This window comes from Stappia sp. G46H5W (assembly GCF_058448995.1).
In genome coordinates, this window is record NZ_JBZFLL010000001.1 from 398,914 (window position 1) to 512,335 (window position 113,422).

Consider the following 113,422-nt stretch of genomic DNA (forward strand, 5'->3'; position numbering starts at 1 on the left):
CAGGTTCTCCGAAACGCCGAAGAAGCCTTCCGGCAGCAGCTGGCCGGCGGGAATGGCGAGCCCTTCCATGACACGGTCGCGGATCAACTCGCGCGAGATCGCCTTGGAGATCGCCTTACGGACGCGCAGGTCCTGGAGCGGATTCTTGATCTCGCCGCCTCCATTCGCCTTCACGAAGGGCGAATTCTCGCGGAAGTGGTCGAGATGGAGATAGATGACGCGGTTGGAAACGCCCTGCGAGAGAACCACACTGTCGCGGCCCTTCAGCGTCTCGATGTCCGTGGTCGGCACGCCGTTGATGATGTCGACATCGCCGGCCAGCAGGGCGGCGACGCGCGAGGGGCCGGACTTGATCGGCTTCAGCGTGACCTTGTCCCAAATCGGCTTTTCGCCCCAGTAGTCCGGATTGGCTTCCAGCACGATCCGGTCGCCCGGTACGTATTCGGCAAACTTGTAAGGACCGGTGCCGGCGGCCGCCTCGCCCGAGTTGAAGGCTTCGGTCGTACCCTTGCAACCGGTCTCGTTGGAGACGATGGCGACGTTGCCGAGATCGTTGACCATGACCGGATAGGGAGCTTCCGTCTTCACGTGCACCGTGAAGTCGTCGATCTTCTCGAAGGTCTTTCCCTTGGTGTAGGTGTCGAAGCCGGCCGGCGAGTTCGGCACGTTGGGCGCGCGCTCGAAGGTGCAGATGACGTCATCGGCATTGAAGTCCGATCCGTCATGGAACTTCACACCCTCACGCAGCTTGAACTCCCAGGTCGTGCTGTCGATCGGCTTCCACGAAACGGCAAGACCCGGCTTGAAGTTCTGCCGCTCGTCCGGATTGGCCAGGCGGTCGAACATCATGAAGCCGAGCTGGTTGTTCGGTCCCAGATTGTGGAAATGCGGATCGATCGAGGTCGCCTCGGAATCGAGCCCGATCACGAGATCCTCGGCGGCCGCGGGCGCGGAGAAGGCGACAACGGCACATGCCGCCCCCATGAGCGCGCGCGCGAGCGGCGTCCTTGCAGGTTTCATCAGGTAACTCCCCTCTGGATCCCCTCTGGATTTTTACGGACGGGGCGGGATCGACTGGTCCCCGTCTGCTGCCTTGTGTCGGGATCGAACGTCCCGCTGGCTTGTGGGAAAGGCTATTATGCGTTTATATGATCGACAATCGAAAAACGATAACCTAGACGCATAATTCTATTCCCATGACAAATACAGAGGTTACGGACGAGCCCCCTGCCCGACAAGCCGCAAACGGCCTCAACCGCAGCGGCCTGACGCTTCGGGAGCTGGAAGTGCTGCGGGCGGTCATCTCCGAAGGCAAGACGACGGCGGCGGCGCATCGGCTCGGGATCTCCCAGCCGGCGGTCAGCCGCGCCATCGCCCAGCTGGAGGCGCGGCTCAACCGTCAGTTCTTCCACCGCAACGGCAACAAGATCCTGCCGACCTCGGAAGGGCTCGCGTTCAACGAGCAGATCGAGCCGATCTTCGCCACGCTCGCGCGTCTCGATGCGGCGGAAACGGAAGATCTCAATGCCAAGCGGCTGCGCATCGCGGCGCCGCCGACCCATGCCCACAGGCTGATCACCAAACTGCTTCCGGGCTTCCTGGCGGAGAACCCTGAAGCCTCCGTCCATCTGGAAATCGGCATGTCAACCTATGTGACGGCGGCCGTCGCCGACGAGAACGCCGATCTGGGCATCAGCGACGGGCGGGTGCGGCACGACGGGCTGAGGATGTATCCGTTCCGGCAGGCGATCGCCCATGCGGCGATCCCGGCCGATCACCGGCTTGCGGGCAAGGACGAAATTGTCCCCGAGGATCTGGCCGGCGAATCCTTCATCGCGCTGACCCGCCGCTTTCACCAGCGCAACGTCTACGACCGGATCTTCGCCGAGCGAGGCATCGAGCGGAAGATCCGGGCGGAAACGGCAACCAGCATCGCCATTTGCGAACTGGTGCGCGAGGGAATGGGGATCGGGCTGGTGAACCCGTTCCCGGTCAGCCTGCGCCCCCTGGAAGGCGTCGTCTTCCGCCGCTTCTCGCCGCGGGTCGACTACCTCACCCAGTTTTTCGTCCCTGCCGGGCGCGTCTCGCCGATCGCCCAGCGTTTCATCGAACACGCGCGCCGCACCGTCCCGGTCGACGCCTACTCGCATCCGGCCTGACCAGGCCGCAAGGAAAGGACACCGCATGCTCCAGCTTGCTGCCCCGCGTTCGGCCGGCATCCTGAAGGACCTCGTCGGCTTCGACACGACGAGCCGTAACTCCAACCTCGCGCTGATTGCCCATGTGGAGGCGTTCTTTGCCGCACGCGGGATCGCCACGACGCGCGTGCTGGACGAGACCGGCGAGAAGGCGAACCTGATCGCCACCATCGGACCGAAGGATGTTCCGGGCTACGTGTTGTCCGGTCACACGGACGTCGTGCCGGTCGACGGCCAGAACTGGACCAGCGACGCCTTCACGCTGACCGAACGCGACGGCCTGCTCTACGGGCGCGGCTCCTGCGACATGAAGGGCTTTCTTGCCTGCTGCCTGGCCAAGGTCGACGACATGCTGGCCCGCGATCTCGCCAAGCCGATCCACTTCGCCTTCTCCTATGACGAGGAAGTGGGCTGCAAGGGCGTGCCGAGCCTCATCGAGCGGCTTGTCGAGACCGTCGCCCTGCCGGAGGCCTGCTTCGTCGGCGAGCCGACGGAAATGCAGGTGATCATCGGCCACAAGGCCAAGCGCTCGTACCGGGCCATCGTGACGGGTCGCACCTGCCACTCCTCGCTGGCCCCGCAGGGCGTCAACGCCATCGATCACGCCGCGCGGCTGATCCTCAAGGTCCGAGAGATGGGCATGGAGCTTGCGGATGGGCCGAGCGATCCGCTCTACGACGTGCCGGTGACGACGGCCCACACCGGCACGGTTTCGGGTGGCACGGCGCTCAACATCGTGCCGGACCATTGCGAATTCGCCTTCGAATTCCGGGTCCTGCCCGGCGAGGATGCCGACGCGCTGGTCGACGAGGTGATGCGCTTTGCCCGCGAGGAGATCGAGCCCGAGATGAAGGCGCGTGCGCCCGAAACCGGGATCGCCTTCGAACAGATCTCCAGCTTCCCCGGTCTCGACACCGCAGCCGATGCGGACGTAACCCGCCTCGCCAAGCGGCTGGCCGAGCGAAACGACCACGCCAAGGTGGCCTACGGCACCGAAGGCGGCCGGTTCGTAGAGATCGCCGCGATCCCGACCGTGGTGATCGGTCCCGGCTCCATCGAACAGGCCCACAAGGCGGACGAGTTCATCGCCGTCTCGGAACTCGTCAAGTGCGAGGCCTTCCTTGACCGGCTGATCGAAGAAGCCGCTCGCTGAACCGCAGTCTTCTGTCTCCACCTTCCCTGAGAGAAACGCCATGACCGCAACAACTCCGCCCGTCGAACTGTCGAAAACCGACATCACCCCCTACCGTGTTGGGAACACCGGCATCGAGGGCGTCACCACCTTCGACAGCGGCGTCGCCGGCCCGCATGTGGCCGTGACGGCCGTGGTGCATGGCAACGAACTGTGCGGTCCGATCGCGCTGGACTGGTTGTTCCGCAAGGATGTCCGCCCCGTGCGGGGCAAGCTGTCCCTCGCCTTCATCAACCTGGATGCCTACGACCGCTTCGACCCGGCCGATCCCTTCTCCTCGCGCTGGGCGGACGAGGACATGAACCGCCTGTGGCAGCCGGAAACGCTGGGCGGAGGCGAGACCCTGGAGCGCAAGCGTGCCAAGGAACTGCGCCCCTTCATCGACGATGTCGACCTCTTGCTCGACATCCACTCGATGCAGAGTGCCACCGCGCCGCTCTACATCGCCGGCCCGCTGGCCAAGGGGCGCGCGCTTGCCCGTGCCGTCGGAACGCCGGCACTGGTGGTCAGCGACGAGGGCCACGCGGCCGGAAAGCGGATGCGCGACTATGCCGGCTTCGGAGATCCGGCCAGCGACAAGAACGCGCTGCTGGTGGAGTGCGGCCAGCACTGGGAGGCCGCCAGCGCCGATGTGGCACTGGAGACCACCCTCCGCTTCCTGCAGGTGACCGGTGCAGTGGCCGAAAACGCCTTTGCCGACGAACTTGCGCGCTTCCCCGCCCCCGCGCCCCAGAGCTTCATCGAGATCATCGAGCCGGTGACGATCATGACCGACGCCTTCCGCTTCGTGGAGGACTATGTCGGTCAGGAGGTGATCGAGAAGGCCGGTACGGTGATTGCCCATGACGGCGATACGCCCGTGACCGTGCCGGAAGACCGCACGGTGTTGATCATGCCGAACCGGCGACCGGTGAAGGGCCAGACAGCCGTTCGGCTGGGTCGCTTCGTTGCCGGCGCGTGAGGAGCCGGCCAGGTGACTTTCGCCGTTGCGGCGGAACCGCGCATGCGCTACTGACAAGAGCATGACGATGACGACGACGATCAACGGCTGGTGGTGGCGCTCCTGGTAACAGGCGGCGGACGACAGCGCGTGACGTAACGTCACTCGAGGAGTTTCACAAAGCCGCCGCGGGGTCCCGCCGGCGGCTTTGTCATGTCCGGCCGGGAGGATCGCGGCCAGCGGAGGCAGGGAAGACGGACATGCAGACAGGACGCGAAGAGACCTTCGTGACGAAGGGAGGCATCGGCATCAGCGTCGTGACGCGGGCCGCCGACTACGAGCAGGGCACCTCGCCCTGGATCGACCGGCTGGACGCCGAGCGCGGTGCGGTCTTCTCGTCTTCCTACGAATATCCCGGCCGCTATACCCGCTGGGACATGGCGCTGGTCAACCCGCCGCTGGTGCTGGAATCGCGCGGGTCCGACGTGCGTATCGAAGCGCTGAACGAGCGCGGGCAGCTGCTGCTGCCGGCCATCGAGCGCAGCCTTGCCGCGCACGAGGACGTAGAGGGGCTCACCCGCGACGGCGGGATGCTCACCTTGAGGGTACGCCCTGCAACCCGTGCATTTTCCGAGGAAGAGCGCTCGCGCCAACCCTCCGTGTTTTCGGTGATCCGGGCGATCAACGCGTTGTTTGCCTGCGACGACGGCCATCTCGGCCTCTATGGCGCCTTCGGCTACGACCTCGCCTTTCAGTTCGAGCCCATCGAACTGGTGCTCGACCGCCCCGACGACCAGCGCGACGTGGTGCTTTATCTGCCCGACGAAATCCTCTTGGTCGACCACTACGGCCGCAAGGCGCATGTGCGCTGCTACGACTTCGAGGTGGATGGGGTCAGCACCGCCGGCCTGCCGCGCGGCGGCAAGAAGGAGGCCTATCGCCCGGCCAACGAGGATCCCGGACGCGGCGACCATGTTCCCGGCGAATATGCAAAGCTGGTGGATGCCGCCAAGGACTACTTCCGGCGCGGCGACCTGTTCGAGACGGTTCCCGGCCAGGTGTTCTACGAGGCCTGCCCGGCGGCTCCCTCCGCCGTCAGCCGACGGCTGACGGAGATCAACCCGTCCCCGTACGGCTTCTTCATCAACCTGGGCAATGCCGAGTATCTCGTCGGCGCAAGCCCGGAGATGTATGTGCGCGTGTCCGGCGGACGGCGCGTGGAGACATGCCCGATCTCCGGCACCATCCGGCGCGGCCGCAATGCCATCGAGGACGAGGCACAGATCCGCAAGCTACTGAACTCGGCCAAGGACGAGGCCGAACTGACCATGTGCTCGGATGTCGACCGCAACGACAAGAGCCGCATCTGCGTGCCGGGCTCCGTCCGGGTGATCGGACGGCGCCAGATCGAGATGTATTCCCGCCTGATCCATACGGTCGACCATATCGAGGGCATCCTGCGCGACGATCTGGACGCACTCGACGCATTCCTGTCGCACACATGGGCGGTGACGGTGACCGGCGCGCCGAAGCGGTGGGCGATGGAGTTCATCGAGCGTCACGAGAAAAGCCCGCGCGCCTGGTACGGCGGCGCCATCGGCGCGATCCTGTTCAACGGCGACATGAACACCGGCCTGACGCTGCGCACCGTGCGGATCAAGGACGGCGTCGCGCAGATCCGTGCCGGTGCGACGCTGCTCTACGACAGCGTGCCGGAGGAGGAAGAGGCCGAGACGGAGCTGAAGGCGGAGGCGATGCGCGCCGCCGTGCGCGAGGCCGGGCTTGCCCGCGAGCGCAAGCTCGATCCGATGGCCGCCCAACCTGGCAAGGGACTGAAGATCCTGCTCGTCGACCACGAGGACAGCTTCGTCCACACGCTCGCCAACTACTTCCGCCAGACAGGCGCGGAGGTCGCGACCTACCGTTCTCCCGTGGCCGACAGCGTGTTTCACGATGTCGCCCCGGACCTGGTGGTGCTGTCGCCCGGCCCCGGCAGCCCGAAGGACTTCGACTGCGCGGCAACCATCGGCCGGGCGCGAGCACGCGGGCTACCGATCTTCGGCGTCTGCCTCGGCCTGCAGGCGCTGACGGAGGCCTATGGCGGCGAACTCGCCCAGCTCGCCATCCCAATGCACGGCAAGCCGTCGCCGGTCTCCTTCACCGAAGGTTCGATGCTGTTCGACGGGCTGGCCTCCCCGGTTACGGTTGGGCGCTATCACTCGCTGCACGCGCAGCGAGACGTGTTGCCGGCCGGCTTCCGGATCACATCGGAGACCGAGGACGGGGTGATCATGGCCATCGAGCATGAGAGCGAGCCGGTCGCGGCGGTGCAGTTCCATCCCGAGTCGATCATGTCGCTCGATCAGGATGCCGGCCACCGCATCATCCAGAACGTTGTGACCCGCCTCGCCCGGCAGACGCCGCAGGCGATGGCTGCCGCCAGCTGATCGGCGGTAGAAACCTTCAAGCGGGCGCGGCATCACCGCGCCCGTCGCCTTTATTCGGCGGCCTCGACCTCCGTCTGCTTGCCGAGACAGGTCTGCCGGTTGCGCACTTTCAGCTTGTGCGACACCTCGACAATGGCCCGGATCGCAGGCAGAAGCTCCGCCCCCAGATCGGTCAGCGAATATTCCACCGAAGGCGGCGATGTCGGACGGACGGTGCGCGCGACCACGCCTTTCTTCTCCAGATCCCTGAGACGGACGGTCAAAACCTTTGCCGAGACGGCCGGAATGTCCAGCCGCAGCTCGGAGAACCGGCGCGGCCCTGCGGCCAGGCACCAGATGACGTTCGGTGTCCAGGCGCCCTTCAGGATCTCCATGCAATGACTGAGCGGGCACCCTTCCGGCGGCGGCGGGCTTTGGTTCTTTCGGATCTTAAGGGCCATGTCTGCCTTCCCGGATAAATAAGTTCCGACCTTCCCTCGCCCTCGGCACACCGGAGTGCGGACCAAACGGGTTACCGGTCGGAAATCTCATTTTCCCGTAACACAAGGTTTGCAGGTTTACAAAGGTAACCAAAGCTTCCTAGATGCCGGTGACGCGGAAAACGACCGCAACAACTCGTCCCGATCCGGATGCAACCGGACGGTCGGACATACGGGAGCACTGACAGTATGAAGCTCTACTACAAGCCGGGCGCCTGCTCGCTCGCCACGCATATCGTCCTCAACGAGCTGGGCCTATCGTTCGACGTCGAGAGCGTCGACACGGCTGCAAAGAAGACCGCCGGCGGGCGCGACTTCCTCGAGATCAACCCGGACGGCTATGTGCCCGCGCTGGAGCTGGACAATGGCAACGTGCTGACCGAAGGCGCTGCGATCCTGCAGTACCTGGCGGACCAGCACCCGGCATCCGAGCTGGCGCCGGCACCCGGTTCCTGGGAGCGCACGCAGTTGCACCAGCATCTGAACTTCATCTCCGCCGAGTTGCACAAGTCCTTCGGACCGCTGTTCCAGGGAGCGGAAGGTGCCGCGCGCGAGGCGGCGGTCGAGAAGGCGCTCAAACGGATTGCACATTTCGAGCCGATCTTTGCTGATGGTCGCTCCTACCTCATGGGCGAGACGTTCTCTGTGGCTGACGCCTATCTCTTCACCGTGCTGAACTGGACCGGCTTCGTCGGCATCTCGCTGGACGAATTCCCGAACGTGAAGGCCTTCCATGCCCGTGCCGGAGCCCGCGCGGCCACGCGCCACGCGCTGGAGCGCGAAGGCCTGCTCAAAGCCGCCTGAAGAAGCTGCTTCCTGCGTGAGAAACGGGATCGGCGGGCGGGCAGTCCGTCCGCCGCTTCCGGCAAGGTCGCAACCGGAGCCTTCAAATGACATCCAGCGAAACGGCGGACTTCGCCGCAATCCTAGATCTATGCGGGCACTATCACGATGCCCTGCATCGCAGCGATGCGGAGCTGCTGGGTAGCCTGTTCCACGACAATGCCCTCTATGCGGCGACGACCGACGGCGATATCCGCTTCTGGACCATGGACCACTATCTGCCGATCGTTGCCGACCGCCCCTCACCCGCCTCGCGCGGCGAGCCTGCGGACGGGGAAGTCGTATCGGTCACCTTCGCCGGCCGCCATGCGGCACTGGCTCAAGTGCGCAGCTCCATCGGCGAGCGCTTTTTCACCGACTTCCTGTCGCTGGTGAAGATCGATGGCCGCTGGCTGATCGCCGCCAAGGTGTTCGACTACACCACCCGGCCGCGCGACGCGGCGGCCTGACACCAACGAGGTTCCCATGCCCTACGTGAACATCAAGGTGACTCGCGAAGGTGTTACCCGCGAGCAGAAAGCCCGGTTGATCGCCGGCGTCACCGACCTTCTCGTCGAGGTGCTCGACAAGGATCCTGCGACCACCTTCGTCGTGATTGACGAGGTCGAGCTGGAGAATTGGGGGATCGCCGGCGTGCAGACGGATGTCTTCCGCGCCAGCAAGAAGGCTGCCGCGGAGCAGTAACGGCAGCTCACGCCGCTAGTTGCGGCCGAGCAGCGGTGCCAGCGCCTCGACCAGGGCCGGCGAAAGCGTTTCGGCGCCGCGCACCGTCAGATGATTGGAATCGAAGTAGAGCGGCTCGCCCTCGGCGGCGATCCGGCAAACCTCGCCGGCGCCGGCGCATAGCGGGGCGAGCGGATCGACCACACGCCAGTTGTGGCGCGCTGCAGCTCGCTCCAGCGCGTCACGCGTAGACTGCTGGCGGACCAGTGCAGAGCCACGCTTAGGCCCGACAGGCTCTGCAAAGCCGAAACGATCCGACACGGCGATTGCCGAGGGCACATTGATGCCCGGCTCGGGCACCGTGTGAACCAGGATCACCGGAATTCCTGCCTGAGCGAACCGAGCTGCGAGAGCCTCGGCCGCTTCCTCAAGCGCGTTCAAACGCGCAAGGCGCTGTGATGCCGAAAGGGGCGGTGCAAAGCGAAGGTCCACGCCCGTACCGCCCTCGGCGATGAGCGTCCAGCGAGCGGCAAGGATCACGGCATCGGGACGGGCGGTCACGATCTCGTCCAGTACCCGTGCCGTGAATTGCTGGCATGTCCCGTCCGGCTCGGAGCCCACGATACGAGGATCCACCAGCGGCGGGCATCCCGCCTTGGCGACCAGAAGTCCGCCTGTGCCGAGTTCTGTCAGTGCGGCATCAACACCCGGCGCCAGGGCGGCGGCGTGGGAATCGCCCCAAAGCACCACCCTTGCACTCCCCTCGCTTGCCCCCAGTCGGCAGACGCTGTCCGGCTGGCCGCGCTCGGCAAGAGTAAAGTCCTCCTCGCGCCAGCGGCTCATGCAGGCGAGGCGGTCGCTGGCGCGCCATTCCTCGTTCACCGCCATCAGCCCGGCCACATGCGGCGGGATTCGCTGCGGCAAACCGTCGGTCGCCTCCACCACCGCTGTGATCGCCAGCGTTGCCAGCGAGAGCCCGGCGAAAAGACCGAAGGCGCGTAGCGCCCCCTTGTGCCGCCAGCCCCGGACAGGCTGTTCGACAAAGCGCCAGGTCGCTGCCGAAAGAGCCGCCATCAACAGGACGAGGGAGACCGTTGTCGCCGGCGCAGCGGGGTCAAAGCCCAGAGTGCGGGCGAAGGCGATCACCGGCCAGTGCCAGAGGTAGAGGGAATAGGAGACAAGGCCGATGCCAATACAGACCGGCCAGCGCAGGACGGAGGTGATACGTGGCTGGGCTCCGGTGCCGGACAGGATGACCAGCCCGGCCCCAACACACGGCAGCAGCGCCCAGCCGCCGGGATACGCCAATCCGTCCGACAGAAGAACGAAGGAGGCAGCGATCAGCGCAAGCCCAAGGCCTCCGGCGACTTCTCGAGCGGCGGGTGAAAGCCCGGCACCTGCCCCCGATACCGCGAGCAGCGCGCCGATCATCAACTCGAAGGCGCGCGTGTGAGGCATGAAGAAGCCCGCCCGCGGCGCCAGTACGGCCATGGCGATGCTGGCGGCGAGCGAAACGGCGCCCAGCACCAGAACCAGCAACAGAGCCTTGCGTGCGGACGCACCGGCAAAGCGCACGAGCAGCATCAGAAGCAGCGGGAAGACGACGTAAAACTGTTCCTCGACCGCCAGCGACCAGAGATGCAGCAGGTGATCCTGCTCAGAGGCCTGGTCGAAATAGTCGATCCGCTGAGCGAACCAGAAGTTAGCTGCAAAGAGCACGGATGCCCGCGCCGACATGGAGAAGGCGTCGAACTCCACCGGCATCAGCACGACAGCCCCAACGAGAAAGCTTGCGGCAAGCACCAGATAATAGGCCGGCACGATGCGCAGAATACGTCGCTGGTAGAAGGTCTTGAGCGTGAAACGTCCGGCAGCAAGTTCCGACCAGACGATGCCGGTGATCAGGTAACCCGAGATGACGAAGAAGATATCGACGCCGGCAAAGCCGCCGGGCAGCCAGTCCGCATTGAGGTGGAACACCACCACCGACAGGACGGCCACGGCGCGAAGGCCATCAATATCCGGTCGGTAGGCAGCAGGTGTCACGGCGGCGGACGCGTCCCGTTCGTTGGTCCGGCTGTCTATTTCACATGGAGCAAGACAGCACAAGCACGCGCTCAGAATCCCCTGAAGCTTGCGATGTCATAGAGCGGAACGCGCTCGCTCCTCCAACGGTTGACCGGCGCATCCGCATCCGCATGCCCAAGCGCGATAGCGCAGAACAACATGTGTTCCGGGTCGGGCCGCAGATGGCGCGCCAACAGCCCGTGCCACTGTGCCCAGGCTTCCTGGGCACAGGTATGCAGCCCGTGCGCGCGAGCGGCCAGCATCACCGACTGCAGGAACATGCCGCAGTCGGCCCATTGCGGCGGGCCCATCGAGCGGTCGAGATAGACGAAAAGACCGACAGGTGCACCGAAGAGGCGGAAATTCTGGCGGAACTGGCGGCCGCGGCCCGCCTTGTCCTCGCGGGACACGCCGAGCGCCGCATAGAGCGCTTCCCCTGCACCGAACCTGCGGGAAGCGTAGGGTTCCTTCAGGTCCGCCGGATAGATGCGATACTCCGGCGTCTCGCCGCGCGGCATCTCCTGCATCGTCGCCTCGACGTCGGCCAGAAGCTCGGCCAGGGGAGCACCGGTCAGCGCATGGATATGCCAGGGCTGAAGATTGCCGCCCGACGGCGCGCGTCCGGCGGCAACAAGGATCTCCCGAACGGTACCCTCCGGCACCGGATCGGGGCGGAAGGCACGGCAGGAATAGCGGCTGTCGAGCGCGTCGAGAACATTCATCGCAAGGTGCGTCCGGCGGCAGGGTGGCGAAGGAGGGCCACCCTGCCCTTGCCGTACGATGCAATCAAGAGGTCTTGCGGAACGGCGGGGCCGCTCACACCGGTACGATCGCCGTTCCCTCGATCTCGACCTTCGCCTCCGGCTCTACCAGCGCGACCACCTGCACCACGGCCATGGCCGGATAGTTGCGACCCATGACCGCGCGGTAGACCGGGCCGAGTTCCTTCAGGCATTCCCGGTAGGCATCGATGTCCGTGACGTACCAGGTCAGCCGGGCGATGTGCTCCGGACCACCGCCCGCCGCGCCCACGACCGCTACGACGTTTTCAAGCGTCTGGCGGATCTGGCCGAGGAAGTCGGGTGGGAAGACGCCATCCGGTGTCCAGCCAATCTGGCCGCCGGTCAGCACCATCCGCCCCTCGCCGGCCATGCCGTTGGCATAGCCTCTCGGGGTCGGCCAACCTTCCGGCTGCAGGGCCGCGAGCGGCGAAGGAACGGAGGCACGCGCAGGCATCGCGGCGGCGGTGTCGGCTGTCTTGCTCATTGGGTCTTCCAGGTCCCGATCTTCAATTGTTCGCGTTCACGACGCGGCGGATCTTGCGGCCGGCGGTTCGCCCTCTCCAGCCGCCAGCTCGCGCAGCGCGAAACGCTGCAGCTTGCCGGTTTCGGTCCGCGGCAGCGCAGTGACGAATTCGATGGCGCGCGGATACTTGTACGGAGCGAGCTCCGCCTTGATGTAGTCCTGCAGCGTCTTGACCAGGGCTGCATCACCGGTGACGCCCGGCTTCAGCACCACATAGGCCTTGACGATACGGCCACGATCCGGGTCCGGGGCGCCCACGACACCGCATTCGGCAACTGCCGGGTGGGCGAGCATCGTGCCTTCCACCTCCGGGCCGGCGATGTTGTAGCCTGCCGATACGATCATGTCGTCGGAGCGGGCCTGGTACCAGAAGTAGCCGTCGGCATCGCGGATGTAGGTGTCGCCCGTCACGTTCCAGCCGTCGATCACATAAGCGGTCTGGCGGTCGTCGGCGAGATAGCGGCAACCGGTAGGCCCGCGCACGGCGAGCCGCCCGGGCATTCCGTCCGACACCTCCTTGCCGTCGGAGCCGATGACCTTCGCCTCATAGCCGGGCACGGGCTTGCCGGTTGCTCCTGGGCGCACCTCGTCCTCGCGCGCGGCAATGAAGATGTGCAGCATCTCAGTCGCGCCGATGCCATCGAGAATGCGGATGCCGGTCGCCGCCTGCCAGTCGTCCCAGGTCGCCTTGGGGAGCGCCTCTCCGGCCGACACGCATTTGCGCAAGGAGGAAAGATCCGCATCGCCCTTCTTGGCAAGGATCGCGCGATAGGCGGTCGGTGCGGTGAACATCACCGTCGGGCGCATCTCCGGGATCGCCTTCAGCAGATCGTCGGGGCCGGCCCGCTCCAGCAGGATGGCCGTCGCGCCAACGCGGAAGGGAAACAGGACTAGGCCGCCGAGGCCGAAGGTAAAGGCGAGCGGCGGCGAGCCGATGAACACGTCGCTTTCCTGAGGCCGCAGCACTTCGCGCGAGTAGCAGTCGCAGATCGCCAGCATGTCGCGGTGGAAGTGCATCGTCGCCTTCGGGACGCCCGTCGTGCCGGAGGTGAAGCCGAGCAGGCAGACATCATCCGAGGCAGTGTCGCAGGCCGTGAAGTCCGGCGAGGCGGCTTCCATGCGGCGCTCCAGCGAGCCTTCGTCGCCGCTGCCGGCATAAAGGATCGTCGTCAGCCGGTCGGTGCGGCCGCGGGTCAGCTCCATCTCTTCGGCAAGGCGATGGTCGCAGACGGCGAACGACAGCTCGGCCTTGTCCACGATGACCGCAAGTTCCTTGGCACGCAGCAGCGGCATGGTGGCGACGACAATGCCGCCAGTCTTCAGGATCGCGAAGTAGACCGCCGTCATCATCGGCGTATTGGGAAAGCGCAGGAGCACGCGGTTGCCCGGCTGCAGGCCGAAATCGGCCACCAGCACATTGGCGATCCGGTTCACCTTTTCGGCGAGTTCGCCGTAGGTCCAGCGCTCGGTCGGGGAAACAAGCGCCAGCTTGTCGCCGCGGCCTTCCGCCACGTTCTTGTCGATCAGCTCGACTGCACAGTTCATCCGCTCGGGATAGCCGAGCTTCTCCAGATTGATGAAATCGGGCCAGAGCTCACGCGGTGGCAGATTGTCCGCCGCGAAGGTGTCGGTGTGGGCTGAGCGGGCCATTCGGCACTCCTGTGGAAGGTTGGGGCGGCCGGTTTCCGGCGCGTTTTATGGTCGTCATTCGGCCGCTGCCGCGGAGGAGCGGCGAGCGGCATGGTCGGCGATCGCCTGACGCGCGATCACGATCTTCTGGATTTCGGTTGCACCCTCGTAGATGCGCAGGGCGCGGACATCGCGGTAGAGTTCCTCCATCTTGCAGCCGACGCGCACGCCGTGGCCGCCATGGAGCTGGACCGCGCGGTCCACCACCTTCTGGGCATTCTCGGTCGCCACCATCTTGGCCAGCGCCGCTTCGCGGGTCACACGCGGCGCGCCCATATCCTTGGTCCAGGCAGCGCGATAGACCAGCAGCGCGGCGGCATCGACGTCGGCGACCATGTCGGCGAGCGCGCCTTGGGTCAGCTGCAGATCGGCCAGCGGCGCCCCGAAGAGCTGACGGCTGGTGGTGTGCTCCAGCGTGTCGGCCAGTGCCCGTCGCGCAAAGCCGAGCGCGGCTGCGCCAACGGTCGAGCGGAAGATGTCGAGCGTGGCCATCGCGACCTTGAAGCCCTCGCCCGGCCGGCCGAGACGTGCCGAAACCGGCACGCGAACGCCGTCGAAGGCCAGGGTGGCCAGCGGATGCGGCGCCACGGTGTCGATGCGCTCCTTGACCGAGAACCCGGCCGCATCGGCATCCACCACGAAGGCCGACAGTCCACGGGCGCCCGGCGCCTCGCCGGTGCGGGCGAAAACCACATAGTGGTCGGCGATGCCGCCGTTCGAGATCCACGTCTTCTCGCCGGTGATGCGGACATGATCCGGCCCGTCGGCCTCCGCGACGGTGGCGAGGGCTGCCACATCCGACCCGGCCTCGGGTTCGGACAGGGCAAAGGCCGCGATCTTCTCGCCGCGCATGACCGGCGGCAGGTAGCGGTCCTTCAACTCGTCGGAGCCGGCAAGCGTGATCGAACCCGTACCGAGCCCCTGCATGGCGAAGGCGAAATCGGCGAGGCCGTTGTAGCGGGCCAGCGTTTCCCGGGCGATGCACAGGCTGCGGACGTCCAGCCGCTCATGCAGGCCGCCATGGGACGCTGGCACCGCGGCGCGCAGCAGACCGGCTCTTCCGAGCGCGGCGACCAGCCGGCGGCAGGATCCGTCGACGTCGTGATGATCGGCAAGGCCGGCAACCTCAGCCGCGGCAAAGGCCTCCACACGTGCGGCGAAGGCCCGATGCCCATCGTCGAAAAACGGCCAGTCGAGAAAGCTCAGGTCGGTCATCGGATCCTCCTCCTCAACGACGGCGCGTCAATTACCCTCGAAGACAGGCTTCTGCTTCGCGGCAAAGGCCTCGAAGGCGCGGCGGTAGTCCTCGGTCTTCATGCAGACCGCCTGCGCCAGCGCCTCGGCCTCGATGGCCTGGTCGACCGACATGTCCCACTCCATGTGAAGCATGCGCTTGGTCATGGCGTTGGCGAACGTCGGGCCGGCGGACAGGCTGTCGGCCAGCGTCTTTGCCTCCTCGAGCACGGCTTCGGGCACCGCCAGTCGGTTGAAGAAGCCCCAGCGTTCGGCCTCTTCGCCGCTCATGACGCGACCGGTGTAAAGAAGCTCCGAGGCACGTCCCTGCCCGATGATCCTCGGCAGGATGGCGCAGGCGCCCATGTCGCAGCCGGCGAGGCCCACCCGGTTGAACAGGAACGCGACCTTCGCACCCGCCGTGCCAACGCGCAGATCCGATGCCATGGCAACGATGGCCCCAGCGCCGACACAGATGCCGTCGATGGCCGCAACGATCGGCTGCGGGCACGCACGCATCGCCTTGACCAGTTCACCGGTCATGCGGGTGAACTGCAGCAGCCCCGGCATGTCGCGCGACAGGAGCGGCTCGATGATCTCGAAGACGTCGCCGCCCGAGCAGAAATTGCCGCCGGCGCCGGTCACGACCACCGTCTTCACTTCCTCGTCGAACTGCAGAGCGCGGAACAGGTCGCGCAGCTCCGCATAGGAATGGAAGGTGAGCGGGTTCTTGCGCTCCGGCCGGTTCAGCGTGATCACCGCCGTCTTGCCGTCCACGTCCAGACGGAAATGGGTCGGCCGATACTCCCGCACGGGTAGCGTGATCGAATAGGTCTCCTGCGCGCCGGCGGGCGGGGCGGAAACGGCGGCATCAGCCATTGGACGGCTCCTTGTCGGTGGAAGTCGTTGTGCGTGTCGGGTCGGCAGCGGTGCGTGCCGATGTCTTCGCCCGTCCCAACAGGCGCATCAGGTCGTCGATGTCGGCATCAGAAAGGTCCGCGAACAGATCGCCGATCCAGTCGCCATGGGCATGCGCCATCGCCTCGAAGCCGGAGCGCCCTTCCGGCGTAAGACTGACGAGGGCCGAGCGTCGGTCGCCCGGCGCGGGGCGCCGCTCAACAAGCCCATCCTGGACGAGACGCTCGACAAGGCCGGTGACATTGCCGGCCGAGACCATCATGCGCCGGGACAGGTCGCCGAGGGTCAGCCCGCCGGGCGCCTTTTCCAGCTGCGCCATCAGGTCGAAACGCGGCAGCGTCACATCGAACTCGCCGCGCAACCGCGAGCGGATCTCGCTTTCGATCAGGTTCGTCAGGGTCAGCAGGCGCAGCCAGAGGCGCAGCTCCGCGCGATGATCGTCGCCATGCACGCGAGTTTCCGCGTCGAGCAGGATCGCGGCAGTGTTCGCTTCAACGTCCGTCATGCCGCCATTTCCGGTCTCATCCATCGACCCGCCCTCACATCACCTCGCCGCCGGCGACCGCAATCGCCTGCCCCGTCACCGAGCGGGCGGCGTCTCCCGCAAGCCAGGCGACCGTATCTGCCACCTCATCGGGATCGATCAGCCGCTTCTGCGGGTTATCGCGCACCATGTCCGCGATGATGTCCGCCTCGTCGCGACCCGTCTTCTCGCGGATCTTCGCAACGCTCTCACGCACCAGATCGGTATCAGCGAACCCGGGACAGACCGCATTGACGGTCACGCCGGTCTCGGCTGTTTCGAGTGCCAGAGAGCGCGTCAGGCCGATCACCGCATGCTTGGCGGCCACATAGGCCGAAACATAGCGGTAGCCCTTGAGCCCCGCGGTGGAAGCGACGTTGACGATGCGCCCTTTGCCAGCCTCGATCATGTCCGGCAGCACGGCATGGCAGGCGTTCACGATGCTCATCAGGTTGACGGAGAACATCCGTTCGAAGCGCTCGGGCGAAGTCTTGAGAAACGGCGCGCTCTCGGCCTGGCCGGCATTGTTGACGAGGATGGCAATCCGGCCGTGCTTGGCGGCAGCCTTGCGGAGCGCCTCGGTCAGGGCGTCGCGGTCGGTGACATTTGCGGCAGCAAAGCCCACCGCCCCGATCTCGCGCGCGGTCTCCTCCGCCCGCTCGGCGTTCCGACCGAGGATGGTGACGGTCGCTCCGCCAGCGATCAGCCGGCGGGCGATGGCAAGCCCGATACCGCGCGTTCCCCCGGTTACCAGGGCGTGACGGCCGTGAAACGGAGCCTCTTTCGCCATGCCTCTCCCCGAAATTTTCCGGTCGTTGCCGCACCACCAGAACGACGTTGCGTCCCGAATTATTTTAAGCTTAAAATATCTGCGAGGGGGACGCAAGCGCATCCATGCGGCGACCCGATACCGGCAGCACGCTGGCCCGACGGGAGGCCAGCGGAGATCCAGCCGGCGGCGATGTCCCGCAAACCGAGAACGGACAGGGAAGGATCTGGTCATGCGTATCGAGGTCATCGGCGGCGGCCCGGCAGGGCTCTATTTCGCGATCCTCATGAAGAAGGCGCGCCCGTCGGCCCGCATCACCGTGCACGAGCGCAACCGGGCGGACGACACGTTCGGCTTCGGCGTGGTGTTTTCCGACCAGACGCTGGAAACCTTCGAGAAGTACGACCGCGAGAGCTATCGCGCGATCACCGAGAACTTCGCCTACTGGGACGACATCGCGATCCACTACAAGGACGCGAGCTTCCGGATCGGCGGCAACGGCTTTTGCGGGTGCTCCCGTCGCACGCTTCTGCTGCTCCTGCAGGAGCGCGCTCGCGAGCTAGGCGTAGAGTTGCAGTTCCAGACCGAGGTGCCGGGTATCGAACAGTTCCCCGACGCCGACTTGATCGTGGCCGCCGACGGCATCAATTCGGCGGTGCGCGAGGCGCATCGGGACCACTTCCGCCCCTCGGTCGACATGCGGCCCAACAAGTTCACCTGGATGGGCTCCACCAAGCCGCTCGATGCCTTCACCTTCTACTTCAAGGAAACCGAGCACGGCATCTTCATCGCCCACACCTACCAGTACGAGCCGGGCCGCTCGACCTGGGTCCTGGAGACCGATCCGGAGACCTTCGAGAAGGCCGGTATCGGCGCGATGTCCGAGCAGGAATCCGCCGACTTCTTGGAAGGTGTGTTCGCCGAAGAGCTCGACGGCCACAAGCTGCTCATCAATCGCTCGATGTGGCGCAACTTCCCGATGATCCGCAACGCCCGCACGACGATGGGCAATGTGGTGCTGCTGGGCGACGCCAAGTCGACGGCCCACTTCTCCATCGGGTCCGGCACCAAGCTGGCCATGGAGGACGCCATCGCGCTCTACGAGAGCGTCATGCGCAAGCCGAGCATTGCCGACGCTCTTGCCGATTTCGAGGAAACGCGCCGCGAAGAGGTGGAGAAGACCCAGCACGCGGCGGACGTGTCACTGGTGTGGTTCGAGCACGTGAAGCGCTACTGGCACATGGATCCGGTCACCTTCGCCTTCGGCGTGATGACCCGTTCCAAGGCGATCACCTACGACAATCTGGAGCTGCGCGCGCCCGACTTCGTGGCGGCCGCGACCCGCGCCTTTGCCGAGAAGGTCAAGGCGTCCGGTCTCGACGTCGACACGCAGGCCCCCACGGTGCCCGCCTTCCAGCCGCTGCGCCTGCGCGAGATGCAGGTCGCGAACCGCTTCGTCGTTTCGCCGATGTGCATGTATTCCGCCGTCGACGGCATGCCGCAGGACTTCCACCTTGTCCACTATGGCTCGCGCGCCATGGGCGGCGCCGGTCTCGTCTTCACGGAGATGACCTGCGTTTCGCCGACCGCCCGCATCACCCCGGGCTGCGCAGGCCTATGGACCGACGAGCAGCAGGCAGCCTGGACGCGCATCGTCGATTTCGTCCACGGACAGTCCGAGGCGAAGATCTGTCTGCAGCTCGGGCATGCCGGACGCAAGGGCGCCTCGAAGCTGATGTGGGAGGGCATGGACCGTCCGCTTCCAGAAGCCGAGGCATGGCCGATCCTGTCGGCGTCTGCCCTGCCCTACTATCCGGAGAGCCAGACGCCGAAGGCGATGGACCGGGCGGACATGGATGCGGTGAAGGCGGATTTCGTCGCCGCCGTCGAGCGGGCGATCGCCTGCGGCTTCGACATGATCGAGCTGCACTGCGCCCACGGCTACCTGCTGGCCAGCTTCCTGTCGCCGGTCACCAACCAGCGTGACGACGAGTATGGCGGCTCCATCGAGAACCGCCTGCGCTATCCGATGGAGGTGTTCGAGGCGACGCGGGCGGCTTGGCCGAAGGACAAGCCGATGTCGGTCCGCGTTTCGGCGACGGACTGGATCGAGGGCGGCATCACCGGCGACGACAGCGTGGTGATCGCCCGCGCCTTCGCGCAGGCCGGGGCAGACCTCATCGACGTCTCCACCGGCCAGACCAGCCCGGCCAGTTCGCCGGTCTACGGCCGCATGTTCCAGACATCCTTCGCCGACCAGATCCGCAACGAGGCCGATATCGCCACGATGGCGGTCGGTGCCATCACCTCGGCGGACCAGGCCAACACGATCCTGGCGGCCGGACGCGCCGACCTGATCGCGCTGGGACGCCCGCACCTGGCGGATCCGGCCTTCACGCTCCGCGCGGCCGGCGACTACGGCGCCGGCGATATTTTCGCGCCGAAGCAGTACCAGCCGGGCAAGTTCCAACTGCTGCGCAATGCCGAGCGCGCTCGCGAGGAATTGAAGGAGCTGAAGCTCAAGGCCAAGCCGAAGACGCACAACCCGGCCTACCGCGAAGCCGCGGAATAGACCCGGAAACCCGGCGAAACGGCAAGGGGTGCGACCTGCGGCGGCAGGCCGCGCCCTTTGCAATCGCGCTTGTGCGACTCGGCGCTCGAGAGTAAGCATTCGCGCGAGTTTTCACCTTTTCCGGACATCAGAACGTGGATCAAAGCATCCGTCGGACCAGCGCCGACTCGCTCGCCAGCGCGAACGGGTCGAGCCGCCTGGTCGTGCTGGACGCCCTGCGCGGCCTTGCGGCCCTCGGCATCCTATGGCGCAACATCTTCGTCTTCGGCATGCCGGCGGTCGCGTTCTCCCTCCCTGAGGAATGGGGCGAGGCCGTCGTCTCGAACGTCGCCTCCTGGCTGTTCGTGGTCATCTTCGTGGATGGCACGATGCGCGGGCTGTTCTCGCTGATCTTCGGCGCGACCGCGATCCTGCTGATGGAACGGCACGCCCGAAACCCGGGCGGCCTGGCTGCGGCGGACCTCTACTTCCGCCGGCTGATGTGGTTGATCGTGTTCGGCATCGTCCACGGATACCTGCTGCTGTGGCCGCATGACGTGCTCTACGTCTACGGCCTCCTCGGCATGTTCCTGTTCGTCTTCCGCAACCTGTCGGGCCGCAAGCTGCTGGCGATCGGACTGGTGATCTTCGCCATCTCCTCGTTCAAGGACGGAACCGGCCTGTCGCTGGACCAAATCTCCAGCGACGCATTCGAGGCCGCCCAGAGCGAGCAAGTACAACCGGGCGAAGGGATCGACACGCAGCCGGCGGAGGCCGCTCAGCCTCCCCTCGCCCAGCCGCAGAACGACAGCACGCAGCCAGATACCGAACAACAGGAAAGCGACGACGAGGCCGCCATGTTCGAGGAGCTGGAGCGCATGGCTCTGGCGGAGATGGACGAACGCCTCGCCGGCTATACCGATGTGGTGCGAAACCTTGCTCCCGAAACCTTCCAGGAGCAGACAACGCTGTTCTTCACGGACCACATCCTCGATGTCGGCGCGATGATGTTCTTCGGCATGGCCCTCTATCGCCTGGGAGCCTTTTCGGGCGGCTGGAGCACCGGACAATATGCCGCGATGGCGCTCGTCGGACTGTCTGGCGGTATCTTCCTCGGTTTCCTGGTGCACGGCACCAACGCGATCCCGGGCTTCGAGAGCTGGTCGCTCGGGTCATGGGATGCCTATTTCTACAATCTTCGCCGACTGTTGATCGGTCTGGGCCTGATCGGTCTGGCCAACCTCCTGGCGCGCGGGAGCGCAGGGCGGATCCTGCTCGCGCCGTTCGTAGCGGTCGGCAAGATCCCCCTTACCGTCTATATCGGCCAGACGGTGATCTGCGGCGTCGTGTTCTACGGCTTCGGTTTCGGGCTGTTCGGATCGATGGAGCACCATCAGCTTCTGTTGGCGGCGTTCGCAATCAACGTCGCCCAGATCCTCTTCGCCCTCGCCTGGCAGCGCACAGGGCGCCAAGGACCGCTGGAATGGCTTCTGCGCTGGCTGGTGCAGCAAGGACCGCAGGCGTCCATGGACGGCGACCGGAAAGCCTGAGGCGGGCCGGCCGTCAGTCGCAATCCCGGCGCGAGGAAACGCCGACGCCGCCCTGCTGCCCGCTTCCCACAACGACACCCGTCGACCGGCAGCGCTCCCGGCGGGTCAGCGGGCGCGGCTTGCCCGCCATGCAGGCGGCATAAGCCCTGTCGAAGGCGGCCTGCCAAGCCTGCTCGTCCACCCGGCCAAGCCCCTCGAGCGCGGCAATTCCGCCGCCGGTACGTGCGCCGCGCGCAGCACCTCCCGGACTCCAGCCCGTCCCGAAACGGTCGCGCCCGGCCAAGCCTCCGATAATTGCTCCATCGATGCCGGCAGCTGCAACATCGCCCGCATCCGGGCCTCGCGGTGTGTCCTGGTCGGCAAAGTCCGCGGCCATGTCGGCGCAGGCTTGCGACATGGCCGGATCAACCGGCTCCGGGCCGGAATCAGCATGTGCGGCCGGCGGCATCGCCAGCACACATGCGAGCGCGCCGGCAAGTGCCGCAGCACTCGCAGATGCTCTCCCCTTCCCGTGCCAAGCCACCCTCATTGCCACCCTTTCGGCCGTTTGCCCCAGATGCTCTCGCACGATGCACGCCTGAAACCCCTTGGAGCCTATTCGGTTTCCGCTTTCCGCATGCTTAACTTGCTGGTCTGTGCATGACGGGGCTTCACAGAGGAAATATTTTAGGCTTAAAATATTTCCAGACCGCCGAGAGAGCGGGTGCGGCCAAACAGCCGCGATAACGACCATATGCCATCCAGATGCACGCAGAGGCCAGGGGGCCTCGATGCGGGCGGTCCTGAGGGGAGACTAGAATGAAGCGTATGTTCACGGCGGCAGTAGCCGCAGCGGCGCTTGGCCTGACCGGCATGGCCGCTCAGGCCGAAAGCCTGAAGATCGGATTCCTCGCCACCTTGTCCGGCCCGCCGGCCGCACTTGGCGAGCACATGCGCGATGGCTTCCTGCTCGGCGTGAAGCAGGCAGGCGGCAAGCTCGGCGGTCTCGACACCGAGGTTCTGGTGGTCGACGACGAGTTGAAGCCGGATGCGGCCCTGACCAAGGTGCGCGGCCTGATCGAGCGCGACCAGGTCGACATGCTGGCCGGCATCGTCTTCTCCAACGTGATGATGGCCGTCTACAAGCCGATCATCGATGCCGAGACGATCTTCGTCGGCGGCAATGCCGGTCCTTCGCCGATCGCCGGCAAGGCCTGCTCGCCCTACTTCTTCACCACGTCCTACCAGAACGACCAGAACCATGAGGCGATGGGCAAGTATGCCGAGGACGCCGGCTACAAGCGCATGGTCATCATGGCGCCGAACTACCAGGCTGGTAAGGACTCGCTCGCCGGCTTCAAGCGCTACTTCAAGGGCGAAATCGTCGACGAGATGTACACGCAGCTCGGCCAGCTCGACTTCTCCTCGGAGCTAACCAAGATCGCCGCGGCCAAGCCGGACGCCGTGTTCGTGTTCATGCCGGGCGGCATGGGCGTCAACCTCGTCAAGCAGTATGCCCAGGCCGGCCTGTCCGGTCAGGTACCGTTCCTGTCGGCCTTCACCGTCGACGAGACGACACTGCCGGCAACCCAGGACACCGCACTCGGCCTGCTGTCCGGCGCACAGTGGGCGCCGAACCTCGACAACGAGGCCAACAAGGCCTTCGTCGCCGCCTTCGAAGCTGAATACGGCTACGTGCCGTCCATCTACGCCTCGCAGGGCTACGACGCGGCACGCCTGATCGACGGCGCCGTGAAGAAGGCCGGCGGCAAGGCCGACAAGGCCAAGCTGATGGCCGCGATGAAGGAAGCTCCGTTCGAAAGCGTGCGCGGCGAGTTCAAGTTCAACACCAACCACTTCCCGATCCAGGACGTGTATGTGGTGAAGGCCGTGAAGCGCGACGACGGCAAGTATGCCACAGAGACCGTCGAGATGGTGTTCGACGACAAGATCGACGCCTATGTCGGCGAGTGCGGAATGAACTGATGCAGTTCCCCGCCGGGGCATGTGCACGCCCCGGCGGGACTTTCGCCCGACCCCATCCCACCGCAAAGCTTGCGCAACCGACGAGGCCGGTCCGTTGAGCGCCACCCTTCTTGCCGTCCAGACGCTGAACGGCCTGCAACTCGGCATCCTGCTGTTCCTGATCGCCGCTGGACTGACGCTGGTCTTCGGCGTCATGGACTTCATCAACCTGGCGCACGGCGTCCAGTACATGCTCGGCGCCTATCTCGCCGTCACCGGATACAGCCTTACCGGCACCTTCTGGGGCGCCCTGCTGTTCGGCATGCTCGGCGCACTGGTCGTTGGTCTTGTGCTTGAGCTGCTGGTCTTCCGACACCTCTACGATCGAGACCACCTGGATCAGGTGCTGGCGACCTTCGGCATCATTCTGTTTCTCAACGAGGCGGTCCGCACGGTCTGGGGCTCGACCCCGCTGACCCTGCCGATGCCGGACCTGCTGAGCGGTTCCTTCGAGCTGATGGACGGCCTGCTCTATCCGGTCTACCGCATCGCGCTGATCGTTGCCGGCCTGGTCGTTGCGGCCGTGCTCTACATCCTCGTCACCCGCACCCGCGCCGGCATGCTGGTGCGCGCCGGCGCCACCAACGCACCGATGGTCGCGGCACTGGGCGTCGACATCCGCCGCCTCTTCATGCTGGTCTTCGGCTTCGGTACGATGCTCGCGGGCTTTGCCGGCATTCTCGCCGCGCCGATCCTGGTCGTCGAGCCGGGCATGGGCGACAACCTCCTGATCCTGGCCTTCGTTGTCATCGTGATCGGCGGCATCGGCTCGATCCGCGGCGCCTTCATCGCTGCGCTGATCGTCGGGCTCGTCGACACGCTCGGCCGAGGCTTTGCCACCGACATTGCCAAGCTGGTGATGTCGCCGTCCGCCGCAAACAGCGTCGGCCCGGCCATCGCCTCGATGCTGATCTATCTCCTGATGGCTGCGGTCCTGTTCTTCCGGCCGACCGGCCTCTTCCCGGCACGTGGAGGCTGAGCCGATGACCGCAAGTCCCATCTCCACGACAGAGCCTGCAACGAGCTCAGCTCCCCCGGCCCCGCGGCGGTCTCGCGAGACGCTGATCGCTGGCGTCGCGTTTCTCCTGTTTGCCCTGCTGCCGCCGGTGGCCATGGTGATGGAAGATACGTTCTTCGTCTTCTTCGCCATCCGCGTGATGATCTTTGCCATCGCCGCCGTCAGCCTGTCGCTGATCCTCGGCTTCGGCGCTCTCGTCAGCTTCGGCCATGCGGCCTATCTGGGTCTCGGCGCCTATAGCGTGGGCATCCTGGCCGAGCACGGCTACTGGGACGTGACCATCTCGCTCCCCATCACCCTGCTCGTCTGCGGCCTGTTCGCCGCGATTACCGGCGCGATCAGCCTGAAGACGCGCGGCGTCTACTTCATCATGATCACCCTCGCCTTCGGTCAGATGGCCTATTACACGGCGACCTCCCTGTCGGCCTATGGCGGAGACGACGGGCTGACCATCTGGGGCCGCACCGAGATCTTCGGCGCGTCCGTCCTCGGCGACCGGACAACGTTCTACTATGTCGTCCTTGGCATGCTGATGCTGAGCTATGTCATCGCCCGGGTCATCGTCGCCTCCCGTTTCGGCCGGGTTCTGCAGGGCGCCAAGCAGAGCGAGATGCGGCTGCGGGCCGTCGGCATCGATCCCTACTGGTACCGGCTGGTCGCCTATGTGATCGCGGGAATGATGGCCGGTGTTGCCGGTGCGCTGCTGGCCAATGCCACAAACTTCGTGTCGCCGGCCTACATGTCCTGGCACCGGTCGGGCGAACTCATCGTCATGGTGGTGCTGGGCGGTCTCGGCTCGCTCGCAGGCTCCATTGTCGGGGCCGCAAGCTTCCTCATCCTGGAAGAGGTGCTGGCGCTTTTCACCGAACACTGGCGGCTGATCTTCGGCCCGCTTCTCGTGCTGGTCGTGCTGTTCGGCAAGGGCGGCCTGACCGCAATGCTCGGCGGAGGACGCAAAAATGGCTGATCCCATCCTGCAGCTTCAGGACCTCACCAAGGCCTATGGCGCGCTCAAGGTCACCGACCACGTCTCTCTCGACGTACTGCCCGGCGAAATCCACGCGATCATCGGTCCGAACGGCGCCGGCAAGACCACGCTGATCGGCCAGATATCCGGTTCGCTGCGGCCGGACGGCGGCAGCATCCGCTTCGCCGGCGAGGACGTGACCCATCTGCCGATGCATGCAAGGGCGCGTGCCGGGCTTGCGCGCTCGTTCCAGATCACCGAGATCCTGCCTGCCTTCACCGCCCGCGAGAACGTCGCTCTGGCGCTGCAGGCGAAACAGGGCCATTCGTTCCGCTTTCTGCGCAACGTCTCGCGCGACCGCGACCTCAATGACCGCGCGCTCGCCTGCCTCGCAGAACTCGGCCTTTCGCATCGCGCTGACCTGCCGGCCGGCATCCTGTCGCATGGGGAAAAGCGCGCGCTGGAGCTTGCCATCGCCATGGCTTGCGAGCCCAAGCTGCTGCTTCTCGACGAGCCGATGGCCGGTACTGGCCGCGAGGAGACCGACCGTCTGGTCGAGGTCCTCGGCCAATTGAAGGGGCGCTACGCGATGCTTCTGGTCGAACACGACATGAGTGCGGTTTTCGCGCTCGCCGACCGGATCTCGGTGCTCGTCTACGGACAGATCATCGAGACCGGCACGCCGGACCAGATCCGCGCCAGCACCAAGGTGCGGGAAGCCTATCTTGGCGAGGAGGCCGCCTGATGAGCCATCTGCTGGAACTGGACGGCATCGAGGCCGCCTATGGCGCGGCGCAGGTGCTGTTCGGCATGAGCTTCACCGTCGGCACCGGCGAAGTCGTGACGCTGATGGGCCGCAACGGCATGGGCAAGACCACGACCATCCGAACGCTGATGGGAATGATGACGGCCAGCAATGGCCGGATCCGCTTCGAAGGAGCGGATCTGACGGGCGCGCCCTCCTATCGGATCGCACAATGCGGGATCGGCCTGGTGCCGGAGGGCCGTCAGGTGTTTCCGACCCTATCGGTGGAAGAGAACCTCGTCGCCACCTCCGCGAACCGGTTCGGTGCAACGCCTGGCTGGTCGCTGTCGCGGGTCTACGAGTTCTTTCCGCGGCTCAAAGAGCGCCGCTCCAACATGGGCAACCAGCTTTCCGGCGGCGAGCAGCAGATGCTCGCCATCGGCCGGGCGCTGATGACCAACCCGAAACTCCTCATCCTCGACGAGGCGACCGAAGGCTTGGCTCCGCTGATCCGCGCGGAGATCTGGGCCTGCCTCGAAAGGCTCAAGGGCGACGGCCAGTCGATCCTCGTGGTCGACAAGAATGTCGAGGCGCTGGAGGTTCTGGCCGACCGGCATGTGGTGGTCGAGAAGGGGCAAGTCGCCTGGAGCGGAACCAGCGCCGAGTTGAAGGCCGACCCGACGATCCGCGAGCGCTATCTCAGCGTGTAAAAACCGCTCATTTCAGCCATTGCGAGAGATCGGCGTCCCCGATCCGGCACCCTTGCGCGCAATGCATGGCCGTATTGCGAGCCCGTCCCGCAATTTCCTTGCGTCTGCGGTTCCGATCTCGTACCCCATCCTTCCAAACTAATAGTCATACGAACTGATCGAGGCGAGCATGCCGACTTACCGGTCCAGAACCACCACCCACGGACGCAACATGGCGGGCGCGCGCGGCCTGTGGCGTGCCACAGGCATGAAGGACGGAGACTTCGGCAAGCCGATCATCGCCGTGGTCAATTCCTTCACCCAGTTCGTGCCGGGCCACGTGCACCTCAAGGACCTCGGCCAGCTGGTCGCTCGCGAGATCGAGGCTGCCGGCGGCGTCGCCAAGGAGTTCAACACGATCGCCGTCGACGACGGCATCGCGATGGGCCATGACGGCATGCTTTACTCGCTGCCCTCGCGCGAGATCATCGCCGACAGCGTCGAGTACATGGTCAACGCGCATTGCGCCGACGCCATGGTCTGCATCTCCAACTGCGACAAGATCACCCCCGGCATGCTGATGGCCGCGATGCGCCTCAATATCCCGGTCGTGTTCGTCTCGGGCGGTCCGATGGAAGCCGGCAAGGTGAAGCTGGCGGACGGCAAGGAGCGCCACCTCGACCTGGTCGATGCAATGGTCGCCGCTGCCGACGACAGCATGTCGGACGAGGACGTTCAGGCCATCGAGCGGTCCGCCTGCCCCACCTGCGGCTCCTGCTCCGGCATGTTCACCGCCAACTCGATGAACTGCCTCACCGAGGCTCTCGGCCTGTCGCTGCCGGGCAATGGCTCGACGCTCGCCACCCACGCGGACCGCAAGCGACTGTTCGTCGAGGCCGGCCACCTGATCGTCGACGTCACCCGCCGCTACTATGAGCAGGACGACGAGAGCGTGCTGCCGCGCTCGATTGCCAACCGCCAAGCCTTCCACAACGCCATGTCGCTCGACATTGCCATGGGCGGCTCGACCAACACCGTCCTGCACCTGCTGGCCGCGGCGCGCGAAGGCGAGATCGACTTCACGATGGCAGACATCGACAAGCTGTCGCGCAAGGTGCCGGTGCTCTGCAAGGTCGCTCCGTCGGTCTCGCATGTTCACATGGAAGATGTGCACCGGGCCGGCGGCATCATGGGCATTCTCGGCGAACTCGACCGTGCCGGTCTGCTGGACACGTCGCTGCCGATGGTCCATTCGCCGAGCGTTGCCGATGCGCTGGATCGCTGGGACGTCAAGCGTACAACCAGCCAGAGCGTTCACGACTTCTTCCGCGCCGGTCCGGCAGGCATCCCCAGCCAGACCGCATTCTCCCAGGATTGCCGCTATGACAGCGTCGATACCGACCGAGAGAAGGGGGTGATCCGCGCCAAGGAGCATGCCTACTCCCAGGACGGCGGGCTTGCGGTTCTCTACGGCAACATCGCCCGCGATGGCTGCATCGTGAAGACGGCGGGTGTCGACGAGTCCATCCTCAAGTTCACCGGCCGCGTCCGCATCTTCGAAAGCCAGGACAGCGCCGTCAGCGGCATCCTGACCGGCAAGATCGAAGCAGGTGATGTGGTGCTGATCCGCTACGAAGGTCCGCGTGGCGGCCCCGGCATGCAGGAAATGCTCTACCCGACGAGCTATCTGAAGTCGAAGGGCCTCGGCAAGAAGTGCGCCCTCGTCACCGACGGGCGCTTCTCCGGCGGCACCTCGGGCCTGTCCATCGGCCACGTTTCGCCGGAAGCGGCGGAAGGCGGCGAGATCGGCCTTGCGATGGAGGGCGACACGCTCGAGATCGACATCCCGAACCGCACGATCCATCTCGTCGTCTCTGACGAGGAAATGGCACGTCGCCGCGCGGAGATGGAAGCCAAGGGCGCGGACGCCTGGAAGCCGGGTGAGAAGCGCACGCGCAAGATCTCCACGGCCCTGAAGGCCTATGCGCTGCTTGCGACCTCGGCCGCAGAAGGTGCTGTGCGCCGCGTCGACTGAGCGAGCACCAGCAGAACAAAAGAACGGCCGCCCATTGGGCGGCCGTTTTCATTTCGAACTCAAGACTCAAGACTGCGGCGGCTGCCCTGAAAGGTGAGCACCAGCGTATCGGCCGGTGCTCGCCCCTACAGGCACCAGCGCATCAGCGCGGTGCCATGCGGATCGCACCATCCAGACGGATCGTCTCGCCATTGAGCATCGGGTTCTCGCAGATTGCCGCGACGAGGTCCGCATATTCCGCCGGACGGCCGAGACGCGAGGGAAACGGCACCTGCTGACCGAGCGAATCCTGCACTTCCTGAGAAAGTCCCAGCAGCATCGGCGTCTCGAAGATGCCCGGCGCGATGGTCATGACGCGAATGCCGGACTTCGACAGGTCACGAGCGATCGGCAGCGTCGAGGCTGCAACACCGCCCTTAGAGGCGGCATAGGCGACCTGTCCGATCTGGCCGTCGAAAGCCGCGACAGAGGCGGTGGAGACGATCACGCCGCGCTCGCCATCCGCCGTGATGGGCTCGAGTTCCACCATCGCCGTCGACGAATGCGCGATGCAGCGGAAGGTACCGATCAGGTTGACCGCAATGACCTTCTCGAACATGTCCAGCGGATGCGGCTCGCCGCGCGAGGTGGTCTTGGCGACCGGCGCGATGCCCGCGCAGTTGACGAGAATACGCTCGACGCCGAAATGCTCGCGAGCGGCGGCAAAGCCGGCCTTCACGCTGTCATTGCTGGTCACGTCGACCGCAACGAAGGCGCCGCCGATTTCCTTGGCAATCGCCTCGCCCTGCTCCACGTTCATGTCGAAAAGCGTGACCTTGACGCCGGCGGCGGCAAGACGGCGAGCCGTAGCAGCACCAAGGCCCGACGCACCGCCCGTTACGACAGCGGCAATCCCTTCCCCAAGCTTCATGTTCACTCCCTGATTGTATCGAAGTGCAGCGCACTCCCTTGGACCGTATCGGTGAGCAAGAGGTGGCAGGAAGCGACCGGCCGGTCAAGCACCTGCCATCCATGACCTAACGTCATGCGAGAACAACGAGATCGAGCGGTTCGGACAGTCCGGGAACGACCTGACAAGGTCGAATTTCCGGCCCGAAATCCGGGGTTCCCTGCTTGAGAGCAGCCTCATACGTCGCGCGGTCCGTAAGCACGATGGAGCCCTGCCCTTTGTTGGCATCTTCCAGCTTTGCCGCCCGGTTCACCGCGTCTCCGATAACGGTGAACTCCAGCCGGCCGGCCGCACCGACGACCCCGACCGTGACCGGGCCGGACGCAATCGCCGCGCCTGCTCGCAATGGCTCCGGCCAGCCGAGAGCCGAAAGTTCCGGCGCCAGGGCGGCAAACGTCTCCGGCAGTTCAATGCCAGCGCGCAGGGCGTCCGCAACCGCCGTCGAGCTCGGCCGCGCAGCCCCGAAGGTTGCAAGAACTCCGTCGCCGAGAAACTTGTCGACCTCGCCGCCGTGGCGCGCAATCACCTCGAGCACAGATTCCTGGTATCGGGAGAGGACCACCATCACGGTCTCGGGAGGCAGGCTCGCCGCAATACGGGTAAAGCCGCGGATATCGATCATCATGACCGCGACATCGCGCAGGCTGCCCTGCCCGGCCACCAGTTCCTCCTCGGCGCCGGTGATCGACCGGGCGACCTCTGGCGCGAAGAACCGTCGCAGGTCCTCGGCCGCCGTATGATCGCGCACCGCCTCGAAGAACATCCTGCGACCGCGGTAAAGCGCGACAGAGAGGCACATCGTGACACCGAGCACGACGATTACCTTGTCCAGTTCCGCGCCGATAAGGATCGCATTGGAGGTCAGGTACTCAACGTAGTTGCGGGTGATGGACATGGTCCCCATGCCCTGGACGATGGCGTACAGCACGAGCGCTCCCCAGCCGAGCGCTCCGACAAGACCGGTGATCAGCACGAAGCGCGGTTCGAAGCGCAGCGCCCGCAACGAGATGAAGAGGAACAGATACATCAGCGTCGGCGCCTTCAGATAGAAGGTTGCCGGCTGGGCGTACTGGATGTGGAAAGAGAAGATCAGCCCGCACAACAGCGCCACGTCGACGATGATCGAAATCACCAGATACCAGAACGGCAGGACCATCCGGTACGACAGGACCAGGCGCAGGATCGTGAAGAGGAAGTAGGCGCCAAGAGCAAGGGGGACGAAGTTGAATCCGCCGCCGCCTTCCGCCCGGGGCGCGAGCGTGTAAAGCACTGCAAAGAACAGCACCATCGCCAGCTGGATCCAGCCGATCAGGCGCTCTGCCTCGCTTTCACGCTGAGCGATTTCCGATCGCACCCGTGCCGGAACGCCGCCTGCGGGGTCGCCCCTGTTATCGGCTTGTGCCAACGCCCCTCCCCTCGCCGTCACGCCCTTGCAAAAGGATACATCGCCCCGCGGGTCAGGGAACGACAACCATCCCCTCACGCCCGACGACGGCGCCGGGGTGCCGGCGCGCAGCTTCCTCGCCGATGGCGTCGAGCGCATCGTCGGACCTCTTAGGGTCATGGTGATGCAGGACGATCTGCGAAACGCCGGCTTCCAGCGCCAATTCCACACCCTTCTGCCAGGTGGAGTGCCCCCAACCGGCGTAGCGGGCGTATTCCTGGTCCGTGTACATGGCATCGTAGATCATCACGTCGGCGCCTTCCACGAAGCGCCGGACAGCCCGATCCACTTCGGCATCGCCGTGCTCGTGATCCGTGATCACGCAGATCGATTTGCCCTCGTGCGCGATCCGGTAGCCCGTCGCGCCGCCCGGATGATTGAGCGCAATCGTCGTCAGGCGTGCAGCGCCCTTTCGCTCGACCTCGCCGCCTGCGCGGAAATTGCGGAAAGTCACGGCGCGCAGCGTGTTGGCCGCCACGGGAAAGATCGGCGGAGACATGATGCGACAGATGATATCCATCAGCCCGGAACTGTCGGCAAAATGCCCGGCCCAGGCATTGATGGAAAACCTATCGTCATAGGCAGGGGTGAAGAACGGCAACCCGCAGATATGATCGAGATGGGTGTGGGTGAAGAAGAGATCGTATTCCGCCGGCGGGCGGGCGTGCAGTTCCATACCGAGACTGCGCGCCCCCGATCCGCAGTCGATCATGAAGATGTCATCGCCGGCGTGAATTTCGAAACACGTCGTTTCTCCGCCGTAGCGCAGTGTCGATGGACCGGGCGTCGGCGTCGATCCGCGCACGCCCCACAGCTTCAGCGAAAGGGTCACAGAAAGGCCATCCCCGTCTTCACGCCCTGCCGCCCGAGGACTGGAGTGCGACGAGATCCTGGGTGGTACGATCCAGGCGTTTGGCGAGCGTACGCATCACCTCTAGCGACATATCCGGGAACTCCTTGAGGAGACGGAGGAAATCGTCCTTCGAAACGGTGAGGACGTCCATCTCCTTGGTAGCTACGACAGTGGCCGTCCGGGGAACGTCGCACAGGATCGCGATCTCGCCAACTATCGAATTCTCGCCCAGCCGCGCCACTGCGCGTTCGCCGTCCGGCGTGCTCACGCGCACCTCGGCCTCACCGGCAAGGATGATGAACGCGGAATCGCCCTCGTCCCCCTGATCGCAAAGGTGCTCGCCCGGCGTGAAACTCGTCCGGTCGGAAATGAAGGCCAGGAGCCTCAGCTTGGTGGCGTCGATGCCTCGGAAAAGCGGTACGCGCCGCAGTGCATCGACTTCCGCGTCAAGGGTCACATGTCCTCCTTCGGGAGTGCGGCCGGAACGGTACCGGCCTCGTCCGCAGTCAGGTAAGGGGCGTCAACGGGGGCGAGCAGATGCTTCATCCGGCACCTTCCTCATCCACAACACGTCCCTGGTTCATAACGATACTATGGTCGAATTCGCCCGCCACGATCAAATTGGGCGCGCCGAAAAGCAACATGCGGCCCTTGAGCGCCTTGCGGATCGAGGCGCGCAAGGCCTTGTCGTCGTCGCTGCCGCTGCCCGCGGTATCGTCAAGGATGGTGATCGGAGCGTTCTTCATCAGCGCCCGCACCAGCGCAACGCGCCGCCGCTGCCCCGTGGACAGACGCGATCCCGCGACACCGACATGGAAGTCGAGACCCGCACGCACGATCGGACGGCGCAGTTCCATTTCGTCGACGATGGACCGGATGAGACCGTCGATCTTCTCGCGCGCATCGCGCCGGTCGACGCGTGGGCGCCCGAACAGCAGATTGTCCTCGATGGACATCGGCGCGATGAAACTGTCGCGGTCGAAGACAACGAAGCGGCTCTGGTCGCCGTTCAACCGCTTGTGGAAGGCCGCGCGCGCCGCAACGATCTCCTCACGCATGGCATCGTCCAGAACGCCGAGGCGGTGACGGGCGGGAATCAGCTTGAAGGCCAGCCCAATCAGCCGCTCCTTGTCGGGATCGCGCAGCTGCCCCTTCGACGATTCAAGGCGAGAGGTGCGCACGATCCTGTCGAACTCCGGCAGTTCGTCTAGCGTGATGAAGGAGTAATCCCCGAGCAGGCCGGAATCGTCGCTGACATTTGCAAACAGCTCGACCATCGTGCCGGCGATCTTCAGGCCGATCTCGACCAGCCGGCTCCGCAAGCCCGTCTCGTCGAGCGCAGCAGCAACATCCGGGTCCGATGCCAGGGTGTAGATGCCGACCGTCGGATCAACCGGCATTGCGAAGAGCAGGTTTTCGGCAAGGCTGGCAGAGTTGTTGAACCGCTCGACATCCCACAACTCGACCATCGCAGCGAGACGGCCGTCTCCGGCGACCCTGTCGGCCAGCGCCCTGCGCACGGCAAGCACGCGGTCGGCGAACTCCGGATGGCGCGCCGGGTCGATGGGCGACTGCAATCCCATTCGGAAAACATCCGCAGCAAGGCCGGTCATTTCGATGAGCTCGAGCGCGCGCGAGTCCAGGTCGTCAATCGTATCGACACCGGCGGCCTGGAAGTCCTCCCATTCGGCCTGGATGTCGTAATCCGGGTTCTCCGTTGCACGCGCCTCGGCCAGCCAGCGAGCGTATCTGGCCTTGTCCTCGCCTTCCCGCTCCGGGACGCGCAACGGGCGATGGCGCAGGCCATAGAAAATGTTGTCTCGTACCGTACCGGTCCACACATGCACCGAAGGGCCGACATAGGCTATCTGACGGCCCAGCACCGCCTCGCCCAGATTGTCGAGATTGTGCCCGCCGATCTCGACCCGTCCGCTCGTCGCGCCCAGCAGGCCGGCTGCTAGTTGCAGGACTTCGGATCGACCGGATCCGTCCGGCCCGGCGACAGCCGCCTGAGCCCCGGCTGGTACCGTCAACGAGACATCGAAGACTTCCTGCCCCGCAGCGCCGCCGGAGAAGCTGACGCTGCGCATCACCAGATCGCCGGACAGATCTACGTCCGCGTTGTCGTCCGTCAGCCGCGTGACCGGATAGATGTCGGCAGGATCGAAGTTCTCGACCACGGTCTGGTACTTCACCTCGACGTCCGCAACCATCTGATAGTAAGCCAGCAGCTCCTTCCAGGGGCCGGCAAGATCCTTGTAGGCAGCGATGACGGCAAGCAGCGCACCGATCGAAAGATCACCTTCGATCACCAGCCAACCGCCGATCAGATAGAACAGAAACGGCGTCAACTGGTTCATGAAGTTGTTCAAAAACTTGATGAAATACTTCCAGTTGAAGATCTTGAAGCGGATCTGGTAATTCGTGTAGAGGCGCTCGGAGATGTCCGCGGAGTGCCAAGCGGACGCATCGTTGGCGTGAATTTCCGACACGCCGCCGATGCTCTCGCCGATCTTGTCGGCGATCACGCGCACGTTGCGCACCCGTTGGCGCGACAGCAGAACGACCCGCTTCTGCAGCTTTGGGATGACATAGGCCTGCATCGGGTAGGACGAAATGGCCGCCAGCCCGAGCAAGGGGTCCTGCATGAAGATGAAGCCGATCTGCACGGCCAGCATGCCGCCCTGATAGGCGGGAAGCGCCACGGCCTCGCCGATGAAGCCACCGACGTCTTCCACCTCCGATGTGATCATCGGGATGATCTCGCCGGAGCTGACCTTCTTGAAATGCGGCAGTCGGAAACGCAGGACGCGTTGGAACAGCTCGAATCGCAGGCGGCGCAACATGCGCTCGCCCAGCCGCCCCTTGTAAACATTCAGGGCGAGCTTGATGCCGTTGGACAGGATCACGAGGCCGAGAAAGGCGAGACAGAGCACGACGAGGTAGGACACCTGGTCGAACTCGAGCCCATAGACCTCGCGCGGGAAGTTCTCGCCCTGAATTGCGTCGTTGACGATGAGCTTGGGCAGTTCCAGCAGCACATAGGTGACCGGATAGGCGATCACCGTGATGAGCAGGATCGTCAGTTGCTGACGGGCGCTGTATCGCCAGATGAACTTGAAAAGGCTTTTTTCCATCGTCGGTCGCGTTATCGGGTCGCGGGCCTGTTCACCATCCGGCAGGTCTCACGCGCATCATAGCGCAGCCCAGCGAAATCGCTACAAGTAACAATAACCCTCGCCCTTGCATCGGCGGCAATCGGAAGATAGAGAAAGACTGACAATGGGGACGCGTGGTCGTGCGGCAGTACCGACGCGCTGACCGAATGGGTAGGCATGACCAATAGCGCCCCGAAAGTGCTGATCTACAGCCATGATTCCTTCGGGCTCGGTCATCTGCGACGGTGCCGTACCATCGCGCATGCGCTGACCCGTCGTTTTTCGGACATGTCCGTACTGATCCTGTCGGGATCGCCGATCATCGGCAGCTTCGAGTTTCGCTCGCGCGTCGACTTCGTCCGCATTCCCGGTGTGATCAAGCTGCGCAACGGCGAGTACACGCCGCTGTCGCTGTCGCTCAACATCGAGCACATCCTTGCCATCCGCACCTCGATCATCGAGCACACGGCCAAGGTCTTCGACCCGGACATCCTGATCGTCGACAAGGAACCTCTCGGCCTGCGCGGCGAGATCCTCGGCACGCTGGAGATGCTCAAGGAGCGTGGCAACACCCGCCTGATCCTGGGCCTGCGCGACGTGATGGACGACCCGACGGTGCTGCGTGAAGAGTGGACGCGCAAGAACGTCGACCCGGCCCTGGAGAGCCTCTACGACGAGATCTGGGTCTACGGCCCACCCGACCTGCACGACCCGCTGGCGGGCATGGGCCTGTCCGCAAATGTTCACGCGAAGGCAGTGAACACAGGCTATCTGCGCCGTGACGTACCGGCCGATGCGCGGATCACCGAGCCCCTGCCCTTCGACGACGAACCGTACATTCTGGTCACGCCGGGTGGCGGTGGCGACGGTGTGGAGATGGTCGACTGGGTGATGCGCGCTTACGAATCGCGCGCGCAACCGCTCTTTCCCGCTCTGATCGTACTCGGCCCGTTCATGCCGGCACAGGCCGCGGTAGAGTTCCAAGCACGGGCAGAATCGCTTCGCGACGTGCACATCCTGCGGTTCCTTCCGACCATCGAGCCCTATATGGCCGGTGCCAAGGCGATCGTGGGAATGGGCGGCTACAACACGTTCTGCGAGATTCTGTCCTTCGACAAGCCGACGCTTCTCGTGCCGCGTGTCGTTCCCCGCCGCGAACAGTCGATCCGCGCAACGCGCGCCGAGACCATCGGTCTGCTGAAGGTGCTGCCGATCGATGATTACCCCGATGTCGACAAGATGATCGACGCACTGGCGGAACTACCGTGGCTCGCGCCCCCCTCCACCGCCGGCATAGACAACCTGCTCGGCGGCCTGGACGTGATCGGCGACCGGGTGGAGCGCATCCTTGCGCAGCGGAGCGGCGCTGTCAGGGAACTCGCGTCCGTGCGCGCCTGAGCGATCCGCGTTCATCCGCACCGGTCGGAACCGACCTTCACGATTTCAGGACCTTCGCATCGCATGTCCCGCATTGCCGTCGTCGTAAAAGGGTATCCGCGCCTGTCGGAGACCTTCATCGCGCAGGAAATCCTAGGCCTTGAGCGCCGGGGGATCGGGCAGCTGATCGTCGCCCTGCGCCAGCCTTACGACCCCTTTATCCACGAAGTGCACCGGCAGATATCGGCCGACGTGCTCTATCTTCCGGAATATGTGAAGGACGACCCAGCGCGCGTCGCCCGGGCAAAACGCTGGGCCGAACGTCAACCGACTTATCGCGATGCCCATGCTCTGTTCATGGCCGATTTAGCGAAGGAATCGAATGCCAATCGCCAGCGACGCTGGGCTCAGGCCTGCGTCTTCGCACATGAACTGCCCAGCGATATCGCCTGGATCCATACCCATTACCTGCACACGCCCTGTTCGGTCGCGCGGTATGCGGCTCACCTTTCGGGCCGCGGGTGGTCGTTTTCTGCCCATGCCAAGGACATCTGGACCAGCGAGGAATGGGATCTGCGGGTGAAGCTCGACGATGCCGCCTGGGGTGTCACCTGCACCCGGGTCAACCTCGACCATCTCCGCTCGCTCTGCGCCCAGCCGGACAAGCTGGAGCTGGTCTATCACGGGCTCGACTTCTCCCCCTTCCCAGGCCGTCAGAATTACGGCAAAGGCGACGGCGGACAGGCAGGCCCGGTCCGGATCATGTCGGTGGGCAGGGCCGTGGAAAAGAAGGGCTACGACGACCTTCTGGCGGCTCTGGCAGCCTTACCAGAAGGACTGGACTGGCACTTCGAGCATATCGGCGGCGGAGAGCAGGCGACCCGCCTGGCGGATCTCGCCGGCTCCCTCGGCATCTCCGACCGCATCACCTGGCACGGGGCACGCCCGCGCGAGGACGTGATCGAAGCCACACAGCGTGCCGATCTCTTTGTCCTCGCCTCGAAGGTGGCGAAGTCCGGCGATCGCGATGGCTTACCCAACGTCTTGATGGAGGCCCAGACGATGGGCCTGTGCTGCCTGGCCACCGACGTCTCGGCAATCCCCGAGCTCATTCGCAGCGGAGAGACCGGGCTGCTGGTTCCGCCTGGAGACCGCACGCGCCTGCGTGACGCGCTTGCCTCGCTCATAGCCGATCCGGCGATGCGCGAGCGGCTTGGCCGGGCTGCCTCCAAGGATGTTCGCCAGCGCTTTTCGACGGATCCGGGCCTTGACCGGCTGGCGGTCCGGTTCGCTTCCCTTCTGAAGGAACAGGCAAAAGCCTCTTAAAGGTCTCCAGGACACCGGCATGCGTGTTGCCTTCACAGCCCCCATGAAGCCGCTGGACGATCCGGTGCCATCCGGGGACCGGACCATGGGACGGCTGATTGTCCAGGCGCTGGAAACTGCCGGGCACGAAGTGACGGTCGCCACGCGATTTCGCTCGTGGAGGGCGACTGGCGGCAACGATGCGCAGCAAGAGCTCGAGCAGGCAGCACTTGCAGAGGCGAGCCGTGTCCTGTCCTCATGGGAGGCGTCGGGCTACCGCCCTGCTGTCTTCCTGACCTATCACCTCTACCACAAGGCTCCCGACTGGATCGGCCCAGCGATCGCTTCACGGCTGGGCATACCCTATGTCGTTGTCGAGGCAAGCCGCGCCCCGAAGCGCAGGACTGGAGACTGGGCCTATGGCTTTGCTGCGGCCGACGCAGCTCTCGACCGCGCCGATCTGGTTGCCGCCATGCACAGAGCTGACAGGGAGTGCCTTGCAGCGGTCGTTCCAGCGGAACGCCTTGCCGTCCTTGCCCCGTTTCTCGATGCAAGCCGGTTCCTGCAGGCGCCGCGCATCCCGCGCCGAGACGGTGAGCCCGTCCGGCTGCTCGCCATCGGCATGATGCGCGAGGGAGCGAAACTCGCCTCCTACCGCCTGCTTGCCGACGCGCTGGACCAACTTCCCGCCTCGCCCCGCTTCACCCTCACCGTTGCTGGCGACGGGCCTTGCAGGGCAGAGGTCGAGGCGCTGCTGGCCCGTCATCCGGTCACGTTCATGGGCGCTGTCGCGGGAGAAGAGATCCCGGCCCTTTGCGCCTCGCACGACCTATTCGTCTGGCCGGCGATCCGCGAGGCATTCGGCCTGGTCTTCCTGGAGGCTCAGGCCGCCGGCCTTGCCATTGTGGGCAGCGACACGTTCGGCGTGCCCGACATCGTCGCCCATGGCACGACCGGGCTTCTGTCGAGTGAGGGCGACGCCGCAGCTTTCGCGCAAAACCTCGCGGCGCTTGTGTCGGATCCTGCTCGCGCGGCGGACATGGGGATTGCTGCGCGCGACCACATCCGCGGGCGGCACACGCTGTCGAGCGGCGCTGCCAGTCTCGACGGGCTGCTGGGGCAAGCCTTGCGCAACTTCGCCCTGCGCGCTACCGCTTCGCCGCAATGACACGATCCGCCTTCATCCATGTCCAGCATCTGCTCGGCACCGGCCACGCCCTGCGTGCCGCCGCCATCGGCCGCGCGCTCGCAGCGCGCGGCGTTTCGGTGACCCTGGCGACCGGGAACAGCCTGCCACCGCTGCTCGACACCTCCGGCCTCGATGTCATCGAGCTGCCGCCCGTCAGGGCGCAGGACGCTCGGTTCAAGACCTTCCTGACACCGGAAGGACGCGAGATCGACGAAGCGTGGAAGGCTGCCCGTACCAGGGAAACGCTGAACGCCTTTCAGGCACGACCTTACGACCTGTTGCTCACCGAGACCTGGCCGTTCGGGCGACGCCCATTCGCGTTCGAGATGCAAAACCTGGTCGACGCCGCCAAGGCTTTGTCTCGTCCGCCGCTCATCGCCTCCTCCATCCGCGACATCTTGGTACGAAAGCAGGAGATCTGGAAGGAAGAGGAAATGGCCGAGCGGGCGCTGGCCGCCTACGATCTTGTCCTCGTTCATTCCGACCCGTCATTCATCCGGCTGGAGGACAGTTTTCCTTTCGCCGACCGCGTGTCGCATCTGCTGCGCTATACAGGCTTTGCCGAGACCGGCACGAGCGGTAGAGACGCACCCGGCGATGACGGCCGCGACGAGGTCATCGTTTCCTGCGGCGGCGGCGCCGTCGGCATCGGGCTGCTCAGAGCGGCTCTCGAGGCCCCTGCCCTCTCCCGTCTTGCCGGCGACTGTCGCTGGCGCCTCCTTGCCGGCCATGACATCGACGAGGACAGTTTTTCCGCGCTTGCGGCACAAGGTGGGGACACCATCGTCGTCGAGAGGGCGCGGCGCGACTTTCCCTCGCTGCTAGCACGGGCACGCCTTTCGATCAGCCAGGCGGGATACAACACCGTGCTTGATATCCTGCATGCCGGCGTTCCCAGCGTGCTCGTGCCCTTTGCCCAGATCAAGGAAACGGAGCAGCAGCAGCGCGCCGATGCCCTGGTGCGCCATGGGCGCGCCGTCACTGTTCCGGAAAAGGGGCTAACGCCAGAGGCTTTGGCAAAGGCTGCCGACGACGCATTGGTCCTTCCGCGCCGCGATATCCCGGTCCGCTTCGGTGGAGCGGAAACGGCCGCCGAAATCCTGCTGGACGCGCTGGGGGCCCGCCGATGAGCGAGGCAGAGTTTCGCGCCTATCGGGACGGTCTCATCCGGCATCTCGATTGGTTCGCCGAACGCGACCTCGCCGTTCCGATCTGGTGGCGCGATGACGACGCAATCGAGCCGACCCCGGCGCTCGAGCGGCTGCTTCGGATCGCGAACACTTATGAAGTCGAAGTTGCGCTGGCCGTGATCCCCGCGAATGCGGCTGAGGCCCTCGCCGACCGTCTGTCCGGCGAGCGCTTTGCCTCTGTCCTTCAGCATGGATACGAGCACCGCAACTTTCAGGACAAGTCGCGAGGAGAAAAAGCGGCCGAGTTCGGCCGCCGGCGCGATCCCGACGAAGCGGTTGCGCTGCTCGCCCGCGGCCACAAACGCCTGGCGGACCTGTTCGGCACGCGCTTCGTTCCGGTCATGGTGCCGCCGTGGAACCGTATCGCGCCGCGTATCTCCGCCCGCCTCGCGGAGGCCGGGCTTTCAGGCCTGTCGACCTTCACGCAGTTCCATCCGCGCGCACTTGTGCAGGTGCAGACGCATGTGGACATGATCAAGTGGAAGAAGGAGCGACGCTTCATCGGCTGGCATTCTGCCGGCATGCGCTTCGACTACCATATGGCGCGACGACGCACGAACCCGGCAGAACCGCTCGGCGTCCTCTCCCATCACCTCGCGCAGAACGATGCCTGCTTCGAGTTCCTGGAGAGGACGTTCGACATCTTGCGGGCGCATCCCGGCGCCCGCTTTGCCCGCATCCTGGAGCTTCTGGAAGCCGAGCGCGCGGCGCACGGCCTGCCTCCGCTCAGCCAGCCGACGGCCTGATCAGCCGCAGCCGCCAGGTGACGTTCTTCTTGTCGGAGGTCAGGCGGTAGTCGTCGAGAACTTCCCAATCCGGCCCGTCGGTCGCTTCCCACAGCCGGGCGATCAGGCGGTTGGCGCCCGATTCCAGACGCTTGGGCGAATACATCGAAACGGCGATCACACCGCCCGGCGCCAGGAACGGCACATAACGCGCCACGGCCGCGGCCGGATCATCGGAAAAATGCAGCACCTCGTTGAAGACGATGGCGGAGAAAGTCTCGCCCTTCTCGGGTGCGAAAGTGTGCAGGTCGCCGGCGCGCAGCGACGCGATCTCCGGGTCCACATTGGCGATGCCGAGCGCTGCAGGCGCCAGATCGACACCGACATACCGGCCGATGCCCATAGGCTGCAGACGCTCGTACAGCAGGCCTTCGCCGCAACCGATGTCCAGCACCCGGTCAAGCGACCCGTTCAGTGCGAGCCACATACCGATGATGCCGTAACGACCGCTTTCGGGCAGATCGCGAAGGAAGGCCCAGCGCCCGCGCCGATATTCCTCGTCCCAGCCGTCGGCGGTCGATGCGTTCTTGGACATGCCTTGTCTTCCTGTTCGCCGGCGTGGCGGCCGGTCTTTCAACGCCCCTGTCAGGCAGATGCCGCGACATCTGCCCGCCCGCAGCCGGACATCACTTATACGGGTCGGCCGCGTCGCGCAAACCGTCGCCCAGGAAATTGAACGCAAGCACCACGATGATGATGGGAACAACCGGCGCCATCAGCCAGGGATAGATGACCACAACGGAGATATCCTGTGCCTCGTTGAGCAGAACGCCCCAGGACACCGCAGGACGGCGCAGACCGAGATTCAGATAGGACAGGGCCGTTTCGCCGAGAATCATCGCCGGGATCGACAGCGAGGCCGATGCGATGATGTGGCTCGTGAAGCCCGGCAGCAGATGCTTGCGGATGACACGCGACGGTTTCGCGCCCATCAGCAGTGCGGCCTTGGCATATTCCTCCTCGCGCAGGGCCAGCAGCTTGGAGCGCACGGCACGCGCCAGACCCGGCCAGTCGAGAAGACCGAGGATCACCGTGATGCCCAGATAGATCCACACGGGCGACCAGGTGACCGGCAGGGCCGCCGACAGGGCCATCCAAAGAGGCAGCTCCGGCAGGGACCGCAGGATCTCGATGACACGCTGGATCGCGCTGTCGATTATTCCGCCGAAAAAGCCGGCAAGCCCGCCGAAGAACAGTCCCAGCACGATGGAGATGGTCACGCCGATCAAGCCGACGGTCAGCGACAAGCGTGCTCCGTATACGAGACCGGACAGCACATCACGCCCCAACCGGTCGGTGCCGAGCAGGTAGAGCGTCCCATCCTTCGCAGGGCACACCAGGTGGAAGCTAGCGTCGAACAAGCCCCAGAACTTGTATTGCGGCCCGAAGCAGAAAAAGCGCAGCGGCTGCACGTCCCCCCGGTCTTCGGTGTAGACCCAGCGCACCGTCTCCAGATCGACTTCCGCCTTCAGCCCATAGACGAACGGTCCGACGAACGAGCCCTCGTGGAAGAGGCGCAACGTCTGCGGCGGCGCATAGAGGTGATCGTTGGAGCGCTGGTTCGGCGAGTAGGGAGCGATGACCTCCGCGAACGGCACACACAGATAGAACAGGATGAGGATCACGCCCGACCACACAGCAACGCGGTGGCGGCGGAACTTCCACCACATGATCTGCCACTGCGAGGCCTGGTAGTAGCGTTCCTGCTCCGGGGTCAGCGTTTCGGCGTGAGACGGGTTGAACGCATCCGGATTGACGTAGTGCTCGGGCTCGTTGCGCATGTTCATCACGCCTTCCCCCCAAGCCGGATGCGCGGATCCAGCACCGCCAGAAGCAGATCGGACACCAGCATGCCGATCAGTGTCAGGACCGCGACGAAAAGCAGAATAAAGCCGGCCAGGAACTGGTCCTGCGACTGCAGGGCATTCAGCAGCACAGGCCCGACGGTCGGCAGGTTGAGCACGACCGACACGATGACGGAGCCGGAGACGAGCGAGGGGATCAGGTTGCCGATATCGGCAATGAACGGGTTGAGCGCCATCCGCAGCGGATACTTCACCAGCAGGTGGGATTCGCGCAGGCCCTTGGCGCGCGCCGTCGTCACGTATTGCTTGTGCAGCTCATCCAGCAGGTTGGCGCGCAGCCGGCGGATCATCGCCGCCGTACCAGCCGTTCCGATCACCACCGTCGGCACGATCAGGTGCGCCAGCACCGACAGCGCCTTCCCCATGCTCCATGGCTGGCCGATATACTCCGGCGCCATGAGGCCGCCGACCGACAGGCCGAACCAGAGATTGGCGAAGTACAGCATGATCAGGCCGAGCAGGAAGTTCGGCGTCGCCAGCCCGATATAGCCGATGAACGTGAAACCGTAGTCGCCCCACGAATACTGGCGGGTCGCCGAGTAGATACCGATCGGGAAGGAGACGACGTAGACGAACAGGATCGTCGCAGTGTTCAGCACGATGGTCAGCGGGAGGGTCGGCCCGACCACCTCCGAAACCGGTTTCTCGTATTCGAAGGACCAGCCCCAATTGCCTTGCAGCAGACCGTCGAAGCCGTGGACGCCCGGCCACAGGCCGATCCAGATCAGATAGCGCTCCAGGAACGGCCGATCGAGTGCAAACTCCGCCCGCAGGAACTCGAGCTTGGCGATAGACGCGCTCTCGCCGGTCGCCCGCAGCGCTGCAATCTGGTTGGAAATGTAGTCACCGGCCGGAAGCTCGATGATGACGAATGTCAGCAGGCTGATCACGAACAGCGTCGGGATCATCGTCAACACCCGGCGCACGATATAGTAGAGCATCAAGCGGTTCCCCCAGCGCCCCGCAGCGCCATTCTCACGTCACTTCCGGTAGAATTCGTCCATCCGGTGAATGCCGAACTGGGCCCCGGGATCCCAGCCGTAGATGCCGTCCTTCGGCACGTTGCCGAGGCCCTTCACCACCACCGGCTGGCGGACTTCCGACACCAAACCGATATGGATGGTCTCCTCGGCATGAATCTGCAGGATCTCGTGCCAGATCTCTGTGCGTTCTTCCGCGGAGCTGGATTGCAGCCAGTCGTCGTAGAGCTTCGTCAGGCGGATCGCCGGCTCCCAATCCGGCTTCTCGCCGGTCTGGCCGTCGGTTTCATACCAGTTGCCCCACCGCGACCAGGACAGGAAATCGCTGCGCACCGGCGCGAAGTCCTCCGGTGGCATTTCCGAGGTCGGGATCCCGTTCTCGAATCCAGCCCAGACCGACATGACCAGCAAGCCCGACAATGCCCGCTCGCGAATGATGTCGCGCTGGCTCGGCTTGGCGAACAGCTTCACGCCGATCTCGCGCCAAGTCTCGCCCACCAGTTCCAGGGCGTCGAGCTCTTCCTGGCTCTCGCCGGTCGCCTCGACGATGATCTCGAGCGGACGGCCGTCCGGCATCAGCCGCACCCCGTCGCCCCGGCGTTCCGTCAGGCCGATCTCGTCCAGCAGACGGTTGGCCTCTTCGGGATCGAACCCCGCGTAAAGATCTCGGTACTCCTGCCGATACAGCGGGCTCTGTTCGAGCACCGTGTCGTTCCCGGGCGTTGCAAGCCCGAGATAGAGGACCTTGTTGATCATCTCGCGGTCGATGCCGAGGGACAACGCACGGCGGAAGCGCGTGTCCAGCATCAGCTTGCGCCAAACCGGATCGGCGACCGTCAGGTTGGGCTGCAAGGAAATCTGCGAGCCCTTGCTGATCGGCCAGAGATAAGTCTCGAACCGGCCGAGCTTCTCTCCCTGCTTGAGGATCGTGATGTCGGAGAAGCCGATATTACGCGCCTGCAGGTCGGCTTCGCCCGCCTGGGTCTTGGCAGCGATGATCTTGCCATCGGCCACCGTCATGACGACGCTGTCGAGATAGGGCAGCTGCTGCCCCGCCTTGTCGACCCGGTGATAGTAGGGGTTCCGGTGCAGCACGAAGCGCCGCTCGCTATCATCGGCCAGCCTCACCCAGGGCTGCAGGCTCGGCAGCTCCGGGTTCCGGGCGTCATACATGTCATCCATCTTGTTGAAGAGCGCGGCCCAGCTGCGCAGCTTGCGCTGTTCCGCGAGCTTCTCGATCTTCTGCGCATCGCCGTAGCGGTGATGGAACTGCTTGAGATAGTGGGCCGGGCGATAGATGAAGGGCGGGCGCGACTTGGCCAGCTCCGGCTTGAACAACGGATTGGGCGCATCCCAGGTGAAGCGCACCGTCGTCTCGTCGATCACCTCGAAGACCGGCGGCTTCCCGCCTGCCAGCATGAACTGCGGCAGGCCGGAGGGCTGGAGCTCGGCGTTCGAGGCTACATCCTCGTACCAAAAACGGATGTCTTCGGAAGTGAACGGGTGGCCGTCCGACCACTTGTGCCCCTTGCGCAGCACAAGAGTGAAGCGCCGCCCGTCTTCCTCAACGAAGTCCTTGAGGATGTCCGGCACCAGTTCGAGTTTCTCGTTATAGGCAACGAGACGGGCATAGCCCCAGACATTGATGAGGCGCACATCGCGCGAGCGGCCGATCAGCGTGTCGACCTTGCCGCCCGGCGTACCGATCTGGCGGCCGCGCGCCTCCAGATCGACGATCAGCGGCTCGTCAGGCACCCGCTCCGTGACCGGAGGCAGGTCTGTGCCGACGCGCGGCGCCAGCGACGGTGTCTCCTTCAGCACAAACGCCAATGCGGGCAATGCCATGAAAGCGGATGCACAGAACAGGACGACGGCAGGAAGCACTGTGCGGGATGTCATTGTGCGGCCTCCATGGAGGCAGACGCCCCGTCACCGGCGAGACCCGGCGCGCAGACGAAGTGATCCTTCTCCATTTCCACCAGCACCGGACGGACGCCATCGACGATACGGTAGGGCTCTGGCCAGAGATCGGGTTCAGACGCTCGCCCTGCTTCCAGCGCCGCAAAGTCCAGCGGCGCGTTCAGATCAGGCTCGGGAACGGAGGCCAGCAGGGCTCGCGTATAGGGATGCAGCGGGTTTCCGATAACGGAGCGGGTACTGCCGACTTCGACGACCCGGCCGCGGCACATCACGGCCAGCCTTTCGGCGATGTAGTCCACGACCGCAAGATTGTGGCTGACGAAAAGGTAGGTGAGCCCGAGTTCCTTTTTCAGATCCCGCAAGAGGTTGAGGATCTGCGCCTGCACCGAGACGTCGAGCGCCGACGTCGGCTCGTCGCACAGGATAAACTCCGGATTGAGCGCGAGTGCCCGCGCTATGCCGATGCGCTGGCGCTGCCCGCCGGAGAACGAATGCGGATAGCGGCGCAGGAAGCGCGGATCGAGGCCGACGAGACGCATCAGTTCGCGCACCCGCTCCGCCCTCTCCTCCGGCGTTCCAACCTTGTGGATCACGAGCGGCTCCATCAGCAGCTCGTTCACGGTCATGCGCGGGTTGAGCGATGAGAACGGGTCCTGGAAGATCAGCTGGACCCGGCGGCGGTATTCCAGCAGGTCCGCTCCCCGCAGGCTGGCAACATCGACGGGGCCGTCGCCACAGTCGTAGCGGATTGCGCCCTCGTTGATCTCGAGGGCGCGCAGGATCGCCTTGGCGGCCGTCGTCTTGCCGGAACCGCTCTCGCCGACCAGGCCGAGACACTCGCCGCGCCTGACCGTCAGGTTGATGTTGTCGAGTGCAAGCACCGTTCGTGTTCCGCCGCCCAGGAACCCGCCCTTGCGGGTCGTGAAGCGTTTGGTGACATCGGTCATGCTCATCAGCGGCTGTCCGACGGCGCAGGCCCGCTCGGACTGACGCTTCTTGAGGAAGCCCTCCGCATGCGGCTCGATCGGGCGGATCGGCACCAGTCTTTCGCCCTCTTCCATCCCGAAGCGCGGCACCGCGTTGAGCAGCGCCTTGAGATAGTCGTGGCGAGGATTTGCAAAGAGCGAGGCCGCACTGCCACGCTCCATGATCCGGCCGTGATAGATCACCACCACCTCGTCCGCCATGTTCGCAACGACGCCGAAATCATGGGTGATCAGCAGCGTCGACATATGCAGCTCGGCCTGGACATCCTTGATAAGCTTGAGGATCTCGGCCTGGATGGTGACGTCGAGCGCCGTGGTAGGCTCATCGGCGATCAGCAAAGCGGGATGGCAGATCATCGCCATGGCGATCATCGCACGCTGGCGCAGGCCGCCGGACAGCTCGAAGGCATAGGAATCGAGCGCCCGCGCCGGGTCGGGAAAGCGCACCAGCCGCAGCATCTCCTGCGTCAGCTCGCGGGCTTCCTGCGCGCTCACGCCCCGGTGCAGCTCGGCTGCCTCGCCGATCTGGTCGCCGATCGTGTGGAGCGGCGACAGCGAGGTCATCGGCTCCTGAAAGATGATCGCGATGCGGTTGCCGCGGATGGCGCGCATCGCTGCGCCCTTGCGGTCGAGGGCTGCGATGTCGACCGGTGCGGCGGTCTCGTTCTCCCGGAACAGCACACGGCCGCCGGAGACCTGTGCCTTTTCCGGCAGCAACCCCATGATGGTCTGGGAAATGACGGTCTTGCCGGAGCCGGACTCTCCCACAAGGGCAACGGTCCGGTTGCGGGGCACGGAGAAGGACACATCGTCGACGGCCCGTATGCGGCCCTCGCCGGTCAGGAAATCGACACTGAGCCCGTCGATCGTCAACACATCCACGCGGCTTATCCTCCTCCAGGCGCCCTCGGTGTTTTCCGTTGTCGCGCCATTATAGGAGACGAGTGCCAGCACGAAAGTGCGTGTTGCCCCTTGCCCCCTTGTCGCTCTTAACAGTGCTAGCGCAGGCTCGTGTGACCGGCATCACAAATTAATGACGTCACCTTGAAAAACTGTAGTGAAAATCCAAAGAAGGCTCATTAGCCGGCCAGATCGATGCCGGTCCCGGGTATGCACAGTCCATCCGGCTCGACCGTGTCATCCAGCCGCCAGACCGAAATCGCCTCGCTACGACCGCGCAGTCGGTGCGTTCCCACCTTCCGCGCCGCCCCCGCCGCGATCATTCCTCCCGACTGGGCCTGGATGCGACTGACGGCGGTATCGCTGGCCAGGATCACCATCTCGTCCTGCGGGCCCACATCCCGACCAAAGGACTGGAGCCTCTCGCACAGATTCACCGCATCGCCAACAACCGTGTAGTTCCAGCGATCCAGCGCTCCTACGTTGCCGACGACGACACGGCCGGTGTGCAAGCCGATGCGCATGCGCACCACCTTGCCGCCATTGGCATTCGCCCGTGCATTGTCCTCCCGCAGCGCGGCAGCAATGCCGAGACAGGCACGAGCGGCTGCAAGCGCATGGTCCGCCCGTTCGTCCGGCGCGCCCCAGAAAGCCAGCATGCCGTCGCCGATGAACTTGTCGACCGTTCCGCCCTCCCGCTCAACAGCCGCGACCAGCAGGGCGAAATGCTCGTTGAGGATATCCGCGGTCTGCGCCGCCGTCAGGTTCTCCGACATGGAGGTAAACCCGACGATGTCGGTGAAGATGAAGGTCAGGTCGCGCTCGCTCGCCACCGCCGCCTGGTCGACCCCGAGCCGCATCAGTTTGCGGAACAAGGAACGCGGAACATAGGTGTTCATCGCCCGCAGGCCCGTCACCATGGCATTGAACGCCTGAAAGACCTGGTCGATCTCACGGACCATGTTGCGCGGCAGTTGCTGCACCTTGTCGAAATCCAGCTCTCCCACGAACCGCGCCTGCCGCGAGATCTCGGCCAGCGGGCGGGTCGCGCGTCGCACAAGGAGAACCGACAGGCCGATCGCAACCACGATCGACAGCAATCCGACCATGGCAGAGCCGAACAGCCGCCGTACTTCCCGCGAGATCGTGGACGCAACGTAGTATTGGCCGACGGTCCAGACGCCTGGCCCATAGCCGGCGATCACCTTGGTCATCGACAGGTAATCGGGGCCACCTGCGTCATTCTCCAGATCCCGGACCTCGACACCTGCGGCGCTCGCCTGCTGAAAGTTGTCCATCGGCTTGGATGTCGCGAGGCTGGCCAGCGCCCTGTCGCCGAGCTGCTCGACGGTAATCGGAAGGCGCGGCACCTCGCCGCCCGGCGCGGCAAAGTCCTCGATGTCGGAGTGGGCAATCACCTCGTTGCCGTTGGCGATGATGAAGACGGTGGAGTGCTCTCCTTCGTCAAGCTGGCGCACGGTACGGCCCAGTTCGTCGATGGAGACGGCCGCAGTCAGATAGCCGATGAGGGCTCCGCCACGGACCAGCGGGACGGTCACATTGGCGTAGAGCATGCCGCTAGAGGTCACCAACGGCCCCCAGGTCGCAGGCGAGTTTGCGGTCATCTCGGGAAGCGCGTAGAGCCTGGCGTCTTCAGGAATCTGCTGACGGCGAAACGGCCAGAGCTTGCCCGTTGGCGAGCGATAAATACCGAAGCCATCTCCGGCGACATCGTTGACGACCAGGGCATCGAGCGAAGGATTGGCATGCACGGCGGCGATCAGTTCGCTGCGCAAGTCCTCCAGCCTTTCGCCGAGTTCGCGTTCATCGAATACGGTCTTGAGCTGGACGACAGCCTGGGAAGCAAGGTCGAGATGATCGCGCAGCCGACGCTCAAGCGAGTTGGTCGTCAGCACCGCCTTGTCGTTCAGAAGGGAAAAGGTGTTCCGCATGTTGGCGGAGACGGCAAGACCGAGCACCAGAAGCATCGAGACGCCGATCAACAGACCGAAAGCCGTACCCACCACCCAGGTAATCGAATAGACACGACGTTTGCGCGCCACCTGCTCAACTCGCTGATCGTCCATGCGTAGCTGCGCCGTCCCTGCACTGTGCCCGCCAGATATCCCGCCCGCATTCGCGTCATACGCCGGTCGTTACCTTTCCCGGCACAATAGCGCGGATTGCGACCGAAACGCGACCCTGCACGACCGATCTCATGGTCGCCAACAACCGAGCGGATATTCCCCTCGCCCCCGTGGCGCGTGCCCCGCCGTCTCTGTACTCGGCACGGCACAGCCGCTAAGAGACTTCTCTACAAACGGGAGCGAACGCGTGATCGACTACGAGGCCGAATACAACAACCGGGCACTGGTGCCCGAGCATCCCGCGATCATCGAGGGCTGGGCGCGCGATGCCGCGCACTATCGCAGCGAGGCCAATTGCACGCTCGCCACGGCCTATGAGCTGGGAGAGCGGACGGTCTACGACCTCTTTCTTCCCGAGACCGGCATGCCGGAGCGCGGGCCGCTAGGTCTGTTCATCCACGGCGGTTATTGGCAGGGCCTCGACCGGACGTTCTTCTCCCACATGGCCAAGGGCCTCAATGCCCACGGCATTCCCGTCGCCGTTCCCAGCTATTCGCTCTGCCCGCAGGTGCGCGTCGGCGACATCGTGGAGGAGATCCGGCGGCTCGTCGCTCATCTTTGGGAGAGGTATCGCCGTCCTGTGCTGGCCTATGGCCACTCCGCGGGCGGTCAGCTGACCGCAGCGCTGCTTGCCACCGACTGGGGCAGCCGCGGATTGCCGCGCGGCCTCGTTCCGGCCGGGCTGGCCATTTCCGGCGTCTTCGATCTCCAGCCGCTGATCGGCACGTCGCTGAACGAAAAGCTGCGCCTCGACCGTAAGGAAGCGATCGATGTTTCGCCGATCGCATTCGCCGCCCAGCCGGGCACGCGCCTTGTCGCGGCCGTTGGCGGGGGCGAATCGTCCGAATTCATTCGCCAGTCGCGGGTGATCGCGGACATCTGGCAGCGCGGCGGCGTGGCTACCGAGCTCGACATCCGAGGCCAGGACAACCATTTCACCGTCATTGCACCGCTGGCCGAGCCGGACAGCGACCTGACCCTGCGTCTCGCCGAGATGGCGCGGTCGATCTGCTGACCCCCTGGGCCGCGTCGGTTGTCGCGACGCCGGCCGCCCGATGACCCTTGTCAATGCGCCCGGTCCGGCCCTCCCGCAATCTCGGCGGCCGTAGACCACAGCGCCGCAGGAAGGAGCCTTCATGCGCCCCGAATCCCCCGCTCCCGTCCGCCTGGAAGACTACCGGGCACCGGCCTATCGCATTTCCACTGTTCATCTCGACATTCGCCTGGCACCTCGCTCGGCGAAGGTGCGGGCTCGGCTGGCGGTGGAGCGGGCGGACGACGCGGCGGCAGGAACGCCGCTGGTTCTCGATGGCGACGAGCTCCGTCTGACCGCCCTATCGCTTGATGGCCGGGTTCTGGCGGATGCCGACTTCGCCGTCACTCCGAACCGGCTGGAAATCACATCACCCCCCTCAGGGCCTTTCACGCTGGAGATCGAGACGACGCTTGATCCCGATGCCAACACCAAGCTGATGGGTCTTTATCGCTCGAACGGCACCTATTGCACCCAGTGCGAGGCGGAAGGCTTCCGGCGGATCACCTATTTCCTTGATCGGCCCGACTGCCTGGCCGTCTACACCACCAGGATCGAGGCGCGGCTCGGCGAGGCGCCGGTGCTGCTGGGCAACGGCAATCCCGTGGAAAGCGGCACCGTGCCGGGGACCGACCGCCATTATGCGATCTGGCACGACCCGCACCCCAAGCCCGCCTACCTCTTTGCCATGGTCGCGGGAGACCTTGCCTGCGTCAGCGACAGCTTCCGGACCTGCGAGGGCCGCGACGTTGCGCTCAACATCTATGTCGAGCACGGCAACGAGGGCGCCTGCGACTGGGCGATGGACAGCCTGAAGCGCTCCATGCGCTGGGACGAGGAGGTCTTCGGCCGGGCCTATGATCTCGACGTGTTCAACATCGTCGCCGTGTCGGACTTCAACATGGGCGCGATGGAGAACAAGGGCCTCAACATCTTCAACGACAAATACGTGCTGGCCCGCCCGGAGACGGCAACCGACCAGGATTATGCCGGCATCGAGACCGTCATCGCCCACGAATACTTCCACAACTGGACGGGCAATCGCATCACCTGCCGTGACTGGTTCCAGCTCTGCCTGAAGGAAGGCCTGACCGTCTTCCGCGACCAGGAGTTTTCGGCCGACATGCGCTCGCGCGCGGTCAAGCGCATCGCCGACGTCCGCCTGCTGAAGTCGCACCAATTCCCGGAAGATGCCGGCCCCCTCGCCCATCCGGTGCGCCCGCGCCTCTATCACGAGATCAACAACTTCTACACGGCCACCGTCTACGAGAAGGGCGCGGAAGTCGTCCGCATGCTGAAATGCCTCATCGGCGACGAGGCATTTCGGGCGGGCATGGACCTCTACTTCCGCCGCCATGATGGCGAGGCGACCACGATCGAGGCGTTCCTTGCCTGTTTCCAGGAGGCAAGCGGGCTCGATCTCGACCAGTTCTCCCTGTGGTACGAACAGGCCGGAACGCCTGTGCTCAAGGTCGACAGCACATACGAGACCGAAGCCGGACGCCTCACGCTCACTTTCAGGCAACAGCTCCCCCCCTCGCCCAAGCAGCCTGACAAGAAGCCGATGCACATTCCCGTGCGCGTCGGCCTTATGGGATCGGACGGCGAGGAACTCGTGCCGGCAGCAATCACCGGCGCGGACCAGACAGGAGATGTGCTGCACATCCGCAACCCGGTGCAGACCGTGGTCTTCACCGGTCTCACCGAGCGCCCCATTCCCTCGCTGCTGCGCGGTTTCTCGGCGCCGGTCTCGCTCAAGAGCGATCTCGGCGAGAGCGATCTCCTGTTCCTTGCGGCAAACGACAAGGATCCCTTCAATCGCTGGGAGGCCCTGCAAAGCGTCGTGATGACGGCCCTGATCGCAGCAACGGCCGGCACCGCCCGGCAGGAAGCCGTGGCGGTCAGCCCGGCGCTGATCGAAGCCTTCGCCGCCAATGTCGCCGACGACAGCCTCGAGCCGGCCTTCCGGGCCCTGTGTCTGCAACTTCCGGGCGAGGCCGACATTGCGCGCGAGATCGGTCACGACGTGGATCCCGATGCCATTCATGCGGCGCGTGCCGCCTTCCGCCGCGCCATCGCCGACGGCATCGCTCCGACGATCCGGGCCACCTACGAGGCGATGCGGGACGAGGCGGAGTTCTCCCCCGATGCCCGCTCGGCCGGTCGCCGGGCCCTGCGCAACACGCTGCTCGACTACCTGGGCCACGGCTCGGATCCGGTCGGCAGCGCCCTCGTGCAGACCCATTTCGAGGCAAGCGACAACATGACGGACCGCTTCGCCGCGCTGTCGGTGCTTACCCATGCCGCTCTGCCGGGCCGGGACGCGGCGCTTGCCGCCTATGAGGAGCGCTACCGCGCGGTACCGCTTGCCATGGACAAGTGGTTCATGGTGCAGGCAACCGCGCCCAATGCCTCGACCCTCGACCGGGTTCGCGACCTCACCGGGCATCCGGCCTTCTCGCCCGGCAACCCGAACCGCGTCCGCGCACTGGTCGGCGCCTTCGCCAGCGGCAACCAGAGCCAGTTCAACCGCCCGGACGGTGCCGGCTTTGCCTTCGTGGCGGACTTCGCTCGCGATCTCGACCGGCGCAACCCGCAAGCAGCTGCGCGGATGATGTCGGCCTTCCGCTCCTGGCGGGCGCTGGAGCCCGGACGACGTGCCCAGGCCGAGGCCGCCCTTCGGGGTCTTGCGGCGGAAACGGATCTTTCCGTCGACATGCGCGACATCGTCGAGCGCTGCCTGCAGTAAGGCGCAATACCCGTTCGAATCAGGCTTTCGGGCCGCCCGGGCAGTCATCCCAGACCGCCCCGGCGGCCTGTTTCATGTTGGCCGCGCGGGACTCGCAAGAGTTGTGCACTCTGCAAATCGCGTTAAGCTTCCATTAACTATATTTTTCTTGGGGGACTCTGGACAAAACCGGCGAATGCGATTCAAATGAAAATGATTCGAGCGCCGGTTGCGTTCTGTTTGCGGCAAAATCGACACATCGGGGGCCATTACGATGGCGCGTGCCTTTGCAGGGGCTGCGTCCGCGCGTCGATTCGCGGACATGTTGAAAAGACAGCGTGACTCGCAGTCGCTGACCGGGCACATCCGCCTGCTGGCGCAGCCCGCCTATCAGCGCCTGCTGACTGCGGAACCGTTCTTCCGTCGCGCCATTCCCATCCTTTGCGTCGTCTTCATCGCGACCCTTGCCACCTATCGCGCCCTCACGCTCTCATATGAGCATGAGGAAACCGATCTGCGGGCCCGCGACGACCTGACGATGATCGCAACCACGCTGGCCGCGCGCCTGTCGACCGCCGAGGCAGCACTGCCGCAGCAGGGCTTCAGCACGGCTCTTCAGGCCGCCCTCGCCGACAGCCTCCCGCCGCGCGCCACCGGCGACGGCCGCCGCATCCTCGTCGCCGACCCGGACGGCGTGATCATGGCGACCGCGCCGATCCGCTCCGATCTCGAGGGCCGTCCGCTCGCCGACCTGCTCGGCGCCGGACAGCCGCTGACCGTCTTCGGGGCCCGCGCCGGCGTTCTGACCGTCTCCGCTGGAGAGCCGGATGAATCCTACGCCACTGTCCATCACCTCGATGGCCGCCTCGGCATGGTCGCCCTCATCCAGTCGAAGGACATGATCTTCGCCGATTGGCGAGCCAGTGTTTCGGCCAACGTCACGCTGTTCGTCGGCACCGCGTCGGTTCTTCTGGTCCTCATCTACGCCTTCTTCGCCCAGGCAACGCGCGCCGAGCAGGCCGACCAGATCTATGCCGCCACCCGTGCACGGATCGACCTGGCGCTCAATCGCGGCCGCTGCGGCCTGTTCGACTGGGATCTTTCCCGAGGCCGCATCTTCTGGTCCGCCTCGCTCTACGAGATGCTGGGCCTGCAGCCGCGCGACGACATTCTCGGCTTCGCGGAGATTTCCGCCCTCGCCCATCCGGACGACATCGATCTCTATGAGCTGGCGGAGTCGCTGCTCGAGACCGGCGAGACCACAGTCGACCGCATGTTCCGCATGCGCCATGCCAATGGCGACTGGGTGTGGCTGCGCGCACGCGCCGAAGTCCAGAGCGAGCCGGGCATCGCCGAGCCGCACCTGATCGGCATCTGCATCGACGTCACCGAGCAGAAGCAGCTTGCCGAGCAGAGCCGCACCGCGGACCTGCGCCTACGCGATGCCATCGAGACGATCTCGGAAGCCTTCGTCCTGTGGGACACCGAGAACCGCCTGGTGATGTGCAACTCGAACTACCAGACGCTGCACAACCTGCCGAATTCCGCGATCAAGGCCGGCACGCCCTATGCACAGGTCATGGCCGCAGCCCGCCAGACCGTTGTGTCGGCGAGCCCGACCATCGGCAGTGACGCGTCCGACCCCTCCTCGTCTTATGAGGCGCAGTTGGCCGACGGCCGCTGGTTGCAGATTTCCGAGCGCCGGACCAAGGATGGCGGCTTCGTCTCCGTCGGCACGGACATCACGGCGCTGAAGCGCCACGAGGAAAAGCTGATGGAGAGCGAGCGCCGGCTGATGGCCACGGTCGCCGACCTGCGCCAGTCACGCCAGAAGCTGGAAGTGCAGGCCCAGCAGCTGGTGGAACTCGCCGAGAAGTACTCAGAAGAGAAGACCAAGGCGGAAGAGGCCAACCAGGCCAAGTCCGAGTTCCTGGCCAACATCTCCCACGAGCTGCGCACGCCGCTCAACGCGATCATCGGCTTCTCGGAGATCATGGACCAGGGCATGTTCGGCCCGCTCGGCTCCGACAAGTACCGCGAATACTGCACGGACATCCACGACAGCGGCCGCTACCTGCTGAACGTCATCAACGACATTCTCGACATGTCGAAGATCGAAGCCGGACGCATGGAGCTGAAGCGCGAGGCGGTCAACCTCGGCGCGATCGTCACCGACGTCACGCGCATCATCTCCGCCGCCGCCGCCGAAAAGGCCATCACCGTCACCAGCGAGACCGAAGAAGGCCTGACGCTCTCCGCCGACCGGCGCGCCGTCAAGCAGGTGCTGCTCAACCTGCTCGCCAATGCGGTCAAGTTCACGCCCGACAACGGTTCGGTGACGCTGGCCGCGACCCATGGCCGGATGGATGCCGCCGACGCCGTGGTCATCGCCATCTCCGACACTGGCATCGGCATTCGGGAAAGCGACATCGCCCGCTTGGCCAAGCCCTTCGTCCAGGTGGAGAACCAGTTCACCAAGACGCACAAGGGATCGGGCTTGGGCCTCGCCATTGCCCAGTCGCTGGTGAAGATGCATGGCGGCACGATGGAAATTCGTTCCAGCGTCGGCAAGGGAACCACGGTGACCGTCACCCTGCCGGTGGAAGCGCGCCCGGCCATCAAGGCAGCGTGACGAGGCGGAGGCACTCCCCTCCCTCTCCCGCTCTATCCACTCCCATCCGACACGAAGGGTCCGCATCGCGGGCCCTTTCTCTTTTTGCGCGGCTGCCCCCTGCGACATCACGCCGCCGAGTTCGCACCTTTTTGAAACTTAGGCAATGACCTAAATTTCAATTGACCTCTTCACGACGAATGGATAGTTAGGCGAATGGCTAAGCATGATCCGGACCTGAACCTCAAGTTCGCCGCTCTTGGCGACGAAACCCGCAGGGCGGTGGTCTCCCGCCTCGCACGAGGTCCTGCATCGGTGAGTGAACTGGCCTCGGCTCACGCCATGGCCCTGCCTTCGTTCATGGGTCACCTGTCCAGGCTGGAAGCGGCCGGGCTGATCGAGACGACGAAGAAGGGACGCGTGAGATACTGCCGGCTTGCGGCGGACGGGATAGCGCCCGTCACTCATTGGCTGGCGGAACAGCAGTCGCTCTGGACGTCCCGCATGGACCAGTTCGACGCCTATGTCGCCAAGATCGTGAAAGAGAGAAACGATGAAACTTGATCCGGAAACCGATCTCATCCTGAAGCGCACGCTCAAGGCGCCGCGTTCGATCCTGTGGGAATGCTGGACGACACCCGAGCACATCAAGCACTTCTTCGTGCCACGGCCCCACAAGGTCACTGCCTGCGAGATCGACCTGCGGGTCGGCGGCCGCTTCAACACCACCTTCGCGGTGGAAGGCAACGAGATGGCGAACGAGGGCGTGTTCCTCGAGGTGGTCCCGGAGGAAAAGCTGGTCTTCACCGATGCCTACACAGAGGACTGGAAGCCCGCCCCGGATCCGTTCATGACGGCCATCCTGCTGCTGGAGGATGATGGCAATGGCGGCACGACCTACACCGCAATCGCCCGACACCGCTCGACCGACGCCCGCAAGACCCACGAGGACATGGGCTTCCACGATGGCTGGGGCACGGTATCGGAACAGCTAGACGCCTATGCGCTTGAGCTGTTGAAGTCGCGATAGACCCTGCCCACTGCCCGGCAGCGGCGGCGCGCCCAGGCGCGTCGCCCCGTCTTGTCGGCCGTTGCGCCGCTCACTCGACCTTGGCGGTAACCTTGCCCACCAGCTTCTCGAACGTCTCGCGCACCTGCTTCTGCCGGTCGGCGAGCATCGCCTCGAGATGGGAAAAGTCCGGCGCCTCGCCGGCATGAACAAGCAGTTCGCGCACGCCCTTGGGCACGGCCTCGGCCTTGAAGGTCCCCTCCAGCGTAAGACGCTGCACCTGCGTCAGCGCGTGGTACAGGCGTATCGCGGGCAACAAGACCTCGGCGTCTCCGGCGGACAGCAAACCAGCGTCGCGCGCCCGTTCCAGCACGGTCTCGGTCGTCTGCGACAGGATTTCGGGATGCGCCTGCGCGTTGACGAGCTGCAGGTACTGGGCGACGAACTCGACATCGACCATACCGCCCGCGACCTGTTTCAGGTCCCAGATATCCGAGGTCCCCTTTTCCGCCTCGATCCGGCCGCGCATCGAGGCGACTTCGGTAGCGATCTTGTCCGCCTCGCGAGGCCGCGCCAGCGTCTCGCGGATATCGGCATCGATGCGCTCGGCAAAGGCGTCGGAGGACCGGGCTATCACCCGCGCACGGGTCAGTGCCATATGTTCCCAGGTCCAGGCCTCCTTGACCTGATAGGCCTCGAAGGCAGTCAGGCGTGTTGCCAGCGGCCCGGCATTGCCGGACGGACGCAGGCGGAAGTCCACCTCGTAGAGACGCCCCTCCGCCGTCGGTGCCGATAGCGCCGCAACGAGCCGCTGGGTCAGGCGGATGAAATACTGGCTGGCCGCGAGCGGCCGCTTGCCGTCGGTTTCCGCCTCGTCCTCCGGATGATCGTAAAGCAGGATCAGGTCGAGATCGGAGGCCGCTGTCATTTCGCGCCCGCCGAGCTTGCCCATGGCGACAACCGCCCAGTCGGCGCCGGGCAGCCGCCCATGGTTTTCCGCCACCTGGTCGATCACGAAAGGCATCAGGCCGGCGACAACGGTCTCGGCCAGACGCGCCAGCGCCTCTCCCACCTGATGGGCGTTCAGCGTGTCGGAAAGCAGCCGCAGGCCGATCAGAAACTGCTGCTCCTGCGCAAAGATGCGCGCCCTGTCGAGCGCATCCTCGTAGAAGCGGGCAAGGTCGAGCGTGCGGGCAAGGCCGGCGCGGAACTCGGCGGATGTCGGCATGGCACCGAAGAAGGCCGGGTCCATCACCGCATCGAGCACATGCACCCGCTTGGACACCACCTCGCCCATCCGGGGAGCTGCCCCCATCACGGTCGCCAGGAGCTTCAGAAGCTGCGGATTGGAGCGCAGCAGCGAGAACAACTGCACGCCGGCGGGAAGCTTCGACAGGAAGCCGTCGAAGGCGATCAGGGCCTGATCGGCATTGTCGGTGCTGGCCAGCGCCGAGATCAGCACCGGGTGCAGCTCGGTCAGCCGCTCTCGCGCCTTTGAGGAGCGCACCGCCGGATACCGGCCGAAATGCCAGGCACGGATGATCTTGCCAGCCTCTTTCGGCCGCTTGTAGCCGAGCCGTGTCAGGGTCTCCAGCGTCTCCGGGTCGTCGTCGTCGCCGGTGAAGACCAGATTGCCGAGGTCGGAGGCCAGTTCCGGCTCGTTCTCGAACAGGGCTGAATAGTGCTTCTGCACCCGCTTCAGCCGCGTGCGCAGCTCTTCCTCGAAGGGCTCCAGTTCGGCAAAGCCCATCAGCCGGGAGACCCGCGCCCGTGCCTCGGGTTCCGCCGGCAGGATATGCGTCTGCTCGTCGTTGACCATCTGGATGCGGTGCTCCACGGCCCGCAGGAAACGGTAGGCCTCGGTCAGCTCGTCGCGCGCGTCTGCCGCGATCCAGTCGAGCTCGGCGAGCGTTGCCAGCGTGTCGAGGGTCCTCCGCCCCCGCAGCTCGGTGATGCGCCCGCCGGCGATCAGCTGCTGGGTCTGCGCGAAAAACTCCACCTCGCGGATGCCGCCGCGTCCGAGCTTGACGTTGTGGCCCGCCACCGCGATCCGGCCATGGCCCTTGTGGACATGGATCTGGCGCTTGATCGAGTGCACATCCGCAATCGCCGCATAGTCGAGATACTTGCGCCAGATGAAGGGGGCGATCTCCTTGAGAAAGCTCTCCCCGCACGCCACGTCGCCCGCACAGGCGCGCGCCTTGATCAATGCCGCGCGCTCCCAGTTCTGGCCGAGGCTCTCGTAATAGACCAGCGCGGCCGGGATCGACATGGCAAGGGGCGTTGCGCCGGGATCCGGGCGCAGCCGCAGGTCGGTCCGGAAGACATAGCCGTCCGCCGTGCGGTCGCCCATCATCTTGACCAGCCGCTTGGTCATGCGCACGAACTCGACCGGTGCCTCCGCCCCGCCCGTCACCGGCGCCAGCTCCGGCTCGTACATCACGATGAGGTCGATGTCGGAGGAGTAGTTCAGCTCCAGCGCGCCATACTTGCCCATGGCGAGGACGACGAAGCCGCAGCCCTTCTCCGGGGCTGCCTCATTGCGGATTTCGAACTTGCCGCGCCGGGCAAGGTCGCGCAGGCAAAAGCGGATCGCCGCCGTCAGGGCCGCATCTGCGAACCGGCTGAGCCCGCCGGTCACCGCATCGAGATCCAGCGCGCAGGCAATGTCGGCAAGCGCCAGCGTCAGCGCGAGGTCCTGCTTGAGCCGGCGCAGGCCGGCCATTACCGCGCCCTCTTCCTCACCGGTCAGTTCCCGCGCCTCGGCAACAAGCCGGTCGACCCGCGCCTGCGGGCTCTCCTGAAGCAGCGCGGAAAGGCGGTCGTGGTCGGCAAGGGCGAGGTCGCGCAGATAGGGTGCATTTGTCAGTGCGCCCGAAAGGAAGGCTCCGACGCGGTCGCGCTGCTCGGCATCCGCATCCAGTCCACCGACGACATCGGCAAGGTCCTGCAACAGCGCCTCGGCCGCAGCCTCGCTTTCGGGGGCCGGAAGGAGCGAAATCCCGGCCATCAGGGACGCTTCGCTAGGGCCTGCCCCCTTGTCGTCTCCATGTCGGCCACCATGGTTTGCGGCGCCCTTCGCTGCGACACTCTCGTTCAATCCGACCTCCCGATCCGCCTCTTGCAAGAGGCTGTATGATTCAATCTCCGCCGGCCGTCGCGGCAGCGTCCGCATTGCCGGCCTCCGGCAGCCGCAACCGCGCCATCAGGCCGGGCTGCGCATCGGCAAGCTCCAGCCGTCCATGATGCAGCCGCGCCACCGCCGAAACCAGGCTGAGGCCGAGACCGGAGCCCGGCGCGCTGCGGCTGGCTTCCAGCCGCACGAACCGGTGCAGCACCCGCTCCTTGTCGGCATCGGCAATGCCCGGTCCATGATCGCGCACGCCCAGCAGCACCTCGCCGCTCTCGGCGCGCGCGTCCAGTTCCACCCTAGCGCCCTCGCCCTCTTCCTGCCGAGCGTATTTCAGTGCGTTTTCGACAAGGTTTATCAGCGCCTGGACCAGCAGCTCGCGATTTCCCGACACCCGCAGTCCATCGGTCACGCGCAGCTCCATGCCGCCGCCTTCGTCCTCCGCGACCGGGGCATAGAGTTCGGCGACTTCGCGCACCAATTCCGAGACGTCGATCTCGTCGAAACTCGCGTCGGAAGAACCCGCCTCGACCCGTGCGATCCGCAAGAGGGCGTTGAACGTGCGGATCAGCACGTCGCAGTCCTCGATGGTGGTCTCCAGCACCTCCCGCGCCTTGCTGTCGCCGGACAGATCGCTGCGCAGCGCCTCCTCCAGCCGGTTGCGCATGCGCGTCAGCGGCGTCTTCAGGTCATGCGCAATGTTGTCGGAGACGTCCTTGAGGCCCTGCATCAGGGCCTCAATGCGGGTCAGCATCGCGTTGAGACCGATCGCAAGGCGGTCGAACTCGTCGCCGCTTCCCTCGACCGGCAATCGCTCGCTGAGATCGCCCGACATGATCCGCCGGCTCGTCGCAGTCATCGCATCGATGCGCTTGAGCACCCGGCGGCTGACGAACACCCAGGTGATGAGCCCGAGCGCGGCCAGCACGAACAGCCAGAAGCGCATGGCCTCGGCCAGGAGCGAGCGGAAATACTGCTGCTCCTGCAGGTCGCGGCCGACCAGCAGGCGGAAACCGCCGGAAAGCTGGAACACGCGGGCCAGCGCCTCGCGGCGGGGGCCACCGCCGATGGGCGTGTAGATCACGCGCTGCAGCTCGCCGCTCTCGCCGGCCAGCACCCGGTCGTCGAGCTGCTCGATATTGCCTACCAGTTGGTTCGCGGCAAAGTCGGTGACGAGATAGAGGCTGGCGCCGGGCCGGCGCGAACGTGCATCTACGGTGGCGACGAGCGCCCGGATGCCGCCGATGCGGTACTGGTCGGCAAGACCCGAAATCTCCGCATCGACCGTGTCCACCACCTGCTCGCGCAGCACCGTGGCGGTGTTCTGCGACAGGTAGACCAGCACCGCGCCGGAAGCGAGCGTCAGCGCCGCCAGATAGATCAGCGCGAGCTTGATCGCTGTCGTTCGAAACAGCCGGACGGTCGCGGTCGTGTCGCTCATGCGCGGCCGGCGTCGCGGATCGTATAGCCGGCGCCGCGCACCGTATGCAGCAGGGGCCGGTCGAAGTCCTTGTCGATCTTGGCGCGCAGCCGTGAGATATGGACGTCGATGACGTTGGTCTGCGGGTCGAAATGATACTCCCACACATGCTCCAGCAGCATGGTGCGGGTCACCACCTGGCCGGCATGCTGCATCAGGTATTCCAGCAGGCGGAATTCGCGCGGCTGCAGGGGAATCTCCTGTCCCGAACGCGTCACCGTGTGGCTGAGCCGGTCGAGCGTCAGGTCGCCGACGGTGTAGCTGGTCTCGACTTCCTGCTGGCGCGGCCGCCGGCCGAGTGCCTCCACCCGAGCCAGAAGCTCGGAAAAGGCGTAGGGCTTGGGCAGATAGTCGTCGCCGCCGGCACGCAGGCCCGTTACCCGGTCGTCGACCTGGCCGAGCGCGGAGAGCACCAGCACCGGCGTGTGAAAGCCTTGCGAGCGCAGTCCGGAGATCAGCGACAGGCCGTCGCGCCGGGGCAGCATCCTGTCGACCACAAGCACGTCATACGGTGCGCTGGTCGCCAGGTCGTAGCCTTCCTCGCCATCGGCCGCATGGTCGACCACATGGCCGGCTTCGCGAAAGGCCTTGGCCAGATAGCTCGCCGCTTCCTTGTCGTCCTCGACAATCAGGATCCGCATGACCTCTTCCGTGTCTCCGGTCTCGGGTATCAGGCTGGTTCTGTTTGCTGGGTTTAGCATCGGCAAGAGCTCCCGTCGAACGCGACGAAAAAACCCCGGACCGCAGGACGGTCCGGGGCTCCGGCCCCTTGGCATGCGCCTCGTGGCGGTTGCGGACCTGCCCCACGCATGCCGGTGACCTTCCGGATGACAGACCTCCCGTCCGGGGGCTTGTCGTCGGATGGCCCCATCCGGTTCGGCTTGCAACAGGCGCTCATTGCGGGGCGCCGTCGCAATCATCGCCCCGCGCCGGCCTTGGCCGGCGCGGGATCGCTAGATGGTGGCGATCAGCCCTTGTTCTGCTCGACCGGCACCGCGACGAAGCGCGAGGCATCGTTGCGCTCGACCCGCAGCAGAACCGACTTGCGGCCGTTCTCGCTGGCGCCCTGCACCGCATTGGCGACCTCGCCGGGGTTGTTCACGGCCTGGCCGGCCACCTCGAGGATGACATCGCCGCGCTGCAGGCCCTTCTCGGCCGCCGCACTGTCGCTCGGCACTTCCGTGATGACCACGCCGCGCTCGCCGGCCCCGACCACGCTGGCCGCAGCCAGCTCCACGCCGAGGCTGTCGACGAAGGCCGTGTCCTTGCCGGTCGGCTCGACCGCGGCCGTCACCGGTCCGTCGTCCTGCAGCCGGCCGAGAATGACCTTCACTTCCTCCTCGCGGCCATCGCGCCACACATCGAGGGTCACCTCGGTCTCCGGCGGATAGGCAGCGATCATCCGGGCAAGATCGCGCGGACCGTCGATCGTCTGCCCGTCGACACTGAGGATCGTGTCGCCCGAGCGGATGCCGGCCTTGCGGGCGGGGCTGTCGCCCTGGGCATCGGCCACGATTGCGCCCTTGGCGTCCTTCAGGCCGACGCTTTCGGCGATGTCCTTGGACACCGGCTGGATCTGCACGCCCAGCCAGCCGCGGACCACCGTACCATCGTCCCTCAGGTCCTTGACGATAGCCGTCGCGGTAGAAGCGGGGATGGCGAAGGCGATGCCGACATTGCCGCCCGAGGGAGAGAAGATCGCGGCATTGACGCCGATCACCTGCCCCTTGACGTTGAAGGCCGGGCCACCGGAATTGCCGCGGTTCACGGGCGCGTCGATCTGGATGAAGTCGTCATAGGGGCCTGCGCCGATGTCGCGGCCGCGCGCCGAGACGATGCCGGCGGTCACCGAGCCGCCGAGGCCGAACGGATTGCCCACGGCCACGACCCACTCGCCGACCTGCGGCGCCTCAGGGGCGAATTCCACATAGGTGAACTCGCGGCCCTCGCCGTCAACCTTCAGCAGGGCGAGGTCGGTGCGCTTGTCGGCGCCGATCAGCTTCGCCTCGTATTCCTGGCCATCGTCCATGATGACGGTGAACTCGCTGCCGTTCGACACGACGTGCTCGTTGGTGACCAGGTAGCCATCGCCGGTGATGAAGAAGCCGGAGCCCTGGCTCATGCCATGACGGCGCGGCTGCCGCTCGCGGCGCTGGTCGCCGCCGAACTGCTCACCGCCGAACCGGCGGAAGAAGCGCTGCAGCGGGTGATCCTGCGGCAGGTCCTCGAAGCCCGGAACGCCCTGGCGGTTCGACATCATCTTCGGCGTCTCGTCGGTGCGCACACGCACGCTGACCACCGCCGGCTTGACCGCGGAGACGACGCTCGCGAAGTTCTGCGGCGCGGCGCTCTCGACCCGCACCGGATCGGCGAAGGCGAACTGGCCCGGCACCACCGTCTGCAGGCTCATCGCGCCAGCAAGGCCAAGCGCAAGCGCACCGGCAGCCAGGCTGGTGCGGCCGCGCGGCAGGCGACGAAGGGCCGAGGGGATGTACTTGTTCGACATGTCTTGCTCTCCACGTCAGGACCCGGACACCTGTCCGGATAATCAGGAAATCTCGAGCCGGCGGGCCATTCGCGGGGAAGCGGTCACCGGCTGTCCTGACTGATATGGAACACGTCGCCTTACAGCCGCCTGTCGGCGGGATTAAGCTTTCGTAATGTTGCGGGAAAAGATGCCGCGTCCCCGCTCAGACCTCGCGGGTGACGATGGCCGCGCCGGCCTCCAGGGTGCGATGCACCGGGCACCGGTCGGCGATTTCCAGAAGCCGCACGCGGGTTTCCGCGTCCAGATCACCCTCGATGGCAATCCGCCGCTCGAACCGGTCGATGCGCCCCTCCCTCGTGCGCAGTTCTTCCGTGCAGTCCAGGCAGTCCGCCGCATGAACCTTGCCGTGGATCACCGTGGCGGAGATGCGCTCGACCGCCAGCCCCTTGCGCTCTGCATACATGCGCAGCGTCATCACCGTGCAGGCGCCGAGCGCTGCCGATAGGAAATCGTAAGGAGAGGGACCGCTGTCGAGGCCGCCGACCGCTTCCGGCTCATCCGCAATGAGGCGATGCCGTCCGCTCTCCACGCTCACCTGGAACTTGCCGTTGCCGGTCTCGCTCACCCTGACGCCGTCAGTCTCGTCCGGCTCCGGCGCCGACGCCATCTCGGCTGCCTTGCCGATATAGCGCACCGCCCAGGCGGCGATGACGCCGGCCGCATAGGCCGCATCCGCCGGGTCGTTCAGCAGATGGTCGGCACTGTCCAGCGAGACGAAGCTCTTGGGATGCTTCGCCGCCACGAAGATGCGCGTGGCGTTGTCGATGCCGACCGTGTCGTCGAGCGGCGCGTGCAGCACCAGCAACGCCTTGTGCAGGTGGGAGACCCGCTCGCGCACATTCTGCTCGGCGATGTCGTCGAGGAACTGCTTTTCGATGGTGAACCGCCGACCGGCCAGCTCGACCTCGGCGCGCCCCTGGGAGCGGATGCGCTCCAGGTCGGCGTGGAAATTGTGCAGCACGTGTTCGGCATCGGCGGGCGCTGCGATGGTCGCGACCGCCACGGCCTCGGGGATTTCATGCGCGGCCGCCAGCATAGCGGCGCCGCCGAGCGAATGGCCGATCAGCAGTTTCGGCGCCTCGTGCGCCTCGCGCAGGAACGCCGCCGCTTTCAGGAGGTCGGCCACGTTGGAGGAGAAATTGGTGGAGGAGAAGTCGCCGCCCGAACCGCCGAGCCCGGTAAAATCGAACCGCAGGACAGCGATGCCCTCGCGGGTCAGCGCCTCGGCGATACGCCGGCCGGCAGCCCCGTCCTTGGAACAGGTGAAGCAATGCGCGAACAGCGCATAGGCGCGCGCCGGTCCGTCGGGCAGGTCCAGCCGGGCGGCAAGCTCCGCGCCGTTATGGCCCTCGAAGGTCAGGCGGACAGGCTGTGCGGGCATCGGGCTCTCCGTTTTTCGGTCGTGTCTGTCGTCCCGCAGCAACGTAGGAAGCGAGCAAGGCTTGCGCCAGCGGACAGGAGAACACGAAACCGGGAGCCGATCACGCCTCCTTGTCGCGGGTCAGGATCCGGTCGAGCTCGGCCTGTTCGTCCTCGCTCAGCCGGGTCGCGCCACTGGCGGCGACCGGCGCTGCCCCGCGCCGCCTCCGGGCACCGCGATACAGCACCACGATGCCGATGAGCAGCGCAAGCGGCGCCAGCCCCCACAGCACAATGGTCTGCACCGACAGGCGCGGCTTCAGCAGCACGAACTCGCCGTAGCGCGCGACGAGGAAGTCGACGACCTGCTCGTTCGTGTCGCCGGCCACCAGCCGCTCGCGCACCAGGATGCGCAGGTCCTTGGCCAGCGGTGCGTCGCTGTCGTCGATGGACTGGTTCTGGCAGACCATGCAGCGCAGCTCGGCGGAAAGTTCGCGGGCACGGCTTTCCAGCACCGGATCGTCCAGCACCTCGTCCGGGGCGACCGCATGGGCTGCCGGCAGTGCGGCAACCAGCATCGCCAGAGCCAGGAGCAGCTGTCGCAGGAGACGCATCAATCGCCCCCCTGCCCAGCGGCCGCCATCTTGCGGCGAGCCGGCTTCGGCGCTCCGACCCGCAGCCTGCGGTCGAACAGCGACAGCACGGCGCCGAAGCTCATCACCAGGCAGCCGATCCAGATCAGGGTCACCAGCGGCTTGTGGTAGAGGCGGATGTCGGCGCCGCCATCGGCATGCACCTCGCCGATGGAGACATAGACCTGCGACAGGCCGAAGGTGACGATACCCGCCTCGGTGGTCGGCATCTGCCGCGCGGTGTAGAGCCGCTTGGCCGGATCGGCCACGGCGACCTGCTGCCCTGTCTGGTAGATATCAAAATGGCCGACATCGTCGACATAGTTGGGACCGGTGCGACGGGCCAGCCCGGCGAATTTCAGCGTGTAGTCGGCGATCTCCACGCTCTCGCCCGGCCGGATGGTCAGCACCTTCTCTTGCTGGAAGGCGGAGACGGCGACGATGCCGAGCAGCGTCAGACCGATGCCGGCATGGCCGAAGGCCGTGCCCCAGGCCGATCCGGGCAGACCGGCAAGGCGGGCAAGGCCGGTCGACAGGCCGACATCGCGGAACCGGGCGCGCGACAGGATCTCCGCCGCCGCGCCGCAAAGCACCCACACGGCAAGGCCGACGCCGAGCGCGGCCAGGATCTGCTGCGTGCCGTGCCACCAGGCGCTGACCAGGATCGCGACCAGGGCAAGGCCGGCGACCGCGTAGAGCCGCTGGCCGACGGCGGCAAGGTCGCCGCGCTTCCAGGCCAGGAAAGGACCGAAGGGGATCGCCATAAGCAGCGGAATCATCAGCGGCCCGAAGGTCAGGTTGAAGAAGGGCGGACCGACGGAGATCTTCTCCTGCGTCAGCACTTCCAGCACCAGCGGATAGAGCGTGCCGACCAGCACGGAGGCGGTCGCCACCGTCAGCAGCAGGTTGTTCAGCACCAAGGCGCCTTCCCGGCTGACCGGAGCGAACAGGCCGCCCTGCTTGAGCATCGGCGCGCGCCAGGCGTAGAGCGCCAGCGAACCGCCGATGAACAGCACGAGGATGGCGAGGATGAACATACCGCGCGCCGGGTCGGTGGCGAAGGCATGCACGCTGGTCAGCACGCCGGAGCGCACCAGGAACGTGCCCAGCAGCGACAGCGAGAAGGTCAGGATGGCGAGCAGCACCGTCCAGACCTTCAGCGCCCCGCGCTTTTCCATGACGATGGCGGAGTGCAGCAGCGCCGTACCGGCGAGCCAGGGCATGAAGGAGGCGTTCTCGACCGGATCCCAGAACCAGTAGCCGCCCCAGCCGAGCTCGTAATAGGCCCAATAGGAGCCCATGGCGATGCCGAGCGTCAGGAACATCCAGGCAAGCAGCGTCCACGGCCGCACCCAGCGCGCCCAGGCCGCATCGACACGGCCGAGGATCAGCGCGGCGATGGCGAAGGAGAAGACGATGGAGAAGCCGACATAGCCGACATACAGAAGCGGCGGATGAACCGCGAGGCCGACATCCTGCAGGATCGGGTTGAGGTCGGCTCCCTCCATCGGCGCCGGAGACACGCGCACGAACGGGTTCGAGGTCGACAGCATGAACAGCAGGAAGGCGGCGGTCACCCAGCCCTGCACGCCCAGCGTCGCGGCCTTGAGCTCAACGGGAATGTTGCGGCCGAAGGCAGCGACCAGCGCCCCGAACAGCACCAGGATGAGCACCCACAGGAGCAGCGAGCCCTCGTGATTGCCCCACACGCCGGTGATCTTGTAGAGGTCCGGCTTGGCCGAATGGGAATTCTCGACGACGTTCAGCACCGAGAAGTCCGAGACCATGTACGCCTGCATCAGGGCCGCGAAGGCGATGCCGACGAGCAGGAACTGCATGCCGGCGACGGGCGGTGCCACCGCCATCAGCCGGCGGTCGCCCTTGACCGCGCCCCAGACCGGCACGACGCTCTGCAGCACCGACAGGATGAAGGCCAGGATCAGTGCGAAATGGCCGATCTCGATGATCATACCGGATCGTCTCCCTCAAATCGGCAAGCCGGATGGCCCGCACGCGGCCGGGGTCTTCCCGGCTATTCCTCGCCCTTCCAGACGCCCTTGCCCTTGAGGGCTTCGGCGACTTCCTTGGGCATGTAGTTCTCGTCGTGCTTGGCCAGCACGTTGTCGGCGTGGAACCAGCCATCGCCCTTCATCACGCCTTCGGTGACCACGCCCTGCCCCTCGCGAAACAGGTCCGGCAGCAGGCCGACATAGACGACCTTGACGCTTTCCACCGTGTCGGTCACGGCAAAACGCACCTCGGCATTGGCGCCGCGCTCGACGCTGCCCTCCTCGACGAGACCGCCAAGGCGGATGCGCTGGCCGTCCGGCAGCTGCTTTCCGACGATGTCGCTGGGGCTCTGGAAGAAGACGATCTGGTCGTTCAGCGCCACCAGGATCAGCCCGATCGCGACGGCGAGCACGCCGCCGGCGGCTGCGATCATCGTCATGCGTCTTTGCTTGCGGGTCATCTTGCGTCGTCCGTTTCCGTAGCTCGTCTGTTCCCGGTGGCTCACGAGCCCTCGCCCAGTTCACGGGCCAGTTGCCGGATGCCCGCGAGTGCCGCCGGATCATCCTTCAGCGCCTCGCCGGCGCGCGCTATGACCTGGCGCAAACGCTCGCGGTCGCCCAGCACGTTCAGCGCGCGCATCAGCTGCATCCATTCCTCGGCGCTGCCGCCGTCTGCGGCAAGACGCGAGTCCAGCCCGTCGACCATCGACCGGATCATCTGCTGGCGTTCGTCGTTGCTCAGGCTCCCGGCCGCCTCGATCTGTTCGCGGGAAGGACCCGCCACGGCGGGCGCCTCGACGCCGAGCTTGGCCAGTTCCATGCGCACAGCCTCGGCCCAGGCCTCGCCGCCCTCGGCATCGGCCAGCAGCGACTGCCAGGCGGCGATCGCCTCGTCCTTGCGGTTTTCCTGGGTCATCGCCAGCGCCAGGAAGAAGCGCGGCTTTACCGCCTGCGCGTCCATTGCGACGGCCCGTTCGAAGGCCGCGCGCGCATCGGCGCTGACGATACCGTTGTTGGCGACGACCAGTGCCTCGCCGCGGTCGGTCTCGCGCCGCACGTCGGATCCCAGCAGACGGATGGCCCTGGCATAGGCGGAGGCCGCGTCCTGCGGCCGGCCCATGCGCATGTAGACCGGCGCCAGCACGTCCCAGCCCCGGCCGTCCTCGGGATTGTCGGCCAGATGCCGCTCGACGCGCGCCACCAGGTCGGGCAACGAGCGGCCCTGGGCCGGAGCCTCGATGCGGGCGGACAGCGGCTGATCGGGAATGTCGGGCGAGCCGAAGGCGACATAGGCGGCCACGGCTGCGAGCGGCACGAGAAGCAACGCGGCGACCTGCACCATGCGCAGGCGCGTGGCGCCCCCCGCCCTTCCGTCCGTGGCTGCAGGCTCCGTCCCGCCGCCGCGCTGCGCTTCCCGATCGGCGGCGATCAGCCGGCGGGCGATTTCGGTGCGCGCGGCCTGCGCCGCTTCCTGCGAGATCAGGCCGCGGTCGAGATCGCGCTCCACCTCGGCAAGCTGCGACTTGTAGACCTCGGCGTCATGCAGGGCGGCAGCCGTCGCGACACCGCGTCCGGCGCGGGCGAGCGGTACAAGCACGGCCAGCGCCGCCAGCACGGTGAGCAGGGAGAAGGCGATCCAGAGCGTCATGAGGGGGATATAGACCGCGCCTTGCGCGTTTCCGCAAGTATTAGCGGCCTGTGACAGGCGGTCGCGCCGCCCCTTTCCCCTTCACGAAAAGGTCAGATCCGCGCCGGCCTCGGTAATTTCGTCAGGACGCGGCCTGCCGGGCTTCCTGCTTGGGCTTGGGCGTCAGCGCCGCCTTGCGGCTACGCCGCAGCTGGTCGGCATAATCCTTGCCGTAAAACGCCTCGCACAGGTCGATGGCGATGTCGACGGCCAACAGATGCGCCGGGCGATCCTCCTCGCGCGAGGCAGCGAGCGCGGCCAACAGCGAGCGTGTCTTGATGTCGAGCGACTGATCCAGCGCGTGGCGGGTGCGGGCGGTGATCTCGTTGACCGCCAGGTTTTCCGCTGCATCGCGCATCTTGTTGACCAGCATGATGCCGCGATGCGCCTCTTCCAGCAGCACCACGTCGACCTCCGGCTCCGTGCCGGGCGCGGTTTTCGGCACCACCAGCAACCGGCGGATGCTGCCTGTCGCTACTTCCAGTTCCCGGGCGACCAGCGCCGACATGACGCGCCGCGTCTCGGCCACCCGCTTGTGCCAGGCCGGCTTTTCCATCAGGTCGAACTGGCGGTCCAGCACCTTGACGATGCGGGTATAGGCGTCGATGGCGCCGGACAGCTTGAGATTGGTGCACTCGCCGCAGGCGATGCCGGCATAGCGCTCGACTTCCGACAAGGCCATTTCCGCGAAGACCGAATAGCTGCTCTCGGCGATCTTGCGGATCGACATCGAGCCGGAGAGCGCCGCTGCCAGCGACAGCATCGATTCGGGGGCCTCCACCCGGCTCAGCACGATGGCGGCGATCAGCGCACGCTCCTCGTTGTGCCGGTCGGTCACGGCCTTGATGCGGGTCAGCGACGGGCTGCCCGGCTTGAAGTCCCATTCCGTCAACCGCTGGGGAAGGCTTTCGCGCAAGGCTTCCAGCCAGGCCCCTTCCCGGAAGGCGGCGACGAGGTCCTCCACGTCGCGCAGCGCCCGCTCGCCCCCCACCAGCATGCTGATCTTCTGGTGCAAGCGGTCGTCCGCATGCGCCTCGGCCAGCGCCTTTTCCATCGGTGCCAGCACGTTGCGGCGAAGCGAGACGGCCTGCTCGATCACCTCGTCGGGCTCGGTCTCCAGGCGGCGGCTGATTTCGAGCGCCACGCTCACCCGGTCGGGCGCGATGTCGCGGGCGATCCAGGTCCAGATCTGCGGCAGGCTCGAGCGGGTGATCCGGCCGCGCTCCTTGCTCGGCAGCATCTCGGTCACCAGCATGTCCTCCACCGGTGCGAAGAACAGGCGCTGCAGCCAGTTCTCGCGCGGTTCGGCATTGAGCACGATGCCGGTCTCGGGACGCACCGCGCTCAGGCAGGCGTCGAGAATCAGGTCGAGATGAGGGTCGTCGGATCCGCGCGCACGCGCTCCTTCCAGGCCGCGCAAAAGGGTCTGCACTGCGCGGGGCGACAGGGCCTGCAGATAGGATCGGATCTTTTCCGTCAAAAGGTGCCGGTTAGGCATCAGTCCGCGCTCGAACGAGTTCTGGGATCGTTGACGGATGTTTTCAGAAAATGATTAATTGAATCTTGGCGATGGTCCATACCCGGCTTTGCGGATCGCCCGGGAAACGGCGAAAAACCCAGCGTTTGCGGGCGGTTTCAGCCGTTCTGCCCGAAACCCCGGTCAGGTGATCGGCAGCCAGCCGCCATCGCCGCTGCGGCACGCCGCACCGCGCATGGAGCGCTCGACGCCTTCCACCGTCACCACATGGGTGTAGTCGCGGCACAGGATGTTGTTCACCTGGTAGCTCGGACCGGTCACGACCCGGCCGCTGGTGCCCGAGCTGCGGTTCTGCCACTGCACGGTCTCGCCGGTGCGGTTGGTGCCCAGCGCGCCGCGCAGCGCGGTCGCCGCGGCCCTGCGGTCGGAGCTTTCCAGGCCCTGTCCGGCTTCCGAGCGCAGCAGGTCTGCAAGGACGACATCGGCTTCCGATTGCTGGACGGTCGGCGCGCTAAAAGCGCTGCCGAACAGGCTGCCGCCGACGACGACGGGCCCCGCACCGACGCTGCCGCCGGTGTTGCAGGCGCCAGCCACGGCGGCCAGGGTCACAGCAATGGCGAGTTTCAAGGCGTTCATCCGCTCTTGCCCTCGTGTCATCCCTCTGGGTCCGGTTCCCGTGCAAGGCACAGGAGTCGAAGCGGCGGCGCACAAGCACCGCCATAAGCCTAAACGTCCGGGCTGGGTTCGCCAACCGGGAGGAAGGGTCGGCCCGAATTCAAGCGCCAGACGTTACACGCATTTGTGGCCGAACTGCGTCGGTGCAAGGGGCTTCCACCGCCTTCGCGCGTCCTCAGATCGCCGGCAGCGTCAGGCGCGCCGCCAGTCCGCCGCCGCCCGGCCCGCGATCGCGCGCCAGCGCCAGGTCGCCGCCATACAGCCCCGCCAGATCGACGACGATGGACAGGCCGAGGCCCGTACCGGGAACCGTCTCGTCGAGGCGCCGGCCGCGCTTCAGCGCCTCGGCCATTTCGCTCTCGCCCAGCCCCGGCCCGTCGTCCACAATTGTGATGACGATCCGCTCGCCCCCCTCGCCTGCGCCCACCGCCGCCACGCTGACGCGCACGCGCGAGGCGGCCCACTTGCAGGCGTTGTCGATGAGGTTGCCGGTCATCTCCTCCAGGTCCTGCTCCTCGCCGCGAAAGCGCAGGCGCGTCTTCATGTCGAGGGAGATCTCGATGCCGCGGTCGCGATGGATGCGCGTCATTGCCCGGATCAGGCGCGAGAGGGCCGGTTCCACGTCGCAGGAGACGCCGATCACCCGTCGCTGCGCCGCCATGCGTGCGCGCTCGAGATAGTGATGCACCTGCGAGCGCATCACCTCCGCCTGTTCCGCCACCTTCGGGGCGAAGGGAGCGTCCTGGCCGCGCACCTCGTTGAGGATGACGCTGAGCGGCGTCTTCAGCGCATGGGCGAGATTGCCGACATGGGTACGCGCGCGCTCCACCACCTCGCGGTTGGACCGCACCAGCGCGTTGAGCTCCACCGCCACCGGCTTCAGTTCCGGCGGCAGGTTCTCGTCCACCGTCTGGGCATCGCCCCGTCGCACCGCCGCCAGCGAGGCGCTGAGCGCCACCAGCGGACGCAGGCCGACACGCACCTGCAGGAAGATCGCGCCGATGAGGCCAAGGCCCAGCACCAGCAGCGTCAGCGCCACCTGGCCCGCGAAATCGTATTCGCGTTCGCGCAGCTCCGCCGTCTCGCCGGCAACCGCAATCCGGTAGGCCGCCGCCTCGCCGAAGATGATGGTCTGCTGCAGCACGCGCAGCTCCGCCCCTTGCGGGCCGGAGATCACCGAGCGCAGGATGACGCCCGGCTGCGGCTCGTCCAGCGGCAAGCGGTCGCCGAGCAGCGACATGGACGAAAACAGCACCTCGCCGCTGTCCGCGTTCATCACTAGCCAGTACCAGCCGGAGGCCGGCAGATCGAAGCGCGGGTCGCCGAGATTGCCCGGCTCGGCCGGTTCGCTGGGAGTGCCGGCGGCCATCTCGCCGATGATCGCCTTGAGATAGACGTCGAGGCGGGCGTCGAACTCGCGCTCGCTCGCTTCCCGGTACAGCGCGACCAGCACGGTGCCGGTTACCAGCAGCGCGACCAGCGACCACAGGGACGCCACCAGGATGAGCCGTGTGGCGATGGAGCGCTGGCGTGCAGGACGGGCGACCGTTGCCGCTGCCGTCTCGCCGGCCTCCTGCCCGCCACCGTCCTCGGCGCCTTGCCCGTTCTCAGGCATCCGGCTCGCCGATGCGGTAGCCGAGACCGCGTACGGTCTCGATCAGGTCGCTGTCCAGCTTCTTGCGCAGCCGCCCGACGAACACCTCGATCGTGTTGGAATCCCGGTCGAAATCCTGGTCGTAGAGGTGCTCGATCAGCTCGGTGCGGGAGACCACGCGCCCCTTGTGATGCATCAGGTAGGAGATCAGACGGAACTCGTGCGAAGTCAGCTTGATCGTCGCCCCGTCCTTGGTCACCTTGCCGGCGCGGATGTCGAGGCGGAAGGGACCGACGCTGATCTCGTTGCTGGCATGGCCCGCCGCCCGGCGCAGCAGCGCCCGCAGCCGCGCAACCACTTCCTCCATGTGGAAAGGTTTGGCGACATAGTCGTCGGCGCCCGCGTCGATGCCGGCCACCTTGTCCGACCAGCGATCGCGGGCGGTGAGGATCAGCACCGGCATGAGGCGCCCGTCGCGGCGCCAGCGCTCCAGCACCGACAGCCCGTCGAGCACCGGCAGGCCGAGATCCAGCACCACCGCGTCATAGGGTTCCGTGTCGCCGAGGAAGTGGCCTTCCTCGCCGTCGAAGGCGGTGTCGACCACATAGCCCGCCTCGCCCAGCGCCTCGGCCAGCTGGCGGTTGAGGTCCTTGTCGTCTTCAACAACGAGCAGTCTCATGGTCGGGCCTGTTCCTTAAGTGTCGTGTCGCAGCGCCGTCTTCAGCGCAGCACCTGTCCCGAGCGGGCATCGATGACGCGCTCCTTCACCCGTCCCCCGTCGAGCACCGACAGGATGTAGACGAGCTGCCCGCCCTGCATGCACAGTTCGGCGCGCACGATCTCGCCGCCGGCACGGCCGGCGATGCTGCCGAGCGGGCGCGCTTCGCCTGCCTGCACGGCCTGACGGGCCTGGGACTGGCTCAGGCATTGAGCCTGCGCCAGCGCCGGAGCGAGGAGAGCAAGCACCGTCGTCAGCACCAGTGCGGCGCGTCGGGACGTCTTGCGAATGTGTAGCTGCCTGACCATGCGCGATCCATACCTGCCTGCGCCTGAATAGCACATGAACGCAAGGTGCAGGTACTGCACGGGAAACGCCGCTCAGCCCGCCTTCCCGCTTGCCCGCAGATTGCGCGCGATGCCTTTCGCGCCGTCGACCAGGAACAGCGACAGCACGATGCCGCCGGCCCATTCGTCCAGCGGCGGCGGCAGCGCTGCGACGTTCCACGAAAAACCGAAGATCGAATCGACAATCACCGCCGTCCACCACACGCCCAGCGGCAGGACGAAGACCAGCCGGCCGATCCGCCCGGCCGACAGCAGGGTTCCCTGCTCGGCGATCAGCACCTTGCGGGCCTCGGCCCGGGCCTCGATTTCGGCGCGGATCTCCTGCGCCGCCAGTTCCGCGGCAAGGTCCCCCTGCCGCTCCTTCGCCGACAGGCGCCGCTCCATCAGGGAGACCAGCGCACTCAACAGCGGGCCGGCGAGAAAGGCGAGCAGCCCGCTCATCGCCGTCCCTCCACGTCCGGCTCGTCGCACTTGCCCTCCCGGCCGCACCAGCCGGCCGGTCCGCGCGTCAGGTGGCGCAGCGCGATATTGGCGAGGTTGACCGCAACCACCAGCCACAGCGCCTCGCGCGGGCCGAGTGCAGCCGCCCAGTCGACTCCGGCGAGAAAGCCGGCCATCTCGGCGGCGATCACCGCAAGGCCGGTCGCAAGATTGAGGGCAAGGGTTCTCCAGCCGCGCATCGCGGTCTCCTTCTCGCAAGGTGTCGGATGAAAGGGATCAGCGCCGCAGCAGCAGGGCGAACAGGGCCCGCGCCAGGTCTGCAAGGCGCGCCAGCAGACCGCCGGGAGCCCCGGGTGTCTTGGTGGGTGTCTTGTCGGGCGGCACCGGGGTTGCGACGCCGTCTCCGTAGTCGCCGGTCAGCAGCAGCCGCGCCTCTTCCTGGCGCCGGCGCACCAGCCCGGCGAGCTTGCGTCCGCCGGCAGTGTTGTAGTTGGCGGCAAGGATATCGGCCGCGCCTTTGACATCGCCGGCCTTGAGCGCGGTCGCCCAGCGCCACTGCAGCGCGCGCGGGCCGAGGTTGAAGGCGACCGAGCACGCCGCATCGTGCCGGTGCTGCGGCAACTCGCCCAGCACCTTGGTCACCTCGCGCCCGTATTCCTCCTCGATCAGCCGGCGCAACAACCGGTCCGCCTCGGAGCGCGAAATCCGGTCGCCGGGGGCGAGCGGGCGGCCATGCGCCTTGCGCCAGCTCTGTGCAAAGATGCGGCTGCCCATCGTGAAGCCGTAGCCGATGGTCAGCACGCCGACCGGATCGCGATAGGCGCTCGCGACAAAGCCTTCGTGCCTGGCGACGAACGCCAGGCCCCTTGCGCTTACCTTCATGGGTCTTTCCCCTTCTGTTGGGAAATCAGGGATAGAGCTCGAAGAGGCCCGCGAGCCCCGGCCCAAGGCTCGCCGAAACCTGCCGGACCCGCAGCCGGAACAGCGCCTGCGGCCCGCCGAAGGCGGCCGTTTCCTGCGCTGCCGTTATCATCGCCTCGGGGCTCGCCACCGTCGCGGACCAGCGGGCGACACCTGCTTCATCCAGCAGTTCGGCGAGATAGTCCTCGCGCTCCTCGCTGAGCGGCACATCGCCCTCGCGCCAGCCGTCACCGCCGATACGCGTGCGGCGGATCCAGGTGAATTGCACCTCGCCGCCGGTAAGCCGTTTCGCGCGCCCATGCACCGGCGCGAAAGGCATCAGCCCGCGTGCGGTCGCCGTATGGGCGAGATCGACGCGGGCGAGACTGTCGAGTGCGTGTCCCGCCGGCAGCGCCGAGTAGGAAAAGCCGATGCCGATCTCGTCGAGGGTCAGCGGCAGCGGCAGCAGCGCGTCGTCGATCAGCACCACCCGGCTGCCGGCCGACGTCGGCATGCGCGCCGCCTCTTCCGTGCCCTGCTGGCCGCGCAGCAGCATCGACAGGCGGTAGCGGCGCGGGCCGACCAGTTCGGCGCCGGCGAATTGCAGCACCTCCAGCCCGCCGGCCCCACCCAGCACCGCCAGCGCATTTGCCCCCGACAGCACCGCCTCCTCGCTCGCCGAGGACAGGGTGCCGCCGGAAATCTCCACCACGGGCCGGCTGCCCCGGTCCCAGATCGCCACCGGCCCCGGCGGCAACTCGGTCACCAGCGTGCCGATCAGCGCCGGGCTCTCGGCCCGTGCATGGCGCATCGGCGACAGGCCGTCGCGCCAGCGATAGACGTCGACTGCCCCCGGCCAGGGCGCGCTGAATACGGCCAGGCGCGGAGCCTGCGCCGCGCTGTCGCCGGGCAGCGGCGGCAGGTCGAGGATCACCGCCTCCACCCCGCCGGCCGTCGCGGTGATGCTGCGCGGGCGCGCCTCGCCGCCGATGGCACGGGCAGCGCTCGGCGGCGGGCGGCGCACCACCTTGCCGGTCAGCCGGCGCCCTTCCGCCTCCTCCACACCGTCGATGCGGATGTCGAGCGCCTCCTCGCGCCCCAGCAGCGGATCGGCCGCAAGGCGCACCACGTCGCCGGCCTCCGGTTCCAGCCGCCCCGGCGGCAGCGCCAGCTGCGCTTCCTCGCGCTCGTTCCAGCGCCGCATCAGCAGCCGGTCGGCAAGTCCCGCTGCCAGCGCCGGGTCGAGCGCCGCGCCGAGATCCAGTTCCTCCACCCGCGCGCCATGTCCCTCGATCCGGCGCGAGGACACGACGAAGCGCCGGTGCTCGCGGGTCGCATCGCGCGCGGCGATCCGCACCTCCGCCGGCAGGTCCGCCGTCTCGCTCCGCCGCAGCGACAGCGCCGGGCGGTCGGCATCGCCGGCCAGGATCCCGCCCGCGTCCAGCTCGATGATGGCCGGCGACCAGGCCGGCAGCAGCGCCAGCGCCTCGCCCCGGTCGACGGCAACCGCGCCATGCGCCTCGATCAGCGGCGCCAGCACGTCGCGCAGTGCCACGGGTCCTGCCAGCGCGATCCCATCCAGCGTGCCGGAGAGGCCGTAGAGCCGGATCAGATCGTCCGGCAGGCCGAAATCGGCGGCGATCGCCCGCACCAGCCCGGCCAGCGACAGCCCGCCCAGCCGGCCGTTCAGCCAATGACCGGCGCGCCAGTTGCTGCCGTCGGCCCACAGGTCCGTCGCCGTCGGGAAGGCGGGAAACGGCCGCGCGTCCCAGGCCCACAGATGGATGCGCGCAGGATCGACCATCGGCCCGCCATAGAGCGGCGAGATCGGGTTGTCGCCGGGGCCGAGCTGCGGATGCCATCCCGACCAGCGGCCGATCACCGCCTCCAGCGCCCGGCGCTGGATCAGGTCGTCGCGCCCGCCGTCGGAAAAGCGCGGCCAGGCGGATTCGGAGGATTTCGCGTCGAAGAAGACATTCGGCTGGTTGGCGCCGCGGCTGATCGCCGGCACGCCCAGCTCCGTCAGCCAGATCGGCTTGGACTGCGGCACCCAGGCCGTCGCCCCCCCGATCTCCACGCCGCCGACCTGCTCCACATGCGGGTTCGACCACCAGCCCTTCAGGTCCTTGGCGCGGTACACCCACGGCTTGCCGTGCGCCCCGTCGCTGATAGGTGAGCGGAGGCCTGCGCGCCGGTCCGCCTCGCTCGCATAGTACCAGTCGTAATCCTCGCCGCCCGCCACCGCGCCCGCCAGCGCGGCGATGTCGTAAGGGTCGACAGTGCCGTCCGGATCGCCGTCCTCGCGCTGGTCGGCGAGCGGAAAATAGGCATCGATGCCCACCGCATCGATCTGCGGATCGGCCCACAGCGGATCGAGCGGAAAGCGCAGCTCGCCGCTCCCGCGCTGGTAGCCGCCATATTCGCTCCAGTCCGCCGCATAGGTGATCGCAGCTTCGGGCAGCAGCGTGCGCACCTCACCGGCCAGCTGGCGCAGCTCCTCGACGAAGGGGAAGCTGCCGGGCGCGTCGCAAAGCCGCGTCAGGCCGCGCATTTCCGAGCCGATCAGGAAGGCATCGACCCCGCCGGCCGCCTTGGCGAGCGCGGCCTGATGCAGCACGAAGCGGCGATAGCTCCACTCGCTGGGGCCGAGATACGACACCCCGTCGCCTGACGGCGAGAACTGCCCCGCATGCGCCGTGCCGGCAAAGGCCGCGATCTCGGCGCCCGCCGCCGCCGTTCCGTCCGGCGACCCGTCGAGGCCCGGCGCCAGCGCGCCGGTGATGCGCCCGCGCCAGGGATGCGGAGCCTGCTCGCCCCCGCCGTAAGGATCGGGGAGAGCGTTGCCGGGCGGCACGTCCATCAGCAGGAAGGGATAGAGCGCCACCTTCAGCCCGCGCGCCTTCAGGTCGCGGATCGCCCGCACGACGCTCGCATCCGACGGCGTGCCGCCATAGGCGGGCAGCCCCTCGTGCCGGCTCACCTCCTCGGCCACCGCACCGGAGAGGCCCGCGACCCGCCATGTGGCGCCGCGCGTCTGGCGGCCGCGCGTTTCCACCTTCGGTCGGATCGTGCAGTGGCCGGCGCGCAGGTCGTCGCCGAACCATGCGGTCACCAGCGCCACCTGTTCGAGGTTCGGGCACAGCGCCTGCAATTCGTCGATGGAGGCAGTCCAGTTGCTCGGCGCATGGGAGACGTGACGGTTGGCGCGTTCGGAGACGCCCGGCCGCACCGTCCAGGTCACTTCCGCCGGTTCGTAGACGAACTCGCCCGCGCCGGGGATGATCGTCACCGCCCGCACCATCTCCTCCAGCGGCTCGACAGCGCGGACCACCTCGAAGGTCAGCTGCGGCAGCCGGTCGCCGAATTCCTCTAGCGGCAGCCGCTCGAACACCGCATAGGCGGTGCCGCGATAGGCGGGCGTCGCCTCCTGCAGCGCCGCGATCAGCGGGTCCGGCGGCTGGTCCGCCTCGCCCTTGTAGAGCCGCCAGGTCACGCCGGTCAGCTCCATCGGCTTGCCGTCCGCCCAGATCGCCCCAACGTGGGAGATCGGCCCCTGGCACAGCGCCACGGCGAAGCTTGCGTGATAGCGGTAGCTGCGCACCCGCGTGCTGCTGCCGCCGCCCTTGCCGCCGGTGGTTTCCTCGCGCACCTCCTCCTCGAAGCGGGTCGCCCAGATCACCTGCCCGGCCAGCCGCACCCGGCCATAGACCAGCGGCAGCGGCGCACCTTCCGCCGAGGACTGCACGGAAAGATCCGACAGCCTCCGCCCCTCGATGGTCCGGGTCTGGCCGAACAGCCGCTGGTCGAGCGCATGGCCCGCCAGCGCGCCGGCCGCCTGGCCGAGGATCGCGCCGGTGCTGCCGAGAAAGGCCGCGCCCAGCGCCTGGCCGGCGGCCGCCAGAACGAGCGTTGCCATCAGCGTGCTCCCGGAAAGGCGAAGACGGCGGCGATCCGCCGCCGCCAGGCCGGCACCAGCGGACTTTCGGAGACCGACAGGCCCTCATAGGCGTGGATCATCGCAGGCGCCGTGCCGGTGAGGTCCGTCGAGAGGAAGCCCGCATGCTTCACCGGCGCCCCGTCGCGCCAGCGGAACAGCAGCACGTCGCCCGGCTGCGCCTCGGCGAGGCTGCGCTCCTCCATGTGCCGGCGCGCGGCGGCGAGCAGCGTCTCGCGCGCATCCGCCTCGGCCCAGTCGCGGCTGTAAGGGGGCGGCGCCTCCGGCTCCGTGCCGTGGATCGCCCGCCACACCCCGCGCACCAGGCCCAGGCAATCGCAGCCCGCGCCCCGGCAGCTGCCCTGATGGCGATAGGGCGTGCCGATCCAGCGCCGCGCCTCGCAAAGGATGTCGCTTCGCAGCACCATGACGTGCCTCCCGTAGTGTCGCAGTCTTCGTGAAAGTGTCAGCGCACCAGCGCGCCGCCGTCGTTCTCCGCCGCGCCGCGGCTCGGATAGGCCAGCACCCGTTCGGAGCCCGGCATGTGCGGAAAGCCCTGGAAATTCAGCGCGTTGGAGAATTTCTCGCGGCAGCTGGCGAAGCGCTTGTCGCAGCCGGCGGTCAGCCGCACAGACGTGCCGGAAGCCACCTGCCGGGCAAACGGCGTCATCAGCTCGACGATCCGCAGCCCCTCCTCCACCCGGTCGGAGACCACCTCGCCGACCAGCCCGCCGACTTCCAGCCGCCCGCCGGCGAACCAGTCGCGCGGCGGCCCGGCAATGCCGTCCACCTTGATGCGCCCGGCGGTCGAACCCGCCGCCACCGTGCCCTCCAGCCGGAAGCCGCCGGCAACCAGATCCACACCGCAGCGCCCGTCGCCGAGATCGGCATCGCACAGATGCGAAAACACCCGCCCTTGCGGGATGTCGAGCAGATGGGCGAGCCCGCGCAACTCGGCGCGAAACGCATTTCCCGCCCGTGTCACCTCGCCGATGACGGCACGGCGCAGCAGCATCCGGTGCTCGGGCGCCTGCCAGTCGACCAGGAAGATCTCGACGCGCCCGCCGTCCCACAATCCAGCGGCAAGATCCGCTTCGGCGATCCGGTCGGAGGCGAGAATGCCGGCCGCCTCGCTGGTGCCGGTGGCAAAATCGGGTGCGAGGTCCGTGGCGCTGGCCTCGAAGCCGAGTTCGGGGCGGAACTCCGTCCCCTCGAAGGCGAGCACCCTGTCGTGATCGGTAAAGCCGAGCACGGTGCCGTCGGCCCTTGTCAGCCGCCAGCAGGTGGCGAGCGTCGTTGCCTGCGCGCCCGCGCGCGCGGCCAGTCCCGGAGGAACCGTCCTCATGGCGCCTCTCCCCCGCCCGGCGTTATCTCCAAGAGCGGGATCGTCGGCACGCGCCCGGCCTCGAAATGGGTCAGGCTCAGCTCCAGCCGGTCGGTGTCGAAGCGCACCGGCACGTCGAAACGAAAGCCGGCGGTCACCGTGACGCCCGGCGCTGGCGCCTCGCTGAGCGTCACCAGCCCGGTCGCCGGATCGCAGGTGAAGCCCGTCCCCTCGGCGAGCTCAGAGCCGCCGACGGCGACCCGTACGGAGCCGGCCACCGGCTTTTCGATCCGCCGCAGCGCCGCGCCCTCGCCGGCGCCGTAGCTCTTGGCGAGCGGAAACTCTACCCGCGCCCCGTCGCCCGTGCCGAGCCGGCAATCGAGCGGACCGACCGTATTGCCGGTCGCCGCCGACAGGTTGTCAAAGGGATCGCGGAAGCGGAAGCCGATCAGCCGGCCACGCATCCGCTCGAAGAAGCCGGCCACTTCCTGCAGGTCGGCGAGCGAGCGCACGCCGCTACCGGCATCGTAGCGCCGTCTCGACCCGGCCCAGCGCGCGTTGCGCATCTCGGCGCCGGAGGCCAGCGTCACCACTTCCGTGCGCCATTGCGGCCCGCCGCTGGCGCCGAAGGCGACGCCGAGCGGAAAGCGTTCCTCGATGAAGCCGGGCGTCATCGCACCGGCTCCCTGTTGCGAATTTTTGAAATAAATGCCCCGAGTTTGATCTTGCTCAAGGTTCGCTCCGCCACGGCGGTGCAGTCTCTTCGCGTCACAGGAGGTCTACCGGACATGAGTCATGTTCCCCACGAGTTGCACGAGGAATTCCCGGACAAGGTCGCTGTCTTGCACGAGCTGAAGGTTTCCAACGGCCATTTCGCGCGGCTCGCCGACAGCTACCACGACGTCAACCGGGAGATTCACAGGGTCGAGACCGATGTGACCCCGGCCTCCGACGAGGCCCTGGAAGAGCTTAAGAAGCAGCGCCTTCGCCTGAAGGACGAAATCGCGGCGATGCTCGCCGCCAACTGAAACGCCGGTGTCTGAGCCCCTCCTCTTCAGGCCCGACGTCAAAGCCCGCGCCGTCCCCGTCCGACGGCGCGGGCAACCATTGTTGCGATCTGCGCTTCCGAACGTGCGAAGCTCTCCGCATCCCTCGCCTCCACATTGAAGACGATCTGCGGCGTGGCCTGTCCGCCGCCGCCTGCGGCAACGCCCAGCCGGCCGCTGGCATCGCGCGACAGCGGCAGCACCGCCTCCGCACCCGCCTCGCCCATCAGCCCCAGCGCATCCGCACCGCCTCCCGGCAGCGGGAAATAGCCGGGCGCGGCAACGACGCCGCCCTTGGCGAAAGGCAGGATGCCCCCGCCCGAAAATCCCGACGCCAGCCCCGAAAACAGTTGCCCGGCAAGGCCGGAGATCCCGCTGGAGATCCCCTGCTCCACCGGCGCCAGCGCCGCGCTCAAGGCCCGGTTCGACAACGACAGCGCCGCCGACCGCAGCACCTGCTCCAGCGAGCGGCCGTCGACCAGCGCCTGGCGCAGCCCGCGCGACAGCACGCCGGCCGCGTCGCGCGAGGCGCTGCGCACATCCTCCATGGCGGCACGCAGCCGCTCCGCCTCGTCCAGCTCCAGTCCCTCAGCGCTCATCGCCGCCCTCCTGCCGTTCCGTGTCCTTGCCCGCCGCCGCATCGGGGAAGCGCTGCATCAGCGCCTCCAGCCCGGCACGCGCCAGCGGGCGCAGATCGCGTGTCCTGCCGCCCTTGAGACCGGCCAGCACCGCCGCCAGCTCGCGCGGCGTTGCCCGCCAGAAGCTTTCCGGCGGCCAGCCGAGCCGGCCCATGCACAGGCCCATCGCCTCGTTCCAGGGAAAGGGCCGTCGTTCGCCCGCGCCCGCCTGCCGCCCTGCGGACGCGGCGCTCAAGGGTCCGGCGGCGTCTCGCCTCCGGCCGCATCGGCGCTGCCGGCAAAGGTCGCGCGCAGCAGCTCCGCCGACAGCAGCGCGAGCCCGGCCACGCCATCGGCATGGTCCAGCCGCGCCACCTCCTCGTCGCGAATCTCCTCGCCGGCGCCGCGCAGGCCTGCCCCGAGGATGCGGATCACGTCGCGCGCCGACAGCCGCGCCTCGGCGAAGCGCTCGGTCAGCGTCGCCATATCCTCAGCCCCGTAAACCGCTTCCAGTTCGGCCAGCGCGCCCAGCGTCAGCACCAGCCGGCGATTGCGGCCGCCGAGCCGCGCCGCCACCTCGCCGCGGTGGCGGTTCGCCGCCAGTCCCTTGCCCTCCGCCATGGTCAGGCTGCCGTGAAGCTGATTTCGCCGGCCGATTCCAGCGCCAGCTCATAGGTCACCTCGCCGTCATGAGTGCCGGCATAGTCGAGCGCGCTCACCTGGAACGGCCCGCTGATCGTGCCGAAATCCGGCACCACCACCTGCCAGGTACGGATCGTCCCGTCGAAGAACATCGCCCGCACCGTCCCGTCCGCCGCCTTGTCGCGGAAGATGCCGCCGCCCGAGATGCTGGCCGAGCGGGTGCCGGCGCCCGACAGCAGCTCGCGCCAGCGTCCGAAACTGTCCGCGTCGGTGACGTCGACGCTGCCGGCATTGAGCGCGATGCGCCGCGCCTTCAGCCCGGCCATGGTGACGAAGCTCCCGCTTCCGGTCGCATCGCATTTCAGCAAAAGGTTCCTGCCTGCCTGTGCGGCCATCTCCGCCTCCGTTCCTGTATCGCCCTGATCCGCGTTCTAGTCCGCCGGCTCGCTCACCAGCCGCAGCCGCAGCCGGCCGCGCCAGGTCCGTCCGTCGGCGAGCCGCTCGCTGCGCTCGTCCAGCGTCCCGGCATTGACCAGCACATGCCCGTCGAGAAATCCGCCGGCCCCCGCGAGCACCGCCTCGCGGGCCGCCGCCATCAGCGCGGCGACCTCGCCGCGCGCGTCTTTGCGCGAATGCACCAGGATCTCCGCCTCGTGCTCCTCGCCTTCCTCCGCGCTGGAAAGCAGCGGCCGCGAGACGATAGGGCCGAGCTCGATGAAAGGGTGCGCTACCCCGCGCGGTGTCCCGTCATGCACCCGCTCGCCGCCGGCCAGCGCGGTCAGATCGGCATCGGCGCGCAAGGCCTTCACCAGCGCCGCCCGCAGGGCCGCTTGCGCGCTCATCGTCCCTCCTCCTCGACAAGGCAGGCGACAAACCCGCTCCGCCTTGCCGTGTCGTCGACGGCGAGCACGCGGAAGCGCCGCGTGCCTTCGCTCAGCCGCCAGCCGCCGGAAATGCCCGTGCCGGTGCGCAGCCGCGCCACATGGGTGGCGATGCCGTCGTGCCGTCCGCCCGCCTGCCGCTCGGCAAGGCTGGCCGGCGCCAGTTCCACGAAGACGAGGCCGGTGTCGGTGAAGATCGTCTGCGCCTCGCCGTCCGCCGCCTCGATCCGCTCGGGCCGCTCCAGCCGCATCGCGCGGTCGAGCGGGCCCGCTCCACGTAATCCCCTCACAGCCGCAGCATCCGGTAGCTGCCGGCAAGGCTTGCGACCGCCGGCGGCAGGCCGAGCGCGGCCGGATCCAGCCCCGGCTCGCGGTGCTCGAACCAGTGGGCGACCAGCAGCAGCACTGCCTGTCGCAGCGGCCCCGGCACGGCGCCCGTCTCCGCCCCGTATCCGGCGGTGAAGTCGATTTCTATGCCGTTGAAGCCGGCGATCCCGGCCGGTGCGCTCGTCTTGACCTTCAGCCGCGGCGGGCTGGTTGCCGCCTCCAGGCGGTAGTCGCCCGGATCCAGCGCCACCGGCAGCCCGTCGCCGTCATAGACGGTGACCGCCTCGACCGAGGCGACCGGGGCGACCGGCAGCCGCACCACCCGGCCGGGCGGCCAGGCGTCCAGATAGAGCCGCCAGCCCTGCGTGATCAGCGCCCGGCGCGTTGCCAGCTCGATCTGCCCGCGCGCGGCGGCGATCAGCCGGCCGAGCAGCGCGTCTTCCTCACTGGTTGTCACGCGCAGCTGGGCGCGCGCCTCCTCCAGCGTCACCGGCTCCACTGCCGGCGGCGTCGTCACGATCGCGGTCATCGCATCCCCATCCGCTGTCCGTTCCGCATCGCCGGGCGGGAAGCTGTCCCCGCCCGGCGCGTTCCCCGCCGCCGTTACGCGGCGAAGACCAGCAGCTTGATCGCGTCGAAGTCCTGCATGCCGCCGCCCACGCGCTTGGTCGTGTAGAACAGCACGTAGGGCTTGGCCGAATAGGGATCGCGCAGGATGCGCACCCCGGCCCGGTCGACCACCAGATAGCCCCGGCGGAAGTCGCCGAAGGCGATGGCCGGCGCACCGGCGGCGATGTCCGGCATGTCCTCGGCCTCGGTGACCGGGAAGCTCATCAGCGTTGCCGGAGCGCCGAGGCTCGCCGGCGGCTGCCACAGGTAGTTGCCGTCGCCGTCCTTCATCTTGCGCAGCACGCCCTGCGTGCGCCGGTTCATCACGAAGCGGGCGTTCTGGCGGTAGCCGGCCTTCAGCGCATAGACGAGGTCGATCAGCACATCGCCCGGCTCGCTCGCCGGAAAGGCCGCATCGACACCGGTCGACAGCGTGCCGACATTGCCCCAGCTCCAGGCGTTTTCTGCCACCTGCGGATAGTCGAGGAAGCCGCGCGGCCGGTTGACGCCGTTGCCGGCCACAAAAGCCGCGCCCTCCTGCTCGGCAAAGGCCTGCTCCACCTCCTCGGCGATCCAGGCGTCGATATCGACCGCCGCATCGTCGAGCAGCGAGGCGGTCGCCGCCGGCATGGCGTAGAGCTCCATCGTCGGGAAGGCGAGTTCGGCCAGCGTCGGCGAGCCGGTCTCGGGCCGCGCCGCCGTTTCCGCCACCCAGCCCGACTGCGGGCCGGAGATCGAGAACGGCTTCTTGAAGACGCTGGACGAAACCTGGCGCGAGCCGGCGATGGCGCGGATCGGCGAGACCGACGTCATCCGGCGCAGGATGCCGGCCTCGGTCTCCTCCGGCACCAGATAACCGCCGTCCGGGTCGGAGCCGGTCGACAGCGCCTTCTGCTCGAGGGAGCGCAGGCCCTCCTCCTGACCCTTGCGCATATAGGCGAGAAAGCCCGCCCGGTGCTCGCCGGCCGCCGCGCTCTCGCGGGTCCGGGTGCCGGTCGCTTCGCCCTCGCGCGGCGGGCGCGCCGCCTTCAGAGCCAGCGCGTCGAGGCGCTGTTGCTGACGGTCGATCTCCGCCTCGATGCGGGCGAGCTTCTCGCCGGTCAGCACGTCGGTGCTGCCGCGCTGCTCGATCTCCGACAGGCGCTCGTCGTTCACCTCGCGAAACGCGGTGAAGGCGGCGCGCATCTCGTCGAGCTCGCGCTCCAGTCCGGTGCCTGGGGCAGGCGCGGCACCACGTCCGGTCACCGCCTTGGTTTCCACCCCCTTGGTTTCAGGGGCGTGGCGCGTCAGCGCCGGCTGCTCGGCCGGACGGGGATTGCTGCTGGTCATGATCTGCGAAACTCCATTGCCCTGGTTGAGAGGCCCGGCGCTGCCAGCGCCGGTCGGACGGCCCTGCGGCCGCCTCACGAGTCGAGCGCGCCCGGCGCGCGTCCCGTGGCGTTCGACCCGGCGTCGAGCCGGGCCATCGGGTGCAGCGGGAAGGTCACGAGCGACACCTCCCACAGGTCGATGTCGAAGATCCGCCGCAGCCCGCTCTGCGGATCGCGGCGGGCGGAGCGGGTGCGAAAGCCGATGGAGAGCCCGTCCAGCGCACCGGCCGCAACCAGCGCGGCGGCATCGCGGCCCGTGCGCGCGTCGGTCACCAGCCGGCCGCTGAGATAGAGCCCGTGGGCGTCTTCCCTGGCGCTGTCCCACACGCCGATGGGCCGTGCCGGATCGTGCTGCCACAGGAAGCGGATGCCGTGCGCGCCGCGTTCGGCGAGGCTGCGGCGGAACGCGCCGCGCATCACCATGTCGAGCGCATCGTCCGGCGCGCCGAAGACGCTGGCATAGCCGGAGATCCGCGTCGGCCGGACGAGAGCCCGACCGCCCTTCGGCTCCGCCCCGCCGCCATCGCGGCCGAAGCGCCCTGCCGCCAGTGCCCGCATCGCCAGCGCGGCACCGTCCCGCTTTGCCGGGCTTTCCGTCTGCGCCCGGCTCATGCGCGGGCCCCGGCGCTCACCGCGCTTCTTTCGACGGCGGCACGCAGCACCAGCACGAAGCGGGCGAACACGGCCCGGTGCGCCCGCTTCACATGCGGCGCGCAGCGGATCGCCTCCGATGCGGACATCTGAGAACCGGGCACGCGCACGCCCGCGCTCGCCCCAACACGGTGCGTCATGATCTGGATCTCCCTTTGGTGAATTCGAAATGCGAATGGCCGGGTGCCCCTCGCGCTCCCGCCCCGCGATCATCATCCCGGCTCCGCCCCAACGGTCGTCTTCCCGGACGGCGCTCAGCGCCGAGCCGGGACCGGGGAGCCGAGGGCGTATGAGGAGCGCTCACGAAAGAGGCCGCAACCGCCGTGCCTCTCCGATCCCGGCTCTCCGGCTGCGCCTGCGGCCGGGATGACGAACAGAGAGGCAGTAAGCCCCCCTACTCGTCGCCGATCATCCGGTTGAGCCGGGCGATGGCCTCGACGAAATCGTCGAAGCGGCGGTTGGAGCGCACCATCTCGCGCAAGCTCCAAACCAGCAGGCTCGACGAGGAGCCCGCCCACAGCAGCAGCACCAGATGGGCAAGGTCCCCGCGAGCCGCCACCTCGCGCAGCGCCGGCTCCATCATGCGCCCTCGCCCGCCCCCGAAGCCACGGAGCCGCCCTCTTCCGCGCCGTAGCCGACCGCCTGCCGCTTCTCGGCTCGCGTCAGGAACGAGGCCCGCTCGACCCGCTCCCACAGGGCGGCGCGCTCCGCCGACAGCGCCTCGATGGCATCGGCATCGGGTACCAGCCGCAGGTCCGCCCCCTCGCGGGGGGACAGCCACCGCGCCAACGCCTCGCCGACGCGCGCGGCCAGCGGCAGCACGGTCTGGCGCCAGAAGGCGCGGTTGGCCTCCTGGTAGTTGGCAAAGGTGTTGTCGCCGGGGATCGCCAGCAGCATCGGCGGCACGCCGAAGGCGAGCGCGATCTCGCGCGCCGCCTGGTTCTTCGCCTCGATGAAATCCATGTCGCGCGGGGTGAAGCCCATCGGCTTCCAGTCGAGCCCGCCTTCCAGCAGCAGGGGCCGCCCCGCATTGGCCGGTCCCTGGTAGCCGGCCTCCAGCTCACCCTTCAACCGGTCGAACTGCTCGTCGGTCAGGTTGGCCGCATCCGCCCCGCCATAGACCAGCGCGCCGGAGGGGCGCGCCGCATTGTCGAGCAGCGCCTTGTTCCAGGCCCCGGCCGCGTTGTGCAGGTCGAGGCTCACCTGCGCCGCCTCCAGCGGGGCAAAGCCATAATGGTCGTTGAGCGGGTGGAACACCTTCAGATGCAGCACCGACGGATGGCCGTCGCGCGGGTCTGCGGGAAAGCGCACCGTGCGCCCGGCGACCGTGTAGTCGAACGCCTCCGGCCAGCCGTCGCGCCCCGGCACCACGCGCACCCGGTCGGGCCGCAGCGCATGGAGTTCGCGAGGGTTGCCGTCGATGTCGACCCGCTCCAGATAGGCATTGCCGGCGACCTGCAGGTAGCCGTGAACCTCCTCCAGCAGCCCCTGTCCCGACTGGCCCGGCGAGGGGCGCGCCAGCAGCTCCAGCAGCGGATGCGTGTCGAGTTCGCGCGCGCCCTCGTAGAGCACCAGCGGCACGCTGGCCGCCGCCTCCGCCACCATGCGCACGGCTCGGTGCACCACCGGGTTTCGCGCATATCCCTCGCGGGCGAGCGCCGCATAATCGCGCGGCGTCCACACCGCCCGCCCGCTTCCCGAAAGCGCCAGCAGCGGGCCGGCGCGCGAGGCCTTGGCCTCGGCTGACGGGCGACGAAAAGAGTCAAGAAGGTCGCGCAACCCCATGATCCAGAATCCTTTTTCCGGTCGACTTGAGAAACTGAGTCCGCGTCCTGAAGCATCGATTCAAACAGATCGATTCAGGTGCCTTACATCGTGATTCAACGCGGTGCGGCAGGTCTCACAGGCTGCGCAGGCGCGGGTTTGCCAGCGGCTTCAAGGCCAGCTCGTGCAGCGCATAGACCAGCGCGTCGAGCCGGTCGGGCGAGTGGCCGGCCGACAGCCCGTCGGGGGCGAATTCCGCCATCTCGTCCTCGAGTTCGGGAAAGGCGCCGACATGGCGCACCCGGCCCTGTTCGTAGAGCATGGCGACCGGCTCGGCGCGCAGCCACTTGCCCCGCCGCGCCCGCACCTCGGCGACGGGCACGCCGGGATCGACGCCGTTGATCACCGCGCCCACCATCTCGCCGCCCTGGTTCACCTCGGCGACCAGGCAGTCGGCCCCGAGCGTCCGCCACAGCTCCACCGCCGCCCGGGCCCAGCGCGCCGGCTTTGCTGCCCGCACGCTCGCATCCGCCAGCACATGGACGATGCCCGCCGCGTCGATGCCGGCGGCAACGATGCCGCAGGCGTCCGAGCGGCGGGACGAGCCCGCCGGCGGATCGACCGCGACAACGATGCGGGCAAGCTCCTCCGGCCGCCGGTCGGTGCGGCAGCGCTCCAGCGCGTCGCGGCTCCACATCGCGCCCTCGCGCTCGCCGACAATCTCGCCGTCCAGTTCCTGCCGCGCCAGCCGCGTACCGCGATAGCGGGCGCGGATCGCGGTGATGAAGCCCTTGGCCAGATGCGCCGCGTTGGCTTCCGTCGCCGCGCGGGTCACCACCGTGCCCTCGTCCCCGATCAGCCGCTTCAGGAGTGGGATCGGTCGCGGCGTCGTGGTCACCAGCTGGCGCGGATGGGTGCCGAGCCGCAGGCCGAATTGCAGCATGTCCCAGGTCTCCTGCACATGCCGCCACTTGGCCAGTTCGTCGCACCAGGCCATCTCGAATTGCGGCCCCCGCAGCGCGTCCGGGTCCTCGGAGGAAAACACCTGCGCCACCGCCCCGCACGGCCATTCCAGCCGCCGGCGCGAGGGCAGCCATTGCGGCCGCTCCGAGGCCGGGTGCACGCCGAGCAGGCCGGAGATCCCCTCCACCATCACCTCGCGCGCATCCATCTGCGTCTCGCCGACCAGCGCGATGCGCAGCTCGCCGCCCCGCCCCTCGCGCGCCGCCGCGTTCACCGCCGCGCGCAGCCATTCGGCCCCGGCGCGGGTCTTGCCGGCACCACGCCCGCCGAGCAGCAGCCACACCCGCCAGTCGCCCCGCGGCGGCAGCTGGTGCTCATGCGCCCAGATGGGCCAGTCATGGCGCAGGAAGCGCAGCTCCGCCGCCGTCAGCCGCGCCAGAAAATCCGGCAACCGCCCCTTCGCCGCACAGGCGGTCAAGGCGCTGCGCAAGCTCGTGCCTGAGTGCATCCTCGTCCCTCCCCGCCGGGTCCAGTTCCCTCACCCCGCCGCGCAGCTCGATCAGGACGTCGAGCGTCCGGGCGAGACTGCCCAGCGTGCGGGCGTTGCGCTCGGCCAGCTGCGAGGCCTCCGCCCGGTCCAGCTTCAAGGCGCGGGCGCGGCCGATTTCCAGCTCGATCGCCTCCACCTGCCGCTCGAACGCCTCCGCCAGTCGCCCCACGAGGCAGGCAAGGCCTTGCGTGTCGCCGGCAGCGATCAGCCCGCGCACATCGCCCGAGCGCACCCAGCCCTCGGCCTGGATGTGCCGCAGCACCGTGCTCTTGGCGACGCAGAACCGCTTCACCACCCCGTCCACATCCAGCGCGCCGCTCTCGTAGAGCTGCCGCGCCTCCGCCCAGGCCTCCGCGCCCAGATGCACCGGCGCCTTGCGGTCGGGAGCGGCTGCGTCCGCCGGGGGTGGCTTTTTGGTTTTGGCGCTCGGCGCCTCGGGATCGGCCGGCAGGGTGTCAGCCGCAGCCGGCATGCCCTTGGCTTCGGCCTGTTCCGGGGATTGCGCGGCACCGTCCGTTGGCGCCTTTGAACCGGCCATCGGCTCCTCCCTGTTTGATGTCGGGATCATGTTCCGCAAGGATCGGGAGACGGCCCGAGAAAGAGGCACCACTTGGCCTCTCCTCCGCGCGTCACCCCGGCCAAGCGCAAGCGCGCGCCGGGGCCTATTGGCTGCCAGAGCGGTAGCGGGAACACGCCGACGCGCGCGCCACTCCCTGCGTGTCGTCCCGGTTTCGGCGAAGCCGAAGACCGGGACCCAGTAACCCCATACGGTTCGGCTCACACCCTGGTGTCGCCGCATCCTCCCGCACGCAGGTCCCATCCCTCGTCATCCCGGCCGAAGAGCCGGGATCGGAGAGCCGAGGCGGTGCGGCGGCGCTCAGACAAAAGAGGCAAACGCCCTGCCTCCCCGGTCCCGGGTCGCGCTCACGCTTGCCCGGGAAGACGCGAGGAGAGGCTGGAGCGACAAACACCTGCCGAGGGTGCCAATGAGTCCCGGCTCTCCGGCTTCGCCTGCGGCCGGGATGACAGCCTGAGCAAGAAGCGCGATCTCGCATCCCCTCGGCCGTCACCCCGGCCAAGCGAAGCGCGCGCCGGGGCCTATTGGCTGCCAGAGCGGCGGCGGGAACACCGCAAACCCATCCCCTCGTCATCCCGGCCGAAAAGCCGGGATCGGAGAGCCGAGGGCGGTGCGGCGGCGCTCAGACAAAAGAGGCGAACACCCTGCCTCCCCGGTCCCGGCTCGGCGCTTTCGCGCCGTCCGGGAAGACGCAAAGGGGAGGTTGGAGCGACAAACCAACCGCCAGAAACACAAATGGCGACCGAACCTCCCGGTCCGCCGCCATCGCCAGGCCGCAACTGTGCGACCATGCCTGAACCCTACCCGACCACCGCTACGGTGTCAAGGATTTTTTTCCTAGACGTGCCCCGCCGGAGATCCCGGCGGGGTTTTCGCGCGTCCGGTCAGGCCCGTGCCGTCAGCCGACGACCACCAGCCGGCCGTCGAGATCGGCGCCGCTTGCCCGCGTGACCGTGCCCAACTCGCGGATCGCGGCGATGAGCTCGTTGCGGTAGACGAGGCCGGTGTTCTCGAAGGGCAGCCTGCGCAGGTCCGGCGTCGCGATCCCGCCGGCGACGCCGCCGCCGATCGGCTTGCCGTTCCAGGCCTCCGAGAAGGCGCCGAGCATCACATAGGTGTTGAAGGCGAAGCGGAAGGGCTTGTCGAGCACCTCCTCCACCGGCTTGCCGGCGAGCGTGATGTCGACCGCGCGGGCGTCGGCCGCCGTTGCGCCCAGCTCCACCTTGTAGCGGATGCCGGAGGAGAAATGCAGCAGCCCGCGCGAGACGAAGGTGGAGAGATCCGTCGCCGCCACCTCGTCCGGGCGCAGCAGGCGCTTGGCGTTGGAGATCAGCATGTCGCGGATCTCGGCCCCCGTCATGGTCGCGATCTCGACCTGGTCCGCATAGGGCATGACGTCGAACCAGGCGCGGAAGCTCAACGGCTCGCCCGGGGCGATGCCCGTCGCCAGCCCGGTCGCGTTGAACAGGGCGAAGTCGACCGCCCCACCGGGGAACGTCGCCGACTGGCGCACCAGCGTGTCGTTCATGAAGTTGGCCAGTGCGGTCTCGCCCGTGTAGCGGGTCGCCTGGGTCTCCTTGGTCGAGACCGGCGCATCGGCGGCAACCGCGCCGATCACCTCGGCGAGCTTGTCGTCGAGGGCCGCGATCATCGGCGCCATCACCTCGGCCTCGAACCCCGCGTCATAGTCGCCCTCGCGCTCGAGCGCGGCGTAACCGTCCGCCCCTTCCGCCACCGTGTCGTCGCGCTTTTTCACCGGGTGCAGCGACACGTTGGAGAACCACTTGTCACGCCCCTCGCCGGCGGCGATCGACATGGCGATCTCGCCGAGGAAGGCGCCGTTCGCCTTGGCCTGGGTGAGCAGCACGCCGGAGACCATGTTGTTGGGGTCGATGCCGTCCGTGTTGAGCTCGGTGTGCGAGTGGCCGCCGACCAGCACCACCGGCTTGGTGGCCAGCGGGCCGATCGCCTCGGCGATGGCGAAGTCGCCCTCGCCGATCTCGCGCAGGGAGCCGGCCTTGCCGGACTTGTGCATGCCCTTGCCGTAGCCGCAATGGGAGAGCACCACGACCACGTCGGACACGGCCTCCACCGCCCTGTAGAGGTTCGTCGCCGCCTCGACCGGGCTTGCCACCCGCATGGCCGGATCGGCCTTGGTGCCGGTGCGGATGTCGATATTGGTGGTGAGCCCGATCACGCCGACGCGCAGGCGGTTGGCCTCGATGATGGCGGCAGGCACATAGTCGCGGTCGCGCGCGAGGTGGGCCGAGTCCGCCACGTTGGCCGAGAGCACCGGGAAGGCGGCGTCACGCTCGATGCCGAGCCTGAGCTGGGCCGCCCCCCGGTCGAACTCGTGATTGCCGAGCACGGCGATGTCGACGCCGGCGGCCGACGCCGCCCGGTAGCCCGCGTCAACCACGTAGTCCGCCTCGGTCCAGCCCAGCAGTTCGTCGAAGATCGAGCCGGTGTGGTCATCGCCCCCCGACAGCAGCAGCACGGTTTCGTTGGCGGCGGCGCTGGCCCGCGCCTCCCTCACCCGCTTGACCATCTGCGCCATGCGGTGGGTGTCGCCGCGCTTCGCGTGCATGTCGGTCATGTGGTTGTGCATATCGTTGAAATGCATCAGCCGCAGCACATGGCGCTCGCCGTCGGCGAGCCGGCGCTCGGGCACCGGAGCGCCGTCCTGCGCCACGATGGTGGTCACCGGACCGGCGAGCGGATCGCCCTTGAGCAGGAAGACGCGCTCTGCAGCGCCGGCGGGATTGGGCGTGACGGCGACCATCTGCAGCTCGCCCGCTCCGGGCGTGGCATCGGCGCGGCGCACCAGCACCGGCGACAGCGCGGCCAGCGCGCCAAGGCTCGCGGCGGAAGACAGGAAATAGCGACGGGTGAAGGATGTCATGGGGAGACCTCTCGCGGACTTGCGTGAGCCCGTCTCATTTCAGGGACACATCTCAGCCGTGTGACGGTTCCGTGTCTCCCCACAGGAGCCAAGGCCTTGTGAACACTTTTAAATTCACGCAGCGGAAAGTTGTCTGATGGCGCGGATCATTGCACCCGCTCCGTTCCTCCCTTGCCTCACAGGCCGTCGTCCGGGGCGCAGGCAAAACCGCGACCCGGGAGCCAATGGCAGCCCCGACCGGAGCGGGACGTAGGGCGCTTGCCTCCCCTCGGCCGTCACCCCGGACGAGCATTGCGAGATCCGGGGCCTATTGGCTGCCTGAGCGATAACGAGGGCACGCGGTCCGAGCCCCACGCTCCCCTCTCCCACCCCCAGAAGAATAGATGAGGGGGAGATATCGGCGCAGCCGACAGAGGGGGTGAGCAGCAGCGGCACCCGCCAGAAACACAAATGGCGGCCGAACCTACCGGTCCGCCGCCGTCGCCAGGCCGCAACTGTGCGACCATGCCTGAATCCTCCCCGACCACCGTAACGGTTTCAAGGATTTTTCCTGATTATATACTTGACGTACCAGGAACGCTTCACCCTGGTACCTGAGAGTGAGAGATCGGCTTCTAATGAGCCTCAGATATGCTACGATCTACCAGATATTTTAGGAGATTTCGACGTGAAGAGAATCAACATTTTCGAATATTTTGACTTAGCGGAGTCGCTTGTGAGTGCGAAGGTGAAGCTTGCTGCTGATACCTTGAACGGCGGAACTCTGTATTTCGGACTTATGCCTCTGCCGCACAAGCTCTCAGCATTTGTAGACGAGAACAATGGATTTAGCGCGTGCAAGTACAGCGCTATCGAACTAAAGCGCGCAATTGAAAATTGGGTAAAAGAAAATATCTGGGATGATATCACTGAGATAGTAAATGCTAAATTTGAGAAGGAATTCAGCGGATGGCAGTACCGTCATATTTCAACCAAAATCGAAACATTTAGGAGTGTTTTCGAGGCTGAATGTCATGAAGTTGACGTTTACTCAGTCGGGCAGATTGCAATCTACAAAACGCGCGACCTAGTCGCCAACGCCTCCCATGCCATCCCTGAGGAGTTCCGCAAGGGCATGCCGTCTGAATCTCTTAAAGAATTTGATGACGCTGGACGCTGTCTGGCATTCGATCTGCCAACTGCTTGCGGATTTCATGCTCTGAGAGGCACGGAGCTTGTTATGGACGATTACCTTAAATCTTTTGGCGTAACTAAGAAGCTAATTAGCTGGAACGATTACATTAAGGCAGCCGAAGAAGTCGCGAACTCAACGGGCGCAGGACCAAAGCCCTCCAAAAAGGTCACGGCGATGTTAGACCGCATGCGATCTTTAGACCGTAATCCGTTGATGCACCCACGTGACGAACTTGACACGGCAAGTGCGGGGCACCTGTTTAGTTTAGCTACAATCACGGTAGCGGAAATGGTCAAAGACATGAGAGGCGCGAAGAGCAATAGCGCGGTAGCGTTAATTGCTTCAAAATCCGGAGCGGAGGCACCAGTTGACAAAGCCGCGGAACAACTAGGAAGACAGCGGCCGGGATGACAGCCGGAGCAAGACGCACCACCTAGCCTCCCCTCGGCCGTCACCCCGGACGAGCAACGCGAGATCCGGGGCCTATTGGCTGCCAGAGCGGCAGCGAGGGCACGCGGTCCGAGCCCCACGCTCCCCTCCCCCCCCCCCAAGAAGAATAGATGAGGGGGAGATGTCGGCAAAGCCGGCAGAGGGGGGAGAGCAGAGAAAGCGACAAACCAACCGCCAGAAACACAAATGGCGGCCGAACCTCCCGGTCCGCCGCCATAGCCAGGCCGCACCTATGCGACCATGCCTGAACCGTCTCAGGCGTGCCCGCCGGCATACTTCAGGAGATGCCCCTTTTCTTGGCCACGCTCACGAGCGCAAACAGGCCGAGCGTCGAAAGGCCCGCCGGCAAAAGCACGAACACAGCAAGGAACAGCCCACCTCCGGACAGATGACCCGCAAGAGACGCGAGAACCAGGGCGCACCAGATCACGATCACGGAAAAGTTCGCGGCACAAAGCGCCAAGGAGCCGAAAGAGAGCGACAAGACAAACGTGGTTACAACAACCGCAAGCAATATCATGAAATACGAAGTCGCCGACGCCGCCCCGATCATCGAGACGGAGACCAGAACGACAGAAAGAGCGTGAAGAACGACAGCCAGCCGGGCCGCATCGGGCAAGATGGACATCCTATATGCTCTCGCCATCGCTCCCGAACGCGGCCTTACACCGCCCCCTCACTTAACAAACCCCACCCGCACTTTCTCGTCCATCGGGTTCTCGCCTGGCCAGTCGGCGAGAAAGTTCTCGTAGTCTTCCAGCGGGATGCCGTCTTCGGGAAAGGTCTGCCCGCGCACCGAGATGCCGGCGGCATGCACCGTTTCCGGGTCGCCGGAGACCAGCGGGTGCCACCAGTAGAGATCGCGCCCTTCCGCCACCAGCCGGTAGGCACAGGTCGGCGGCAGCCAGGAGAGCGTCGGCACCAGCTCGGCGGTGAGCTGCAGGCAGTCCGGCACGGTGGCGAAGCGGTTGTCGTAGTCCGAGCAGCGGCAGCTTTCGCCGTCGAGCAGGGTGCAGGCGAGCGAGGTCCAGACGATCTCGCCGGTGTCCCAGTCCTCCAGCTTGTTGAGGCAGCAGCGCCCGCAGCCGTCGCACAGGGCTTCCCATTCGGCCGGGTTCAGCTCGTCGAGCCGCCTGCCCTTCCAGAACGGCTCGCCCGCCGCGAGCGCATCCTCGCCCTGCGGGCCATCCTCTGGCTTTCGTGATCGCTCTGTCACCGGCACATCCTTGAAAGGCCCGGCGGATCGGGGGTAAAACGAAACGCGCCGGATCGCTCCCGCAGCGGGAGCCTGTCCACGGCCATAGCAGAACGGATGACCAAGGTGAACCAGCGATCCGGCGATGCCGACCCGCAGGACAGCCCGCAGCCCGCGCCCGTCTCCGGGCAGCCGGCCGGGGAGCAGCCATCGGGGCGGCGCCCGTTCGGTGCGCGCCTGCGCTCGGCCATGCTGTCGGTCGACGCCTGGGTCGACACCGCGCTGTGGCGGTCGTTTTCCGGCCTGCGCGCCGGGGTCGAGGGCTATTCGGCCTGGCTGCGCCGGTTCCGCGCCCGCGGCGCGGGTCGTGTCGCCGCCGAGCTTGCCTCCGACGGCGTGACCTTCGGCCTGCTCGGCCTGATCCTGATGCTGGCGCTCGCCCAGGACGCCTTCCAGCAGACCGAGCGCGCCGACTGGCGCACCACCGAGGACTTCTCCGTCACCTTCCTCGACCGCTTCGGCAACGAGATCGGCAAGCGCGGCATCCTGCTCAACGACACGGTGCCGCTGGAGGAGATCCCCGACCACCTGATCAAGGCGGCGCTGGCGACCGAGGACCGGCGCTTTTTCTACCATTTCGGCATCGACGTGATGGGCACGATGCGGGCCATCGTGGAGAACATGCGCGCGCGCACCGTCGTGCAGGGCGGCTCCTCGATCACCCAGCAGCTGGCCAAGAACCTGTTCCTGTCGAACGAGCGCACGCTGGAGCGCAAGATCAACGAGGCCTTCCTGGCGCTGTGGCTGGAGATGAACCTCTCCAAGCGCGAGATCCTCAAGCTCTATCTCGACCGCGCCTACATGGGCGGCGGCACGTTCGGCGTCGCCGCCGCGTCCGAGTTCTATTTCGGCAAGAACGTGCGCGAGCTGAGCCTGGCGGAATCGGCCATGCTCGCGGGCTTGTTCAAGGCGCCGACCAAATACGCCCCGCATATCAACCTGCCGGCGGCGCGCGCCCGCGCCAACGACGTGCTGACCAACATGGTCCAGGCCGGGTTCATGACCGAGGGCCAGGTGATCGGCGCCCGGCGCAATCCGGCCGTCGCCATCGACCGCAGCAAGGACCGCTCGCCGGACCACTTCCTCGACTATGCGTTCAACGAGGTGAAGGAGCTGGCGCGCACCCATCCCGCGCTCGCGAACGACCGCATCGTCACGGTGCGCACCTCGCTCGATCCCGGCCTGCAGCGCCAGGCGGAGCGCGCCATTCTGGAGAACCTGCGCCAGCATGGCGAGCGCTACCGGGTGCGCGAGGGTGCCGTCGCCGTCGTCGTGCCGGAAACCGGGGCCGTGCGCGCCATGGTCGGCGGGCGCGACTACGGCGAGAGCCAGTTCAACCGCGCGGTCGACGCGGTGCGCCAGCCCGGCTCCTCGTTCAAGCCCTTCGTCTACATCGCCGCCTTCATGAACGGCTACTCGCCCGCCTCCGTGGTGCCGGACGCGCCGATTTCCATCGGCGGCTGGAGCCCGCGCAACTATTCGCGCGGCTATGCCGGCCCGGTGACGCTGAAGACCGCGCTGACCAAGTCGATCAACACCGTGCCGGTGCGCCTGGCCCAGGCCATCGGCCGCGACAAGATCGTCGACTATGCCAAGGCGATGGGCATCACCACCGAGATCAAGATCACCCGGCCGTTGCCGCTCGGCGTTGCCGAGGTGAAGGTGCTGGACATGGCCGCCGCCTATGGCAGCTTCGCCAGCGGCGGGCTCAAGGTGGTCCCGACCGCGATCCTCGAGGTGCGCAATTCCGCCGGCGACATCATCTACGAACAGGCCAACGACCGGGCCCCGCCCGAGCGCATCTTCCCGGAGGAAAAGGCCGCCGAGATGAACGACGTGCTGGTCAACGTGGTGGAGAACGGCACCGGCCGGCGCGCCCGGGTGGAGGGCGTCACCGCCGCCGGCAAGACCGGCACCACCCAGGCCTATCGCGATGCCTGGTTCGTCGGCTACACCGGCAACTACGCGGCGGCCGTGTGGTTCGGCAATGACGACTTCACCTCCACCGCCCGGATGACCGGCGGCAGCCTGCCGGCAATGGCCTGGCAGACGATCATGGATTATGCGCACAAGGGCATCGAGCTGCGGCCGATGCCCGGCGTCGACCGCCCGGCCCGCGAGGACGGGGCGATTCCGGTGGCCGAGGGTGCCGGCTCCGACCGGCCGCGCCTCCTGCGCGTGCAGTCCATCGCCGTGTTGCAGGAGATCGGCGCGCGGCTGGATGCCATCGGCAAGCGGGCGGAGGCGCCCGCCCCGCTTCAGCTGCCCGGACAGGCGGAGCCCGTCGCCCGGTGACACTCGCCCTGCTTCACGATCCCGAGACCGACGGCCTGCGGCCCGATCGCGTCCCCTCCATCCTGCGGCGGCGCCGGCGCAGCCTCGCGCTGGATCTCGCCATTGTCCTGGCCATCGCCATGGTCACCGGCTTTTCCACCGCCTACCTGGCGGTGGAGCGGGCGCCGGCCTTCGGCGCGCTGCAGCTCGGCGTGTGGGAGGCCCGCCCGCGCCAGGGCACCCGCGAGGCCGATCCCTATTCCACCGCCACCCACGCCCGCACGGGGCGCGTGCCGCTGGCCAGCGGCGAGGGGCTGATGTTCCTCGCCGAGACCGACAGCGCCGGCAACGCGCTGTCGCCGCGTTGCGATTACGAGATTTCCGGCCAGGCCGCGCCGGCCCGGCTGTGGACCATGGTTGCGCTCGACAGCGAGTTGCGGCTGGTCGCCGACGGCTCGCCGCGCAGCGGCGTCGACAGCCGTCACCTGCTGCGCCGCCCGAACGGCGAGTTCACCATCACCGCCGCCGCCCGCGCCCGGCCGGGCAACTGGCTGCCGACCTCGGACACGGCGCGCGGGCTGGTGCTGGCGCTGCGCCTCTACGACACACCGCTGACCACCGGCACGGGCGTCGCCAACGTGCCGATGCCGGAGATCCGCAGGGGGCAGTGCCGATGAGCGCGCGCTCCCGCAAGACCCCGTTCCGCTTCGCGCTGCGGGCGCCCGACGGCATGGTCGTGGTGCGCGTGCTGCTGCTGACGCTGGCCGGGCTGTTTCTCGGCGGCATCATCCATATCGCCATCGTGCTCGGCGTGCCCGGCCAGGTGCCGGAAAGCGCCTATGCGCGGGTGGCCGCCTTCGGGCCGGACGGGGTGTTCAACCGCCTGCCGGCCGTGGAGCCGGGCGCCGAGCCGCTGCCGATGCTCGACCCGATGATGATCCATGCCGCCTGCCGGTTCGATCTCGGCCAGGGCCCGTTGAAGATCGAGGCGGCACTGCCGCCCCCCTTCTGGTCCTTCGCCCTGTTCGACGCGGGCGGGCGGGCGATCTACAGCCTCAACGACCGCACCTCGGGTGCCGGCGGCCGGCTAGAAGTGCTGGTGCTCACCACCGAGCAGCTCAGCGTCCTGCGCGAGAACCCGCCGGAGGGCCTGGAGGACCTCATCGTCATCGAGACCGATGCCACGCACGGCTACGCTCTGTTGCGCGCCTTCGACGGTGCGCCCTTGCAGCGCGAGCGGATCGAGGCGGCAATGGCTCAGGCGAGCTGCCGTGGGCTTTGAGGCGCATCCGCATCCCTCAACGGATATCGAGGCCCCGCATGTTCAAGACCACCACCGTCCGCCTGTGCGCGGCCTCGCTCCTTTGGATCGGCACCATGCTTCCCGTTGATGCGCAATCGCTGAACGAACAGCTCCGCAAGAGCTTTGCAGCCGGCGAGCTGCCCGGCCTGCACGGCGCGATCGTCGACTTTCAGGGCAAGCGCCTGGCCGAGGTCTATTTTCCCGGCGAGGACGAGCGCTGGGGCCTGCCGCAGGGCCTGCAGGACCACTCTGCCGCCTCGCTGCACGACCTGCGCTCCGTCACAAAATCGGTGGTCGGCCTGCTCTACGGGATCGCCCTTGCCGAGGGCAAGGTTCCGGAGCCCGATGCGCCGCTTTACGCCCAGTTTCCGCAATATCCCGATCTCCTGGCACAGCCGGGCCGCGAGCTCATTCTGGTACGGCATGCCCTGTCGATGCAGATGGGCACGGAGTGGAACGAGGACCTGCCCTACAGCGACCCGCGCAACAGCGAGATCGCGATGGAAAACGCGCCGGACCGCTACCGCTTCATCCTGGAACAGCCCATCCGCGAGGCGCCCGGCGAGACGTGGATCTACAGCGGCGGGGCCGTCGCCCTGCTGGGAAAGCTGATCGAGACCGGCACCGGCCTGCCGCTGGACCGCTACGCCGCCGAGAAACTGTTCGCGCCGCTCGGCATCGAGGCCTTCGAATGGGTCGCGGGCGCCGATGGCGCGCCCTCGGCTGCCTCCGGCCTGCGGCTGACGCTGCCGGACCTTGCACGCATCGGGCAGCTGGTGGCCGATCACGGCGTCCATGAGGGGCAGCAGATCGTCCCGCGCGACTGGCTCGCCCGGTCGTTCGAGCCGCGGGCAACGGTCAACGAGGTCACGCGCTACGGCTATCTCTGGTATCTCGCCGGCTCGCCGGACCGCACCATCGCCGTCGCGGTCGGCAATGGCGGCCAGCGGCTGACCGTGCAGCCCGATCCCGGCCTCGTCGTCGCCTCCTTCGCCGGCCGCTACAACGATCCCGAGAGCTGGCAGACCTCCATCAAGGTCTTGCTCGACTTCGCCGTGCCGGAAGCAAAGCGCCTGCTCGGCAAATAGGCCGGCGCACGGCCGACCACACCCGCCTTTCCTTTCCCGCACGCGGCCCGTGGATAGCGCGCCGGCGCCCGACATGCTGCGCCGGCGGCAGGGCGCCGCCTTGCGCCCCTCTCTCCCCTCCCGCGCTCGCGCAAGATCCGCACGCTTCGCGCAAAAAACGACAGCACAACCGCACTTATCCCCGGACGGGTATTTTTCCCGTAAAGATATAGGAATATAAACCTAAAATTGATAAGTGGAGACAGAAATGACTGGATTGTCCGGAGTTTCACACCTCGGCGGCCTGACCGTCGGTGTGCCCGCGGCCCCTCGGTCTCGTCCGGTGCGGGGGGCGGGGTTACTCGTCACCGCCTGTGTCCTGTCGGTCTTCGAGGTGGAGGAAGCCGACCTGTCCCAGCCCAGTCGCGGCCGGGCCCATGTCGCCCTGGCCCGTCAGATTGCCATGTATCTGCATCATGTCATCCTCGAGCGCACGCTGACCGACATTGCCCGCGAGTTCGGACGTGATCGCACCACTGTCGCCCATGCCTGCCGTCTGGTCGAGGACCGGCGCGACGAGCCGGACTTCGACGCGATGATCGGCGGGCTGGAGACCGCGCTTCAGGCAGGTCTTGCGGCCCTGCCGCGCAGCCGGGCGGCTGCCTGAGATGGCCGCTTCCCGCCGCGCGCTCGACCGCCTGCTCGTCCGGCTTGCCGCCGCACACGCCTGGCGCCCGCAGGACGGCCCGAACGGCGCCCTGCAGCTCACGCCCCAGCCCGGCCCCGCGAAAACGCGAAAGGGCGGTTCAGCCCCTCCCGCACCGCCACCGCCCGGCTCTCCCGCGACTTCCCGCTCCCCCGTCTCTTCCGCCCCGACGTCCCCCTCCCCCTCCTGCCCCGCCCCGCTCACCGTCGATCCGGCGCAGCTGCGCGCCGCCTTTGCCGCCGGGCTGGTGGAACGGGGCAGTGCCGGCCGGCTCGTCCTGTCGCAGGCCGGCCGTGCCCGGCTCAGGCGCCTTGCCGCAGGCGAGGAGGATTTCGCCGCCCAGCACCGGGAGACCGGCACCCGCCGCATCGCCATTGCCGGGGCGGGCGACGAGATCGTCACCGTCAATCATGCGGAAAGCCCGCTCGCATGGCTGCGCCGGCGGCGCGCGCGCACCGGCGAGCCGATCCTGGACGACGGCCAGTTCGCGGCCGGCGAGCGGCTGCGCGCCGATCACACCTACGGCGCCATCGTTCCGGGACTGCGCGGCATGGCCTGGTCGGCACTGGGGAGCGGCGCCGGCGGCAGCGGCGCACGCGATCCGCGCGGCGGCCTTGTCGAGCTGACCGACACCACGCTGGCCGCGCGCGCGCGTCTTGAACGGGCGATGCGGGAAGTCGGGCCGGAGCTTGCCGGCGTGCTGATCGACGTGTGCTGCGAGCTCAAGGGGCTGGAGCAGGTCGAGCGGGAGCGGCGCTGGCCGCCGCGCTCCGCCAAGGTGGTCTTGCTGCTCGGGCTGACGCGGCTCGCCCGCCACTACGGCTACGGCTGAGCCGGCGCCCTGAGCTTCGCCCCTTGTCGCCTTGCGACCGTCCCTCCGCACACGGGACGCCTCACTTTCTCAGGATGTCATCCCGGCCAAGCGCAGCGCAGAGCCGGGGTGACGACCGAGAGAATGCGAGGTCTCGCGACACCCACAGGGCGTCACCCCGGAGGAGCATCGCGAGATCCGGGGCCCATTGGGAACTTGAGCGGGTGTGAGGCGGGACGGCATCGCCTCCCACATCCCTGTCATACCTGCGAAGGCAGGTATCCAGTACCCGCCGGAGCACGCGATGGCGCGAAATCGACAGTTCCCCGCCGATCCTGTGGCAGCGTCACGGCTCGAGCCGTGCGACCTTGGGGTTACTGGATCCCGGTCTTCGGCTTCGCCGAAACCGGGACGACATCGGAGGGTGGGGCTCGGCCGGCGTGCTCACCATTCAGCCCCCTTGCACCGCCCCCTCCCCGCGTCATCCCGGGCAAGGCGAAGCCGCGACCCGGGACCGGAGAGGCACAACGGTGGCGGGTGTCAGAAAACGGCCCGCCTCAGGCCTCGGCGAGCGCGGCACGGGCGTCCGCGCGGATGCGCTCGACCATCGACTTCAGGCCGTTCGCCCGCTGCGCCGACAGGTGCTCCTTGAGGCCGATGCGCGAAAAGATCTCGTCGATATCGGTCTTGGCGATCTCCGCGGCGCTGCGCCCGGAATAGGTGGCGAGCACGATGGCGACCAGCCCCTTGACGATATGGGCGTCGCTGTCGCCCTGGAACACCAGAAGGGGCGCGCCGTCCTCGCCCTGCTCCACCGACTTCACCAGCCAGACCTGCGAGGCGCAGCCGCGCACCTTGTTGGCATCGGTGCGTTCCTCTTCGGGAAACTCCGGCAGCATCCGCCCCAGCTCGATCACATAGCGGTAGCGGTCGTCCCAGTCTTCGAGGAAGTCGAAGTTCTCAAGAATGTCGTCGAGCGGCGGGATCATGGGCAGCCATCGGTCTTTGGGCGGTCTTTGAACGGAGCGCGGAGCGGGTCGGACTTTCGTGACCCGCTATATAGTCCGCCGGGCCGGAGATGGAAACCGGGGGGCAACGTTGCTGTCAGCAGATGGCGCTCGACGCCTGGCTGGTCACCTGCAACACCAAACGTCCGCATCTCGGCTAACACAACATGACAAACGAACCATCCAAACCGTCATGTCATTCGTAAGCCAAGATAGTTAAGTGAACAAATTAAACAAGAAACTCGCGCCACATAAATCCGCCTCAAGACACGAAACTGTCAGGTGAATAGCGTCTTTCTACAGGAAAGAAAATTCCTCAATAATTTACTAGAGCATAAACCAGCCGATGATCTTGGACCGAACACTCAAATGCAGTTCCTCAAGAATGGACACTATCTCCGAATGCAAAAGGTCCGAATTGAGCTTCATCGGCAAGAATGGATTGTTGGGCTCCATATCGTAACGGGTCTCGTGTTTGACTTCAGCTAAGGCTCGGCGGTTCTCCTCACGGGACATAAACTCAAGGAAATTACCGTACGTTTCCAGTAACCGCCCAAGACCCGGTCGATGCGAATCGATAATCGCGTCAGCGAGGCGGTCAGTGGGAGATTCTGCGAATGCCCTGAGCAGTGCCTGTTTAAAGGCATCGTCCCCTTGAGGATGCCTATCTGCAAGTGTGACAATCGCCATAATGTTAGCGAAATACCAAAACTTCCGGCTGTGCCGCAGCTTAATATTGCGGGTACCCCAGTCCTTCTCCGGGTCAAGAGCACGCGGAATATACTCTATACATAGCGTTTTGTAGTATCTCGCAACGTCATTGCACAGAGAAAGCACGTGCCGCCCGCTTGTGCGATCCTCCTTGCCGTAAGCATCTAGTAGCGCGGCGCGCACATCGTCTATAGGCATTCCGCCACCGACACTCACGCTTTCGGTGATCAGAAGCACTCGTCTTGTCAGCTCGGCGCTGCAATCTTCTGTGCCGCCAATTTTCTGAGGACGTGTAAGGCTATCGAGAGAGCATGCCTTCGTCAGATCTTCACCCTTGGATACTTTAATTCCAAGTGTTTCCTGCAGTTCAGCGCGGAAATTTGAGTCGTAAGTAATCCACTGCGCAAGTGTAACATCGTCCCGGGCGATAGGGACAATATCAAGATCAGACGCTTCGAGAGCCTCTCTTCGCCCCACAGAACCTGTCGCCGCAAGACATATACATTCTAAACTACCTAATTTCTTCTTTACATAATCGTCGGCGAAGGTGGATGCCTTCTGCATGATCAGGTCGGAGTTTTCCTCCGCCCTCGCAAAAATTTTTTTGGTGCGCTCTGGCACGCACAATCCCACTTTTTTGCGCACACACTCCTCCCAGCAGGATACTGCTACGCTCGGTTCTTCGTAAAAATTTCAGACAAGGATTCGATGGGGACGGACTCCTTTAGCGTTTTTGTATTTTGGTACTTGACGGAAATCTTATACGTTAACGGCTCTTTGTATCGAACGACTTCTCGCGCAGGTCTTAACCGCGTGCTAGCCACACTTCTCAGAATATCAAACTCACTGACAAGCAAAGAATCAGATAGGCTGACATTCAGGTATGCGTCTCTAATTGCCGTCGACCATGAAGATTCGAAAGCTATCGAGTCCTGCCTGTTGATGTAATTCGAATAAATCCTACTCTTTGCGCGCCAGAACTTCATAGCTGAAGCCGAATAATTTTTCTTCAGCCTGAGCCCTGACACCAAGTCTCTCTCTAAGGCACCCACGAAACTCCCAGGGTCGGGCACAGTCATACCAAAGGTTCTTCCGCTCCTATGCATACCTTCCAACGTATCTGGAGTAAGTGAGGAGTGCAGCAGCTTGTGTAAGACCGAAAACTCCCCGCCGACATCAGACTTCCGATCAAATAGCTCCAGTAGAAGACCTACATCAATCTTCATCTCTTTTAAAACTCTATAAACACAAAGAGAACGATCAAGGGTCTGATCGCCCTTAATCATCATTTCACGGAGTTTCCTCCCGGTCGTCTCAGTGGCCCCGGAAAACGCCGCCTCGCCTGTGTGCGACAGAGGCCAAGTAGCAATGTCGTGTAAGAGCCCCCAAACTATCGCGTAACGAATTGTATCTGCTGAGAAACTCAGATGTTCCGACATCTTGCCAGCAAGCAGTGCAACACGAAGGCTGTGATGATTACGCGTTCGGTCACTCTTCAAAACAGGAAACCGAATCGGGTGAGATTCGATGGTCGAATAGTGCGGCGAGAGTATCCCGAGAAACGTGATCCGTCGAAGCCGCCTAAAAGGCTCAGATAGAATGAGAGGGGCAGCAAGACGAACGATTGCAGCGAACTCAGAACCGTGACCGGATGAAGCTGCTGAGCGGACGGGCTCTTGATCGTCCTGTTCTTGGTTCGCGTTCAATGTCAACCCCAAAAGCCTCAATTGCGGGCGTGCCACCTGATCTGAGGACGCCCCTTCACTGGTCTACATATTAGCTTTTTAAGCAGCAAAATTCCAGATTCGCCTTTTCTCCGTTCCCCTATTTATCACACTTTCGCTTGGCAGTGAGCACAGTAGGTAGGCGATTTTAAATAACAGTTCCGCGCCTTGAATTGTTTTTTGCGCCTCGTATTTATTGGCTGATTGAAGCTCAATTCGATCTGGTTGCCAGCGGCTTTCATTGCTATTTCCGTGCTAATTTTTACGCTTATCAATTGTTTTTAATCAGTTTTTCTGGCTTCGACACATCGCAAGCGTTCCATGCTGCTTTTCGCCTACAGGCGACGTTCCTTTGCCATATGCTACCCAATACCCTCTATTAGCAGGAAGATTTCGCCAAAACAAAAAGCCCGCGGGCGAACAGGGCAGCAGTTCACCCGCGGGCGGCGGAAGGATCCGCCTTCAGTTTGCGCAAAAAACGTCAAGAGGCTTGCGGGCAATCCCAGGCGGCGGGCGCTCCCGCCGGACCGGGGATTGACGGCCGGCGAAACGGGTCGCCGGGCCCTGGGTCGTCGTCGGCGGGTCCCCTGCCAGAGAGGGTCGCCGGGAAAGAGCTTCGGGTCAGACCGGACGGTCGGCACCCTTGGGACGGGGCAGCGGGACCGGGCCATGGCCGGGCGCCGGGATCGGCGCAACCTGGGCCGAGCGCTGCTGAACGGGTGCGGGCGCTGCGGCTTCGGCGGTCGCCGGGCTGCCGGTCGTACCGGTGGTCGCAGGCGCGCCACCCGGCAGGCTCCAGACCGGCTCCAGGTCGGTCGCGGTCAGCGTGCCGGTCGTGCCGGTGGTCAGTTCGCCGTTCTCGTCGAGGTACTCATAGATCATCCGCGCGCTGACCTTGGCCTTGGCGCCGATCTGCGAGATCGCCTGGCCGCCGGTTTCGCAGGTCTGCGGATTGCGCTCGCAGAAGCCCGACAGGTCGCTGATCGTCGACTGGGCCGCGAAGAACGCGGTCACGGGGTTGATGCCGGCGCTCTCCTTGCCGTCCTCGCCGGTGTCGATCGGCAGGATCAGAAGCACGAGCGCGATCCAGAATGCGCATCTGAGAAGAAAGAACATGGTTGCCGCCCTTGGCTGTCATTTCTGCTTCGGGGCCGGTCGCCGACATGCGGTCGCCGGATCCGTTATGCCCGCAATGTAGCACGCATCCTCCAACGCCGGGTTGAGTCGCCCGTCTCAATTTTCGGCAAGTTCGAGACGAGTTTTCGCAAAATTTGTCTCAAATTTTATCGATTTTCCAAGGGGCCTCCGGCGGGCCGTCCTGCCCTGCCGCTCCACCGCGAAAACTTGAGGTTTCATGGTTCCTTAAGCCGTTCCTGTGACCATCAAGGCAAGACACGTCGAGCAAACGGCCGCGCGCCGGAAAGACAAGAATGATGCCAGCATTGCAGGATCGGCTGAGGCTTGCGGCAAGCCATGTCGATGCCCTGGTTCACCCGGATGCGGCCCATGAAGCGGCCGCCCGCGCCAGCCACGGCGCCTTCATCCGCGGCCATCTCGCCTGCGGCGCGCTGGCGCTCGCCCTGCTGCCGCTCATGCTCGCCTTCAACGGAATCACCACCCTTGCGGTTGCCCTGATTCTCGGCTGGCTGACCGCGCACCTGCCGCTGGCCATGTATGTCTCGCGCACGGGGCAGCTTGCCCGGGGGCAGATCGCCTCGGCGCTGCTCTTCGCGGTGAGCTTCGGCGTTCTCGCCGCGCTGACGGGCGGCAGCGAATCGCCGGTGCTGCCCCTGCTCGTGCTCGCCCCCGTCGAAGCGGCGCTGGCCGGCCGCCGGCGCGGCATTGCCCTCGTCGCCGCCGTGACGCTGGCCATGGCCATCGGCCCCTCGCTCGCCGGATTAGCGATGCCCGCTGCCGCTGCCCCGATCGGCGGCTTCCTGCCCGTTTCCCTGCTAGCGGCAACGCTCGCCGTGCTTCACGCAGCCCTGCTGGCACTGCGCGTCGGCGCGGCCACCCGCCGGCGCGAGAGCGAACTTGTCCTGCGCGAGGCGCGCACCGAGCTTGCCGCGCGGCTGACCGGCGAAGCCGTGCTGCGGCACGGCACCGGCGGGCGCGTCGAGGAGGCGAACGAGGCCGCCGCGCGCATCCTTGCGCTCGGCCATCCGGCCGCCGCCACGCGGGAATTGGCCGGCGACGGACTGTTCGCCCGCGTCCATGTCGGCGACCGTCCCGCCTATCTCAAGGCCCTCAGCGACGCTGCCTCGGAAGGCGCGGTCCAGAGCTTGCGCCTGCGCCTGCGCCGGGGCATCAACCAGCCGGGCGAGGCAGGACGGCCCGCCTATGTCGTTGCCGAGCTGACCGTGCATCCGGCGCCGGACGGCGGCGGGGACGTGTTCAGCGTCCTGCGCGACGTCACGGCCGAGACGACGCTCGCCAACGAGCGCGACGCCGCGCTCGCCGAGGCCGGCAAGGCCCGCGAGGCCCACTCCCGGTTCCTGGCCACCGTCAGCCACGAATTGCGGACGCCGCTCAACGCGATCCTTGGATTCTCCGACATTCTGCGGGCGGATACCCCGAACGGCGCCGCCACCGAGCCGCAGCGGGTGCGCGACTATGCCGGCACGATCCACCAATCGGGCAGCCACCTGCTGCAGCTGGTCAACGACATGCTCAACATGGCGCGGATCGAGACCGGGCATTACGATCTCGTCGCCGAGCGCTTCGACCTGCGGACCTGCCTCGACAGCTGCCGCCGGATGATGGAGCCGGAGGCCGCGCGCCTCGGCCTGCGCCTGTCGTCCGACCTGCCGTTGACGCTCGGCGAGGTCAGTGCCGACCCGCGCGCCTGCCGCCAGATCGCATTGAATCTGCTGTCGAATGCGCTGAAGTTCACGCCGGAGGGCGGCCGCGTCGTGCTGTTCGCCCGCAGCGAGCCGCAGGGCTTCGTCTTCGGCGTGCGCGACAGCGGCATCGGCATCGCACCCGCCGACCACGAGCGGATCACCGAGCCTTTCGTGCAGGCAAGCGCCGGCCTCGCCCGGCTGCATGACGGCGCAGGCCTCGGCCTTGCCGTGGTCAAGGGCCTGACCACCTTGAGCGGCGGCCGCATGACGCTGGACAGCCGCGAGGGAGAAGGCACCTGCGTCAGCATCGCCCTGCCCACGCTGGCCACGAACACCGGGGCCCCCGCCCCGCGGCCGACACTTTCGCAAAGACTTGCGGCGCCCCGGGGGGAGGCCGTCCGCAGCACGGGACATGACATCAAGCGCAGCGCATGAGCGCCAGGAAGAAGACTGAGAGAATGAGCCGTTCGCCCCGAAACCAGCCCGCTCCCGCCGCCCGGCGTGGACGACGGCACGAACCGCTGCCTCCCGCGCGTCCGGCCTCGCAGGGCCTCGGTGCGGTGGCGCTCGACAATCCGGTCGCAACCGGCGGCTGGCTGGTCATGGCGCTGACCGGCGGTCTCATCGTCGCCAATGCCCTCGCCTTCCAGTCGGGTCGTCACCCGGCGCCGCTGTTCGCGACCCGCGATGCGCCGGTCAGCGCGCCGGCCGCACCGGTCGTCACCGAGGCGCAGCTGGAGCGGCAGCGGCTGGTGCGCGACGTGCAGATGGAGCTGCGGCGCCTTGGCATGTATGGCGGACTGCTCGACGGGCTGAACGGCCCGGCGACGGAGCGTGGCGTGCGCGCCTACCAGCGTGCGCGCGGCCTTGCCGAGACCGGCGATATCGATACCGCGCTACTGGCCCGCCTTGCCATGGATACCGGCGGGGCCGTGGACAACCTGCCGCCCCTGCCCCCGCTGCCGCCGGAAACGGCGCCGGGTCACTCGTCATCCGGTCGTTCCGCGCCGGCCGCCTCCCAGGCCTCGAACCCGACGACCGGGTCGGTGCGCACCACCCGGGTCACGCCGCCGATGCCGGCCCCGTCTGCGCCGCGCGCGCAGACCGTCTCGGCACCGGCAACCACAGGCCCCGTGCCGCCCGCCTCGGTCGGCGCCGGCGCGCTGTCGGGCGACCGCGCCCGCATCGCCCGCCTGCAGGCGGCGCTGTCGGAAATGGGCTATGGTCCGATCAGCGTCGACGGATTCGCCGGCGAACAGACCGCCAATGCCATCCGCCGGTTCGAGCTCGACCGGGGCCTCGCCATCACCGGCGCGCTCGGCCCGATGGTCGAGCAGGAGGTGGAAAAGGTGCTCGGCCGGCCGCTGTAAGGCCAGGGCGGGCCGGGCTGACCGCCCGGCTGCGCCTGTGAAAGGACTGCCATGCGCCTGACTTCCGGTTTCTGGGTCTCGGCCCTGATCCGTCGCTGCTTCGGCGAGAACGCCTGGGCCGGCGTGGTCTCCAGGGGCGCGGAGGAAGCCGGCGCCATCTATCTGGTGGTCGACCGGCGCGACGGCACCTGCGATCTCTACGGCCCTGCCCCGCAAAGCCTGTTCATGGACGCGCCCGTCGGCGACCGGCTGTTCGAGCGCCTGGCCGAGCGCGCGGAGCGGGAAAAGGTCGAAGCGCGGCTTGCCTCCGAGCGGCGCATGGATCCCGATATCTGGGTGGTCGAGATCGAGGAGCGCAACGGCCGCACCTTCTGGGACGTCGCCCCGGACTGAGCGCCGATCCCTTCCCGCCGGCCCCTGTCGCCGAACTCTATCCCCGCCCCTGCCCGCCGACCGCATACTGGCTTGCGAACGACGAGAGCGGGGCCGATGGGGAAGGAATATACAGGCTGCAGCAGCGACGGGGATATCCCGCTTTGCGACATCCATGCGAGGGTGACGGCGCGGCTCGGCGTGCCGGCGGGGATATCTCCCACCGAACAGATCCGCTGGCTGGAGCGGGCAGCAGCGGCGGAGCGCCAGCTCGGCCTTGCCGGCTCCTGGGCCCATGACCCGAACCGCCTTCTGGCCTTGCGGCAAGCCCGTGCGCTCGGTGCAGTTCTTGCCGAAGCGAACGCGCGCGGCTCGCTGCCGCCACGATAGTCCCCCTCAGTCCTTCCAGGGAATGGCGCCTGCCGGCACATGGCGGGCGAGCGCGTTGACCGCCAGCATCACCAGCACGGTCGCCACCACGGTGACGCTCGACATGGCGGCGGCAAGCGTCGTGTAGCCGCCATCCTCGTAGTTGAAGATCGTCGTGCCGATGGTCTCGTTGCCGCTCGACCACAAGAGCGCGGAGACCGTCACCTCGTTGTAGGAGGTGAGGAAGACGAGGATCGCACCGGAGGCGGCAGCCGGGGCGACCAGCGGCGCATGCACCCGCGCCAGGCGGCGGAAGAAGCCGGCACCCGAAACGCGCGCCGCATCGTCGAGGCTGGCATCCACCTGCATGTAGGCGGCCATCACCGAGTTCAGCCCGATGGCCAGGAACACCGCCACATAGGCCAGCAGGATGATCGCCATGGTGCCGTAGAGGCTGACGCCGAGCACCGGCAGCGGGCGCAGGAACATCAGGATGAAGGCGATGGACATGACGAGGCCCGGCACCGCATAGGCGACATCGGCCTGGGCAGCGACCAGTCCGGCCAGCCGGCGCGCCATGCCGCGGCGCATGGCCAGGAAATAGCCGAGCACAATCGACAGACCGGCGATCAGGAGCGCCGCCAGCGCGGCCGCCACCGTCGAGTTGGCGAAGGCGCGCAGCGTTACCGCCTGACGGAACAGGATCTCGGCGTAATTCTCCAGCGTCAGGCTGCTTGCGACCAGCGGCAGGCCGTAGGTGCGCATCAACGAGGTGGCAAAGAGCGAGAGCACCGGCAGCAGCAAGGTGGCCGCCAGCAGCATCCAGACGGAGGCCTCTACGGGAAGACGGGCACGGCCGAGATCGACGGCCAGCGGCTGTTGCGGCAATCCGACGAGCGCGTTGCGCATGCGCCGCTGCAGCAGGACCTGGATAGCTACCAGACCGAGGGTGACGATGCCGAGCAGCATGGAGATGAGCGCGACATCGCCGATCACCGAGGGGCCGTAGCCGGCGAGCCGGCGCCAGATCAGCACCGGCAGCGTGGTGTAGCGGGCGGGAATGCCGATCAGCGCGTTGATGCCGAAATTGCCGAGCGCGCTGACGAAGGCGAGGACAAATCCGGCCAATAGCGAGGGCGCCAGCAGCGGCAGCGTGATGCGCCACAACAGCCGCGGGGTACGGGCACCGGAGACGCGGGCGGCATCGCTGAGTTCGCGCGGGAAGGCGCGCAGGCCCGCCCGCACCACCAGGAAGACGATGGGCATGTGCTGGAAGGAAAGCAGCGCCACGAGGCCCGTCAGCGAGTAGACCGGATGCGGCGCGCCAGCCGCCGGCGCCAGCCCCAGCGCCTGCAGCACCGGGGATGCGGGTCCCAGCGCCTGGCTCCAGGCGATCGCCGTCACATGCGGCGGGATCATCATCGGCAGCAGGATAAGAAAGACGAGAGGTGCCTTGGCCCGCACGTTGGTCAGCCCGAGAGCCAGCGCCAGCACGGTGCCGAGCACGGTGGCAAGGCAGGCGGAGAGAAAGCTGCTTTCCAGCGAGTTCCACAGCGCCCGCTGCACGGAGCGCGACGC

General features: G+C 66.7%; 102 protein-coding genes (2 of these 102 running past the window's edge). 37 read left to right on the forward strand and 65 right to left on the reverse strand.

All coding sequences use genetic code 11. The features are described 5' to 3' along the window. Positions 1–1,020 carry the 5' portion of an ABC transporter substrate-binding protein gene (locus ACVJ6E_RS01580; protein WP_208996706.1) on the reverse strand. Its footprint begins 573 nt before the window's first position, so 1,020 of the gene's 1,593 nt are visible here — the first part of the coding sequence; its start codon is at positions 1,018–1,020; its stop codon lies beyond the left edge, outside the window. Between the two features lie 176 nt (positions 1,021–1,196). On the opposite strand from ACVJ6E_RS01580, the gene ACVJ6E_RS01585 reads away from it, so the two are divergent. The 4 genes from ACVJ6E_RS01585 to ACVJ6E_RS01600 all read left to right on the forward strand — a co-directional run bounded on the left by ACVJ6E_RS01585 (position 1,197) and on the right by ACVJ6E_RS01600 (position 6,777). After that, positions 1,197–2,159 (forward strand): LysR family transcriptional regulator, encoded by a 963-nt coding sequence (locus tag ACVJ6E_RS01585; RefSeq protein ID WP_120269193.1) that lies wholly within the window; start codon positions 1,197–1,199, stop codon positions 2,157–2,159. Positions 2,160–2,184: 25 nt separating this feature from the next. Further along, positions 2,185–3,351, forward strand: a complete 1,167-nt coding sequence (gene argE / locus ACVJ6E_RS01590; protein WP_120269192.1) for an acetylornithine deacetylase — start codon at positions 2,185–2,187, stop codon at positions 3,349–3,351. A 40-nt stretch (positions 3,352–3,391) separates the two neighbouring features. Continuing rightward, on the forward strand, positions 3,392–4,351 hold the full coding sequence (locus ACVJ6E_RS01595) for a M14 family metallopeptidase (protein ID WP_120269191.1): 960 nt from the start codon (positions 3,392–3,394) through the stop codon (positions 4,349–4,351). A gap of 239 nt (positions 4,352–4,590) precedes the next feature. Beyond that, positions 4,591–6,777, forward strand: a complete 2,187-nt coding sequence (locus ACVJ6E_RS01600) for an anthranilate synthase (protein WP_120269190.1) — start codon at positions 4,591–4,593, stop codon at positions 6,775–6,777. 50 nt (positions 6,778–6,827) lie between these two features. Here the strand turns inward: ACVJ6E_RS01600 and ACVJ6E_RS01605 are convergent, their stop codons facing one another. Continuing rightward, the gene (locus ACVJ6E_RS01605; RefSeq protein ID WP_120269189.1) at positions 6,828–7,217 is read right to left on the reverse strand and encodes a winged helix-turn-helix transcriptional regulator; all 390 of its coding nucleotides are present in this window, start codon (positions 7,215–7,217) and stop codon (positions 6,828–6,830) included. A gap of 228 nt (positions 7,218–7,445) precedes the next feature. Here ACVJ6E_RS01605 and gstA point away from each other — a divergent pair, with 228 nt between their 5' ends. The 3 genes from gstA to ACVJ6E_RS01620 all read left to right on the forward strand — a co-directional run bounded on the left by gstA (position 7,446) and on the right by ACVJ6E_RS01620 (position 8,783). Further along, a complete protein-coding gene (gene gstA / locus ACVJ6E_RS01610; protein WP_120269188.1) occupies positions 7,446–8,060 on the forward strand; it encodes a glutathione transferase GstA in 615 nt (204 codons plus the stop codon). 86 nt (positions 8,061–8,146) lie between these two features. Further along, the gene (locus tag ACVJ6E_RS01615) at positions 8,147–8,548 is read left to right on the forward strand and encodes a nuclear transport factor 2 family protein (RefSeq protein ID WP_120269187.1); all 402 of its coding nucleotides are present in this window, start codon (positions 8,147–8,149) and stop codon (positions 8,546–8,548) included. Positions 8,549–8,564: 16 nt separating this feature from the next. Beyond that, on the forward strand, positions 8,565–8,783 hold the full coding sequence (locus ACVJ6E_RS01620; protein WP_120269186.1) for a tautomerase family protein: 219 nt from the start codon (positions 8,565–8,567) through the stop codon (positions 8,781–8,783). Positions 8,784–8,798: 15 nt separating this feature from the next. Here the strand turns inward: ACVJ6E_RS01620 and ACVJ6E_RS01625 are convergent, their stop codons facing one another. From ACVJ6E_RS01625 to ACVJ6E_RS01660, 8 genes are all read right to left on the reverse strand, one after another. Further along, complete coding sequence (locus ACVJ6E_RS01625) at positions 8,799–10,808, reverse strand: SGNH hydrolase domain-containing protein (RefSeq protein WP_158592695.1); 2,010 nt, start codon at positions 10,806–10,808, stop codon at positions 8,799–8,801. Between the two features lie 71 nt (positions 10,809–10,879). Further along, positions 10,880–11,551 carry a nitroreductase gene (locus ACVJ6E_RS01630; RefSeq protein WP_120269184.1) on the reverse strand — a complete coding sequence of 224 codons (672 nt, stop codon included), beginning with the start codon at positions 11,549–11,551 and terminating at the stop codon, positions 10,880–10,882. A gap of 94 nt (positions 11,552–11,645) precedes the next feature. Beyond that, positions 11,646–12,095, reverse strand: coding sequence for a RidA family protein (locus ACVJ6E_RS01635; protein ID WP_083206363.1), 450 nt, complete (start codon positions 12,093–12,095; stop codon positions 11,646–11,648). Positions 12,096–12,131: 36 nt separating this feature from the next. After that, positions 12,132–13,784, reverse strand: a complete 1,653-nt coding sequence (locus tag ACVJ6E_RS01640; RefSeq protein WP_120269183.1) for a benzoate-CoA ligase family protein — start codon at positions 13,782–13,784, stop codon at positions 12,132–12,134. Between the two features lie 54 nt (positions 13,785–13,838). Next, the gene (locus tag ACVJ6E_RS01645; protein ID WP_120269182.1) at positions 13,839–15,038 is read right to left on the reverse strand and encodes an acyl-CoA dehydrogenase family protein; all 1,200 of its coding nucleotides are present in this window, start codon (positions 15,036–15,038) and stop codon (positions 13,839–13,841) included. A 27-nt stretch (positions 15,039–15,065) separates the two neighbouring features. Then, complete coding sequence (locus ACVJ6E_RS01650; RefSeq protein ID WP_120269181.1) at positions 15,066–15,935, reverse strand: enoyl-CoA hydratase family protein; 870 nt, start codon at positions 15,933–15,935, stop codon at positions 15,066–15,068. Beyond that, positions 15,928–16,479: a MarR family transcriptional regulator gene (locus ACVJ6E_RS01655; protein ID WP_120269180.1), complete on the reverse strand. Its 552-nt coding sequence runs from the start codon at positions 16,477–16,479 to the stop codon at positions 15,928–15,930. The genes ACVJ6E_RS01650 and ACVJ6E_RS01655 overlap by 8 nt, the downstream gene beginning before the upstream one ends. A 34-nt stretch (positions 16,480–16,513) precedes the next feature. Then, positions 16,514–17,287, reverse strand: a complete 774-nt coding sequence (locus ACVJ6E_RS01660) for an SDR family oxidoreductase (RefSeq protein WP_120269179.1) — start codon at positions 17,285–17,287, stop codon at positions 16,514–16,516. Positions 17,288–17,498: 211 nt separating this feature from the next. Here ACVJ6E_RS01660 and ACVJ6E_RS01665 point away from each other — a divergent pair, with 211 nt between their 5' ends. Beyond that, a complete protein-coding gene (locus tag ACVJ6E_RS01665) occupies positions 17,499–19,838 on the forward strand; it encodes a bifunctional salicylyl-CoA 5-hydroxylase/oxidoreductase (protein ID WP_120269178.1) in 2,340 nt (779 codons plus the stop codon). 134 nt (positions 19,839–19,972) lie between these two features. After that, positions 19,973–21,367 carry a DUF418 domain-containing protein gene (locus tag ACVJ6E_RS01670; protein WP_120269177.1) on the forward strand — a complete coding sequence of 465 codons (1,395 nt, stop codon included), beginning with the start codon at positions 19,973–19,975 and terminating at the stop codon, positions 21,365–21,367. Between the two features lie 13 nt (positions 21,368–21,380). On the opposite strand, the gene ACVJ6E_RS01675 is transcribed toward ACVJ6E_RS01670, so the two are convergent. After that, on the reverse strand, positions 21,381–21,764 hold the full coding sequence (locus tag ACVJ6E_RS01675; RefSeq protein WP_147421874.1) for a hypothetical protein: 384 nt from the start codon (positions 21,762–21,764) through the stop codon (positions 21,381–21,383). 401 nt (positions 21,765–22,165) lie between these two features. Between ACVJ6E_RS01675 and ACVJ6E_RS01680 the strand changes: the two genes are divergently transcribed. The 6 genes from ACVJ6E_RS01680 to ilvD all read left to right on the forward strand — a co-directional run bounded on the left by ACVJ6E_RS01680 (position 22,166) and on the right by ilvD (position 28,825). Beyond that, a complete protein-coding gene (locus ACVJ6E_RS01680; RefSeq protein WP_120269175.1) occupies positions 22,166–23,332 on the forward strand; it encodes an ABC transporter substrate-binding protein in 1,167 nt (388 codons plus the stop codon). A 94-nt stretch (positions 23,333–23,426) separates the two neighbouring features. Next, positions 23,427–24,350 carry a branched-chain amino acid ABC transporter permease gene (locus ACVJ6E_RS01685; protein WP_199681188.1) on the forward strand — a complete coding sequence of 308 codons (924 nt, stop codon included), beginning with the start codon at positions 23,427–23,429 and terminating at the stop codon, positions 24,348–24,350. 4 nt (positions 24,351–24,354) lie between these two features. Further along, positions 24,355–25,356, forward strand: a complete 1,002-nt coding sequence (locus ACVJ6E_RS01690) for a branched-chain amino acid ABC transporter permease (protein ID WP_120269173.1) — start codon at positions 24,355–24,357, stop codon at positions 25,354–25,356. Further along, on the forward strand, positions 25,349–26,101 hold the full coding sequence (locus ACVJ6E_RS01695; RefSeq protein WP_120269172.1) for an ABC transporter ATP-binding protein: 753 nt from the start codon (positions 25,349–25,351) through the stop codon (positions 26,099–26,101). The genes ACVJ6E_RS01690 and ACVJ6E_RS01695 overlap by 8 nt, the downstream gene beginning before the upstream one ends. Then, positions 26,101–26,811: an ABC transporter ATP-binding protein gene (locus tag ACVJ6E_RS01700; protein WP_120269171.1), complete on the forward strand. Its 711-nt coding sequence runs from the start codon at positions 26,101–26,103 to the stop codon at positions 26,809–26,811. The genes ACVJ6E_RS01695 and ACVJ6E_RS01700 overlap by 1 nt, the downstream gene beginning before the upstream one ends. Positions 26,812–26,980: 169 nt before the next feature. Beyond that, positions 26,981–28,825 (forward strand): dihydroxy-acid dehydratase, encoded by a 1,845-nt coding sequence (gene ilvD, locus ACVJ6E_RS01705; protein ID WP_120269170.1) that lies wholly within the window; start codon positions 26,981–26,983, stop codon positions 28,823–28,825. 142 nt (positions 28,826–28,967) lie between these two features. Here the strand turns inward: ilvD and ACVJ6E_RS01710 are convergent, their stop codons facing one another. The 5 genes from ACVJ6E_RS01710 to ACVJ6E_RS01730 form a co-directional block, all read right to left on the reverse strand. Beyond that, positions 28,968–29,735 (reverse strand): SDR family NAD(P)-dependent oxidoreductase, encoded by a 768-nt coding sequence (locus tag ACVJ6E_RS01710; RefSeq protein WP_120269169.1) that lies wholly within the window; start codon positions 29,733–29,735, stop codon positions 28,968–28,970. Positions 29,736–29,847: 112 nt separating this feature from the next. Then, positions 29,848–31,179 carry an adenylate/guanylate cyclase domain-containing protein gene (locus ACVJ6E_RS01715; RefSeq protein WP_208996705.1) on the reverse strand — a complete coding sequence of 444 codons (1,332 nt, stop codon included), beginning with the start codon at positions 31,177–31,179 and terminating at the stop codon, positions 29,848–29,850. 52 nt (positions 31,180–31,231) lie between these two features. Further along, the gene (locus ACVJ6E_RS01720) at positions 31,232–32,050 is read right to left on the reverse strand and encodes an MBL fold metallo-hydrolase (RefSeq protein ID WP_199681187.1); all 819 of its coding nucleotides are present in this window, start codon (positions 32,048–32,050) and stop codon (positions 31,232–31,234) included. 19 nt (positions 32,051–32,069) lie between these two features. After that, positions 32,070–32,528: a cyclic nucleotide-binding domain-containing protein gene (locus ACVJ6E_RS01725; protein WP_120269167.1), complete on the reverse strand. Its 459-nt coding sequence runs from the start codon at positions 32,526–32,528 to the stop codon at positions 32,070–32,072. Positions 32,529–32,613: 85 nt separating this feature from the next. After that, the gene (locus tag ACVJ6E_RS01730) at positions 32,614–35,208 is read right to left on the reverse strand and encodes an ABC transporter ATP-binding protein/permease (RefSeq protein WP_120269166.1); all 2,595 of its coding nucleotides are present in this window, start codon (positions 35,206–35,208) and stop codon (positions 32,614–32,616) included. A 198-nt stretch (positions 35,209–35,406) separates the two neighbouring features. On the opposite strand from ACVJ6E_RS01730, the gene ACVJ6E_RS01735 reads away from it, so the two are divergent. The 5 genes from ACVJ6E_RS01735 to ACVJ6E_RS01755 all read left to right on the forward strand — a co-directional run bounded on the left by ACVJ6E_RS01735 (position 35,407) and on the right by ACVJ6E_RS01755 (position 41,036). After that, positions 35,407–36,627 (forward strand): glycosyltransferase, encoded by a 1,221-nt coding sequence (locus tag ACVJ6E_RS01735; protein ID WP_120269165.1) that lies wholly within the window; start codon positions 35,407–35,409, stop codon positions 36,625–36,627. A gap of 63 nt (positions 36,628–36,690) precedes the next feature. Continuing rightward, entirely contained in the window at positions 36,691–37,932 is a 1,242-nt protein-coding gene (locus ACVJ6E_RS01740; protein ID WP_120269164.1) for a glycosyltransferase family 4 protein, read from the forward strand. Positions 37,933–37,951: 19 nt separating this feature from the next. Beyond that, positions 37,952–39,079 carry a glycosyltransferase family 4 protein gene (locus ACVJ6E_RS01745; protein WP_120269163.1) on the forward strand — a complete coding sequence of 376 codons (1,128 nt, stop codon included), beginning with the start codon at positions 37,952–37,954 and terminating at the stop codon, positions 39,077–39,079. Beyond that, the gene (locus ACVJ6E_RS01750) at positions 39,076–40,230 is read left to right on the forward strand and encodes a glycosyltransferase (protein ID WP_120269162.1); all 1,155 of its coding nucleotides are present in this window, start codon (positions 39,076–39,078) and stop codon (positions 40,228–40,230) included. The genes ACVJ6E_RS01745 and ACVJ6E_RS01750 overlap by 4 nt, the downstream gene beginning before the upstream one ends. Further along, the gene (locus tag ACVJ6E_RS01755; protein WP_120269161.1) at positions 40,227–41,036 is read left to right on the forward strand and encodes a polysaccharide deacetylase family protein; all 810 of its coding nucleotides are present in this window, start codon (positions 40,227–40,229) and stop codon (positions 41,034–41,036) included. Before ACVJ6E_RS01750 ends, ACVJ6E_RS01755 begins: the two co-directional genes overlap by 4 nt. Here ACVJ6E_RS01755 and ACVJ6E_RS01760 read toward each other — a convergent pair. The 6 genes from ACVJ6E_RS01760 to ACVJ6E_RS01785 form a co-directional block, all read right to left on the reverse strand. Beyond that, entirely contained in the window at positions 41,017–41,610 is a 594-nt protein-coding gene (locus tag ACVJ6E_RS01760; RefSeq protein WP_120269160.1) for a class I SAM-dependent methyltransferase, read from the reverse strand. The two genes, ACVJ6E_RS01755 and ACVJ6E_RS01760, sit on opposite strands and share 20 nt — an antisense overlap. Before the next feature lie 91 nt (positions 41,611–41,701). Next, a complete protein-coding gene (locus ACVJ6E_RS01765) occupies positions 41,702–42,862 on the reverse strand; it encodes an ABC transporter permease (RefSeq protein WP_120269159.1) in 1,161 nt (386 codons plus the stop codon). After that, positions 42,862–43,881: an ABC transporter permease gene (locus tag ACVJ6E_RS01770; protein ID WP_120269158.1), complete on the reverse strand. Its 1,020-nt coding sequence runs from the start codon at positions 43,879–43,881 to the stop codon at positions 42,862–42,864. The genes ACVJ6E_RS01765 and ACVJ6E_RS01770 overlap by 1 nt, the downstream gene beginning before the upstream one ends. 39 nt (positions 43,882–43,920) lie before the next feature. Then, positions 43,921–45,819: an ABC transporter substrate-binding protein gene (locus ACVJ6E_RS01775; protein WP_120269157.1), complete on the reverse strand. Its 1,899-nt coding sequence runs from the start codon at positions 45,817–45,819 to the stop codon at positions 43,921–43,923. Further along, positions 45,816–47,708 (reverse strand): ABC transporter ATP-binding protein, encoded by a 1,893-nt coding sequence (locus ACVJ6E_RS01780; RefSeq protein WP_120269156.1) that lies wholly within the window; start codon positions 47,706–47,708, stop codon positions 45,816–45,818. Before ACVJ6E_RS01780 ends, ACVJ6E_RS01775 begins: the two co-directional genes overlap by 4 nt. Positions 47,709–47,905: 197 nt before the next feature. After that, positions 47,906–49,813: an adenylate/guanylate cyclase domain-containing protein gene (locus tag ACVJ6E_RS01785; RefSeq protein WP_120269155.1), complete on the reverse strand. Its 1,908-nt coding sequence runs from the start codon at positions 49,811–49,813 to the stop codon at positions 47,906–47,908. Positions 49,814–50,060: 247 nt separating this feature from the next. Here ACVJ6E_RS01785 and ACVJ6E_RS01790 point away from each other — a divergent pair, with 247 nt between their 5' ends. From ACVJ6E_RS01790 to ACVJ6E_RS01810, 5 genes are all read left to right on the forward strand, one after another. Continuing rightward, entirely contained in the window at positions 50,061–50,888 is an 828-nt protein-coding gene (locus tag ACVJ6E_RS01790; RefSeq protein WP_199681186.1) for an alpha/beta hydrolase, read from the forward strand. Between the two features lie 121 nt (positions 50,889–51,009). Further along, a complete protein-coding gene (gene pepN / locus ACVJ6E_RS01795; protein ID WP_120269153.1) occupies positions 51,010–53,655 on the forward strand; it encodes an aminopeptidase N in 2,646 nt (881 codons plus the stop codon). Between the two features lie 301 nt (positions 53,656–53,956). Further along, entirely contained in the window at positions 53,957–56,266 is a 2,310-nt protein-coding gene (locus tag ACVJ6E_RS01800; protein WP_245165003.1) for a PAS domain-containing sensor histidine kinase, read from the forward strand. Positions 56,267–56,461: 195 nt separating this feature from the next. After that, entirely contained in the window at positions 56,462–56,809 is a 348-nt protein-coding gene (locus ACVJ6E_RS01805; RefSeq protein ID WP_120269151.1) for a metalloregulator ArsR/SmtB family transcription factor, read from the forward strand. Beyond that, positions 56,799–57,275, forward strand: a complete 477-nt coding sequence (locus ACVJ6E_RS01810; RefSeq protein ID WP_120269150.1) for an SRPBCC family protein — start codon at positions 56,799–56,801, stop codon at positions 57,273–57,275. Before ACVJ6E_RS01805 ends, ACVJ6E_RS01810 begins: the two co-directional genes overlap by 11 nt. A gap of 70 nt (positions 57,276–57,345) precedes the next feature. On the opposite strand, the gene ACVJ6E_RS01815 is transcribed toward ACVJ6E_RS01810, so the two are convergent. The 21 genes from ACVJ6E_RS01815 to ACVJ6E_RS01915 form a co-directional block, all read right to left on the reverse strand. Continuing rightward, positions 57,346–60,264, reverse strand: coding sequence for a bifunctional [glutamine synthetase] adenylyltransferase/[glutamine synthetase]-adenylyl-L-tyrosine phosphorylase (locus tag ACVJ6E_RS01815; protein WP_120269149.1), 2,919 nt, complete (start codon positions 60,262–60,264; stop codon positions 57,346–57,348). Between the two features lie 130 nt (positions 60,265–60,394). Further along, positions 60,395–61,825 (reverse strand): ATP-binding protein, encoded by a 1,431-nt coding sequence (locus tag ACVJ6E_RS01820; RefSeq protein ID WP_120269148.1) that lies wholly within the window; start codon positions 61,823–61,825, stop codon positions 60,395–60,397. Further along, on the reverse strand, positions 61,822–62,505 hold the full coding sequence (locus ACVJ6E_RS01825) for a response regulator transcription factor (protein WP_120269147.1): 684 nt from the start codon (positions 62,503–62,505) through the stop codon (positions 61,822–61,824). Before ACVJ6E_RS01825 ends, ACVJ6E_RS01820 begins: the two co-directional genes overlap by 4 nt. A 326-nt stretch (positions 62,506–62,831) precedes the next feature. Beyond that, complete coding sequence (locus ACVJ6E_RS01830; protein ID WP_120269146.1) at positions 62,832–64,370, reverse strand: Do family serine endopeptidase; 1,539 nt, start codon at positions 64,368–64,370, stop codon at positions 62,832–62,834. Between the two features lie 184 nt (positions 64,371–64,554). Next, positions 64,555–65,793 carry an alpha/beta fold hydrolase gene (locus tag ACVJ6E_RS01835; protein WP_120269145.1) on the reverse strand — a complete coding sequence of 413 codons (1,239 nt, stop codon included), beginning with the start codon at positions 65,791–65,793 and terminating at the stop codon, positions 64,555–64,557. Positions 65,794–65,893: 100 nt separating this feature from the next. Continuing rightward, entirely contained in the window at positions 65,894–66,385 is a 492-nt protein-coding gene (locus ACVJ6E_RS01840; RefSeq protein ID WP_120269144.1) for a cytochrome c-type biogenesis protein, read from the reverse strand. Next, positions 66,385–68,373, reverse strand: coding sequence for a heme lyase CcmF/NrfE family subunit (locus ACVJ6E_RS01845; protein ID WP_120269143.1), 1,989 nt, complete (start codon positions 68,371–68,373; stop codon positions 66,385–66,387). The genes ACVJ6E_RS01840 and ACVJ6E_RS01845 overlap by 1 nt, the downstream gene beginning before the upstream one ends. Positions 68,374–68,435: 62 nt before the next feature. Next, positions 68,436–68,873 carry a cytochrome c maturation protein CcmE gene (ccmE, locus tag ACVJ6E_RS01850; protein WP_120269142.1) on the reverse strand — a complete coding sequence of 146 codons (438 nt, stop codon included), beginning with the start codon at positions 68,871–68,873 and terminating at the stop codon, positions 68,436–68,438. Positions 68,874–68,914: 41 nt separating this feature from the next. Then, positions 68,915–70,060, reverse strand: a complete 1,146-nt coding sequence (ccmI, locus tag ACVJ6E_RS01855) for a c-type cytochrome biogenesis protein CcmI (RefSeq protein ID WP_120269141.1) — start codon at positions 70,058–70,060, stop codon at positions 68,915–68,917. A gap of 121 nt (positions 70,061–70,181) precedes the next feature. Further along, on the reverse strand, positions 70,182–71,597 hold the full coding sequence (locus ACVJ6E_RS01860; RefSeq protein WP_147421873.1) for a hypothetical protein: 1,416 nt from the start codon (positions 71,595–71,597) through the stop codon (positions 70,182–70,184). A gap of 162 nt (positions 71,598–71,759) precedes the next feature. Further along, the gene (locus ACVJ6E_RS01865; protein WP_120269139.1) at positions 71,760–72,233 is read right to left on the reverse strand and encodes an RT0821/Lpp0805 family surface protein; all 474 of its coding nucleotides are present in this window, start codon (positions 72,231–72,233) and stop codon (positions 71,760–71,762) included. A gap of 193 nt (positions 72,234–72,426) precedes the next feature. Beyond that, the gene (locus ACVJ6E_RS01870; protein ID WP_120269138.1) at positions 72,427–73,866 is read right to left on the reverse strand and encodes an ATP-binding protein; all 1,440 of its coding nucleotides are present in this window, start codon (positions 73,864–73,866) and stop codon (positions 72,427–72,429) included. Beyond that, positions 73,859–74,524: a response regulator transcription factor gene (locus ACVJ6E_RS01875; RefSeq protein WP_120269137.1), complete on the reverse strand. Its 666-nt coding sequence runs from the start codon at positions 74,522–74,524 to the stop codon at positions 73,859–73,861. Before ACVJ6E_RS01875 ends, ACVJ6E_RS01870 begins: the two co-directional genes overlap by 8 nt. 41 nt (positions 74,525–74,565) lie before the next feature. Further along, a complete protein-coding gene (locus ACVJ6E_RS01880; RefSeq protein WP_208996704.1) occupies positions 74,566–74,871 on the reverse strand; it encodes a PepSY domain-containing protein in 306 nt (101 codons plus the stop codon). A 72-nt stretch (positions 74,872–74,943) separates the two neighbouring features. Next, complete coding sequence (locus ACVJ6E_RS01885; RefSeq protein ID WP_120269136.1) at positions 74,944–75,351, reverse strand: hypothetical protein; 408 nt, start codon at positions 75,349–75,351, stop codon at positions 74,944–74,946. Then, the gene (locus tag ACVJ6E_RS01890) at positions 75,348–75,590 is read right to left on the reverse strand and encodes a hypothetical protein (RefSeq protein ID WP_120269135.1); all 243 of its coding nucleotides are present in this window, start codon (positions 75,588–75,590) and stop codon (positions 75,348–75,350) included. Before ACVJ6E_RS01890 ends, ACVJ6E_RS01885 begins: the two co-directional genes overlap by 4 nt. 37 nt (positions 75,591–75,627) lie before the next feature. After that, positions 75,628–76,233, reverse strand: coding sequence for a lysozyme (locus ACVJ6E_RS01895; protein WP_120269134.1), 606 nt, complete (start codon positions 76,231–76,233; stop codon positions 75,628–75,630). Between the two features lie 25 nt (positions 76,234–76,258). Further along, a complete protein-coding gene (locus ACVJ6E_RS01900) occupies positions 76,259–80,167 on the reverse strand; it encodes a baseplate multidomain protein megatron (RefSeq protein WP_120269133.1) in 3,909 nt (1,302 codons plus the stop codon). Beyond that, positions 80,167–80,613 (reverse strand): NlpC/P60 family protein, encoded by a 447-nt coding sequence (locus ACVJ6E_RS01905; protein WP_120269132.1) that lies wholly within the window; start codon positions 80,611–80,613, stop codon positions 80,167–80,169. Before ACVJ6E_RS01905 ends, ACVJ6E_RS01900 begins: the two co-directional genes overlap by 1 nt. Positions 80,614–80,651: 38 nt before the next feature. Beyond that, a complete protein-coding gene (locus tag ACVJ6E_RS01910) occupies positions 80,652–81,530 on the reverse strand; it encodes a phage/gene transfer agent baseplate hub protein (RefSeq protein WP_120269131.1) in 879 nt (292 codons plus the stop codon). Beyond that, positions 81,527–82,183: a DUF2460 domain-containing protein gene (locus ACVJ6E_RS01915; RefSeq protein WP_120269130.1), complete on the reverse strand. Its 657-nt coding sequence runs from the start codon at positions 82,181–82,183 to the stop codon at positions 81,527–81,529. Before ACVJ6E_RS01915 ends, ACVJ6E_RS01910 begins: the two co-directional genes overlap by 4 nt. 114 nt (positions 82,184–82,297) lie before the next feature. Here ACVJ6E_RS01915 and ACVJ6E_RS01920 point away from each other — a divergent pair, with 114 nt between their 5' ends. Beyond that, positions 82,298–82,537, forward strand: a complete 240-nt coding sequence (locus ACVJ6E_RS01920) for an HP1242/YdcH family protein (protein WP_120269129.1) — start codon at positions 82,298–82,300, stop codon at positions 82,535–82,537. A gap of 38 nt (positions 82,538–82,575) precedes the next feature. On the opposite strand, the gene ACVJ6E_RS01925 is transcribed toward ACVJ6E_RS01920, so the two are convergent. The 15 genes from ACVJ6E_RS01925 to ACVJ6E_RS01995 form a co-directional block, all read right to left on the reverse strand. Further along, positions 82,576–83,154 (reverse strand): phage tail tape measure protein, encoded by a 579-nt coding sequence (locus ACVJ6E_RS01925; protein ID WP_067221951.1) that lies wholly within the window; start codon positions 83,152–83,154, stop codon positions 82,576–82,578. Then, positions 83,144–83,428 carry a rcc01693 family protein gene (locus tag ACVJ6E_RS01930; protein WP_491676388.1) on the reverse strand — a complete coding sequence of 95 codons (285 nt, stop codon included), beginning with the start codon at positions 83,426–83,428 and terminating at the stop codon, positions 83,144–83,146. Before ACVJ6E_RS01930 ends, ACVJ6E_RS01925 begins: the two co-directional genes overlap by 11 nt. Continuing rightward, positions 83,425–83,793 (reverse strand): gene transfer agent family protein, encoded by a 369-nt coding sequence (locus ACVJ6E_RS01935; RefSeq protein ID WP_120269127.1) that lies wholly within the window; start codon positions 83,791–83,793, stop codon positions 83,425–83,427. The genes ACVJ6E_RS01930 and ACVJ6E_RS01935 overlap by 4 nt, the downstream gene beginning before the upstream one ends. Positions 83,794–83,795: 2 nt before the next feature. Next, positions 83,796–84,209: a phage major tail protein, TP901-1 family gene (locus ACVJ6E_RS01940; protein WP_120269126.1), complete on the reverse strand. Its 414-nt coding sequence runs from the start codon at positions 84,207–84,209 to the stop codon at positions 83,796–83,798. Between the two features lie 36 nt (positions 84,210–84,245). Continuing rightward, on the reverse strand, positions 84,246–84,656 hold the full coding sequence (locus ACVJ6E_RS01945; protein WP_120269125.1) for a DUF3168 domain-containing protein: 411 nt from the start codon (positions 84,654–84,656) through the stop codon (positions 84,246–84,248). Further along, positions 84,653–84,985, reverse strand: a complete 333-nt coding sequence (locus ACVJ6E_RS01950; protein WP_147421872.1) for a phage head completion protein — start codon at positions 84,983–84,985, stop codon at positions 84,653–84,655. The genes ACVJ6E_RS01945 and ACVJ6E_RS01950 overlap by 4 nt, the downstream gene beginning before the upstream one ends. After that, positions 84,982–85,551: a head-tail connector protein gene (locus ACVJ6E_RS01955; RefSeq protein ID WP_120269123.1), complete on the reverse strand. Its 570-nt coding sequence runs from the start codon at positions 85,549–85,551 to the stop codon at positions 84,982–84,984. The genes ACVJ6E_RS01950 and ACVJ6E_RS01955 overlap by 4 nt, the downstream gene beginning before the upstream one ends. A 74-nt stretch (positions 85,552–85,625) precedes the next feature. Beyond that, entirely contained in the window at positions 85,626–86,960 is a 1,335-nt protein-coding gene (locus ACVJ6E_RS01960; RefSeq protein ID WP_120269122.1) for a phage major capsid protein, read from the reverse strand. 74 nt (positions 86,961–87,034) lie between these two features. After that, positions 87,035–87,613, reverse strand: a complete 579-nt coding sequence (locus ACVJ6E_RS01965) for an HK97 family phage prohead protease (protein WP_491676389.1) — start codon at positions 87,611–87,613, stop codon at positions 87,035–87,037. Then, the gene (locus ACVJ6E_RS01970; RefSeq protein ID WP_120269121.1) at positions 87,610–87,792 is read right to left on the reverse strand and encodes a hypothetical protein; all 183 of its coding nucleotides are present in this window, start codon (positions 87,790–87,792) and stop codon (positions 87,610–87,612) included. The genes ACVJ6E_RS01965 and ACVJ6E_RS01970 overlap by 4 nt, the downstream gene beginning before the upstream one ends. Positions 87,793–88,046: 254 nt before the next feature. Continuing rightward, a complete protein-coding gene (locus ACVJ6E_RS01975; protein WP_199270398.1) occupies positions 88,047–88,235 on the reverse strand; it encodes a hypothetical protein in 189 nt (62 codons plus the stop codon). After that, the gene (locus tag ACVJ6E_RS01980) at positions 88,232–89,437 is read right to left on the reverse strand and encodes a phage portal protein (RefSeq protein ID WP_120269120.1); all 1,206 of its coding nucleotides are present in this window, start codon (positions 89,435–89,437) and stop codon (positions 88,232–88,234) included. Before ACVJ6E_RS01980 ends, ACVJ6E_RS01975 begins: the two co-directional genes overlap by 4 nt. 115 nt (positions 89,438–89,552) lie before the next feature. Further along, a complete protein-coding gene (locus tag ACVJ6E_RS01985) occupies positions 89,553–90,887 on the reverse strand; it encodes a terminase large subunit domain-containing protein (RefSeq protein WP_199681184.1) in 1,335 nt (444 codons plus the stop codon). After that, a complete protein-coding gene (locus ACVJ6E_RS01990; RefSeq protein WP_120269118.1) occupies positions 90,775–91,467 on the reverse strand; it encodes a hypothetical protein in 693 nt (230 codons plus the stop codon). Before ACVJ6E_RS01990 ends, ACVJ6E_RS01985 begins: the two co-directional genes overlap by 113 nt. Before the next feature lie 937 nt (positions 91,468–92,404). Next, on the reverse strand, positions 92,405–94,408 hold the full coding sequence (locus tag ACVJ6E_RS01995; RefSeq protein WP_120269117.1) for a 5'-nucleotidase C-terminal domain-containing protein: 2,004 nt from the start codon (positions 94,406–94,408) through the stop codon (positions 92,405–92,407). Between the two features lie 667 nt (positions 94,409–95,075). On the opposite strand from ACVJ6E_RS01995, the gene ACVJ6E_RS02000 reads away from it, so the two are divergent. Further along, on the forward strand, positions 95,076–95,993 hold the full coding sequence (locus tag ACVJ6E_RS02000; RefSeq protein ID WP_147421871.1) for a hypothetical protein: 918 nt from the start codon (positions 95,076–95,078) through the stop codon (positions 95,991–95,993). 316 nt (positions 95,994–96,309) lie between these two features. On the opposite strand, the gene ACVJ6E_RS02005 is transcribed toward ACVJ6E_RS02000, so the two are convergent. Together ACVJ6E_RS02005 and ACVJ6E_RS02010 are read right to left on the reverse strand one after the other, a co-directional pair. Next, entirely contained in the window at positions 96,310–96,660 is a 351-nt protein-coding gene (locus tag ACVJ6E_RS02005) for a hypothetical protein (RefSeq protein WP_120269116.1), read from the reverse strand. A gap of 48 nt (positions 96,661–96,708) precedes the next feature. Then, positions 96,709–97,248 (reverse strand): YcgN family cysteine cluster protein, encoded by a 540-nt coding sequence (locus ACVJ6E_RS02010; RefSeq protein WP_120269115.1) that lies wholly within the window; start codon positions 97,246–97,248, stop codon positions 96,709–96,711. 96 nt (positions 97,249–97,344) lie between these two features. Between ACVJ6E_RS02010 and ACVJ6E_RS02015 the strand changes: the two genes are divergently transcribed. The 6 genes from ACVJ6E_RS02015 to ACVJ6E_RS02040 all read left to right on the forward strand — a co-directional run bounded on the left by ACVJ6E_RS02015 (position 97,345) and on the right by ACVJ6E_RS02040 (position 103,469). After that, positions 97,345–99,582 (forward strand): transglycosylase domain-containing protein, encoded by a 2,238-nt coding sequence (locus ACVJ6E_RS02015; protein ID WP_120269114.1) that lies wholly within the window; start codon positions 97,345–97,347, stop codon positions 99,580–99,582. Continuing rightward, positions 99,579–100,238 carry a DUF1214 domain-containing protein gene (locus tag ACVJ6E_RS02020; RefSeq protein WP_120269113.1) on the forward strand — a complete coding sequence of 220 codons (660 nt, stop codon included), beginning with the start codon at positions 99,579–99,581 and terminating at the stop codon, positions 100,236–100,238. Before ACVJ6E_RS02015 ends, ACVJ6E_RS02020 begins: the two co-directional genes overlap by 4 nt. Then, the gene (locus ACVJ6E_RS02025; protein WP_208996703.1) at positions 100,235–100,843 is read left to right on the forward strand and encodes a DUF1254 domain-containing protein; all 609 of its coding nucleotides are present in this window, start codon (positions 100,235–100,237) and stop codon (positions 100,841–100,843) included. The genes ACVJ6E_RS02020 and ACVJ6E_RS02025 overlap by 4 nt, the downstream gene beginning before the upstream one ends. A 38-nt stretch (positions 100,844–100,881) precedes the next feature. Then, a complete protein-coding gene (locus tag ACVJ6E_RS02030; protein ID WP_199681182.1) occupies positions 100,882–101,952 on the forward strand; it encodes a serine hydrolase domain-containing protein in 1,071 nt (356 codons plus the stop codon). A gap of 247 nt (positions 101,953–102,199) precedes the next feature. Next, on the forward strand, positions 102,200–102,598 hold the full coding sequence (locus ACVJ6E_RS02035; RefSeq protein WP_120269112.1) for a helix-turn-helix domain-containing protein: 399 nt from the start codon (positions 102,200–102,202) through the stop codon (positions 102,596–102,598). A gap of 1 nt (position 102,599) precedes the next feature. Next, positions 102,600–103,469 carry a DUF6456 domain-containing protein gene (locus ACVJ6E_RS02040; RefSeq protein ID WP_199681180.1) on the forward strand — a complete coding sequence of 290 codons (870 nt, stop codon included), beginning with the start codon at positions 102,600–102,602 and terminating at the stop codon, positions 103,467–103,469. Between the two features lie 536 nt (positions 103,470–104,005). Here the strand turns inward: ACVJ6E_RS02040 and ACVJ6E_RS02045 are convergent. From ACVJ6E_RS02045 to ACVJ6E_RS02060, 4 genes are all read right to left on the reverse strand, one after another. Then, entirely contained in the window at positions 104,006–104,437 is a 432-nt protein-coding gene (locus tag ACVJ6E_RS02045; RefSeq protein WP_120269110.1) for a SufE family protein, read from the reverse strand. 345 nt (positions 104,438–104,782) lie between these two features. Then, positions 104,783–105,811 carry a hypothetical protein gene (locus tag ACVJ6E_RS02050; protein ID WP_208996702.1) on the reverse strand — a complete coding sequence of 343 codons (1,029 nt, stop codon included), beginning with the start codon at positions 105,809–105,811 and terminating at the stop codon, positions 104,783–104,785. Positions 105,812–105,834: 23 nt separating this feature from the next. Continuing rightward, positions 105,835–106,908: an HD domain-containing protein gene (locus tag ACVJ6E_RS02055; RefSeq protein ID WP_158592694.1), complete on the reverse strand. Its 1,074-nt coding sequence runs from the start codon at positions 106,906–106,908 to the stop codon at positions 105,835–105,837. 603 nt (positions 106,909–107,511) lie between these two features. Beyond that, a complete protein-coding gene (locus tag ACVJ6E_RS02060) occupies positions 107,512–108,006 on the reverse strand; it encodes a DUF5330 domain-containing protein (protein ID WP_120269107.1) in 495 nt (164 codons plus the stop codon). Between the two features lie 314 nt (positions 108,007–108,320). Here ACVJ6E_RS02060 and ACVJ6E_RS02065 point away from each other — a divergent pair, with 314 nt between their 5' ends. The 4 genes from ACVJ6E_RS02065 to ACVJ6E_RS02080 all read left to right on the forward strand — a co-directional run bounded on the left by ACVJ6E_RS02065 (position 108,321) and on the right by ACVJ6E_RS02080 (position 111,865). Continuing rightward, positions 108,321–110,168, forward strand: coding sequence for a sensor histidine kinase (locus ACVJ6E_RS02065; protein ID WP_120269106.1), 1,848 nt, complete (start codon positions 108,321–108,323; stop codon positions 110,166–110,168). Between the two features lie 23 nt (positions 110,169–110,191). Further along, a complete protein-coding gene (locus ACVJ6E_RS02070) occupies positions 110,192–111,103 on the forward strand; it encodes a peptidoglycan-binding domain-containing protein (RefSeq protein ID WP_208996701.1) in 912 nt (303 codons plus the stop codon). A 51-nt stretch (positions 111,104–111,154) separates the two neighbouring features. Beyond that, positions 111,155–111,496 carry a DUF1491 family protein gene (locus ACVJ6E_RS02075; protein ID WP_120269105.1) on the forward strand — a complete coding sequence of 114 codons (342 nt, stop codon included), beginning with the start codon at positions 111,155–111,157 and terminating at the stop codon, positions 111,494–111,496. Between the two features lie 96 nt (positions 111,497–111,592). Then, positions 111,593–111,865 carry a hypothetical protein gene (locus ACVJ6E_RS02080; RefSeq protein WP_120269104.1) on the forward strand — a complete coding sequence of 91 codons (273 nt, stop codon included), beginning with the start codon at positions 111,593–111,595 and terminating at the stop codon, positions 111,863–111,865. Positions 111,866–111,871: 6 nt separating this feature from the next. On the opposite strand, the gene ACVJ6E_RS02085 is transcribed toward ACVJ6E_RS02080, so the two are convergent. Next, on the reverse strand, positions 111,872–113,422 hold the 3' portion of the coding sequence (locus tag ACVJ6E_RS02085; RefSeq protein ID WP_120269103.1) for an ABC transporter permease. Its footprint extends 165 nt past the window's final position; the window shows 1,551 of its 1,716 coding nt (coding positions 166–1,716); its start codon lies beyond the right edge, outside the window; the stop codon is at positions 111,872–111,874.

Excerpts from the sequence above, each read along its gene's own strand:
- ACVJ6E_RS01585 (WP_120269193.1), top strand. The coding sequence starts at position 1,197 with ATGACAAATACAGAGGTTACGGACGAGCCCCCTGCCCGACAAGCCGCA.
- argE (WP_120269192.1), top strand. The coding sequence starts at position 2,185 with ATGCTCCAGCTTGCTGCCCCGCGTTCGGCCGGCATCCTGAAGGACCTC.
- ACVJ6E_RS01595 (WP_120269191.1), top strand. The coding sequence starts at position 3,392 with ATGACCGCAACAACTCCGCCCGTCGAACTGTCGAAAACCGACATCACC.
- ACVJ6E_RS01600 (WP_120269190.1), top strand. The coding sequence starts at position 4,591 with ATGCAGACAGGACGCGAAGAGACCTTCGTGACGAAGGGAGGCATCGGC.
- ACVJ6E_RS01605 (WP_120269189.1), bottom strand. The coding sequence starts at position 7,217 with ATGGCCCTTAAGATCCGAAAGAACCAAAGCCCGCCGCCGCCGGAAGGG.
- gstA (WP_120269188.1), top strand. The coding sequence starts at position 7,446 with ATGAAGCTCTACTACAAGCCGGGCGCCTGCTCGCTCGCCACGCATATC.
- ACVJ6E_RS01615 (WP_120269187.1), top strand. The coding sequence starts at position 8,147 with ATGACATCCAGCGAAACGGCGGACTTCGCCGCAATCCTAGATCTATGC.
- ACVJ6E_RS01620 (WP_120269186.1), top strand. The coding sequence starts at position 8,565 with ATGCCCTACGTGAACATCAAGGTGACTCGCGAAGGTGTTACCCGCGAG.
- ACVJ6E_RS01630 (WP_120269184.1), bottom strand. The coding sequence starts at position 11,551 with ATGAATGTTCTCGACGCGCTCGACAGCCGCTATTCCTGCCGTGCCTTC.
- ACVJ6E_RS01635 (WP_083206363.1), bottom strand. The coding sequence starts at position 12,095 with ATGAGCAAGACAGCCGACACCGCCGCCGCGATGCCTGCGCGTGCCTCC.
- ACVJ6E_RS01640 (WP_120269183.1), bottom strand. The coding sequence starts at position 13,784 with ATGGCCCGCTCAGCCCACACCGACACCTTCGCGGCGGACAATCTGCCA.
- ACVJ6E_RS01645 (WP_120269182.1), bottom strand. The coding sequence starts at position 15,038 with ATGACCGACCTGAGCTTTCTCGACTGGCCGTTTTTCGACGATGGGCAT.
- ACVJ6E_RS01650 (WP_120269181.1), bottom strand. The coding sequence starts at position 15,935 with ATGGCTGATGCCGCCGTTTCCGCCCCGCCCGCCGGCGCGCAGGAGACC.
- ACVJ6E_RS01655 (WP_120269180.1), bottom strand. The coding sequence starts at position 16,479 with ATGACGGACGTTGAAGCGAACACTGCCGCGATCCTGCTCGACGCGGAA.
- ACVJ6E_RS01660 (WP_120269179.1), bottom strand. The coding sequence starts at position 17,287 with ATGGCGAAAGAGGCTCCGTTTCACGGCCGTCACGCCCTGGTAACCGGG.
- ACVJ6E_RS01665 (WP_120269178.1), top strand. The coding sequence starts at position 17,499 with ATGCGTATCGAGGTCATCGGCGGCGGCCCGGCAGGGCTCTATTTCGCG.
- ACVJ6E_RS01675 (WP_147421874.1), bottom strand. The coding sequence starts at position 21,764 with ATGTCGCAAGCCTGCGCCGACATGGCCGCGGACTTTGCCGACCAGGAC.
- ACVJ6E_RS01680 (WP_120269175.1), top strand. The coding sequence starts at position 22,166 with ATGAAGCGTATGTTCACGGCGGCAGTAGCCGCAGCGGCGCTTGGCCTG.
- ACVJ6E_RS01690 (WP_120269173.1), top strand. The coding sequence starts at position 24,355 with ATGACCGCAAGTCCCATCTCCACGACAGAGCCTGCAACGAGCTCAGCT.
- ACVJ6E_RS01695 (WP_120269172.1), top strand. The coding sequence starts at position 25,349 with ATGGCTGATCCCATCCTGCAGCTTCAGGACCTCACCAAGGCCTATGGC.
- ACVJ6E_RS01700 (WP_120269171.1), top strand. The coding sequence starts at position 26,101 with ATGAGCCATCTGCTGGAACTGGACGGCATCGAGGCCGCCTATGGCGCG.
- ilvD (WP_120269170.1), top strand. The coding sequence starts at position 26,981 with ATGCCGACTTACCGGTCCAGAACCACCACCCACGGACGCAACATGGCG.
- ACVJ6E_RS01710 (WP_120269169.1), bottom strand. The coding sequence starts at position 29,735 with ATGAAGCTTGGGGAAGGGATTGCCGCTGTCGTAACGGGCGGTGCGTCG.
- ACVJ6E_RS01730 (WP_120269166.1), bottom strand. The coding sequence starts at position 35,208 with ATGGAAAAAAGCCTTTTCAAGTTCATCTGGCGATACAGCGCCCGTCAG.
- ACVJ6E_RS01735 (WP_120269165.1), top strand. The coding sequence starts at position 35,407 with ATGACCAATAGCGCCCCGAAAGTGCTGATCTACAGCCATGATTCCTTC.
- ACVJ6E_RS01740 (WP_120269164.1), top strand. The coding sequence starts at position 36,691 with ATGTCCCGCATTGCCGTCGTCGTAAAAGGGTATCCGCGCCTGTCGGAG.
- ACVJ6E_RS01745 (WP_120269163.1), top strand. The coding sequence starts at position 37,952 with ATGCGTGTTGCCTTCACAGCCCCCATGAAGCCGCTGGACGATCCGGTG.
- ACVJ6E_RS01750 (WP_120269162.1), top strand. The coding sequence starts at position 39,076 with ATGACACGATCCGCCTTCATCCATGTCCAGCATCTGCTCGGCACCGGC.
- ACVJ6E_RS01755 (WP_120269161.1), top strand. The coding sequence starts at position 40,227 with ATGAGCGAGGCAGAGTTTCGCGCCTATCGGGACGGTCTCATCCGGCAT.
- ACVJ6E_RS01760 (WP_120269160.1), bottom strand. The coding sequence starts at position 41,610 with ATGTCCAAGAACGCATCGACCGCCGACGGCTGGGACGAGGAATATCGG.
- ACVJ6E_RS01765 (WP_120269159.1), bottom strand. The coding sequence starts at position 42,862 with ATGAACATGCGCAACGAGCCCGAGCACTACGTCAATCCGGATGCGTTC.
- ACVJ6E_RS01770 (WP_120269158.1), bottom strand. The coding sequence starts at position 43,881 with ATGCTCTACTATATCGTGCGCCGGGTGTTGACGATGATCCCGACGCTG.
- ACVJ6E_RS01775 (WP_120269157.1), bottom strand. The coding sequence starts at position 45,819 with ATGACATCCCGCACAGTGCTTCCTGCCGTCGTCCTGTTCTGTGCATCC.
- ACVJ6E_RS01785 (WP_120269155.1), bottom strand. The coding sequence starts at position 49,813 with ATGGACGATCAGCGAGTTGAGCAGGTGGCGCGCAAACGTCGTGTCTAT.
- pepN (WP_120269153.1), top strand. The coding sequence starts at position 51,010 with ATGCGCCCCGAATCCCCCGCTCCCGTCCGCCTGGAAGACTACCGGGCA.
- ACVJ6E_RS01800 (WP_245165003.1), top strand. The coding sequence starts at position 53,957 with ATGTTGAAAAGACAGCGTGACTCGCAGTCGCTGACCGGGCACATCCGC.
- ACVJ6E_RS01805 (WP_120269151.1), top strand. The coding sequence starts at position 56,462 with ATGGCTAAGCATGATCCGGACCTGAACCTCAAGTTCGCCGCTCTTGGC.
- ACVJ6E_RS01810 (WP_120269150.1), top strand. The coding sequence starts at position 56,799 with ATGAAACTTGATCCGGAAACCGATCTCATCCTGAAGCGCACGCTCAAG.
- ACVJ6E_RS01815 (WP_120269149.1), bottom strand. The coding sequence starts at position 60,264 with ATGGCCGGGATTTCGCTCCTTCCGGCCCCCGAAAGCGAGGCTGCGGCC.
- ACVJ6E_RS01820 (WP_120269148.1), bottom strand. The coding sequence starts at position 61,825 with ATGAGCGACACGACCGCGACCGTCCGGCTGTTTCGAACGACAGCGATC.
- ACVJ6E_RS01825 (WP_120269147.1), bottom strand. The coding sequence starts at position 62,505 with ATGCGGATCCTGATTGTCGAGGACGACAAGGAAGCGGCGAGCTATCTG.
- ACVJ6E_RS01830 (WP_120269146.1), bottom strand. The coding sequence starts at position 64,370 with ATGTCGAACAAGTACATCCCCTCGGCCCTTCGTCGCCTGCCGCGCGGC.
- ACVJ6E_RS01835 (WP_120269145.1), bottom strand. The coding sequence starts at position 65,793 with ATGCCCGCACAGCCTGTCCGCCTGACCTTCGAGGGCCATAACGGCGCG.
- ACVJ6E_RS01840 (WP_120269144.1), bottom strand. The coding sequence starts at position 66,385 with ATGCGTCTCCTGCGACAGCTGCTCCTGGCTCTGGCGATGCTGGTTGCC.
- ACVJ6E_RS01845 (WP_120269143.1), bottom strand. The coding sequence starts at position 68,373 with ATGATCATCGAGATCGGCCATTTCGCACTGATCCTGGCCTTCATCCTG.
- ccmE (WP_120269142.1), bottom strand. The coding sequence starts at position 68,873 with ATGACCCGCAAGCAAAGACGCATGACGATGATCGCAGCCGCCGGCGGC.
- ccmI (WP_120269141.1), bottom strand. The coding sequence starts at position 70,060 with ATGACGCTCTGGATCGCCTTCTCCCTGCTCACCGTGCTGGCGGCGCTG.
- ACVJ6E_RS01860 (WP_147421873.1), bottom strand. The coding sequence starts at position 71,597 with ATGCCTAACCGGCACCTTTTGACGGAAAAGATCCGATCCTATCTGCAG.
- ACVJ6E_RS01865 (WP_120269139.1), bottom strand. The coding sequence starts at position 72,233 with ATGACACGAGGGCAAGAGCGGATGAACGCCTTGAAACTCGCCATTGCT.
- ACVJ6E_RS01870 (WP_120269138.1), bottom strand. The coding sequence starts at position 73,866 with ATGCCTGAGAACGGGCAAGGCGCCGAGGACGGTGGCGGGCAGGAGGCC.
- ACVJ6E_RS01875 (WP_120269137.1), bottom strand. The coding sequence starts at position 74,524 with ATGAGACTGCTCGTTGTTGAAGACGACAAGGACCTCAACCGCCAGCTG.
- ACVJ6E_RS01880 (WP_208996704.1), bottom strand. The coding sequence starts at position 74,871 with ATGGTCAGGCAGCTACACATTCGCAAGACGTCCCGACGCGCCGCACTG.
- ACVJ6E_RS01885 (WP_120269136.1), bottom strand. The coding sequence starts at position 75,351 with ATGAGCGGGCTGCTCGCCTTTCTCGCCGGCCCGCTGTTGAGTGCGCTG.
- ACVJ6E_RS01890 (WP_120269135.1), bottom strand. The coding sequence starts at position 75,590 with ATGCGCGGCTGGAGAACCCTTGCCCTCAATCTTGCGACCGGCCTTGCG.
- ACVJ6E_RS01895 (WP_120269134.1), bottom strand. The coding sequence starts at position 76,233 with ATGAAGGTAAGCGCAAGGGGCCTGGCGTTCGTCGCCAGGCACGAAGGC.
- ACVJ6E_RS01900 (WP_120269133.1), bottom strand. The coding sequence starts at position 80,167 with ATGGCAACGCTCGTTCTGGCGGCCGCCGGCCAGGCGCTGGGCGCGGCC.
- ACVJ6E_RS01905 (WP_120269132.1), bottom strand. The coding sequence starts at position 80,613 with ATGGTGCTGCGAAGCGACATCCTTTGCGAGGCGCGGCGCTGGATCGGC.
- ACVJ6E_RS01910 (WP_120269131.1), bottom strand. The coding sequence starts at position 81,530 with ATGAGGACGGTTCCTCCGGGACTGGCCGCGCGCGCGGGCGCGCAGGCA.
- ACVJ6E_RS01915 (WP_120269130.1), bottom strand. The coding sequence starts at position 82,183 with ATGACGCCCGGCTTCATCGAGGAACGCTTTCCGCTCGGCGTCGCCTTC.
- ACVJ6E_RS01920 (WP_120269129.1), top strand. The coding sequence starts at position 82,298 with ATGAGTCATGTTCCCCACGAGTTGCACGAGGAATTCCCGGACAAGGTC.
- ACVJ6E_RS01925 (WP_067221951.1), bottom strand. The coding sequence starts at position 83,154 with ATGAGCGCTGAGGGACTGGAGCTGGACGAGGCGGAGCGGCTGCGTGCC.
- ACVJ6E_RS01935 (WP_120269127.1), bottom strand. The coding sequence starts at position 83,793 with ATGGCGGAGGGCAAGGGACTGGCGGCGAACCGCCACCGCGGCGAGGTG.
- ACVJ6E_RS01940 (WP_120269126.1), bottom strand. The coding sequence starts at position 84,209 with ATGGCCGCACAGGCAGGCAGGAACCTTTTGCTGAAATGCGATGCGACC.
- ACVJ6E_RS01945 (WP_120269125.1), bottom strand. The coding sequence starts at position 84,656 with ATGAGCGCGCAAGCGGCCCTGCGGGCGGCGCTGGTGAAGGCCTTGCGC.
- ACVJ6E_RS01955 (WP_120269123.1), bottom strand. The coding sequence starts at position 85,551 with ATGACCGCGATCGTGACGACGCCGCCGGCAGTGGAGCCGGTGACGCTG.
- ACVJ6E_RS01960 (WP_120269122.1), bottom strand. The coding sequence starts at position 86,960 with ATGACCAGCAGCAATCCCCGTCCGGCCGAGCAGCCGGCGCTGACGCGC.
- ACVJ6E_RS01965 (WP_491676389.1), bottom strand. The coding sequence starts at position 87,613 with ATGAGCCGGGCGCAGACGGAAAGCCCGGCAAAGCGGGACGGTGCCGCG.
- ACVJ6E_RS01970 (WP_120269121.1), bottom strand. The coding sequence starts at position 87,792 with ATGACGCACCGTGTTGGGGCGAGCGCGGGCGTGCGCGTGCCCGGTTCT.
- ACVJ6E_RS01975 (WP_199270398.1), bottom strand. The coding sequence starts at position 88,235 with ATGATGGAGCCGGCGCTGCGCGAGGTGGCGGCTCGCGGGGACCTTGCC.
- ACVJ6E_RS01980 (WP_120269120.1), bottom strand. The coding sequence starts at position 89,437 with ATGGGGTTGCGCGACCTTCTTGACTCTTTTCGTCGCCCGTCAGCCGAG.
- ACVJ6E_RS01985 (WP_199681184.1), bottom strand. The coding sequence starts at position 90,887 with ATGCACTCAGGCACGAGCTTGCGCAGCGCCTTGACCGCCTGTGCGGCG.
- ACVJ6E_RS01990 (WP_120269118.1), bottom strand. The coding sequence starts at position 91,467 with ATGGCCGGTTCAAAGGCGCCAACGGACGGTGCCGCGCAATCCCCGGAA.
- ACVJ6E_RS01995 (WP_120269117.1), bottom strand. The coding sequence starts at position 94,408 with ATGACATCCTTCACCCGTCGCTATTTCCTGTCTTCCGCCGCGAGCCTT.
- ACVJ6E_RS02005 (WP_120269116.1), bottom strand. The coding sequence starts at position 96,660 with ATGTCCATCTTGCCCGATGCGGCCCGGCTGGCTGTCGTTCTTCACGCT.
- ACVJ6E_RS02015 (WP_120269114.1), top strand. The coding sequence starts at position 97,345 with ATGACCAAGGTGAACCAGCGATCCGGCGATGCCGACCCGCAGGACAGC.
- ACVJ6E_RS02025 (WP_208996703.1), top strand. The coding sequence starts at position 100,235 with ATGAGCGCGCGCTCCCGCAAGACCCCGTTCCGCTTCGCGCTGCGGGCG.
- ACVJ6E_RS02030 (WP_199681182.1), top strand. The coding sequence starts at position 100,882 with ATGTTCAAGACCACCACCGTCCGCCTGTGCGCGGCCTCGCTCCTTTGG.
- ACVJ6E_RS02035 (WP_120269112.1), top strand. The coding sequence starts at position 102,200 with ATGACTGGATTGTCCGGAGTTTCACACCTCGGCGGCCTGACCGTCGGT.
- ACVJ6E_RS02040 (WP_199681180.1), top strand. The coding sequence starts at position 102,600 with ATGGCCGCTTCCCGCCGCGCGCTCGACCGCCTGCTCGTCCGGCTTGCC.
- ACVJ6E_RS02045 (WP_120269110.1), bottom strand. The coding sequence starts at position 104,437 with ATGATCCCGCCGCTCGACGACATTCTTGAGAACTTCGACTTCCTCGAA.
- ACVJ6E_RS02060 (WP_120269107.1), bottom strand. The coding sequence starts at position 108,006 with ATGTTCTTTCTTCTCAGATGCGCATTCTGGATCGCGCTCGTGCTTCTG.
- ACVJ6E_RS02065 (WP_120269106.1), top strand. The coding sequence starts at position 108,321 with ATGATGCCAGCATTGCAGGATCGGCTGAGGCTTGCGGCAAGCCATGTC.
- ACVJ6E_RS02070 (WP_208996701.1), top strand. The coding sequence starts at position 110,192 with ATGAGCCGTTCGCCCCGAAACCAGCCCGCTCCCGCCGCCCGGCGTGGA.
- ACVJ6E_RS02075 (WP_120269105.1), top strand. The coding sequence starts at position 111,155 with ATGCGCCTGACTTCCGGTTTCTGGGTCTCGGCCCTGATCCGTCGCTGC.
- ACVJ6E_RS02080 (WP_120269104.1), top strand. The coding sequence starts at position 111,593 with ATGGGGAAGGAATATACAGGCTGCAGCAGCGACGGGGATATCCCGCTT.